The sequence below is a fragment of the Streptomyces sp. CNT360 genome (genome assembly GCF_000424785.1).
Genome location: NZ_KE384248.1, coordinates 60,907 through 166,769 on the forward strand (window position 1 = coordinate 60,907; position 105,863 = coordinate 166,769).

Annotated in this window: 79 protein-coding genes and 3 pseudogenes; 37 read left to right on the top strand and 45 right to left on the bottom strand. The window is 73.8% G+C overall.

Features of this window, described 5'->3' with window-relative positions:
* The first annotated feature begins 1,775 nt into the window (after nucleotides 1-1,775).
* Complete coding sequence (locus H297_RS0132875) at nucleotides 1,776-14,402, top strand: lonely Cys domain-containing protein (protein WP_027740497.1); 12,627 nt, start codon at nucleotides 1,776-1,778, stop codon at nucleotides 14,400-14,402.
* Nucleotides 14,403-14,640: 238 nt separating this feature from the next.
* Here the strand turns inward: H297_RS0132875 and H297_RS40675 are convergent, their stop codons facing one another.
* Nucleotides 14,641-15,522, bottom strand: a complete 882-nt coding sequence (locus H297_RS40675; RefSeq protein WP_027740498.1) for an RICIN domain-containing protein — start codon at nucleotides 15,520-15,522, stop codon at nucleotides 14,641-14,643.
* A gap of 567 nt (nucleotides 15,523-16,089) precedes the next feature.
* Here H297_RS40675 and H297_RS0132885 point away from each other — a divergent pair.
* From H297_RS0132885 to H297_RS39900, 5 genes are all read left to right on the top strand, one after another.
* Nucleotides 16,090-17,115: a LacI family DNA-binding transcriptional regulator gene (locus H297_RS0132885; protein WP_027740499.1), complete on the top strand. Its 1,026-nt coding sequence runs from the start codon at nucleotides 16,090-16,092 to the stop codon at nucleotides 17,113-17,115.
* A gap of 137 nt (nucleotides 17,116-17,252) precedes the next feature.
* Nucleotides 17,253-19,259 (top strand): glycoside hydrolase family 2, encoded by a 2,007-nt coding sequence (locus H297_RS39890; RefSeq protein WP_051352393.1) that lies wholly within the window; start codon nucleotides 17,253-17,255, stop codon nucleotides 19,257-19,259.
* 35 nt (nucleotides 19,260-19,294) lie between these two features.
* The gene (locus tag H297_RS0132895; RefSeq protein WP_027740500.1) at nucleotides 19,295-20,740 is read left to right on the top strand and encodes a sulfatase-like hydrolase/transferase; all 1,446 of its coding nucleotides are present in this window, start codon (nucleotides 19,295-19,297) and stop codon (nucleotides 20,738-20,740) included.
* 77 nt (nucleotides 20,741-20,817) lie between these two features.
* Nucleotides 20,818-22,239, top strand: a complete 1,422-nt coding sequence (locus H297_RS39895; RefSeq protein ID WP_051352394.1) for a sugar porter family MFS transporter — start codon at nucleotides 20,818-20,820, stop codon at nucleotides 22,237-22,239.
* A 293-nt stretch (nucleotides 22,240-22,532) separates the two neighbouring features.
* Nucleotides 22,533-23,774: a nitric oxide synthase oxygenase gene (locus tag H297_RS39900; RefSeq protein WP_078515011.1), complete on the top strand. Its 1,242-nt coding sequence runs from the start codon at nucleotides 22,533-22,535 to the stop codon at nucleotides 23,772-23,774.
* Between the two features lie 206 nt (nucleotides 23,775-23,980).
* On the opposite strand, the gene H297_RS0132910 is transcribed toward H297_RS39900, so the two are convergent.
* The 4 genes from H297_RS0132910 to dhaK all read right to left on the bottom strand — a co-directional run bounded on the left by H297_RS0132910 (nucleotide 23,981) and on the right by dhaK (nucleotide 27,895).
* The gene (locus H297_RS0132910) at nucleotides 23,981-25,234 is read right to left on the bottom strand and encodes an MFS transporter (protein ID WP_037795920.1); all 1,254 of its coding nucleotides are present in this window, start codon (nucleotides 25,232-25,234) and stop codon (nucleotides 23,981-23,983) included.
* Nucleotides 25,235-25,620: 386 nt separating this feature from the next.
* Entirely contained in the window at nucleotides 25,621-26,043 is a 423-nt protein-coding gene (locus H297_RS0132915; protein WP_486589776.1) for a PTS-dependent dihydroxyacetone kinase phosphotransferase subunit DhaM, read from the bottom strand.
* Complete coding sequence (gene dhaL, locus H297_RS0132920; protein ID WP_027740503.1) at nucleotides 26,040-26,636, bottom strand: dihydroxyacetone kinase subunit DhaL; 597 nt, start codon at nucleotides 26,634-26,636, stop codon at nucleotides 26,040-26,042. Before dhaL ends, H297_RS0132915 begins: the two co-directional genes overlap by 4 nt.
* Before the next feature lie 266 nt (nucleotides 26,637-26,902).
* Nucleotides 26,903-27,895 carry a dihydroxyacetone kinase subunit DhaK gene (gene dhaK, locus H297_RS0132925; RefSeq protein WP_027740504.1) on the bottom strand — a complete coding sequence of 331 codons (993 nt, stop codon included), beginning with the start codon at nucleotides 27,893-27,895 and terminating at the stop codon, nucleotides 26,903-26,905.
* Nucleotides 27,896-28,196: 301 nt separating this feature from the next.
* On the opposite strand from dhaK, the pseudogene H297_RS39905 reads away from it, so the two are divergent.
* A pseudogene (locus H297_RS39905) lies at nucleotides 28,197-28,480 on the top strand (transcriptional regulator); the annotation flags it as partial.
* Between the two features lie 215 nt (nucleotides 28,481-28,695).
* Here H297_RS39905 and H297_RS0132935 read toward each other — a convergent pair.
* Nucleotides 28,696-29,613 carry an alpha/beta fold hydrolase gene (locus H297_RS0132935; protein WP_037795921.1) on the bottom strand — a complete coding sequence of 306 codons (918 nt, stop codon included), beginning with the start codon at nucleotides 29,611-29,613 and terminating at the stop codon, nucleotides 28,696-28,698.
* A gap of 192 nt (nucleotides 29,614-29,805) precedes the next feature.
* Here H297_RS0132935 and H297_RS0132940 point away from each other — a divergent pair, with 192 nt between their 5' ends.
* Nucleotides 29,806-31,842 (top strand): AfsR/SARP family transcriptional regulator, encoded by a 2,037-nt coding sequence (locus H297_RS0132940; protein ID WP_027740507.1) that lies wholly within the window; start codon nucleotides 29,806-29,808, stop codon nucleotides 31,840-31,842.
* 28 nt (nucleotides 31,843-31,870) lie between these two features.
* Here H297_RS0132940 and H297_RS0132945 read toward each other — a convergent pair whose 3' ends face one another.
* Complete coding sequence (locus H297_RS0132945; protein ID WP_027740508.1) at nucleotides 31,871-32,833, bottom strand: M56 family metallopeptidase; 963 nt, start codon at nucleotides 32,831-32,833, stop codon at nucleotides 31,871-31,873.
* Between the two features lie 3 nt (nucleotides 32,834-32,836).
* The gene (locus tag H297_RS0132950) at nucleotides 32,837-33,253 is read right to left on the bottom strand and encodes a BlaI/MecI/CopY family transcriptional regulator (protein ID WP_027740509.1); all 417 of its coding nucleotides are present in this window, start codon (nucleotides 33,251-33,253) and stop codon (nucleotides 32,837-32,839) included.
* A gap of 171 nt (nucleotides 33,254-33,424) precedes the next feature.
* Here H297_RS0132950 and H297_RS0132955 point away from each other — a divergent pair, with 171 nt between their 5' ends.
* Nucleotides 33,425-34,363 carry a hypothetical protein gene (locus tag H297_RS0132955; protein ID WP_027740510.1) on the top strand — a complete coding sequence of 313 codons (939 nt, stop codon included), beginning with the start codon at nucleotides 33,425-33,427 and terminating at the stop codon, nucleotides 34,361-34,363.
* 134 nt (nucleotides 34,364-34,497) lie between these two features.
* Here H297_RS0132955 and H297_RS0132960 read toward each other — a convergent pair whose 3' ends face one another.
* Nucleotides 34,498-34,764: a GlsB/YeaQ/YmgE family stress response membrane protein gene (locus H297_RS0132960; RefSeq protein WP_027740511.1), complete on the bottom strand. Its 267-nt coding sequence runs from the start codon at nucleotides 34,762-34,764 to the stop codon at nucleotides 34,498-34,500.
* A 175-nt stretch (nucleotides 34,765-34,939) separates the two neighbouring features.
* On the opposite strand from H297_RS0132960, the gene H297_RS0132965 reads away from it, so the two are divergent.
* Together H297_RS0132965 and H297_RS42425 are read left to right on the top strand one after the other, a co-directional pair.
* On the top strand, nucleotides 34,940-35,302 hold the full coding sequence (locus H297_RS0132965; protein WP_027740512.1) for a metalloregulator ArsR/SmtB family transcription factor: 363 nt from the start codon (nucleotides 34,940-34,942) through the stop codon (nucleotides 35,300-35,302).
* Nucleotides 35,295-38,309 carry an HAD-IC family P-type ATPase gene (locus H297_RS42425; protein ID WP_051352395.1) on the top strand — a complete coding sequence of 1,005 codons (3,015 nt, stop codon included), beginning with the start codon at nucleotides 35,295-35,297 and terminating at the stop codon, nucleotides 38,307-38,309. The genes H297_RS0132965 and H297_RS42425 overlap by 8 nt, the downstream gene beginning before the upstream one ends.
* A 39-nt stretch (nucleotides 38,310-38,348) precedes the next feature.
* Here the strand turns inward: H297_RS42425 and tatA are convergent, their stop codons facing one another.
* A complete protein-coding gene (tatA, locus tag H297_RS44785) occupies nucleotides 38,349-38,570 on the bottom strand; it encodes a Sec-independent protein translocase subunit TatA (RefSeq protein ID WP_037795922.1) in 222 nt (73 codons plus the stop codon).
* A 136-nt stretch (nucleotides 38,571-38,706) separates the two neighbouring features.
* Here tatA and H297_RS0132980 point away from each other — a divergent pair, with 136 nt between their 5' ends.
* Entirely contained in the window at nucleotides 38,707-39,813 is a 1,107-nt protein-coding gene (locus tag H297_RS0132980; protein WP_027740513.1) for a sulfite oxidase, read from the top strand.
* Nucleotides 39,814-39,864: 51 nt separating this feature from the next.
* Here H297_RS0132980 and H297_RS0132985 read toward each other — a convergent pair whose 3' ends face one another.
* On the bottom strand, nucleotides 39,865-40,968 hold the full coding sequence (locus H297_RS0132985) for a LacI family DNA-binding transcriptional regulator (RefSeq protein WP_027740514.1): 1,104 nt from the start codon (nucleotides 40,966-40,968) through the stop codon (nucleotides 39,865-39,867).
* A 266-nt stretch (nucleotides 40,969-41,234) separates the two neighbouring features.
* On the opposite strand from H297_RS0132985, the gene H297_RS0132990 reads away from it, so the two are divergent.
* From H297_RS0132990 to H297_RS39920, 4 genes are all read left to right on the top strand, one after another.
* Entirely contained in the window at nucleotides 41,235-42,386 is a 1,152-nt protein-coding gene (locus H297_RS0132990; protein WP_027740515.1) for a Gfo/Idh/MocA family protein, read from the top strand.
* A 41-nt stretch (nucleotides 42,387-42,427) separates the two neighbouring features.
* Nucleotides 42,428-43,591, top strand: coding sequence for a dihydrodipicolinate synthase family protein (locus H297_RS0132995; RefSeq protein WP_037795943.1), 1,164 nt, complete (start codon nucleotides 42,428-42,430; stop codon nucleotides 43,589-43,591).
* Entirely contained in the window at nucleotides 43,588-44,442 is an 855-nt protein-coding gene (locus H297_RS0133000; protein WP_027740517.1) for a sugar phosphate isomerase/epimerase family protein, read from the top strand. The genes H297_RS0132995 and H297_RS0133000 overlap by 4 nt, the downstream gene beginning before the upstream one ends.
* A 77-nt stretch (nucleotides 44,443-44,519) precedes the next feature.
* A complete protein-coding gene (locus H297_RS39920) occupies nucleotides 44,520-45,668 on the top strand; it encodes a methyltransferase (RefSeq protein WP_486589777.1) in 1,149 nt (382 codons plus the stop codon).
* A gap of 76 nt (nucleotides 45,669-45,744) precedes the next feature.
* Here H297_RS39920 and H297_RS0133010 read toward each other — a convergent pair whose 3' ends face one another.
* From H297_RS0133010 to H297_RS0133020, 3 genes and pseudogenes are all read right to left on the bottom strand, one after another.
* Complete coding sequence (locus H297_RS0133010; RefSeq protein ID WP_027740518.1) at nucleotides 45,745-46,560, bottom strand: SAM-dependent methyltransferase; 816 nt, start codon at nucleotides 46,558-46,560, stop codon at nucleotides 45,745-45,747.
* A gap of 60 nt (nucleotides 46,561-46,620) precedes the next feature.
* Nucleotides 46,621-47,520: pseudogene (locus H297_RS39925) on the bottom strand (DUF3626 domain-containing protein).
* A 150-nt stretch (nucleotides 47,521-47,670) separates the two neighbouring features.
* Entirely contained in the window at nucleotides 47,671-47,886 is a 216-nt protein-coding gene (locus H297_RS0133020; protein ID WP_027740519.1) for an EF-hand domain-containing protein, read from the bottom strand.
* Nucleotides 47,887-48,090: 204 nt separating this feature from the next.
* Here H297_RS0133020 and H297_RS0133025 point away from each other — a divergent pair, with 204 nt between their 5' ends.
* Both H297_RS0133025 and H297_RS0133030 read left to right on the top strand, forming a co-directional pair.
* A complete protein-coding gene (locus tag H297_RS0133025; RefSeq protein ID WP_027740520.1) occupies nucleotides 48,091-48,537 on the top strand; it encodes a nitroreductase family deazaflavin-dependent oxidoreductase in 447 nt (148 codons plus the stop codon).
* Between the two features lie 68 nt (nucleotides 48,538-48,605).
* Nucleotides 48,606-49,253, top strand: a complete 648-nt coding sequence (locus tag H297_RS0133030; protein WP_027740521.1) for an HD domain-containing protein — start codon at nucleotides 48,606-48,608, stop codon at nucleotides 49,251-49,253.
* Between the two features lie 113 nt (nucleotides 49,254-49,366).
* Here the strand turns inward: H297_RS0133030 and H297_RS0133035 are convergent, their stop codons facing one another.
* The 5 genes from H297_RS0133035 to H297_RS39930 all read right to left on the bottom strand — a co-directional run bounded on the left by H297_RS0133035 (nucleotide 49,367) and on the right by H297_RS39930 (nucleotide 55,490).
* Complete coding sequence (locus tag H297_RS0133035; RefSeq protein WP_027740522.1) at nucleotides 49,367-50,506, bottom strand: aminotransferase class V-fold PLP-dependent enzyme; 1,140 nt, start codon at nucleotides 50,504-50,506, stop codon at nucleotides 49,367-49,369.
* 97 nt (nucleotides 50,507-50,603) lie between these two features.
* Nucleotides 50,604-52,691, bottom strand: a complete 2,088-nt coding sequence (locus tag H297_RS0133040) for a SpoIIE family protein phosphatase (RefSeq protein ID WP_027740523.1) — start codon at nucleotides 52,689-52,691, stop codon at nucleotides 50,604-50,606.
* A 158-nt stretch (nucleotides 52,692-52,849) separates the two neighbouring features.
* Nucleotides 52,850-53,527: a hypothetical protein gene (locus tag H297_RS0133045; RefSeq protein ID WP_027740524.1), complete on the bottom strand. Its 678-nt coding sequence runs from the start codon at nucleotides 53,525-53,527 to the stop codon at nucleotides 52,850-52,852.
* Between the two features lie 130 nt (nucleotides 53,528-53,657).
* The gene (locus tag H297_RS0133050; RefSeq protein ID WP_027740525.1) at nucleotides 53,658-54,743 is read right to left on the bottom strand and encodes a branched-chain amino acid aminotransferase; all 1,086 of its coding nucleotides are present in this window, start codon (nucleotides 54,741-54,743) and stop codon (nucleotides 53,658-53,660) included.
* 204 nt (nucleotides 54,744-54,947) lie between these two features.
* A complete protein-coding gene (locus H297_RS39930) occupies nucleotides 54,948-55,490 on the bottom strand; it encodes a MarR family winged helix-turn-helix transcriptional regulator (RefSeq protein WP_486589778.1) in 543 nt (180 codons plus the stop codon).
* A gap of 141 nt (nucleotides 55,491-55,631) precedes the next feature.
* On the opposite strand from H297_RS39930, the gene H297_RS0133060 reads away from it, so the two are divergent.
* The 5 genes from H297_RS0133060 (at nucleotide 55,632) to H297_RS0133080 (ending at nucleotide 61,556) form a co-directional block, all read left to right on the top strand.
* Complete coding sequence (locus H297_RS0133060; RefSeq protein ID WP_027740526.1) at nucleotides 55,632-57,044, top strand: FAD-linked oxidase C-terminal domain-containing protein; 1,413 nt, start codon at nucleotides 55,632-55,634, stop codon at nucleotides 57,042-57,044.
* A 191-nt stretch (nucleotides 57,045-57,235) separates the two neighbouring features.
* On the top strand, nucleotides 57,236-58,297 hold the full coding sequence (locus H297_RS39935; protein ID WP_037795924.1) for a cation diffusion facilitator family transporter: 1,062 nt from the start codon (nucleotides 57,236-57,238) through the stop codon (nucleotides 58,295-58,297).
* A 171-nt stretch (nucleotides 58,298-58,468) separates the two neighbouring features.
* Nucleotides 58,469-60,220, top strand: coding sequence for an MFS transporter (locus H297_RS39940; protein WP_064744911.1), 1,752 nt, complete (start codon nucleotides 58,469-58,471; stop codon nucleotides 60,218-60,220).
* Nucleotides 60,221-60,634: 414 nt separating this feature from the next.
* Nucleotides 60,635-61,195 (top strand): DUF2165 domain-containing protein, encoded by a 561-nt coding sequence (locus H297_RS0133075; protein ID WP_078515021.1) that lies wholly within the window; start codon nucleotides 60,635-60,637, stop codon nucleotides 61,193-61,195.
* Nucleotides 61,196-61,373: 178 nt separating this feature from the next.
* Nucleotides 61,374-61,556: a hypothetical protein gene (locus H297_RS0133080; RefSeq protein WP_027740528.1), complete on the top strand. Its 183-nt coding sequence runs from the start codon at nucleotides 61,374-61,376 to the stop codon at nucleotides 61,554-61,556.
* 229 nt (nucleotides 61,557-61,785) lie between these two features.
* Here the strand turns inward: H297_RS0133080 and H297_RS39945 are convergent, their stop codons facing one another.
* The 4 genes from H297_RS39945 to H297_RS0133100 form a co-directional block, all read right to left on the bottom strand.
* Nucleotides 61,786-63,603: a serine hydrolase gene (locus tag H297_RS39945; RefSeq protein ID WP_078515023.1), complete on the bottom strand. Its 1,818-nt coding sequence runs from the start codon at nucleotides 63,601-63,603 to the stop codon at nucleotides 61,786-61,788.
* 139 nt (nucleotides 63,604-63,742) lie between these two features.
* Nucleotides 63,743-65,341, bottom strand: a complete 1,599-nt coding sequence (locus H297_RS39950; RefSeq protein ID WP_051352397.1) for an MFS transporter — start codon at nucleotides 65,339-65,341, stop codon at nucleotides 63,743-63,745.
* A 174-nt stretch (nucleotides 65,342-65,515) separates the two neighbouring features.
* The gene (locus tag H297_RS0133095) at nucleotides 65,516-66,133 is read right to left on the bottom strand and encodes a hypothetical protein (protein ID WP_027740529.1); all 618 of its coding nucleotides are present in this window, start codon (nucleotides 66,131-66,133) and stop codon (nucleotides 65,516-65,518) included.
* 88 nt (nucleotides 66,134-66,221) lie between these two features.
* Nucleotides 66,222-66,830 (bottom strand): beta/gamma crystallin family protein, encoded by a 609-nt coding sequence (locus H297_RS0133100; protein WP_037795925.1) that lies wholly within the window; start codon nucleotides 66,828-66,830, stop codon nucleotides 66,222-66,224.
* A 286-nt stretch (nucleotides 66,831-67,116) separates the two neighbouring features.
* Here H297_RS0133100 and H297_RS0133105 point away from each other — a divergent pair, with 286 nt between their 5' ends.
* From H297_RS0133105 to H297_RS0133120, 4 genes are all read left to right on the top strand, one after another.
* On the top strand, nucleotides 67,117-68,019 hold the full coding sequence (locus H297_RS0133105) for a phosphatidylinositol-specific phospholipase C (protein ID WP_027740531.1): 903 nt from the start codon (nucleotides 67,117-67,119) through the stop codon (nucleotides 68,017-68,019).
* Nucleotides 68,020-68,319: 300 nt separating this feature from the next.
* On the top strand, nucleotides 68,320-69,690 hold the full coding sequence (locus H297_RS0133110) for a histidine kinase (protein ID WP_027740532.1): 1,371 nt from the start codon (nucleotides 68,320-68,322) through the stop codon (nucleotides 69,688-69,690).
* Nucleotides 69,691-69,849: 159 nt separating this feature from the next.
* Nucleotides 69,850-70,605, top strand: coding sequence for an SDR family oxidoreductase (locus H297_RS0133115; RefSeq protein ID WP_027740533.1), 756 nt, complete (start codon nucleotides 69,850-69,852; stop codon nucleotides 70,603-70,605).
* Between the two features lie 13 nt (nucleotides 70,606-70,618).
* Complete coding sequence (locus H297_RS0133120; RefSeq protein WP_027740534.1) at nucleotides 70,619-71,455, top strand: MmyB family transcriptional regulator; 837 nt, start codon at nucleotides 70,619-70,621, stop codon at nucleotides 71,453-71,455.
* 104 nt (nucleotides 71,456-71,559) lie between these two features.
* Here the strand turns inward: H297_RS0133120 and H297_RS0133125 are convergent, their stop codons facing one another.
* Nucleotides 71,560-72,510, bottom strand: a complete 951-nt coding sequence (locus H297_RS0133125) for a LysR family transcriptional regulator (RefSeq protein WP_027740535.1) — start codon at nucleotides 72,508-72,510, stop codon at nucleotides 71,560-71,562.
* A gap of 128 nt (nucleotides 72,511-72,638) precedes the next feature.
* Between H297_RS0133125 and H297_RS0133130 the strand changes: the two genes are divergently transcribed.
* Nucleotides 72,639-73,799, top strand: a complete 1,161-nt coding sequence (locus H297_RS0133130) for a PrpF domain-containing protein (protein ID WP_027740536.1) — start codon at nucleotides 72,639-72,641, stop codon at nucleotides 73,797-73,799.
* A gap of 57 nt (nucleotides 73,800-73,856) precedes the next feature.
* Nucleotides 73,857-75,104, top strand: coding sequence for an SLC13 family permease (locus tag H297_RS0133135; RefSeq protein WP_027740537.1), 1,248 nt, complete (start codon nucleotides 73,857-73,859; stop codon nucleotides 75,102-75,104).
* Nucleotides 75,105-75,171: 67 nt separating this feature from the next.
* On the opposite strand, the gene H297_RS39955 is transcribed toward H297_RS0133135, so the two are convergent.
* Together H297_RS39955 and H297_RS44790 are read right to left on the bottom strand one after the other, a co-directional pair.
* Nucleotides 75,172-76,521: an MFS transporter gene (locus tag H297_RS39955; protein WP_037795926.1), complete on the bottom strand. Its 1,350-nt coding sequence runs from the start codon at nucleotides 76,519-76,521 to the stop codon at nucleotides 75,172-75,174.
* Nucleotides 76,522-77,095: 574 nt separating this feature from the next.
* Complete coding sequence (locus H297_RS44790) at nucleotides 77,096-77,515, bottom strand: DUF1295 domain-containing protein (protein ID WP_051352398.1); 420 nt, start codon at nucleotides 77,513-77,515, stop codon at nucleotides 77,096-77,098.
* A gap of 276 nt (nucleotides 77,516-77,791) precedes the next feature.
* Between H297_RS44790 and H297_RS0133150 the strand changes: the two genes are divergently transcribed.
* Nucleotides 77,792-78,670: an SAM-dependent methyltransferase gene (locus tag H297_RS0133150; RefSeq protein WP_027740538.1), complete on the top strand. Its 879-nt coding sequence runs from the start codon at nucleotides 77,792-77,794 to the stop codon at nucleotides 78,668-78,670.
* Between the two features lie 32 nt (nucleotides 78,671-78,702).
* Nucleotides 78,703-79,170 (top strand): hypothetical protein, encoded by a 468-nt coding sequence (locus H297_RS0133155; protein WP_037795927.1) that lies wholly within the window; start codon nucleotides 78,703-78,705, stop codon nucleotides 79,168-79,170.
* A gap of 7 nt (nucleotides 79,171-79,177) precedes the next feature.
* Here the strand turns inward: H297_RS0133155 and H297_RS0133160 are convergent, their stop codons facing one another.
* The 3 genes and pseudogenes from H297_RS0133160 to H297_RS39970 form a co-directional block, all read right to left on the bottom strand.
* Entirely contained in the window at nucleotides 79,178-80,674 is a 1,497-nt protein-coding gene (locus tag H297_RS0133160) for an MFS transporter (RefSeq protein WP_027740540.1), read from the bottom strand.
* A gap of 62 nt (nucleotides 80,675-80,736) precedes the next feature.
* A complete protein-coding gene (locus H297_RS40680; protein ID WP_078515025.1) occupies nucleotides 80,737-81,534 on the bottom strand; it encodes a 2OG-Fe(II) oxygenase family protein in 798 nt (265 codons plus the stop codon).
* A 314-nt stretch (nucleotides 81,535-81,848) separates the two neighbouring features.
* Nucleotides 81,849-82,718: pseudogene (locus H297_RS39970) on the bottom strand (aldehyde dehydrogenase family protein); the annotation flags it as partial.
* A gap of 225 nt (nucleotides 82,719-82,943) precedes the next feature.
* On the opposite strand from H297_RS39970, the gene H297_RS0133175 reads away from it, so the two are divergent.
* On the top strand, nucleotides 82,944-84,164 hold the full coding sequence (locus tag H297_RS0133175) for a carboxylesterase family protein (protein WP_486589779.1): 1,221 nt from the start codon (nucleotides 82,944-82,946) through the stop codon (nucleotides 84,162-84,164).
* 186 nt (nucleotides 84,165-84,350) lie between these two features.
* Here H297_RS0133175 and H297_RS0133180 read toward each other — a convergent pair whose 3' ends face one another.
* On the bottom strand, nucleotides 84,351-85,412 hold the full coding sequence (locus H297_RS0133180; protein WP_027740543.1) for a YncE family protein: 1,062 nt from the start codon (nucleotides 85,410-85,412) through the stop codon (nucleotides 84,351-84,353).
* A 147-nt stretch (nucleotides 85,413-85,559) separates the two neighbouring features.
* On the opposite strand from H297_RS0133180, the gene fes reads away from it, so the two are divergent.
* Nucleotides 85,560-86,837, top strand: coding sequence for an enterochelin esterase (gene fes, locus H297_RS0133185; RefSeq protein ID WP_027740544.1), 1,278 nt, complete (start codon nucleotides 85,560-85,562; stop codon nucleotides 86,835-86,837).
* Nucleotides 86,838-86,930: 93 nt separating this feature from the next.
* Here the strand turns inward: fes and H297_RS0133190 are convergent, their stop codons facing one another.
* The 8 genes from H297_RS0133190 to H297_RS0133225 all read right to left on the bottom strand — a co-directional run bounded on the left by H297_RS0133190 (nucleotide 86,931) and on the right by H297_RS0133225 (nucleotide 97,472).
* Nucleotides 86,931-90,884 (bottom strand): non-ribosomal peptide synthetase, encoded by a 3,954-nt coding sequence (locus tag H297_RS0133190; RefSeq protein ID WP_027740545.1) that lies wholly within the window; start codon nucleotides 90,882-90,884, stop codon nucleotides 86,931-86,933.
* On the bottom strand, nucleotides 90,881-91,108 hold the full coding sequence (locus H297_RS0133195; RefSeq protein WP_027740546.1) for a phosphopantetheine-binding protein: 228 nt from the start codon (nucleotides 91,106-91,108) through the stop codon (nucleotides 90,881-90,883). Before H297_RS0133195 ends, H297_RS0133190 begins: the two co-directional genes overlap by 4 nt.
* Nucleotides 91,109-91,112: 4 nt before the next feature.
* Complete coding sequence (locus tag H297_RS39975) at nucleotides 91,113-91,820, bottom strand: isochorismatase family protein (protein WP_051352405.1); 708 nt, start codon at nucleotides 91,818-91,820, stop codon at nucleotides 91,113-91,115.
* Nucleotides 91,821-91,836: 16 nt separating this feature from the next.
* Nucleotides 91,837-93,501 (bottom strand): 2,3-dihydroxybenzoate-AMP ligase, encoded by a 1,665-nt coding sequence (locus H297_RS0133205; protein ID WP_027740547.1) that lies wholly within the window; start codon nucleotides 93,499-93,501, stop codon nucleotides 91,837-91,839.
* Nucleotides 93,502-93,575: 74 nt separating this feature from the next.
* Nucleotides 93,576-94,817 carry an isochorismate synthase DhbC gene (gene dhbC / locus H297_RS0133210; RefSeq protein WP_078515027.1) on the bottom strand — a complete coding sequence of 414 codons (1,242 nt, stop codon included), beginning with the start codon at nucleotides 94,815-94,817 and terminating at the stop codon, nucleotides 93,576-93,578.
* Nucleotides 94,818-94,863: 46 nt separating this feature from the next.
* Nucleotides 94,864-95,679, bottom strand: a complete 816-nt coding sequence (locus H297_RS0133215; RefSeq protein WP_027740549.1) for a 2,3-dihydro-2,3-dihydroxybenzoate dehydrogenase — start codon at nucleotides 95,677-95,679, stop codon at nucleotides 94,864-94,866.
* On the bottom strand, nucleotides 95,676-96,050 hold the full coding sequence (locus tag H297_RS0133220) for a hypothetical protein (protein WP_027740550.1): 375 nt from the start codon (nucleotides 96,048-96,050) through the stop codon (nucleotides 95,676-95,678). Before H297_RS0133220 ends, H297_RS0133215 begins: the two co-directional genes overlap by 4 nt.
* Before the next feature lie 591 nt (nucleotides 96,051-96,641).
* Entirely contained in the window at nucleotides 96,642-97,472 is an 831-nt protein-coding gene (locus tag H297_RS0133225; protein ID WP_027740551.1) for a GntR family transcriptional regulator, read from the bottom strand.
* Between the two features lie 384 nt (nucleotides 97,473-97,856).
* On the opposite strand from H297_RS0133225, the gene H297_RS0133230 reads away from it, so the two are divergent.
* Both H297_RS0133230 and uriT read left to right on the top strand, forming a co-directional pair.
* A complete protein-coding gene (locus tag H297_RS0133230) occupies nucleotides 97,857-98,804 on the top strand; it encodes a nucleoside hydrolase (protein WP_486589780.1) in 948 nt (315 codons plus the stop codon).
* Nucleotides 98,805-98,811: 7 nt separating this feature from the next.
* Nucleotides 98,812-100,233: a uridine transporter UriT gene (uriT, locus tag H297_RS0133235; protein ID WP_027740553.1), complete on the top strand. Its 1,422-nt coding sequence runs from the start codon at nucleotides 98,812-98,814 to the stop codon at nucleotides 100,231-100,233.
* Nucleotides 100,234-100,436: 203 nt separating this feature from the next.
* Here uriT and H297_RS0133245 read toward each other — a convergent pair whose 3' ends face one another.
* Together H297_RS0133245 and H297_RS0133250 are read right to left on the bottom strand one after the other, a co-directional pair.
* A complete protein-coding gene (locus tag H297_RS0133245; RefSeq protein ID WP_027740555.1) occupies nucleotides 100,437-100,655 on the bottom strand; it encodes a ferredoxin in 219 nt (72 codons plus the stop codon).
* Between the two features lie 3 nt (nucleotides 100,656-100,658).
* Complete coding sequence (locus H297_RS0133250; RefSeq protein WP_027740556.1) at nucleotides 100,659-101,849, bottom strand: cytochrome P450; 1,191 nt, start codon at nucleotides 101,847-101,849, stop codon at nucleotides 100,659-100,661.
* A 189-nt stretch (nucleotides 101,850-102,038) separates the two neighbouring features.
* Here H297_RS0133250 and H297_RS39980 point away from each other — a divergent pair, with 189 nt between their 5' ends.
* The gene (locus tag H297_RS39980) at nucleotides 102,039-102,701 is read left to right on the top strand and encodes a TetR/AcrR family transcriptional regulator (protein WP_078515031.1); all 663 of its coding nucleotides are present in this window, start codon (nucleotides 102,039-102,041) and stop codon (nucleotides 102,699-102,701) included.
* A gap of 48 nt (nucleotides 102,702-102,749) precedes the next feature.
* Here H297_RS39980 and H297_RS0133260 read toward each other — a convergent pair whose 3' ends face one another.
* The 4 genes from H297_RS0133260 to H297_RS0133275 form a co-directional block, all read right to left on the bottom strand.
* Nucleotides 102,750-103,526, bottom strand: coding sequence for an SDR family oxidoreductase (locus H297_RS0133260; RefSeq protein ID WP_027740557.1), 777 nt, complete (start codon nucleotides 103,524-103,526; stop codon nucleotides 102,750-102,752).
* A gap of 77 nt (nucleotides 103,527-103,603) precedes the next feature.
* On the bottom strand, nucleotides 103,604-103,867 hold the full coding sequence (locus H297_RS0133265; RefSeq protein WP_027740558.1) for a hypothetical protein: 264 nt from the start codon (nucleotides 103,865-103,867) through the stop codon (nucleotides 103,604-103,606).
* 155 nt (nucleotides 103,868-104,022) lie between these two features.
* A complete protein-coding gene (locus tag H297_RS0133270; RefSeq protein ID WP_027740559.1) occupies nucleotides 104,023-104,439 on the bottom strand; it encodes a nuclear transport factor 2 family protein in 417 nt (138 codons plus the stop codon).
* Between the two features lie 102 nt (nucleotides 104,440-104,541).
* Nucleotides 104,542-105,123 carry a TetR/AcrR family transcriptional regulator gene (locus tag H297_RS0133275; RefSeq protein WP_027740560.1) on the bottom strand — a complete coding sequence of 194 codons (582 nt, stop codon included), beginning with the start codon at nucleotides 105,121-105,123 and terminating at the stop codon, nucleotides 104,542-104,544.
* A 168-nt stretch (nucleotides 105,124-105,291) separates the two neighbouring features.
* Here H297_RS0133275 and H297_RS0133280 point away from each other — a divergent pair, with 168 nt between their 5' ends.
* The gene (locus H297_RS0133280; RefSeq protein WP_027740561.1) at nucleotides 105,292-105,543 is read left to right on the top strand and encodes a hypothetical protein; all 252 of its coding nucleotides are present in this window, start codon (nucleotides 105,292-105,294) and stop codon (nucleotides 105,541-105,543) included.
* A 90-nt stretch (nucleotides 105,544-105,633) separates the two neighbouring features.
* Here the strand turns inward: H297_RS0133280 and H297_RS42445 are convergent.
* Nucleotides 105,634-105,863, bottom strand: a 230-nt coding sequence (locus tag H297_RS42445; protein WP_158693789.1) for a transposase, incomplete at its 5' end; no start/stop codon positions are given.

A 105,863-nucleotide genomic window follows, 5' to 3' on the forward strand; every position in this document is an offset into this window, starting at 1 on the left:
AGCCGCGGCCGTCGGGGGGTTCTGGTGGTCAGGAGCGGCCGGGTGGGGGCGCGGGTGGGGGTTCGCGTGATCCGTTCGAGTTGCCTGGCCAACGGCTGGGCGGCCCGCAGGACAACCCGCACGGCACGCCGGAACCGAAGCCTGACGGCAGCCAGTCGGGCCGCTCCTCCGACACACACGCCACACCGCCGCCCCGCACCGGACGCGGCTACGACTATCCCGCCACCCACCACAACCGCCCGACGCCGGAAACGGACACGGACACGGGAACCGGCGCCCCGGGGCGCGCCTCCGGCGCGGACCCCTTCGCATCGCCCGGGCAGCGGCTCGGCGGTACGCAGGCCGACCCGCACGGAACCGCCCAGCCGCGCCCTGGCGGCGGACGTCCACCAGGGAGCGAGCGTACGAGCGCCCCCCAGATGCCCGCGCGCACCGGCCCCGGGCACGAGCGGCCCGCGACCATGGACGACCTGCCTGCCGAACGCCCCTCCGCCACGGGCAGCCGCAGTTCCGGCACCGGGAGCGGCAACCTGCGTGACAACGGCAACGGCAGCGCCACCCGCGTCGAGACGCAACCGACGGCGAGCCGCCCCGACCCCGACAGCCGACGCGGCGGCAACGACGGCCAGGCGCCCACCCCCGGCGGGCCCAGGAGCACCGAGAAACCGGCGAACGAACCTTCCACGCCCACCTCCTCCGGACCCGCACGCCCAGGCACCGGCTCACCCGGCGCGCCGAAAGCCACGCGGCCCGACTCTCCGGGGCAAGGCAGCGTCCGGCCCGTACCGGGGGAGGGGGGCAACAGTGGAAGAACCCAACCGCCGGGCTCCCACGGCGAGACGGACGGACTCGCCCCCGAGCAGCACGGTGATGCGATCACGCGGTACGGGCGTGATGCGGGGATGTCCGCGCAGGAGGCGGCGGAGTGGAGCGGCCGGTTCGCTGACGCGCACCGTTCGGGAACGCCTCGTACGGAGCTGAACGAGCGCTTCAACGAGCGCCTCGACCAGCTCACCGGCCCGGCGCTGCCCGAACAGGTGCGGAGCGGCCACGACTCCCAAAGCGGGCCCGTCGGTACACCCGTCGAGGACGCGGCGGGCGGCACGCACTCCAGCGCCTCTGCGGGCGGCACGCACTCCAGTGCCTCTGCGGGCGGCACGCATTCCAACGCCTCGGCCGGGGCGGGCGGGCCCGGCGGTGACACCGGCTCAGGGCGTACCGGCGGTGGCACGAGCAACGGCGGTCCGGGTACCGGTGGCGGCAGGGACGCCGGTATTAGCAGCGGAACCGGCAGCGGCGTGGGAACCGGTCCCGGCGACGGCGGGTCCGCGTCTGGTGGCTCTGGTGGCTCTGGTGGCTCTGGTGGCTCTGGTGGCTCTGGTGGCTCTGGTGGCTCTGGTGGCTCTGGTGGCTCTGGTGGCTCCGGTGCCTCCGGTGGCGGTGGAGCTCCGACGCAGGAGCGCACGTCCGGTACGGGTCCCGCATCGCCGACACAGGCGGGTCGGACGACGAGCCCGGACCAGAGCGGCCCCGCCTCTTCCACCGCAGAGGAGATCCGCGCAGGTGGGACGCCCCCCGCGGAGGCGCACACCGGTGCGGAAGGGAGCGCCCCGGCTGGGGCGGCCACGCGCCCCGCGACCGGCGGGCCCGGCACCGCGACCGGCGGGCCCGGCCCCGCGACCGGCGGGCCCGGCACCGCGGGCGCCCGGATCCCCGCGCAGGACCTCCGGCACCCGGGGGCCCGCCGCTTCGACCCCGACGCGGCGCGGGAGCGGTTGGGCGATCCGGCGCTGCCTCCTGGCCGGGCGGACGAGTCGGTGCTGTGGGCGCAGCAGGCGGTGGCCGACCGGCTGGACCAGGTCGCGCCCGGGGAGAACCCGCTCGGTGTCGTCCCCCGGGTCGGTGAAGTGGTGCTGCTCGTCGCCGCCGAACACGTGCGCGGCGGGCACCTCGCGGGGAACACCCTGTTGCACTCGCTGATCCGCGGTCCGCAGCAGCCCTCGGCCGGTTCCGCGCCGGGGGCCGGGAACGTACCCGCGCCCGGGGACGCCGCCGGCTCCAAGCACGCACCGCCGACAGGGCACGCTGCGGCCCCTCAGCACGACCCGTCTGCCCGGAACACCCCTGCGCCACCCGCCGAGCCGACGTCGCACGCGGGGCCGGCCTCGCACGCCGACCCGGCCCCGCACCGGACGCAGGCCTCCGTGTTGCGGCCCGGGCACGCTCCGGCGGTGGACCTGGCGCCACCGGGATCGGGGGCGTCCACGTCGGGCGGCTCCGGCGGTGCCGTGCTCGATCCGGTCCGGGACTGGGCGCGGCTGTCCCGGACGGGCGGAATCCGGCGCTCCGCGGAGCTGCGGGCGATCGACGACGCCGTCGCGGCACTCCCGTCACGACCCACCGCGGCCCCTCTCCAACGGGTGCTCGACGCGGTGGCGGTGTGGAAGAGCGGCAAGACGCCCGGCAGCCAGCGGTGGTCGGCGGTCACACAGCTGCAGAACGCGGTACGGCAGCAGCTCGGTCTCCTCGGCCGCCCCGATGCGACCTTCCTGGGGCAGTCCGGCGCCTCCGGTGCAGGCGGTGCGGCGCCGCAGCAACCGGCCGCAGGACGGCCGCAGCCAGCCGGCGCGAGACCTGCCACCGTTCCCGGTTCCGCGGCCACCGGCCCGCGGCCCGTCACCGTCAGCGGCGACGGGCCGTCGACCGGCTTCGAGGTCGAGCTGCACGGCTTCCGCGTCACGTTGCCTCCCGGCGCCGACACCGACGAGTACGAGGACATCGTCACGCTTCCCGGGCTGCTGAAGATCACGATGGATCACGCAGCAGGCACCCCGGTACTGGAGATCGTCACCGAGCCCTCGCGGGGGCTGGCGGGATCGCGACCGGACGGCCGCGCCGATCACGATGCGGTCCGGGCCGCCTTCGCGGACGTACTGAACAGGCTCCACAGCATCGGGGACGGCAAACGCCTCGTGCACGTCTTCCCGAGCGAGGCCGGCTACGAGGTCGATGTGGCCGCCGCCGAGTTGAGCGTGCGCCCTCATGAGGCGGGTGGTGGAGCCTGGCTCGTGCACCACACGGTGACCTCTCCGCTCGCTGGTGTTCCCGCGCTCATGGGACATGTGGCAGGACACATGCGGACGGAGATGTCCGTCACCCAGCAGGCTCGCACGGACGCGCTGGCCGGGGTCGAGTACGGAGCGCACGCGCGGGCCGGGTTCGAGGAGTGGCTGGCGCAGCACCCCGACCGGCAGCAGGCGGCGAACAGCTGGGACGCCGCCGAGCTGGAGGGCGCGCTCGCCCTGGGCTACGCGCAGGTGGCGGCCGTCGTGCGGGGCGGCCGCTCCAAGCTGGCCCTTCCCAAGGACTTCACCGCGGTGACCTCACGGGAATCGCTGGCGGCCATCCGAGCCGCGCTGGGGCCCGTCCCCCGCCAGTACCTCGACCAGCACGCCGACGGACTGTCGCACGCGTTCGCCACCCACTTCACGCGGCACACGCAACCAGCGGACCACGGCGATCCGCTGGCCGGCAGGCTGCCGCAGGACTGGGCGCGAGGAGAGCGCGCCACGGTCGGCCAGTACCTGGACAACCTGCTGCTCGCCGAGCCACCGCGCGTCATCGACCAGCACGAGGCGATGGCGGTCCGCACCAACTTCTCGACGCTGGACGGGAATCCGGAGGGTGACACCCCCCGGCTCGTTCCGCCTGTCGTCCGGATCGAGACCCGGCCGTACGCGCCCTTGCACTCGAACCTGGAGACCGTCGGCGACGAGTTCGACACGCTGGCCCAGTGGTCCGTCGACCTCTACAACGAGGCCCGGCAGGCGCGTGGCCTGCCACCGGTCGGCCGGCCGCTCGCCGCCGGCCGGCCGGGCTTCCCGCCGCCCGCCGCGACCTCTGCGGCGACGGTGACGATGCCGCCCGCTTCGGCCCCGGCCGCCTCGTCGAGCGCGCCGCAGCACACCTCCCAGCAGCCGGAGCCCGCCCGGCGGCAGCCCGCGCTGCCGCCGGGCGGCCCCCTCGCCGAGCTCGCCGGCCGGCTGCCCGGGATGACGCGGGACGAGCGAAGCGGAGCACTCACGCTGCTGCCGGAGGCGGACCTGGACGCCCTGGCCTCGGACCGGGCCGTCGTGGACAGCCTGCGCACTGCGCTTCCGCCGGAGGACTTCGCCAGGACCGTGGCCCAGCTGATCGTGCGGGTGCCCGGCGAGGTGCACCAGCCGATCGCGGTGCGGCAGGAGACGCAGGAGCGCCTGACCTCGATGCTGGGCGACCCCGATGTCGCGGTGCGCGTGCTGGACCGCGGCGTCCGCGTGACCGTCGCGCCCCGCGACGTGGCCGCCACCGAACTGGGCCCTTTCCGTCCGCTCAGGGGCACGACGGGCGGCGACGGCCGCTCCTACGACGCGACCCGCGGACTCCAGTACGAGGGGCACGTGCTGGTCTCCGAGGAGAACCTGCTGGGCGAGACGGCCGAGGTGCCGCATGCCGTGCGCTACGAGGACGGCTACTCCACCACCACGCACGAGTTCGCGCACGCACTGCACCACTACGGGCTGAGCCCCCAGGCGCAGCAGCTCATCGCGGACACCTTCGCGGAGAGGGAAGCGCAGGGCGCCGCCGCCCCGTGGCCCGACGGTCCCTTCCGCGACCCCTCCGGCGTGCGCCCGCAGCGCAACTACTCCTCGCACAACGAGCACGAGTGGTTCGCCCAGCTGACCAACGTCTACCTGGGGACCAACCACGGCGCCGACCCCTTCACCGGCCGGCCCCGCAACAACACGGCGCGGTGGGTGCACGACCACGAGCCGGGCATGTTGCCGCTGTTGGAGAGCCTGTACGGTCCCGCGGAGCAGGCCACGGCCTCCGGCCCCGCGAACCCGGTCCGCGCCACCGACGCGCAGAACGAGATCTACGCGGGCTTCCGTGCGCTGTTCGACCAGGCGGAGGCCACCCTCGTACCGCAGCCGCACGCACCCGTACCCGCACCGGCCGGCCCCGTGCCCGACGGCAGCCGGGTGCCGGGACTCGACCCCGGGACGTTCACCGGCGCCGGGACCGACACGCCCGCGTCGAGGGAGTCCCTCTTCCCGCCGCCGGCCGGGGCCACCCCCCAGGACCTGGTGGCGACGCTGGTGCAGGTCTTCGGCCCCGACGTCGCACAGAGCCCCGCGCTCGCGCCGACGGTCAACTCCCTCGCGGCGCTGGAACGCGCCCGGGTGGGCCACCCGCGGTTCGGTGCGGGCCCGATCGACCTGGTCGGCCTCACACGCGAGGTGTTCCACCTGGGCCCCGACCGTCCCGTACCGCCCGAGGAGGTGATGCGGCTGCTCCAGGTGACCGGAAGCGCTGTACGGCGCGGCTGGGGCGACTCCGTTCCGGCACTCGCCGCGTACGTCCTGCACCGGGGTGGCGCGACGGACGGCTCCACTGCGCTGCCCGGGGCGGGGAGCGGGCCTGCCGGACGCAACTGGGGCGCTGCGTCCGGCATACGGATCGACACGGAACACGTGTGGCAGCAGGCGCAGCCGACTCCGGTCTCCTCCGCCGCGCCGTGGCACCCCGCGCCGTGGACGGTGCTGGCCGAGCGCGACCCGGGCACCGGGGCCCTCCTGGTCAGGAACGGCAGCGGCAGCGCGGTACCGGTCGGCGAGGACGTGTTCGTCGAGCTGGTGGTGCGCGACCCGCAGCGGCCGCCGAACAGTGAGGTACTGCTGCTGGTTCCGCCGACGGAGAGCGCGGCCGAACGACTGCCGCGGGAGGTGGCCGACCGCACGGGCACGCGGGCCTGGTCCACCGACGGGCACGTCGACGTGGTGCTACCGCAGGGCGCCCAGGGCCCGCACTCGATCGTCCTGATGGACACCGATCCCGGCCGGCGCCCGGTGGGGACGTGGCTGCCCAGCGACCCGGGACTGGTCGGCGACCGCCCGGGTGCCATGGTGACCGCGACCGACGGCACGGTGTTCTCCGAGGACGACATCCAGTCCTTCACCCTCACCACCGCCGACGGGCAGCAGCTGACCGGACGGGCGTTCCTGAACCACCTGGACATGGCCATCCGTGAGCAGGATCTGCGGTCCGTCTCGCAGACGCGGCACTACACCGACCTGGACGAGGGACTTCCGCCGGTCCTGCCGGTGCGTGAGGGCGTGCTGCTGCCCCTGCCGCGCGGCCTGGAACACGCCTACGTCTCCCTGGGCCACGGTGAGCGCGGCCGGTTGGTGCTGCCGCGGCTGAGCACGGGTGGGAACCAGACGGTCCCCACCCGGGAACTGGCCGGGGTCCTGCGGCGGCGCCCGAGCCTCCGGCGGATGCCGCCGGACCGGCCCGTGTGGTACCTGTGGTGCGAGCTGGGCATGGTCCGGCCCGGGAGCGACCCGCTGGAGCGTCCCGCGGCGGCACAGGAACTGGCCAACGGCACGCAGCGCACCGCCTTCGCCTCGGACATGCCGGTGGGGGTGGCCGCCGCGGAGGGCAACTGGCCGCCGCGGCTGCTCAAGTACGACGACCCGGACCGCCCGGCGGGAGGTTGGCTGGAGTTCCGCCCCGAACCGGGTGCCGCGGTCCTGACCGAGCTGGCCGACCTCGCCGGCCTGCCGTCGGACGTGGCCCGCCGCACCACCCGGGTGCTGCGCTGGATCCGTGCCCTGCGGCTGGTCTTCGACGTCGGCATCGACACCGATCCCGGGCGGGTGCTGGACTTCCGGGATCTGATCCGGGGATTCGGCGCGCTGGAGATGCAGCGGCTGTACAGCGGGGGACAGGTCGACAGCGGGCCGCTGACCTGGCGGGGACTGCACCAGATCGTGGCGGACAACGCCCGGCGGTGGGGGACCGATCCCACCGTGACCCCGGGCATGCTGCAGTGGCTCCTCCAGCAGGCGGACCAGGGCAGGCGCGTGCTCCCGTACCCGCAGCCGGCGGCCACAGGACCGGCGGCAACCGGGCGTGCGGCCTACCCGGCCCCGCCCGGAGGCAGTACGACCGGTACGACCACCGTGGAGGAACACCCCCTCGCCGAGATCCGGCGCACCGGCGTCACCACCGAGTCCGTCACCGCGTCCGGCCCGGCCCGCCGAGCCGCCCGGCCGCCCTTCGCCACCCGGCACGGCGCCTCGCCCGACGCCGCGCCCGCCGCGAACGCCCAGGCTCCTTCCGATGCCCGGGCTCTCCCGGATGCTCAGGCTCCTGCCGGTACTCAGCAGTCCTCCGAGGAGGCGGACGGCACGGTCGCGGACGGGGAGCCGGCAGACGGAACGCCCCTGTCCGCCGTGCTGTCGGCCAGGGGACTGAGCCCTGTCCACGTGCCGGCCGTCGGGGACGCGCTCGCGAACGCGCTGACCGCCGTCGCTCCACGGGAGACGGGACGCCTGGCAGGGCACGACCGTCCCGCCGGTGCGCAGGAGTTGCGTGGCGCGCTCGCCGACGCGTTGGCCGAGGACCTGCGGATGCCGCCGTCCGAGCAGCGGCTGTGGCCGGCACTCGACGCCCTCACGGAAGCGTCACCCGTCGGCGGCCGCTCCGCCACCGGCTCGCAGGAACGCGCCGACGTGATGTCGGGGATACGCACCGGGCAGGGCACTGCCGCCTCCGACTGGCAGACGCTCGCCACGGCGGCGCCGGTCCTGGGGCTGCACGTGACGGTTCTGCGCCCGGACGGTACGGAGTGGATCACCGGCCCCGCGGATGGGCGGCAGGTCGCCCTGGTGCTCTTCGAGCAGGGCGGTTCCCACCATGCCGCCTGGGCCGCGACGGAACCCGCCGACACCCGCCGAAGCGACCCGCGCCGAGCCGACACGACGCCCGCCGCCCCGGCGCGGCGCCCGGCTCCGGCGCGGCGCCCGGCTCCGTCGCGTGGCCGCGGCACCGTCCCGGCTCCGCCCTCCGGCCCGCCCGTACAGAACCGGCCCGGATCGGGGACCGCAGCGCCCGGCACCGCGAGCGCGGACCGCCGGACGGAGGTCTTCTTCGGCCCTGAGCCCCGCCCGGCGACGGCGCGCCCCGCACAGCGACAGCAGCCGCCCCCACGCACCGTCCCGGTCGCCCGACCCGCCGCCCGGCCACTGCCGTCGGCTCCGGCCTCGTCCTCCACCGCGGCGCCCGAGGTGCAACCCGCGTCGTCGCGCACACCTGTGGTGGCGCCCGCGCCTCCGACGGGCGGCGACACCGTGGGCCCCGTCAGCGGGACCGCTGACACGACGAGCGGTGACCGGCCCGTCGGCCCGCAGGGCGAGGGAGAGGAGCCACGCGAGCTGTCTCCCTACGTCCTCGCGCACGGTGTCCGGCACGACGGCAGGACGGGTCTCGTGCTGTACGAGCCCGTCCCCGCGGAAGTGCTCGACGCGGTGCACCGGCAGGTGACCGACGCGCTGGGCCTGGCCCAGGGCAGCGACGCCCGGCGTGAGGTGCGCCGACAGCTCGAAAACGTGCTGAGCGCTCAGGAGATCGCCCACAATCTGCCGTACGTGCGCAGCAGCCGCGGGCACAGCGTCGTGGTCACCGCCGACGGACGGGAGCACACCGTCGATGTCAGGCTGCGGTTCACCGACCCCCGACCGGCCCCGCGTGCGGGGACGGTCGCTGCGGTGCCGCGCAGGACGACGGTCGAGCGGCGCAGCGAGGGCGGCCAGTCGTGGACGAGCACGGAGAGCTCCGGCACGTCCCGGACGGTGCCCATTCCCTGGATCGCCATCTACAACGGCCCTGCCGGGCCCCTGCGCTGGTTCGACGGGTCGCTGACGCTGTCTCTGACACACAATCAGCTGTCCCGCTCCTCGACGGTCAACGGGACCGTGCAGGCGACCACGGTGCACCGTGCCACCGACCCGGCGCACGCGGTGGACTACGCGGGGGTGTGGCAGGTGCGCGTCGACACACCGCGTGACGCACCGATGGACGCGTGGCAGCCCGAGCAGCGGCACGGCCGGCTGACCGCGTGGTTCCCCGAGCACCTGGCCTTCGGCTCGGGAGGGGCGCAGGACCCGCTGCCCGAGCCGGCAGGTGTCGGCGGCCTCCCCCTGTGGGGCGTGGACGACGTCACCGAGCCGGGCCGGCTGCTGGAGGAGGTCCTGGCCGACGAGGCGTTCGCCGAACTGCGCGCGATGGACGAGACCTCCCGCGACGACCTGGCGGAGTTCCTCTCGGAACAGATGACCCGTGGCGGTGCTCCGCTGCAGCAGGCCGGCGGGGTCCACTCGCCTGTGCTGCAGGACTCGTCCGGCAACGCTCTGGGCGTGCTGCGGCTCACCGTCACCCTGCAACCGGGGGCGGCGATCTCGCAGACCCCGGACGGCCAGTTCTCGCTGGAGTCGTATGTCACTCTCGGCTCGGGCCTGGACCATTCGGCGAAGCTGACCAGCGGCGCGGGGCTCGACGGCAGCGGCGGCCCGATGTTCACCCCCGACCACGCGGCCGGACATCCGAGCGGCGCAATCTCCATGGGGGGCGGCGTGTTCGGGAAGGCGGGCGCGAGCTGGCAGACGAGCGACGCACTCGACACCGGCGGTACGGCGTCCCTCACACACGCGCTGTACACCACGAGCAGCCACCTGCTGGTGCCGTCAGGGGTCCGCTACGGGGTGACGCTGCTGCGTCCCGGTGGCGGCCGGATCCACCGCGACCACGGCCCCTGGCAGGACGGTGTGCAGCTGCGGCTGCCGCAACGGCGGACCGCGGAAGGACACCGCCCCTCAGCCGAGGAGCGCCGGCAGCTGCCCGGGCGGCTGGAAAACCTGGACAGCGTCGGCACGTCCGCCGTCCCGCTCGGTGTCAGCGACTCCGAGCTGCTGTTCGCGCGCGCCGAACAGTGGTTGCGCGATGAGGGTTTCCTGCCGCCCGCCGAGCACACCAGGCGCCCACTGGACGAGCCCCGCGTGTGGGCGCAGTTGCACAACCTGCGGCAGTTCGAGCAGCTGCGCTCCCGGTTCGGCCTGGCCACCTCGCTGCCGGACGCCGTGGACGGCGGGCGGCCCGTCTGGTTCGAGCTGCCGGGCATCGCCTCAGGCGGCACCCGGCGCGTACAGCTGCGGTTCACGGTGACACGCGACCACACCCGGCACACGGAGCACACCCGCAGGCTGCCGGACGTGGAGACGATGGGGGTCGCCTCCTACGCCGCGCACGGCTCCCGGCAGCGCGGTACCGCGTGGGGCGGCGTACTCGGTGGCGGTGGCGGGCCGAGGTGGCCGCTCGCACACGGCGGCTGGGCGCTGGACACCACGGGGGACTACACCTGGAGCAGGCAGACCGGGAACTCGGAGTCGCTCGACTCCGCCCTCGCCGTCGACCAGTTCGCCATCGCCACGCAGGACGGCACCGAAGTGTTCGACGTCCCCGCACACTTGGCGCTGGACCTGTACGAAGGGACAGCGGCCACACCGGCCGTCCGCTTCGCCGACCCCACCTCCACCACGGCCGGAACCGCAGGAACAGCCGGGAGCGCCTCGACCGCCGCGACGGCGCCCACCACCGCGGCGGCCCCGGCGCCCGCACGGGGCACGGTCGCAGGCCACGTCACCCTGGCGGTACCGCACCACCACACCGTGGAGCCGTTCATCGGGCCGGCCGCGCCACCGCCGCGTGACACCAGCCGCCCCCCGCGCACCGGAGGAGGCGTCGACGACGACACCGTCCGGCTCGGTGGAACGAACGGCGCGGGGCGCCCCCTGCCCGGACTGACCCGGCTGCCGGACGACGCGCTCGTGGACGCCTTCCGCGGCAGCGCGGCGGTACAGGACGCTTTCCGGCACATCGTCACCGGCACCTACCCGGGGCACCCTGTCGACGACAGCGCGTTCCATCGCGTCACCCGGGCCGTCGGCCGGCAACTGCCTGGCCTCGCCGTGGCCGCGGGCAACCGCGTCGCCGGCTACCTGGCAGGCGGACCCGCCGAGGACCAGGGCGCCTTCGTCAGCGAGGTGCTGCACCAGCAGGTCCGGCCGGCCGCCCTGCTGAGCCGCGCCCACCAGATCTTCAACGGCAGCTATGTCGTCGAGGGACTGACGATGCCGGGGCTGGGCGCGGACCAGGAGCTGTCGCTGGAGATCCAGGGCTACCTGCACAACCCGCGGCACACCGGCAGCCACCGCACGTACGGCGAGAGCGATCTGTCCTCGTCCCAGTCCTCGGGCCGGCAGCGCGGGGTGACCGACTCGCACCAGGGCGGCTTCGGTGTCACCGGCCTGCAGTCGGCGCCCGACCCGCGCCCCGACGGCAGTACGCCCCGCGCTCACCAGGCCAACCCCAGCGGCAGGCTGACCGGCGCCCGGCGCACCGGGACCTCCCACGGCGACACCCGCAGCACCACGGTGACCCGCTCTCCCGTCGAGTCGGCCGAGCAGCACGGCATCACCGCCGACGCCACCTTGCTGGTGACCGTCAGGTGGGGGACGCGCAACGTCGTCGGCAACACGGTCGGCCTGGGCAGCCGCCCCGCCGTCACCGTCGCTCTCGACCTGCCGGACGCCGTGCACTTCACCGTCGCCGCGGGCCAACTGCTGCGGTACGCGCAGTGGTTCGCCGGCGTTCCCGGCCTTCCCCGCCCGTCGGCCACCCCGCAGACGGTGCCGCTGCCGGACCACTTCATCCGGTCCCGGCAACCCGGCCTGGCCGCCGTGCTCTCGGTGACCCCGCTCGACCATCCGGTGCACCGCAACGAGAGCCGCAACCGCCTGCACCGCGAGCTGCTCGCTCTCGTGGAGCGGGAGGCCCCCGGGGTGACCCGCCCCGGCCACTCCGCGTATCTGCCCGGCGTGGCCACCCGGATCGCCGACCTCACCGCGCCCGGCGGCCTGCGTGCCCTGCCGGGACGTGGCTCGGTCCGCCTGTGGTTCCGGCACGCGGCCGCGGGCGGGACCCGGCTCGTCGAGGTCACGCTGTCCGCCGAGCCGGAGTTGCAGACGCCGGCACTGCGCCAGGTGCGGGGCAGGCCGGCGGGGGAGGGCGCCGCGCTGGAGCAGCAGAACATCTCCTCGCCCGACCAGCGTTCGGCCTCGCGGACGGTGTCCGAGGCCTACCAGCTGACCGCCAACCCCATTTCCCGCTACCCGCGCCCGGAGGCCGGCCGAATCGACCGCACGGGGCCTGTCCTGGGCGCCTCCTCCAACCGGAGCCGGACGGCCGGTGCCCGGACCGGCGCGGACGACCGGTTCTGGTCGCGCACCGGGAACACCGCCGACTTCGCAGTCGGCTACACCCTCACCGGGACCGTGCGCTCCGAACTGGTCTGGGACTGGCCTCCCGACCTGGTCGGCGGCGTGCTCCAGGCCGGGCTGCTGACCTGGGCGGACGACGACGGCGGCGCGGACACCGGATTGCTGGGACGCTTCATGCGGATGCTGCACGGCCGGCCCGCGCGCGAGGTGTACGTCCCGGCCGAGGTCGGCCTGCGGTTCGCCGCCTCCGAGGCGGTGCCGCCGCGCACCACCGGCCTGCTGCCGAGGCCCCCGCGCACCTCCTCGGCCGATCCGCGGCCTACGGCGGGGCCGCGACTGGTGCCCAGCGGGCCGACCCCGGTGCACGGCTTCGTCGGCTTCCCACAGCTGGCCACGGCGCTGCGGACGGTCGCACCGCAGCTCCCCGCCCACCGGCTGCCGTTCGACCCGGCCGAGCAGGTCGACGACGAGGCCGCGGCGACCTGGTTCGGCGAGCTGATCCAGGCGGAACAGGTCGCCGTGGAGCTGCCGCGCACCCCGGTGCCGCCCGCCGGAACCATGCCCGGCGCCTGGCCGGAGGAGGACCAGCAGGAGCAGGCGCCGACGGTGGAGGTCACCCTGCACAACCCGCGCCTCGTCACGGATGCCGAGGACATCGCCGTGGACCGGCTGCGCACGCCGACCCGCACCGTCAGCGGTTCCTCGTCGACCGCGACGGCGGCGACGGCCGGTTACCAGTTCACCGAGAGCGGCAACGCCTCCAACCTGCAACTGGTGAGCGTGACCGTGCCCGTGCTCTCCCGGCAGCCCGGCTCGCACACCGGCGGCAGCTCGGCCACCGGCATCCGCCGCGACCGGCTGATGACCGGAAGCCCGGAGGCGTCCGGGAACGGCACCTCCACCCGCAGCTACGAGACGCTCGTGGACGCTGTCCTCACCGTCAGGGGCCCGCAGGGAACGCGGTACGTCACCGGAACGGCCACCACCCGGCTCTTCGAACGTGACCTGCTCGGCTTCGGCGCCGTCGGGCCGCGCGTCGCCTCACGGGTCTACGACCTGCCCGCCCTGCTCGCCGAGCAGCCGGACCCCGTGCTGCGCGACTGGACCCGCCACCCGGCCACCGTGCTCCCCGGGGTGCTGGCTCAGGGACTGGGCGCGGGGGAGTCCGGTGCGCAGCTGTGGCTCGAACTCGGTGCGGACCCGGACGGCAGTCGGCTGGCCCGTGCCCTGTATCTGGGATCCCGCACCGCCGTCGCGGCGGGCCGGCCGGTGGAACTGGCACTGCGTGGACCGACAGGACTGCGATTCTGGCCGTTTCGGCCCGACGGCTCCCTGGCCGACCTCACCCCTGCCACCGCGGGGACCTGGACCAGGCTGCGCGGCGCCGTCACCGACCACACGCACGCGGTGGCCGCCGAGGCCGACGCCGCGGCCCGGGTGCAGGAGCTGCTGCCCGTACTGGAGCAGGCCGGCATCCGGCTGGGCGCCGCGGAGCAGGGATGGGGTGCCGCCGATGCGGAGCACACCTCCGCGTACGAGGCGCTCACCGAGGTCCGCCGACGGCAGCAGGTCCTCGACGGGCGGCTGGAGGACGCACGTCAGGTCCTGGCTGCGGCTGAGCAGGCCGCCCAGGGACGGAGCGCGGACGTTGCGCGGGAGCTGGCCCGCGTCGAGACGGCAGGGGAGGAGTTGCGCGCCGCGGAAGAGGCGGTGCGCGAGGAGACGGCGGCAGGTCCGCCCGCATCGCCGCGCCCCTCCGGCCGGGGGAGCGGTAGCCACGGCCACAGCGGTGCCTCCCGCCCTTCTGCAGCCGACGCCCTGCCCGGACTGCGGCAGCGACTGGCCGGTGCCCGGCAGGACCTGGAGCGTGCCCGCGCCGCCGAGACGGAGGCGGCGGCGGGCGTGCAGCGCGCCCGGGACAGGGTCACCGGCCTGGAGGAGGACGCACGTCACCTGGCGGCCGAGGCGGCGGACGCCGACCGGGTCCGCCGCGAGGCCGCCGAGGTGCTGGAAGCGGCGCGAACCGACCGCGACAGCCGGTACGCCGCGCACCAGGAGATCCAAGGCGCGGTCTCGGACGCCCGGCGGGAGCTGGACGACCAGCGGACGATCCACCGGAACGCCTGGGCCGCCATGCCCGGCCTGGCCGGCGTGCTCAGCACCGACAGGTGCAGGGAAGGCGTCGGGGGCGCACGCTTCCCCCTGGACTCGCTCTCCTCACCGGCCGGCGGCCGCTCCCGCTGACTGCGCGCACGGCCCGTGCGGGACGAGAAGTTCCGTACGGGCCGGGGAGCCCCCGGTGCACGCTCGGCCGCCGGTGCGGCGCGGGGAGAGGGCGGGTACGCCGGCGGCCCGCGCGACGGAGGCGAAGACGCGCGAGGTGCCGTCCGTCAGCGGGAAAACGGGGCGAGGCCGGAGGCACGGGTGATGCCGGAGGAACGGGGAAGGCCCAAGGCGCCACGGCCACGGCCGGGGCGTGACGTCACCCGGTGAAGCGCCAGCGGCTGACGTCCTGTCCGCAGTCACCGATCTCCAGCGGCTGGTCGAGCTTCTTCAACTCGGGGCCCCTGACCCGCAGACAGAGGTTCTTGCTGGCGTGGTTGTGGACCAGCAGCGTCCGGCCCGGGGCGGGCTGGAGCCACCACAGCTCGTTGTCGTCGAGCGCCGGGTTGCAGTGCGCCTCCTGGGCCCTGGTGCCCGCCGGCTTGGGGCCGCGATCCGGCAGCTCCAGGCAGTACCCGTCCTTGACGTTGCGGATCAGCACCAGGTCGGCGCCGCCCGGTCCCTTTCCGGCGTGCTTGACCCGCACGTCCCACAGCTGGTTGTCCCGGTCGGTGCCGTCGCAGCGGAACTGGTTGACCGGCGTGCCGGTCTCTCCGGGGCCGTCGTAGTAGGGCAGGTCGGCGCAGAGGCCACTCTCCGCGTTCTGCAGCAGCACGCGGGAACGGTTCGGGCTGGAGCGGGACTTGACGTCCTTCTCCGCCTTCTTCTCCTGTTCCGCCTCGGACCTGACGGAGGGCTTGGACGACGTGTGCCTGTCCGGCTCGGGCTCCCGGTCCGCCGGCTTCGTGGACTTCGACGGCTCGGGGGAGGCCGAGGCGGAGGGCCGTTCCGTGAGCTTCTTGCGGTGCGCCGCCTGCTGGGCGGCCAGCTTCTCCTTCTTCGCGTCCTCGTCGGCCTGGTAGCTGCGCCAGGCGCTGAGGCCGATGGTGCCGCCCGCCACCAGCGCGAGAACAGCCACCGAGCCGGCGACCCTCGCCCCCAGGCGGGAGCGCTCGCCCGGCTGCTGGACCGACGTGGTCAGCGCGTCGGTGAACCGTGCCCGCTGCCGCCGCTTCGCATCGTCCTGCTCCGTCTCGCTCATCGCCGTTCCCCATCACCGCTGCTCATCAACGCTGCTCCACTCCAGGCCCTCCTGCCTTCAAGGGCACCGTCCGGGATCCGGCGGCGCATGCGTATCCGCCCGCGGGCCTCGGGACGGTGCGGCCCCGCAGCCGCGCCCTCCCCCGGTGCGGCGAGCAGGAGTTCCGTACGCACGGACAACGATGGTACGAAACGCCGGAACGACGACAGACGCCGACCGGTCATCGGCCGGCCGGACACCACCGGAAGCGGGCCCTTCCACGGCGCGGACACGCGTGCCACGGGGCTGCCTCCCGCACGCTCCCCCCGTGCACCTGCCCGCAGTTTCGCGGCAGCCGCGCACCGGCATGCGGGGCGCGGGCGCGAAACGGCCACCGAACGGGCCGATGCGGTACGTGCCACCCGGTGGCCGGTCTGCGGGACACGGCGGTCCAAAGGCCGGTCGGTACGTCGTCGGTTCTCGGCGCCCACGTCAGTAGGATGAGTCGGTCGCGTCGGCGGCAGCTCGGCACAGAAAGCGAGCGGAACGCTGCGCGTTGGTGACGGCGGAACAAGGAGTTACGGCCCCATGCCGGAGCAGGCTCGTCGCAGGCCCACGGTGAAGGACGTCGCGCGGGTGGCGGGGGTTTCAGCCAGCACGGTTTCCAATGTGCTGCACGACCATCCGTACGTCGCCGCAGACAAGCGCAGCCGAGTGGAGCGGGCGATCGAGGAGCTGGGGTACGCGCCGTCGCTGGTCAGCCGGCAGCTGCGAGCGGGGCGCTCGCAGGTGCTCGCACTGGCGGTGCCGGACATCACCTCACCGTATTTCGCGCAGCTGTCGCACGTCGTCATCGCGGAGGCGCGGCGGCGGTCGCTCACGCTGTTCATCGACGAGACGCAGGGCCGTGCCGAGCAGGAGCGCACCATCATCGGCGGCTATCCGAGCCGCGGGGTGACCGGTGTGCTGTTCTGTCCCGTCGCCATGACGCCGGAGGAGCTGGAGCGGCGGAAGGGCGACGTCCCGACCGTTCTGCTCGGCGAGTACGTGCCCGGCGGCTCGTTCGATCACATCGCGATCGACAGCAAGCGGTCCGCGGTCGAAGCCACGGAGCATCTGCTGGGACTGGGGCGCAGGCGGTTCGCCTTTGCCGGCATGCGGCTCGCCCACGGCGCGGGCCCGGCCTTCGAGCGGCTCGTGGGTGTGCGAGCGGCGCTGGAGGAGCACGGCTCGGGGCTCGACGAGAGCCTGGTCTTCGATGTCGGCGAGCACAGCCGCGAAGAGGGATACCGGGTGGCCGCGGAGCTGGCCGAACGGCGTGCGCAGTGCGATGCGCTGGTGTGCGCGGCCGATCTGCTCGCCGTGGGCGCCCTTGCGGCCTTTCGGGATCTGGGGGTCGGCGTCCCCGGGGATGTGGCGGTGCTGGGGTGGGACGATGCGCCGGAGGGGCGGTTCACCGCACCGCCGCTGTCGTCCGTCTCGCACGACATGGCGGGCCTGGCGGGGCGGGGCATCGATGCGCTGCTGGCGCGGCAGGGCGACCCCGGCCGTGCTGCCGAACATGCCGTCGTCAGCCACCGCTTGGTGGTCCGCGGCTCCACCGTCGCCACCTGAGCCGTCGTACCGACACCGACGAACACGCCCACACGAAAACTCACAATCTCTGTCGCCCGGTCTTGCAACGTTACAAGGTCCGGTTCTACGGTTCCCGGTACATGCGGACGCGCTGTCGGCAACGACGGGAGAACGACATGACCCAGGACGGGATCAGCAGGGCCGCCCTGCTACGCGGCGCGGCCGGCGCCGCCGGTGCGGGGGCGCTGTCGGCGATGGGCGCGAGCGGTGTCGCATCGGCGAGCAACCACCCCGCGCCGGCCGTGCCGTCCCAGGCGCGGCCGGCCACGGAGCCGGCGCTGCGCGCCGTCCAGCCGGCCGAGCACGGCTGGCACCCGAAAACACCGCGGCTGACCACGCCGTGGACCGCGGACGTGTCGCCGCGGAACGCCCGCTTCGAGTACCCGCGACCACAGTTGGCGCGGGAGCGATGGCTGAGCCTCAACGGCGTCTGGCAGTTCGCCCCGGCCGACGCGGGGGAGCGACCGGAGCCGGGCAAGGCGCTGCCCGAGCGGATCCTGGTGCCGTATCCGGTGGAGTCGGCGCTGTCGGGCATCATGCGGCACGAGCCGCGGATGTTCTACCGGCGCCGCTTCGTCGTGCCGCCGGCCTGGGACATCGAGGGGAAAGCGGACGGGCAGCGGCTGCTGCTGCACCTCGACGGCACCGACCACGCAGCCGAGGTACTGGTCAACGGGCGCTCCGTCGGCAGCCACGAGGGCGCCTACGACCGGTTCACCCTCGATGTGACCGACGCGCTCGCCACCGGTCGCGACGGCCGTCCGGCCGGGGAGCAGGAGCTCGTCGTCATCGTCGACGACCCCACCGAGAACGGCGTCCAGCCGCTCGGCAAGCAGCGCACCACGGCCCTCGATCCGACGTCGAAGCACAGCTCGCTCTACTACACCCCCTCTTCCGGCATCTGGCAGCCGGTGTGGCTGGAGCCGGTGCCCGCCGTACGGATCGAGCACCTGGTCGTCGTGCCGGACATCGAGGAGGAGACCGCCACCGTCACCGTCCTGATGGCCGGTGACGCACGGGCCGACGTGGAGCTGACGCTACGCCACAGCGACCGGACGGTCTCGACGGTGCGCGGTGCCTCCGGTACGGAGCTGGTGCTCCCGGTGCCGGGGCAGCAGCTGTGGTCGCCGGACCATCCTTTCCGCTACGGGCTCGACGTCCAGGTTGCCGGGCGCGGCGGCGACCGGGTACGGCACCACTTCGGTATGCGGACCGTGCGCATCGAGAAGGTCGCAGGCGCGCCGCGGCTGCTGCTCAACGGGGAGTTCGTGCCGCAACTGAGCTGCCTGCAACAGGGGTTCTGGCCGGACGGGATCTACGCCGCTGCCACCGATGATGCGCTGCGCTTCGATGTCGAGGAGGCCAAGCGGCTCGGCTTCAACACCATCCGCAAACACGTCAAGACCGAGCCCGACCGCTGGTACGACTACGCCGACCGGCTCGGCATGCTGGTGTGGCAGGACATGCCCAACACCGCCACCGGCCGGCAGCCTCCGACGCAGAACGAGCCCTCGCAGCCACCCGAGGAGGGCAAGGCGCAGTTCGAGCACGAGCTGAAGCGCATGGTCGAACAACTGCGGGCCTTCACCTCCCTCGTCATGTGGATCCCCTTCAACGAGGGCTGGGGCGCCTACGACCTCGCCCGCGTCGCCGCGCAGGTCCACGAGTGGGACCCGACCCGGATCGTCAACGAGATGAGCGGGACCAATGTCGCGGACTACGCGGAAGGCGGTGGCCAGGTCGCCGACCTGCACAACCTCAAGGAGCACTGGCCGGGCCCGCCGCCGCGCAGGGAGCGCGAGCGGGTGGGGATCATCGGCGAGTTCGGCGCCTTCGCATATGTGCCCGAGGGCCACGAGTGGGCGCCGGGGTACAGCGATCCCAACCAGGACGTCGACGGGGCGAGGGAACTCACCGACGTCTACGTCCAGGCCATGCGCGACATCGCCGGATTCGTCGCACGAGAGGGGCTGAGCGGGGCCAACTACAACCTCTTCGAAGACGCGGAGTTGCAGGTCAACGGCCTGTACACGTACGACAGGCGGGTTTTCAAGGCCGCCGACAGGGACCGTGTGATCGCCGCCAACCGGGCCGTGATCGCCGCCGCCCGCAACCTGCGCTGACGACGGTTCGTCTCTGCGCACCAAGGAGCACCAGTATGACGACCAGGCCCAACGTCCTGTGGATCTGCACGGACCAGCAGCGATGGGACACGCTCGGCTCAGCGGGCAACACCTGGACCCGTACCCCGCATCTCGACGCCCTGGCCGAGCGCGGCGTCGTGTTCGACGCCGCGTACTCCCAGAGTCCGGTCTGCACACCCTCCCGCGCCGCCTTTCTCACCGGCCGCTACCCGCGTACGACCGGTGCCCGGCAGAACGGGCAGTCGCTGCCCGAGAACGAGGTGCTGGTGACCCGCACCCTCGCCGAGTCGGGGTACGTGTGCGGACTGGCCGGCAAGCTGCATCTGTCCGCCGCGCACTGGTCCGTGTCCCCGGGCACGGAGCCGCGCGTACGGGACGGCTACTCCGAGTTCCACTGGTCGCATCACCCGGACCCGCATTGGCCGACCAACGAGTACATCCACTGGCTGCGCGAGCGGGGCAAGACCTACGAGACGCCCTTCCTGGAGGACTCGCGGCACGTCATGCGCGGCATGGCGGAGGAGGACCACCAGACGACGTGGTGCGCCGAGAAGGCGATCGACTTCATCGACGCGCACCAGGGCTTCGACAACCCCTGGCTGTTCTCGGTGAACATCTTCGACCCGCACCACCCCTTCGACCCGCCGCCGGAGTATCTGCAGCGCTATCTCGACCGGCTCGACGAGATCCCGCTGCCCGAGTACGAGCCCGGGGAACTGGACGACAAGCCGGTCTTCCAGCGGATCGACCACGCGGGCGCGTACGGCGGCAACGAGGATTTCCGCTACCCGCAGATGACCGACCGCGACCACCGCCTGATCCGGGCCGCGTACTGGGCGATGTGCGATCTGATCGACGTCCAGGTCGGCCGGATGCTCGACGCTCTGGACCGGACCGGGCAGCGCGACAACACCCTCGTGATCTTCTCCACCGATCACGGCGAGATGCTCGGCGACAACGGCCTTTACCTCAAGGGGCCCTACTTCTACGACGCGGCGGTGCGGGTGCCGCTGCTCATCTCCTGCCCGGGACGGGTGCCCGGCGGCCGCCGGGAGAGCGGGCTGGTCGAACTGGTGGATCTCGCGCCCACCCTGCTGGAGGCAGCGGGACTGCCGAAGAACCCCGGCATGCAGGGGCGTTCGCTGTGGCCGCTGCTCACCGCCGCTGCAGACCCGGCACCGGTCCGCGAGGACGTGTACTGCGAGTACTACAACGCCATGCCGTGGCACCCGGATCCGGCGCCGCAGGCCACCATGATCCGTACCGCCGAGCACAAGTTGGTGGCCTTCCACGGCCTGGACACGGGCGAGCTGTACGACCTGGGTGCGGACCCCGGGGAGCACGTCAACCTCTGGGACTCCGCCGAGCGCGCCGCTGTGAAGGCCGAACTGCTGGTCCGGCTCGCCGACCGGATGGCGTGGACGGTCGACCCACTGCCCGGACGCGTCGCGAAGTTCTGACCTCGCCGTGGGCCGGCGAGCAGCCGCTCACCGGCCCACGGCATCCACCAACCGTCCACCCGTCAGGAGCCGCACCCGTGAAACAGACCCGCGCGGCCACCACCGCACCCGTGATCGGACCGGGCAGTTACCTCCTGGGCTCACTCGGCGGCGGCATCCGAGGGTACGAACTGGGCGTCGTCTCCTCCGCCCTGCTCTTCGCCAAACCCGCACTCGACCTCTCGCCTGCGACCACCGGCTGGATCGTCAGCTCCGCGCTGATCGGCTCGCTCTTCGGGTCGCTGGGTGCCGGGCCGCTGGCCGACCGGTACGGCCGCCGCGTCATGCTGGCCCTGGGTGGCGTGCTCTACAGCGCCGGCATCCTGGTGGCCGCGTTCACGCCGAACGCGGGCGTCCTCATCGTCTCCCGCGTCATCCTCGGCGTCGCGGTCGGCATCGCCACGGCGATGATCCCCGTCTACCTCGCGGAGATCTCTCCGGCGCCGCGCCGCGGCTCGTTCACCGGCCTGTTCCAGGTCATGATCACGGTGGGTGTGCTGGCGGCGAGCCTCGTCGGGCTGGCGTTCACGCCCATCGAGGGCTGGCGCTGGATGTTCGGCCTCGGTGTCGTGCCGTCGCTCGTCATGCTGATCGGCTCGCTCCGGCTGCCGGAGAGCCCGCGCTGGCTCGTCGACCACGGCCGCGAGGAGGAGGCCTTCGCCGTGCTGGCGGGGTCGCGCTCACCCGAGGAGGCGCGGCGGGAGATCGAGGAGATCCGCACGGTACGGCACGAGCGGCGCGCGAAGGCGCACGGGGCGGGCGTGAGAGGGGACGCCGCTTCCCGCGCCTCGCTCTTCCGCTCCAGGGCGATGATCAGGCTGCTGGTGCTCGGCTCGGTGCTCGGCATGCTGCAGCAGCTGATCGGTATCAACGCCATCACGTATTACGCGCCCAGCGTGCTCAAGGGCATCGGCTTCAGCGACACCGCCGCCGTCACCGCGAACGTCGGCCTCTCGGCGCTCGGTCTCGGGGCCACCGTCGTGATGGCGTACGTGCTGGTCGACCGTGTGGGCCGGCGCAAGCCCCTGGTGTGGGGTGCCCTGGCGATGGCGTCGAGCATGCTGGTCCTGGCCCTGGTCTTCCTGGGCGCCCACGACGGAAAGGTCTCGGGCCCCGCCGGGTACCTTGCCGTCGCCGGCCTCGCCCTCTTCCAGATCGCCTTCGCGCTGAGCTGGGGCGGCATCGTCTGGATCGTGCTGGGCGAGATGTTCCCGCTGTCGGTACGGGGCATGGCCATGGGGATCGCCACCTTCCTGACCGAGCTGGTCAGCGTCCTCATCAGCCTGGCCTTCCCCACCTTCCTGGAGGCCGGCGCCACGACCGTCTTCCTGGTCTTCGCCGCCATGGGCGTACTGGCCTTCTGCTACGCACAGTTCATGGTTCCGGAGACGAAGAGCCGCAGCCTGGAAGAGATCGAGGGCGACCAGGCGGGCACCTCCGCGGAACCTGACTATCGGTGACCTGTGGCCAGGAGGCTCGCGCCCCTGTCGGGCGGTGGAAGCGACGAAGCCGCCCGCACGAGCGGTAGCCGGCTGTCTCTTTGCGGGGTGGCGGCGCGTGGGGCGCGGGCGGCCGTACTTCCGGTTCATCCCGCGTCCTGCCGGGCGAGCACATGGCCTCACCGTGCCGGATGAGCCGGGGGTGGAAGAGGGGTGTTCACTGCCAGGCGTGACGCCGCTAGCGTGGTGCGCTCACGCACGCGTCCAGGACCGACGGAGCGGCAGCGCACGCACCGCCGCCCGCGAGGAGCAGAATGCACGCCGATCCCCCGCCCGTAGGTTTTCCCACGCAAACCTCCTTCGGAGGCTGGGAGCGCCCTGCTCCCGCTCCCGCCCCCGCTCCGGCATCGGCGTGGGCCGGTGCGGGTACCGGGCACGCAAGAGGCACCGATCTGGCAGAGGCCGAGGAGTTCCTCCGCCTCTTCTACACCGAGAACACCGATCTGCCGGTCACCTTCGCCCGCAGGCTCTACCAGATACGTGCGGAAGTCGCGAACAACGGCACCTACGCCCACACCTTCGAAGAGCTCGCCTTCGGAGCGCGCGTCGCCTGGCGCAACTCCGCCCGCTGCATAGGCCGTCTGTACTGGAACAGTCTCCAGGTACGCGATCTGAGACATCTCAGCGCTCCGGAGCACATATTCCGAGAGCTTTGCGAGCATCTGCGACTGGCCGCCAACGGGGGTCGCGTGCGCCCGGTGATCTCCGTCTTCGCGCCGGACACCCCGGCGCGTTCCGGGCCGCGGGTCTGGAACGACCAACTCGTCCGGTACGCGGGACACCGCCGCTGGGACGGAGGAGTCGACGGCGACCCCGGGCATGTCGAGTTCACCGAGCAGCTCCGCCGGATGGGCTGGCAGCCGCCGGGCACCGCACACGACCTGCTGCCCCTGGTGATCGAGACGCCCGAGAACAAGCCGCAGATGTTCGACGTCCCCCGGGAGGTGGTGCTGGAGGTGCCTCTCACGCACCCGGACCACCCGTGGTTCGCGCAGCTCGGTCTGCGCTGGTACGCGGTGCCGGCCATCTCCCACATGCGGCTCCGGATCGGCGGCGTGGACTACGGGCTCGCCCCCTTCAACGGCTGGTACATGGGCACCGAGATCGGCGCCCGCAACCTCGTCGACACCGACCGCTACGACCTGCTGCCCGTGGTTGCACGGCAGATGGGGCTGGACACCCGCCAGGAGTCCTCCCTGTGGAAGGACCGGGCACTGGTGGAGATCAACGTGGCCGTACTGCACTCCTTCGAGACCGCCGGGGTGAAGATCACCGACCATCACACGGAGTCCCAGCGCTTCTTGACCCACCTCGCCAAGGAGAAGCGCCAAGGGCGCATCGTCCCCACCGACTGGAGCTGGATCGTCCCGCCGCTCTCCGGGGGCGTCACACCCGTCTTCCACCGCTACTACGACGAGGCCGACCTCCGGCCCAACTTCTACCTCGACGAGGACGCCCGCGCCCGCAGCAAGGGCCGGTGCCCCTTCGGCCACTGACGACGCCGTCCAGGCCGGGCCACCGCGCCCGCGCGCACCAGCGTCGCCGCCGGGTCACCGGGCAGCGTGCGGGCGAAGGCAGTTTGCAAACGTCCTGCGGCGGCGGCACTCGGGGCCCCTCGGGCGCTGGTCATCGAGCGAGTGGCCCGGCAGGGAGCCCGCCCCTCTGGCTGACTCCCTTGCCCGCTTCGGCGGGGGGCGGGAGATCAACCCAGTTCGCGGGAGCGTGTCTCGGGCAGTGCCAGTACGCACAGCAGCGAGACGACGGCCATGCCCGAGACGTACCAGCCCACGGCGTTCGAACCGAACGAGGCCTGGAGGTCGGTGGCCACCAGGGGCGCCACCGCCCCGCCCAGCACTCCGCCCAGGTTGTAGGCGAAGGACGCACCGGAGTACCGGACGCGGGTGCCGAACAGCTCCGGGAGGTAGGCGCCCATGGGCCCGTACACGACGCCCATGCAGAACAGGGTGCCACCCAGCGCGAGCGCGATCAGGACCGGCTGCTCGGTGTCCAGCAGCGGGAAGAGGACGAGTCCCCAGACCACCGCGAGTCCGCAGCCGGCGAGGACGAGCCGGCGACGGCCGCGTGCGTCGGAGCGGGTGGCCGCGAACCACGTGCCGACGGCGAGGAAGAGGCAGGCCACCATCGACAGGGCCAGCATGGTGCTGCGTGGCACACCGAGGCCGTCGGTGGCGTAGTTCAGGCAGTAGGTGGTGGCGGTGTAGAAGAGTCCGTAGGCGACGATCATGCCGCCGGCGCCCAGCAGGATCTCGCGCCAGTGGGTCCGCAGCACCTCCATGGCCGGTGCCTTGCTCTTCTCCTGCGCGTCCATCACCCGCCGGAACACCGGCGTCTCGCTGATCCGCAGCCGGACGAACAGCCCCACGGCCACCAGGGCGAACGAGAGCAGGAACGGTACCCGCCACCCCCAGGACCGGAACGCCGCGTCGTCGAGGCCGGTGGACAGCGCCCAGAAGATGCCTGTCGCGGCGAAGAAGCCGACGGAGGGACCGAGTTGCGGAAAGGCGGCGAACAGGCCGCGGCGTTTCTCGGGTGCGTGTTCCACGGCGAGCAAGGCGGCACCGCCCCATTCCCCGCCCAGCCCGATTCCCTGGAGGAACCGGAGCAGGACGAGCAGCAGCGGCGCCCAGACGCCGAGGGTGGCGTACCCGGGCAGCAGCCCGACGCACGCGGTGGACAGTCCCATCAGCAGCAGGGAGGCCACCAGTACCGACTTGCGGCCGACCCGGTCACCGAAGTGGCCGAAGATCAGCGAGCCGAGGGGCCGGGCCACGAACGCCACCGCGTACGTGGAGAAGGCCGCCAGCGTGGCGTTGAGCGGGCTGAGGTTGGGGAAGAACGCGCCGTCGAGGACGAGGGCGGCAGCCGTGCCGTAGGCGTAGAAGTCGTAGAACTCGATGGCGGTGCCGATGAAGCTGGCGACGGCCACCCGGCGCATGCTCTCCTGACCGCCCTCCGGCCTGCTCACGGGCGCCGTGGGTCCGGGTACGGCGCGGGCGGGAGCGCCGTCGGCCGGCGGATTGCTCGGGTCTGTCGCGTCGGCTGCGCCGTCCCGCGGTGCCGGCGGATCCTGTTTCGCTGGTCCTGCTTGCTGGCTCACACGCGCACCTTTGCGGGAGCGCAAGCGGCAGTCAAGGCAACCGGGAGTGCGTCTCGTTCACCGAGACGGCGCAGGTCGTCACCGGGGGGACCCGACCACCATCCGGGCTGTCCCACCTGTCCCGGCCGTACTCGTGCGGCGGGCGCCGTCTCGCGGCCAGACGCCCGCCGCCGTCATGTCCTCCGGCGCTGCCCGGCATGCCGTACCCGCAGGAGGGCGGGGCGTCACGCCTTGCGGTAGGTGTACGCCTCCTCGGCAGCCGCGGACACCGCCGCGAGGTCACCACCGCCGGCGGCCGTCACCACGGCCCCGATCGCGCCCTCGACCAGTGGGGCGTCCACCAGGCGGGCGGAGCCGGTCAGTTCGTCGCCGTCCGCGAGCAGCGTCTTGACGGTCAGCACGGCGCTGCCCAGGTCGGCGAGCAGGGCGACACCCGCCCCCGCGTCCACCTGGCGGGCCGCCTCGGCGATCACCTCCTCGCTGGTGCCCAGACCGCCGTCGGGCAGGCCGCCTGCCCCGATGACCGGCGCGTCCGGTACCCCCGCGAGGGCGGCGGCCATCCGCGCGGTCGCGTCGGCGACCTCCTTGCTGTGCGAGACCAGCACGATGCCCACCCGGGCCGCGTCGTTCGCCTGCGCCACCGTCACGCACCGCCTTCCGTGCCGCGGGCGGCCTCGGCGAGGGCGCCCAGCAGCAGCGCGGCGGAGGCGGCCCCTGGATCCTGGTGGCCGATGCTGCGCTCGCCCAGATAGCTGGCGCGCCCCTTGCGGGCCTGGAGCGGAACGGTCTCCTCCGCGCCCTTCTCCGCCGCTGTGCGCGCTGCCTCCAGATCCGTACCACCGCTGTCCGCCAGCGCCTCGACGGCCGGTGTGAACGCGTCCAGCATCGTCTTGTCGCCCGCGGTGGCTCCGCCGAGCTGCGCCACCGCGTCGATCCCCGCGCGCAGCGCCTCGGCCAGCTCCTGGCCGGTCACCCGCTCGGCGTCGCCGAGCGTCTTGCCCGTGCGGCGCAGCAGTGTTCCGTACAGCGGCCCGGAGGCGCCGCCGACCGTGGAGACCAGCTTGCGGCCCGACGTCATCAGCACGGCGCCCGGCGTCGCGGGTACGTCCTCCGCCAGCTCCTCCCGGACGGCGTCGAAGCCGCGCCGCATGTTGGCGCCGTGGTCGGCGTCGCCGATCGCGGAGTCCAGCTCCGTCAGCCGGTCGGCGTCGCGGCCGATCGCGTCGGCCGCCGCTCTCATCCAGCGCGCGAAGAAGGCCGCGTCCCACGCGGGTGCGCCGTCCTCGCCCGTGCCGGATCCGCCGGCACCGTTCGTCACCTTGCCGCTCACCACTGTGCTCCTTCGCCGCTGAGTCGGTCAGCTCGCGCTGACCGGTCCGGGTGATGCTGTCTCGTTCGTACTCGTACGCGCCGTGGTGCGCCGCCGGCCCGAGGGCGAACCCGCCGATGCCGCAACCACGCCACCGGCGGGTGCTGTGCGGCGCCGACGCCGCGCAGCACCGTTGCTCAGGCGCCCCACCGCAGCCCCGGGGTGCGCACCGGCGCGTCCCACAGTCGCAGCAGTTCCTCGTCGCCCTGGCACAGCGTCACGGAGGCACCGGCCATGTCGAGTGAGGTCACATAGTTGCCGACGAGGGTACGGGCGACCGGAATCCGGCGTTCGGCCAGCACCCGGTGCACCTCCCCGCAGAACCCGTACAGCTCCAGCAGCGGAGTCGCTCCCGCGCCGTTGACCAGCACGAGCACCGGTTCCTCGGGCTGCATGTCCTCCAGCACCGCGTCCACGGCGGCGTCGGCGATCTCTCCCGAGGTCATCATGGGCCGCCGCTCGCGGCCCGGCTCTCCGTGGATGCCGACGCCCAACTCCAGTTCCCCCGCCGGGAGATCGAACATCGGGCCGCCCTTCGAGGGCGTGCTGCAGGCGCTCAGGGCCACTCCGAAGCTGCGCGAGGACTCCGCGACCCGGCGCGCCGTGCTCTCCACCCGCTCCAGTGGTGCGCCCTCGGTGGCGAGTGCCCCGGCGATCTTCTCCACGAACAGGGTCGCGCCGGTGCCCCGGCGCCCGGCCGTGTGGGTGCTGTCGATGACGGCGACGTCGTCCTCCACCAGCACCTTGGCGACGCGGACGCCCTCGTCCTCGGCGAGTTCCGCGGCCATGTCGAAGTTGAGGACGTCGCCGGTGTAGTTCTTGACGACGAACAGCACGCCCTCGCCGCTGTCGACGGCTGCCGCGGCGGCGACCATCTGATCGGGGACGGGGGAGGTGAAGACCTCGCCGGGGCAGGCGGCGTCCAGCATGCCGGGTCCCACGAATCCGCCGTGCAGGGGCTCGTGCCCCGAGCCGCCGCCGGAGACGAGTGCCACTTTCCCCGCCACGGGCGCGTCCCGGCGGACCACCACCCGGCGGTCCACATCCACGGTCAGCTCCGGATGCGCCGCCGCCATCCCCCGCAGCGCGTCGGGGACCACGGACTCGGGCACGTTGATCAACTGTCGCATGTGTACCTCCGGGAGACGCTAGCAGCCACCACTGTGAGCAGCACCTTGGCGTAACAGAGTAGGTTCCGCGACGCCTCCGGCCGCCCGGGCGCCCCCTCGGCTGCCGGTGTCGGCGGCTGTCCGACCGAACGGCTGTCTCCGGACGGGGCCGGATGCGGCGGTCGCCGGGCCCTCCGGGGAGGGGACGCAGCACCGGGGCCGTACCCCTCCTGCCTGCTCCTGCCTGCTCCCGCCGGTACCGGTCCGGGTACGGCCACCCGTCGGCGTGCCCCGTCGCCACGGGCAGGCTCAGGGTGACGGCGCCGAGCGCGGTGAGCCGCTCGTCACCGCCGGGGCGCTGGTCGTCACCGTCTACGGCACCGACGTCGACACGCACCCGGCCGTCCAGGCGGGCGCGACCGGTCGTCTCCTCAAGGACACGCCCCCGGGGAACTGCCCGGCCGACGGACCGCCGCCGCAGGCCGCACCACGCTCGCCCCCTCGGCCGCCGATCAGCTCATGAACCGGCTGCGTACCCCCGCGACCTCGCTGACCCGGCGGGAGACCGAAGCGTCCGGGCCGGTCGCCGAGGGGCTGTCCCTCCAGCCCCCCCGAGCAGGGGCGCGGCCCGGGGGCCGGCGACCAGCGGCCCGGGCGAGCCCACCGGGGCGGCGCGGCGGCCGGCAGCGGCCGGCGGGTGCTCCGCGCCGCCTCCGGGTGGCCGGTGGCGATCGCCGGCCGCCCGTTCCACCAAGAGCGCCGCTGGGACCAGCCGCGGCCCTGGAGGGCCCGTACGAGGATCTGTGCAGGACACTCGCCTGTCAGACCGGCCCGGGGCGGCGGGCCAGCAGGTCCCGGAGTGCCTTGCTCACGTCCGCGGGTGCCTCCTCGGCCATGAAGTGCCCGCACGAGACGGTCGAGTGCCGCAGGTCGGCTGCCCAGGCCTGCCACAGGGCGGCGGCCTCGTACCCGAGCGCGGCTCCCCAGTTCTGCTGGAGCACGGTCACCGGCATGGTCAGCAGGCGGCCCGCGGCGCGGTCGGCCCGGTCGTGCTCGACGTCGATGCCCGCGGAGGCGCGGTAGTCCGCGACGATGGACGGCACCGCCTCGCGGCAGGCCGCCAGGTAGGCGGTGCGTACCTCGGCAGGCAGCGCAGCGGGGTCCTTGGCCCACAGGTCGAGGAAGTACCCGAAGAAGGCGTCGGCGCTCGCTGCGATCATCTCCTCGGGCAGCCCGGGCGGCTGCGCCATGAGGTAGAGGTGGAACCCGACCGCAGCCGGAACCCCGTGCAGGGCCTCCCACATGTCCAGGGTCGGCAGCACGTCGAGGCAGGCCACGTGGCTGACCGCCGCCGGGTGGTCGAGCCCGGCCCGGAAGGCGACCAGAGCACCGCGATCGTGCCCCGCGAGGGCGAAGCGGGCGTACCCCAGCGCCCGCGCGAGAGCCACGGCGTCGTCCGCCATGGTGCGCTTCGCATAGGTGCGCGGTTCCGCTTCCCGCGGCTTGTCGCTGCCGCCGTAGCCGCGCAGGTCGGGGCAGATGACGGTGTGGTCCGCGGCCAGATCGGCGGCGACGTGCCGCCACATCAGGTGGGTCTGCGGGAAACCGTGCAGCAGGACGATCGGCGGGCCCGAGCCCCCGACGGCCGTGTGCAGCGCGACGCCGTCCGCGACCGCGATCCGCCGGTAGGCGAAGCCGGGGATGCGGGGCTCGGACCCTGCGCCGGTGGTGGGTGTCATGGCTCTCCTCGTGTCGATACGTGCCAGGGGCGGGCGCCGGGCGGCCACTGCGCGGCGAGCCGCCTGCACGGAGGACCGGCGACCGGTGCCGCCTCCACCCTCCGGGCGTCGGATGAGCAGCCGATGAACGCGGACACGGTGAGCACGGCGCTACCGTGAAGGCGGAGCAAGGGACGGAAGAACGGACACCGGGTGCACGTGCGGTTCGGAGTGCTGGGCGCGGTCACCGCCTGGGACGAAGAAGGTGAGGCTCTGTCGCTGAAGGGGCCGCGGCACCGGGCGGTCCTGGCCCGGCTGATCGTCGCCCGCGGCCGGGTCGTACCGGTCTCGCGCCTGGTGGCGGACCTGTGGGAGGAGCCGCCCGCCGATGCCGTGGGCGCGGTGCGCACCTTCGTCGCCGGACTGCGCCGGGCCCTGGAACCCGGGCGGCCGCCGCGGAGCCCCGCCCGCCTCCTGGTCACCGAAGGCGCAGGCTACGCGCTGCGCGCCGCGACCGCCGACGTCGACGCCTGGCGGTTCATCCATACCGTCGAGACGCCTGCCGACGCGCAGCCCGCCCAGGTGGTCTCCCTCCTCACCGAGGCGCTGGACTGGTGGCGCGGCCCCGCCTACGCGGACTTCGGCGACCTGGCGTGGACCCGCCCCGAGCGGTCCCGGCTCACGGAGCTGCGGCTCCGCGCCGTCGAGCGCCGCGCCGAGGCCCGCCTCGCGCTGGGGGAGGCTGCCGAGGCCGTGCCGGACCTCGATGCGCACGTGGCGGAGCACCCCTGGCGGGAGGACGCCTGGGAGCTGCTCGCACTGGCCCTCTACCGTTCGGGGCGGCAGGCCGACGCGCTGACCGTCCTGCGGCGGGCCCGCGACATGCTCACCGAGCACCTGGGCGTGGACCCCGGTCCCCGGCTCCGCAGGCTGGAGGAGGACATCCTGCGGCAGGCCCGGCACCTGGACCCGGGCCCGGGCGGGACGGCGGCCCGGATCTGGGCGCAGGCGACCACGGCCTACGGCAGCAACGTGCCCGCCCGCGCCCGGATCCAACTGGAGAGCACCGTCGGCCTCATGCGCGACCTGGCCGTCACCGGCGGAGGAGGGCTGGAGTCGGCACGCCGGCACCGGGTCGCGGCCGTGGCCGCCGCCGAGGAGCTGGGCGACCCCGAACTGACGGCGCGCGTCATCGGCGTCTACGACGTCCCGGCGATCTGGACCCGCTCGGACGACCCGGAGCAGGCGCGATGGCTGGCCGACGCCGCCGAACGCACCCTGCGCCGGCTGCCCGCCGAGGGGCATGCCGCGGCCCGCTGTCGCCTGCTGGCCACCGTCGCGGTGGAGTCGCGGGGGATGCTCCCCGACGCGGCGGCCCCGGATGCGGCGGCTCCCGGTGCGTCACCCGCCGCCGGGGGCGGCCCCGCCGGTACGACGGCGCGGCCCCTGCAGGCTGCCCGGCAGGCGGAGGAGATCGCACGGGGGCTCGACGACGCCGCGCTCCTGGCCTTCGCCCTGAACGGCACGTTCATGCAGACCTTCCAGCGTGCGGGGCTGGCCGCCCGCCGGGACGCGATCGGCGCCGAGCTGATCGACCTCTCGGCGCGCAACGGTCTGCCCCGCTACGAGGTGCTCGGCCACCTGGTACGGCTCCAGGCCCGATGCGCGCTCGCAGACCTTGCCGGGGCCGGTCGGCACGCCGCCGCGGCGGACGCCCTGGGCACCCGGCACGAACTGCCGCTGGTCTCCGTCTTCACCACCTGGTACCGCGCGCTGCGCACCGCCGCGACCGCTTCGCCCGACGCCGCCCGGCGGGCCTACCGGCAGGCGGCGCAGTGCCTTGAGGGCGCGGGTATGCCCGGTGTGGCGGACGGCCTGCTGCCGCTCGCCCTGCTGAGCGTCGACGTCCTGCACGACGAACCCGTCGCCCTGCAGGGGCCTGCCGACCGGGGCCCCTACGAGAGGTGGGTGCGGCCGCTGCTGCTGGCGGACCAGGGGCGGCACGACGAAGCCCGCACCGCGCTCCGCGGCCTCGCACCACCGCCCCGCGACCTCCTGTTCGAGGCCCTGTGGTGCCTGGTCGGCAGGGCGGCCGCCGCGGTGGGCGAGCGTGCGACGGTCCGGCGTGCTCGCGCGGCGCTGGCGCCCGCCGTCGGCGAACACGCGGGCGCCGGCAGCGGCTTGTTCACGCTCGGCCCCGTCACCGGCCACCTGGACGCCATGGCGGCAGCCCTGTTCCGGGCTGCCTGACCGCGTGGCGGCGTCCCTGGGCGCGAGGTCACAGCGGGGTGGCCGCGTGGAGGATCAGCACCAGGGCGACGGCCGCGTTCGCGGCGGAGAGCGCGGACGTCGCCGCTCCGACCGCCGCGAGCCACGCGGCGAGCCCGGCGGCCAGGCCGGGGGCGGTGGTGGGCGGCAGCAGCAGGCGGCTGCTCGGGGCCGGAGCCAGCAGCGCCTGCACCCGGCGGGGCACCTGCCCGCTTCCGGCGACGGCGGGGAGCGTCCGCGCGGGGCTCTCCCTGGCGATCAGCGCGGCCTTGCCGACCGCCCGGGCGGTCAGCCGCCGGTCGCCGACCTTCCGCGCCGCCTCTTCGTCGGCCCACCGCTCCACGCCGAAGGCGACCGCCGTACGCATCGGCCGCAGGAACGGGTTGGCGTCGGCCGCCAACTGGGCGAGCAGCAGCGACCGGTGGTGGCGGGCCGCCAGGTGTGCCCGCTCGTGGGCGAACAGGGCGCGGCGCTCGGCGGGCTCCAACGCGTCCAGCAGTGCCGTGGACACCACGATCCGGGCCCGCCTTCGCCCGCGCGCCCGCCGGCCCCCCGGCAGGGCGAACGCGTACGGAGCGGTGTCCGGCAGGACCGCGACGGGGGAGGACGGCAGACCGTGCAGGGCCCGCCGTACGCGCGACCTGGCGCGGAAGTGGCGTACGAGCGTGGTGCCGCACGCCGACAGGAGGGCCACGAGCGCCGGGATGGACGCCCTGCCGAGCACCTCGTCGTAGGGGACCGCCGCGCGTACCTCCGGGTCGGACCAGGCATCCGGCAGCGGGTTGCCGGGCAGTTGAGCGGTGCCCACGACGACCAGCAGCCCCAGACACAGCGTGCTGCACACGGCCAGCACGACACCCGCCCCGACCAGCAGCCGTGTCGAGACGCGCGGGTGCATGCGCCGCTCGGCGAGCCGCGCCACCGGCCAGGACGTCAGGGGCAGGACGAGGGGGAGGAGGACGAAGAACCCCACGGCTCAGTCGCCTCTTTCCTCCGGAGCGGCGTCGCCCGGCCGGGCGTCGGTCTGCGCGAGCAGCGTGCGCAGGAGCTGTTCGTCGTCGTCGGTCAGTCCCGAGACGAACCGGGTGAGCACGGTGTCACGGTCGCTCTCCCCGTCGAGTACCTGGCGCATCCGCCGGGCGGCCAGCCCGGCTGCGTCCGCCGCGGGGCTCCACACGAAGGAGCGCCCGGTCTTCTCGCGGGTGACCGCCCGTTTGGTGAGCAGGCGGGTGAGGATCGTGACGACGGTGGTGTAGGCGAGGCCGCCGCCGAGGCGTTCCCGCACCCAGGCGGCGGTGACGGGACCGGGCGCCTCGTGCAGCGCGGCCAGCACCGTGGCCTCCAGTTCGCCCTGGCCGCGTCGGCGCCCCCGGCACCGTGCTGTGTCGCCCACATCTTCTCCCTCCACGGGCCGAGGTGCGCCCCGGCCCGCCGCGGTGCGAACGGTCTCGCAAGCCGGCCGGGCAGTGGCCTTCGCGCCGCTCGTTCAGTATCTTCTACAGTCTTGTAGATTCTGGTTCCCGCCGGGCACTTCCGAGCCCGCGGACGCTCGGAAGGAAGAGTAATGGGAGCTGCACCGGACGGGAGCGGGACCTGCCCCTCCCTCCGGGCCGAGGACCGCACGGAGTTCGCACGCGTGGTGGACGAGGCCCTGCGCTCCGAGTTCTTCGGCCGCGAACTGCGAGAGGCTCCCGACGGGACCGCTGAGCGCCTGCGGCGCTGGGCGCACGCGTCCGCCGACGAACTGGCCGGAGCCGCCGCGGCGGAGTACCGCGCCCTGCTCCGGGCCCGCGCGGGCGGACCCGGTGGGGGAGGGGCGCCCTCCGGCTCCCCGGGGAGGATCTCCGTCTCACCGAAGCGGTCGTCCGGTTCAACGGCGCAACCTTCCGGCTCCGCGGCGCCGGCTTCCGGCGCGCGGCGGGAGAGGCACCGGATCCGCGGGGGCGGCCTGTTGGCCGCGCTGGCGATCCTCGTGCCACTGGTAGCGACCGCTGCTGCGGTGATCTTCCTGGTGCTCGGATACGTGCTGATGCTGCTGGACACGCAGCGGGAAGTGGGCGCTTCTCTCGTGGTGACCGGGTGGTCGGGCGCGGCGATCGCGGCGGTGACCGGCGCTCTGGGCCTGGGCAAGCTGGTGCTCACGGCACGTCGGCACTCCAGGTCAGGGGTCTTGCGGCCGGGCCGCCGGGCGGCGAGTGGGCGGCGCGCGGTGGAGACGGCCCACGAGGCCTGGCGCACGGCGCTGCGGGAGCGCGCGGTGCTGCCGTACCTCCGGGAACGGCTGCCGGAGGCGAGCCGGGCGGACCCGTCACAGCCCACTGCGGCCGACCCCGACCCCGCTCCCTCCGGGCCCCGCTTCGACGGCCCCGCCTGGGGCAGCCCCGACTTCGCAAGCCCTGACTACGGCAGTTACGAGTACGAGAGCCCCGACTTCGCAAGCCCTGACTACGACAGTCCCGGCTTCGGGAACTCCGAGCCCGACGGGCCCGGACGTGGGCGGTGAGACCGCCTATGTGCCTCCGCCCGGTGCGCCGGGTCCCGTGTGCCGCGCCCGGCGCGCCCTGTGCCCGGTGCGGGTCGCCTGCCGGGCGCCCGGCGTACCCCGCGGTCCGGCGGGGCCGTACGCCGGGCAGGCGCTCAGTCGCGCGAGTGGCCGAAGAGGAGGCGGTAGGCGACCAGCAGGACGAGCGAACCGCCGATGGCCGCGCCCCAGGTGGGCAGGTCGAAGAACTCCTTCGTGATGGGCCGGTCCAGGAACTTCGCCGAGATCCACCCGCCGACGAACGCCCCGGCCACGCCGATGAGCGCGGTGCCGATCACGCCTCCCGGGTCCCGTCCCGGCAGCAGAACCTTGGCTATGGTCCCCGCCAGCAGACCGAGAATGATCCAGCTCACGATGCCCATCGATTGACTCCTCCTGTTCCGCCGGTACGGGCGCACCGGCACACAGGAAGACGCCGGACAGGGCGACAGGGTTCCATACTTGCGCAACTGAACAGATGAGCTCTGCGGCAGCAAGGGCCGTGCCGGGCCCGCCTAGACTGTGGCCAGGCGACACGGCGGGGACGGGAGTGGAACGGTGGCATCGCAGGCGAGCGGTCGCACGGACCCGTCCCCCGAAGTGCTCGCCGAGGCCGCCGCGGTCTTCGGCCTGCTGGCCTCACCCTCCCGGATGCACATCGTCTGGGCCCTCTCCCAGGGGGAGTGCGACGTCACCCACCTCGCGGAGCGCGTCGGCGGCACCCTTCCGGCAGTGAGCCAGCACCTGGCGAAGCTGAAGCTGGCCGGACTGGTGCGCTCGCGGCGTGAAGGGCGCCGGCAGGTGTACCTGGTCGACGATCCCGCCGTCGTCGCCGTGGTGCACGAGATGGTGCGGCAACTGTCCGCCGACGGAACCGGATCGCGGCGGACGGCGCCGCGGCTGAGCCGCTACGGTGCCTGAGACGGCACGCGGCTCCCACGTCCGGAAAGGGCCGCTGGACGAGCGCGCCGACGCGGCGTACCGGACCGGGGGTGCCGGACTCGCGGCGTACGCCCCGCTGACGGCGCTGCGGAAGCTGGAGACGGGGCCCCGCGGGCTCACCGAGCAGGAGGCCGAGGAGCGGCTGGCGCGGTACGGCGAGAACGCCCCGCCCGCCTGGCGCACCCCGTCACCTGTGCGGCGCCTCACCCATGGGGCGCGCGACCCGTTCACCGGCGTCCTGCTGTGCCTGGCGCTGGTCTCCACTGCTGTCGGGTCGCTGGGAACGGCCGCGGTGATCGCGGCGCTGGTGGCCGTCAGTTGTGCGCTGCGGGCGGGCGGCGAGCTGCGCGCGGACCGCTCGGTGGCGGACCTCCGGTCCCTGGTCGCCGGCACGGTCACCGTCCTGCGGCGTCGCGACGCGGATGCCGCACGCCCCGGTGCGCGCGAGATCCCGGTCGGTGACCTGGTTCCCGGAGACGTGATCGCACTCGGCCCCGGCGACCTGGTGCCCGCCGACGTGCTGTTGCTGCGCTCCACCGGCCTGGTCGTTCAACAGGCGCCGCTCACCGGGGAGTCGCGGCCCCTTCCCAAACGGCGAGCAGGCGCCTGGGCGGGTCCGGGAGCGGCGGGCCTCCGGCCGGCCGGTGATACCGCGCTCTTCGAGCAGCCCCACATATGCTTCGTGGGGAGCAGCGTGGTCGCCGGCGGCGGCACCGCGGTGGTGGTCGCCACGGGCGCGGGGACCAGACTGGCGGCCGGGCAGGAACACGCCCGCCCCGCCTGCGGGACCTTCGACCGTTCCGTGCGGAGCGTCGCCTGGACCCTCGTACGGTGCATGCTGCTGGTGCCGCCGCTCGCCTTCGCGGCGGACGCCGTCGTCGGCGGGCACGGCGTGGCGATCCTGCCCTTCGCCGTGGCGGTCGCCGTCAGCCTCACGCCCGAGATGCTGCCCGTGGTCAGAACCGTCGTCCTGGCTCGCTCCGCCGCCGCGCTCGCCCACGAGCGGCGGGTGATCGTCCGTCGGCTGTCCGCCCTGCACGATCTGGGGGCCATGGACGTCCTGTGCCTCGACAAGACCGGCACCCTGACGGAGGACCGCCCGGTCGTCGACCGGGCCCTGGGACCCGACGGGTCCGGGGATCCCGCGGTGCTGCACTGGGCTGCGCTCAACGCCCTCTGGACGCTCCAGTTGGCGGAGAACCCGGTGCCCGACGCGCTGGACGAGGCCGTCCTGGACGCCGTCGCCGACGGTCCCGGGCCGCGGATGTCGCCCACGAAGCGGGGCCCGGGCACCGGCCGGAGCGCGGCCGTCGACTTCGAGGCGTACGAAGGGGTGGCCGCGGTCCCCTTCGACCCGGCCAGGCGGCTGTCCGTCGCAGTCGTCCGGGACCCACGCCGCACGGGGGTGCACACGCTCGTGGTCAAGGGCGCGGTGGACGCCGTACTGGAACGCTGCGCGCTGACCGACGAGGACCGCGCCGTGCTGGGCGCCCGGGCCGCGCGGTACGCCGCCGACGGGCTGCGCCTGCTCGCCGTGGCCACTGCCGAGCGCCACGCGCCTGTCGGTGCAGCCGGGGCCGGCGGCGCCGCGGACGCGCGCGGGCTCACCTTCGTGGGCACGGTGTTGCTGCGGGACACCCCGGCCGAAGGAGCCCGCGAGGCCCTCCGCGTGCTCCGCGCACAAGGGGTCGGCGTCAAGATCCTCACCGGCGATCACCCCGGCACCGCGGCCCGCACCTGCCGCGCGCTCGGCCTCGACCCGAACCCCGCCGTCCCCGGCGCCGGATGCCCCGCGTCCGCCACCGATCGCGCCGAGTCCGCCGGTGGTGGCGACAAGGGGAACACCGGCGCCGCGGAAGTCGGTACCGGCGCCACCGCAGGGAGCCCTCGCGTCCCCGCAGGGCACGCAGGTGCTGCCACGGGGAACAGCGGGACCGGTGACCTCACCGGTGCGGCGGCTGCCGGCGAGGACGGTTCGGACACAGGGGCTGTCCCCGCGTCCGCCGGTGCGGACGGCGGCGTCGCGGGCGACCACGGGGACCGGGTCCTCACGGCCGACCGCATCGACGCGCTGTGCGACGACGCTCTCGCCGAGGCGGCCGAGCGTGCCACGCTGTTCGCAGAGTGCACCCCGCACCACAAGGCCCGCGTCGTCGCCGCGCTGCGGGCCGCGGGCCGGACCACCGGTTTCCTTGGCGACGGCCTCAACGACGTGGCGGCGCTGCGGGCCGCCGACGTGGCGCTGTGTCCGCGTGAGGCGGTCGCCACCGTGCGCCAGAGCGCCGATGTGGTGTTCGCCGAGCGGCCCTTCGCGGCGCTGGAGGACACGCTGGCCGCCGGGCGGCGCAGCGGCGCCTCGCTCACCGCGTACCTGCGGGTGACGCTGTCCTCCAACGCCGGCAACGCGTTGGCGATGCTCGCCGCGGCGCTGCTGTTCCCCTTCGTGCCGATGCTCCCGGCGCAGGTACTGGTGCAGAACCTGTTCTTCGACGCGGCCCAGCTCGCCTTCGCCTTCGACCACCGCGCCGGTACGCCCGCGGGGCCCACGGCGTTGCGGCCGAGGCGGATGCTGCGGTTCGCCCTGGTCTTCGGGGCATTGAACGCGGCGGCCGACCTGGCGACCTTCGCGGTCCTCGCCGCCACCGTGCCGGGCGCGGCCGGCGAGGCCGGGCAGGCCCTCTTCCACGCCGGATGGTTCACCGAGAACCTGCTGACCCAGGCGATGGTCATGGTGCTGCTGCGCACCGGGACGGCCCCGCGGTGGCCGCGGGGCCGGTGGCCAGGGTTCCGCGGGCCGGTCATGGCGTCCGCACTCCTGCTGGCGGCCACGGGGATCGTGCTGCCCCTCACCGCTCTCGGGGCCGCCCTGGGGATGGTCCCCGCGCTGACACCGCTGTCCTACGCGCTGCTCGCGCTCGTTCTCGCCGGGTACGGCGCCGTGCTGACGGTGGCCATGAGGCGGTACGCCCGGCACGCCCGCCCGTAGGGAAGGGGCCTGCCGCGGGGCCGGGGCCGACCTGTTCCGTCAGGTCCGTTCCTCCGCGGCCGGCTGCTCCGCGACGGGTGCGGGAGGGCCTGCCGTGCCGGGGGAGTCGTCACGCATGGCCCGGGTCTCGCTCTTGAGGATCCGCAGGGATCTGCCCAGGGCCCGCGCCGTGTCGGGCAGCTTCTTGGAGCCGAAGACGAGCAGCACCACCAGTGCTACGACCAACAGATGCCAGGGTTCCACCCCGTTGCGCAGGAACACCGCACTTTCTCCTTCCTCCGTTGAGTTGCTGCATTGCGCAACTTTACAACCCGGTGAGCGGCGCCCGCACGGCGCATCCGGGCGGTGGAACGCCGCGCCGCGCTCCCACGAGGAGCGGTGGGGTATCCCTCGCCGCATGACGCAGTGGGGCAAGAGGGACGACATGGTGGTGCACGAACGCGAGCCGTACAACGCGGAACCACCCCGCCGGGCGCTCGCCGAGGCGGGTGGGACCACGCCGCTGGACGCCTTCTACGTCCGCAACCACGGCCCCGTACCCGTCCCCGAACGCCTCCCCGATGCCGCGGCGTGGCGGTTGACGGTGGACGGACTCGTCGCGCAGCCGCAGCAGTTGTCGCTCGCCGACCTGCGTGACCGCTTCGCCGAGACGGAAGTGGTCGCGACCCTGCAGTGTGCCGGAAACCGGCGTGCCGGTCTGGCGGAGGTCCGGGACATCCCCGGCGAGGACCCCTGGGGTCCGGGTGCGACCTCCACCGCCTCCTGGACCGGGGTCCGTCTGGCGGACGTCCTGGCCGAAGCGGGGCTGCGCCCGCAGGCCGCGCACATCGCGTTCGCGGCGCCGGACGTCTCCCGCATCGCCGATCCGCCGCAGCCCTACGGGGGTTCCGTGCCGGTCGGCAAGGCGTGCTCGCCGGAGGTGCTGCTGGCCTGGGCGATGAACGGCGAGCCGCTGCCCGCGGTGCACGGGGCGCCGCTGCGGGCGGTGGTGCCCGGCTGGATCGGCGCCCGCAGCGTCAAGTGGCTCCAGTGCGTCACGGCCCGGCCGCAGCCGTCCGACAACTACTTCCAGACCACGGCCTACCGGATCCTGCCCCCCGAGGCGGACCCTGCCACGGCGCCGCCCCACGAGGGCATCCGCCTGGGTCCGATCGCCCTGAACTGCGACATCCTCCGGCCCGGCCCCGGCGACTCGCCCCTGCCCACCGGTCCTACGGACATCACCGGGTACGCCCTGGCCGGAGACGGCCGCACGGTCGCCCGCGTCGACGTCTCCCTCGACGACGGCCGCACCTGGACCCAGGCCCGCCTCGATCCGCAGCCCGGCCCCTGGACCTGGCGACGGTGGCGGACCGTCCTCGATCTGCCGCCGGGCACCGTCCGCCTCACCGCCCGCGCCTGGGACTCCACCGGCGCCGCCCAGCCCGAGTCCCCGGCTCACCTGTGGAACCCCAAGGGGTACGGCAACAACTCCTGGGCCCGCGTCCGGCTGCACTGCCGGTGAACGCCGACGGGCCGGTACGCGGCGGCGAGGGGCGCGAGCCGAGCGCCGAGGCTAGCGGCTCGTGTCGCGGGGCGGTGCCGTGGAGGAACGGACCATCAGGTCGGCCCGCACCGTGGCGACGCCGCCCGGGGGCGCTGCCTCGCGGTCCAGGGCGAGGCGTCCGGCGCGGGCACCGGCCTCGTGCAGCGGGAGCCGGACGGTGGTCAGCGCGGGGGCGGCGTCGGCGGCGAAGGGCAGGTCGTCGAAGCCCGCGACGGAGACGTCCTCGGGGATGCGCAGCCCGCGGTCGCGCAGTGCCGCGCAGACACCGAGGGCCACGGTGTCGTTGGCGGCCAGCACGGCCGTCAGACCGGGTTCCCTGCGCAGCAGTTCGTGCGCACCGTCGTAGCCGGCGGGCCGGTCGTAGGCGCCGCCGTACACGATGAGGCGCTCGGCCTCGGCCTGCGCGCCTGGGGCGTCCTGGGCCAGGGCCAGCCGGTGTCCCTCCAGCCGGTGCCGCGTCGTGGAGCGGTCCGCGGGGCCCGCCACGTATCCGATCCGGCGGTGGCCGAGCGCGAGCAGGTGGGCGGTGAGACGCCGGCTGCCGCCCCGGTTGTCGAAGGCGAGCGTGATCGGCTCCGACTGCGGTCCCTGGCCGGGGTCGTCGGTGGCGCCCGGAGGTGGGAGGGGCGGTCTGCCGCAGAGCACGACGCGGGTGCCGCCGACGGCGAGGTGCCGCAGTCGTCCGGCGAGCGCGGCACTGTGCTCGGCGTCCTCGACCGCGCTGCCGGTCAGCACGACGGCAGCGGCCCGCTGACGCCGGAGCAGGGTGAGGTATGTCAGTTCGCGCCGGGGACTGCCGCCGGTGTTGCACACGACGGCGAGCTTCTGGCCCGCGCCCGCCGGGCCGTCACCGCCCATCTGGCTCTGCACGGCGCTGGCGAGGATGCCGAAGAACGGGTCGGCCACGTCGTTGACCAGGATGCCGACCAGGTCGGAGCTGGCCGCCGCCAGGGCGCTCGCGGGGCCGTTGACGACGTACTGCAACTCCTCCACGGCACGCAGCACCCGGGTGCGTGTCGCACCGGCCACCGGGTAGTTGCCGTTCAGCACGCGGGAGACGGTGGCCGAGGACACCCCCGCCCGTGCGGCCACATCGGCCAGGGTCACCGTCATCGCATCCTCCGTCCCTTCGCGGGCGCAATGGTCTCATCCCCGGAGGGCGGGCCCGCACCGACCACTACGGGGCCTCCGCCGGAGCCGCACCACAAGCGCTATCCCCGCCTTCGTCCGCTCCTCAGCTGGGGCATCGGCCCGCGTACCCCACCCTTGTGGGCCGTGCTCGTGGCAGGTTAGCGTGACCGTCGGGAAAGCGCTTTCTACGGCCGTGTGCGCACCACGGGACCGAGCGCCGCGAGAACCGAGAGGGAGAGAAGGACCACGTGACAGTCAGGACCGTACGGATCGCCATGAACGGCGTGACGGGACGCATGGGATACCGGCAGCACCTCGTCCGCTCGATCCTCGCCCTCCGCGAGCAGGGCGGCCTCGATCTGGGTGACGGCACGGTGCTCATGCCGCAGCCCGTGCTGGTCGGGCGGCGCGAACACGCACTCCGAGCCCTCGCCCGGCAGCACGGGCTGGAGGAGTGGAGCACCGATCTCGACGCGGTCCTCGCCGACCCCTCGGTCGACATCTACTTCGACTCCCAGGTCACCTCTGCCCGCGAGGAGGCGCTGCACAAGGCCATCGCCGCGGGCAAGCACCTCTACACCGAGAAGCCGACCGCCACCGGCCTGGACGGCGCCCTGGAGCTGGCGCGGCTGGCCCGCGACGCCGGGGTCAGGCACGGCGTCGTGCAGGACAAGCTCTTCCTGCCGGGGCTGCTCAAGCTCAAGCGGCTCGTCGACGGCGGCTTCTTCGGCCGGATCCTGTCGGTGCGCGGCGAGTTCGGCTACTGGGTCTTCGAGGGGGACTGGCAGGAGGCGCAGCGCCCCTCGTGGAACTACCGCGCGGAGGACGGCGGCGGGATCGTCGTGGACATGTTCCCGCACTGGGAGTACGTGCTGCACAACCTGTTCGGCCGGGTGACCGCCGTCCAGGCGCGGGCCACCACGCACCTCACGCAGCGGTGGGACGAGAACGGCGAACCCTACCGAGCCACCGCCGACGACGCCGCGTACGGCATCTTCGAGTTGGAGGGCGGTGCCCTCGCGCAGATCAACTCCTCCTGGGCGGTACGCGTCCACCGCGACGAACTGGTCGAGTTCCAGGTCGACGGCACCGAGGGCTCGGCCGTCGCCGGGCTGCGCCGCTGCCGGGCCCAGCACCGGTCGGCCACCCCGAAACCGGTGTGGAACCCGGACCTTCCGGCTACCGAGGTCTTCCGCGACCAGTGGCAGGAGGTCCCCGACAACCGCACCTTCGACAACGGGTTCAAGGCGCAGTGGGAGCTCTTCCTGCGGCACGTCGCACTGGGCGAGCCCTACGAGTGGGACCTGCTGGCCGGCGCCCGGGGTGTGCAACTGGCCGAGCTGGGGCTCAAGTCCTCCGCTGAGGGCCGCAGGCTCGACGTGCCGGAGCTGTCGCTGTGAGCGCGGCGCCCACCCCGAGCGGCGTCCCGGGCCCGCGCGCGATCCGGCTGCCGGCGGCCGGCGGGGCCCTGCGCAGCTACGTCCCCCGCGGCGAGCCCGCCCCCGGCGTCACCGGCAACGGAGGAGGGGCCGAGCTCGCCTCCCGCACGGTGTTCGCCGCGGCGCACGTCGTCGCGGACCCGTTCGCCGACACCCGTCCCGACGCCCCCGCGGTCCTCGACTGGGACGCCACTCTCGCCTTCCGCCGCCATCTGTGGGCGCACGGCCTGGGGGTGGCCGAGGCCATGGACACCGCCCAACGAGGGATGGGGCTCGACTGGGCCGGTGCCGCCGAGCTGATCGCTCGGTCGGCCGCCGAGGCGCGCGCGGTCGGCGGCCGTATCGCCTGCGGCGTGGGCACCGACCAGCTCACCGGCCCCGTAACCGGCCCGGCACAGGTGCGTGCGGCGTACGAGGAGCAGCTTGCCGTGGCCGAGCAGGCCGGGGCGCAGGCCGTCCTCATGGCGTCCCGTGCGCTGGCCGCCACCGCCCGCGGCCCCGAGGACTACCTGACCCTCTACGACCACCTGCTGCGTCAGGCCGCCGAGCCCGTCATCCTGCACTGGCTCGGCCCCATGTTCGACCCCGCGCTGGAGGGCTACTGGGGCAGCACCGACCTGGACACCGCCACCGAGACGTTCCTGCGCATCATCGCGGCCCACCCCGACAAGGTCGACGGGGTGAAGGTCTCCCTGCTCGACGCCGACCGCGAGGCAGCGCTGCGCCGCCGGCTGCCCGACGGAGTCCGCTGCTACACGGGCGACGACTTCCACTACCCCGAGTTGATCGCCGGGGACACGGCCGGATTCAGCCACGCGCTGCTCGGCATCTTCGACCCGCTCGCCCCGCTGGCCGCCGACGCCGTCCGTACTCTCGACGCCGGTGACACCGCGGGCTTCCGTGCCGCGCTCGACCCGACCGTGCCCCTCTCCCGGCACCTGTTCCAAGCGCCGACCCGCTTCTACAAGACCGGCGTCGTCCTCCTCGCCTGGCTGGCCGGACACCAGACGCACTTCACCCTGGTCGGCGGCCTCCAGTCGGCCCGCTCGCTGCCCCACCTGGCGCGGGCCTACGAACTCGCCGACGGCCTCGGCCTCTTCCCCGATCCCGACCTGGCACGGAGCCGTATGCAGCACCTCCTCGCCGTCCACGGAGTGCCCCAGTGACTACCACCGCGCCCGAGCTCGCCCGCCTGTCCCTCAACCAGGAGACCGTCAAGCAGCTCTCCCTGCCCGAACTCGCCGGGGCCTGCCGCACGGTGGGCGTCCGCCAGGTCGGACTGTGGCGAGAACCGGTGCAGCAGTACGGCGTCGAGGCGGCGGCCCGTCTCGTACGGGAAGCGGGCCTGACCGTCACCTCGCTGTGCCGCGGCGGGTTCCTCACCGCCACCGACCCGGCCGAACGCCGCCGCGCCCTGGACGACAACCGGGCCGCGCTCGACGAGGCAGCGGCGCTCGGCACCAACACGCTCGTCCTCGTCTCGGGCGGCCTGCCCGCCGGCAGCCGCGATCTGCACGGCGCACGCGAGCGGGTCGCGGACGCCGTCGCCGCGCTGTGCGACCACGCGGCACAGCGCGGCGTGCGCATGGCGATCGAACCGCTGCACCCGATGTTCGCCTCCGACCGGTGTGTGGTCTCCACCCTGACGCAGGCCCTCGACCTCGCCGAACGGTTCCCGGCCGAGCAGGTCGGCGTCGTCGTGGACACCTACCACCTGTGGTGGGACGACCAGGCGTCGGCGCAGATCGCCCGTGCGGGAGCGGGCGGCCGCATCGCCGCCTTCCAACTCGCCGACTGGGTCACTCCGTTGCCCGAAGGAGTGCTGCTGGGCCGGGGACAGCTCGGTGACGGCTGCGTCGATCTGCGGGGTCTGCGCGAACAGGTGGACGCCGCCGGCTACCGGGGCCCCGTCGAGGTCGAGATCTTCAACTCCGGCCTGTGGGCCCGCGACGGCACCGAGGTGCTGGCCGAGACCGCCGACCGGTACCTGCGCCACGTGTGGGGAAGCGGCGCATAGGGCGAGGCGAGCAGCGGTACGGAGGCCCGCGGTGGGGAAGGAAGTGTGCGCACCCCCCACCGCGACAGGAGGAATCCGTGGCCTTCAGCCCTGGCGTCCGCTCCGCCGCCAACGACCCGCTGGCTCCCACCGGTTCGCAGGCCGACGCCGTCACCGATCCGCAGACCGACACCGACACCGACACCGCCGCCCACGGCACCACGGAGGGGCCCGGCGGCGCCGACGTCCCGGGCCGCGGGTTCGCCGGCCCGCTGCGCGATCTGATGTACGGGCACATCCACGCCTCGGCCCTGCGCGCCGTGGTGGAGCACCGGATAGCCGACCTCCTCGCGGAGGGACCGCGCACCGCGGAGGACCTGGCCGGACGTTCCGGTACCCGCACCGAGCCCCTGCGCCGCGTGCTGCGCCTGCTCGCGGCGCGGGGGCTCTTCCACGAGGAGGAAGGGACCTTCGCCCTCACCGCGGAGGGCACCCCGCTGCGCACGGACGTGCCCGGCTCCCAGCACGCGCCGGTCCTGATGTTCACCGACGAGATGTTCCGGCTGGCCGCCGCCGGACTGCCCGAGACGCTGCGGACGGGCGAGCCGGGGTTCGACGCCGCCTTCGGCCGGCCCTTCTTCGCGCATCTGGCCGCCGCGCCCGAGCAGAGCAGCCTGTTCGACGCGGCGATGACCTCGCGGCCCGGCAGCGTGGACGAAGTCGTCGCCGCCGACTACCCGTTCCCCGCGCACGGCACGGTCGTCGACGTGGGCGGCGGCAGGGGCGGCCTGCTCCGGGAGGTCCTCAGCCGTTCGCCGGGGCTCACCGGGGTCCTCTTCGACCGCCCCGAGACGGTTGCCGCGCACGGTATGGACAGTGCCGGTCCGGTGGGCCGGTGGCGCGCCGAGGGCGGGGACTTCTTCGCGTCCGTGCCCCGGGGCGGAGATCTCTACGTGCTCAAGAACATCCTGCACGACTGGTCCGACGAGGACTGTCTGCGCATCCTCGCCACCGTCCGCGCGGCCGCCGCACCCGGCACCCGACTGCTGGTCGTCGACGCGGTGTTGCCCGCGGACGGCAGCCCGCACCCCGGCCACGAGCTGGACATCATCATGCTCATGATGCTGCGGGGACGGGAGCGCACCGCCGCCGAATTCGCAGGCCTGCTCGCCCGTTCCGGATTCCGGCTCGTGCGCACGCTGCCGACCAGGACCATCTCCTCCGTCGTCGAGGCGGAAGCGGTCTGACCGCCGGAGTGCCCGGACGAGGCGGTGCCCCTCGCGCGGAAGCGGCTGTGCTCAGGTCGCTCGGAAGCGGCTGTGCTCAGGCGGGCTTGCGGGCCACCGCGCCGTACATGGCGATGTCCGCGTCGCGGACCCGCTCGTCGTCCGGGTCCGGACGCCACTTGTGGACCTGCACCACGCCCGGATCGACCAGTTCGAGCCCGTCGAAGAACGCGGCGGCCTCGGCGTGCGTCCGCAGCTCCATCGGCATGCCCTCGGCCGCGTACCGCTCCGCGACGCGCCCCACCTCCTGCGGGGCGAAGTCGGCGGTGCCGACGGTCGCCGCCAGGTAGCTGCCCGCCGGCAGCGGATCGAGCAGCCGGCGGACCAGCCCGTGGTCGTCGTCCCCGCGGTGGATGAAGTGCAGCATCCCGATGACCAGCAGCGCCACCGGCTTGCTCGGATCCAGGGTGTCGCGGAACTCGGCGGAGCCGAGGATGGCTTCCGGGTCCCGCATGTCCGCCTCGATGTAGGTGGTGCGGCCCTCGGGCGTGCTGGTGAGCAGTGCCTGCGCGTAGTTGAGCACGATCGGGTCGTTGTCGACGTAGACGACCTTCGACTCCGGCGCCACGCCCTGGACGACCTCGTGCAGATTGGGCGAGGTCGGCAACCCGGTGCCGATGTCCAGGAACTGCCGCACGCCCCGCTCCTGCGCCAGGGCGCGGCTCGCCCGCAGCATGAACGCCCGGTTCGCCCGCATGTGCACCGGCAGCGCCGGCCAGACCTCCATCATCGCGTCCCCGGCCACGGTGTCGGCCTCGTAGTGGTTCTTGCCGCCCAGGATGTAGTCGTAGACCCGAGCCGAATGCGCAGTCCCCGTGTTCAGACGCTCCTGGCCTTCGTCCCCGATGTGCATGCGCCGCTCCACCACTTGGCCCCGGTGGTCCGCCGAGGCATCGAACTTGTTGCCGACACCCTACGATTCCCCGGTCGCCGACGCCGAACCGAACCGTGCCAGGCAGTGCCACACCTTCTTCAACGCCTGCGGGTCGTGCCGTCCGGTACGGGCGGCCTCGCCCAGCACCCACGGGTCGAGCCGGCCCTCCCGCGCGAGGCGCAGACCCAGCTCCACGCACGCCGGGCCACGGTAGTCGGGGTGACGGCGCAGCTCGTCCGTGCCGAGCCGGAAACCCCCGTGCCACTCCAGGCGGCAGGGCAGCCGCCGGGCCGCCGCCTCCACCTCCGTGCCCCGGAAACAGGGATCCAGGACGAGCGCCTCGACATCCTGGGAGAGGGTGACGCCTCCGTGCACCTGTGCCTCGACGTAGTCGTCCAGGTCGTCCAGGAGGTCCGCGTCGTCGGCCTCGGCCTGATCGACCAGCGCCATCCGGGAGGCGACGCCGAACGCGGACGGCGCGGCGGCACTGTCCGGCTAGCAGAACGTCGCCCGCCCCAGCGCCTCCACCGTCAGCCGGACATGTGCCGAGCCGAAGCGCGGGGCCGCGCCGCAGCGGCGGTGGCGATGGTTGGGCGCCCCGTAGACCGGGCGCTCGGCGGGCGGGGCCGCGTCGTACGCGCCGCCGAACATCAGGCTCTCCCACCGCCACCGGTCACTGCCCGGATACGCGGTCAGCCCGCCGTTGCCGGTTCCGGTGACGAACTGGGAGGAGTAGACACCCTCGCGCGCCAGCCGCTCCAGTACCGGCTCCCCGGCTACGAGCCGGTCGGGGTGGAAGTTGAGGGTCACCCGCACCTGGCGCCCCAGCGGTCCGCCCGCCGAGCGTCCGGCCACGTACCGCAACGCGCGCTGCTGGGACGGTCGCAGCAGTCCGGGAGCGCCGTGGGCCGGGCTGCTCCCGGCGTCGTCGGTGCTCATGGCCCCAGAATCCCGCCCGCCCCCGTGACCCCGCATCCGGATTACGGGGGGCGCCTTGCGGTGACCTGCCCGGGCCCGAGGAACGACTCGGGCGGTCGCCGCCGGCGACCGCCCGACCGGGACAAGCGGAGTGCGCGCAGACGCTCCGGGTCAGAGGTCCTTGGCCTTGTCGAAGAACTCCTCGAAGGTGAGGACGCCGTCGCCGTTGGCGTCGCGGGTCCTCACTATGGCCTCCGCCAGGCTCACGGTGTAGTGCCGGTCTCCCATCTCCACCATGGCCTGCTGGAACTCGACCGGGGTGACGTACCCGTCGCCGTTGCGGTCGAACTTGTCAAAGGTGTTGCGCGCGTCCTCGATACGGGCCACGAGAGTCTCATCCTCCGGGTGAACGAACTTCTCACGTGCCCGGCGGCACGTTCGCGGTCACGCTATCCCCTCCCGCCGGGGAGTCCGCGCCGCCCTGCACGTGTACGGCACCGCCGCCCGTGGTAATCCGAGAGGTGCCGGACGAAGACGACCCGGTGGCCGGAAGACAGCCGGTCCGCGAGCCGATGAGGGGACGTAGTCAGGATGCCGATCGAGGGTGAGTACGTACCGAGCCCGCAGCAGTGGGTGCGCGACCAGGTCGACCTGTACGAGAGCTCCGGAGGCACGGAGGGCACGACGATGCGCGGGATGCCCGTCGTCGTCCTCACCACACGCGGCTCCAAGAGCGGCAAGGTCCGCAAGACGCCGCTGATGCGGGTCGAGCACGACGGAAGGTACGCCGTGGTGGCCTCGCTGGGCGGGGCGCCCAAGCACCCCGTCTGGTACCACAACGTGGTCGCCGACCCGCGCGTCGAACTGCAGGACGGTCCCGTACGGCAGGACATGACCGCGCGTGAGGTCACCGGGGACGAGAAGGCCCAGTGGTGGAAGCGGGCCGTCGAGGCGTTCCCCGACTACGCGCAGTACCAGAGCAAGACCGACCGGGAGATCCCGGTCTTCGTCCTGGAACCCACCCCAGGCGGCCACTGACGACCGACGGCGGACCGGGGGCACCGGGGGAGCGCACGGCGGAGCAGGAGCAGGAGTCAAGGAGGCCGATGGACGAGCAGCACGACGGTCCGGCGGGCGTACGGGTGCCGGACTCCCGGCTGGCGGCCGAGGCCACCGAACTGGTCCGCGACACCACCGACGACCTGGTCTACGACCATTCCCGCCGGGTCTTCTTCTTCGGCAGCCTGCTGGCCCGCGCCCGCGGGATCAGCCACGATCCCGAACTGCTGTACGTCGCCGCCCTCTTCCACGACGTGGGACTCGGCGAGCCGTTCCAGCGCAGCGGCCGCCGCTTCGAAGTCGACAGCGCGGACGAGGCCCGCCGCTTCCTCGCGGCCCGCGGCGCCCCCGAGGACAGCATCCGCCGGGTGTGGACGGCGATCGCCCTGCACACCACACCCGGCATCCCGGAGTTCATGGAACCCGAGGTGGCGCTGGTGACGGCGGGCGTCGAGTACGACGTGCTCGGCTTCGGCTTCGACGAACTGACGGCGGACGACCGCGCGGCCGTCGTCGCCGTGCACCCGCGGCCGGCTTTCAAACAGAGCATCCTGCGGGCCTTCGCCAACGGCGTGGAGCACAAGCCGCAGACGACGTTCGGCAACGTGAAGGCCGATGTCCTGGCCCACTACGACCCGCACTTCCGTCGTGGCGACTTCGTCCGCACCGTCCTGGAGTCACCCTGGCCGGAGTGAGCCGGCACGCGGGCGCCCCACCGCCCCGGCGGCGGGGCGTGCCGTTGCTCGGGTACGGCGAAATCCGCAGCGACGCCCCGTGGCCCGGGGGGCTGCGTCCCTGCGCCACCCCCTCAGCGCGCCGCGCCGTCCCACGCGGCTTCGGCCGCCTCCGCGGCTGCGTCGGCCTCCGGCGCGCCGGTACCGCCGGCGCCGGGCACCGTCCGTACCGCCGCCGCCAGGGCGCGTACCGTGGCCAGGACCACCGCGCGGTCGGCGGCGCGCCCGTAGTGGTTGACGCGCAGCACGTCCTCGGCCAGAGCGCCGGCCGCGCCCTGCAGCGGGACCTGCGGATCGGCCCGCAGCGCGGCGGCCACCACCTCGCGCGCGTCCACTCCCTCACCGGTGCGCAGCGTCGTGGCCGCGGGCGCCGCGTCCTGGTCGCGCACCACGTAGGGGGCCAGCCCGGGCAGCTCCCGTGCCGCCGCCCGCAGCGCGGCGGATGCGGCCCGGTGCCGGGCGAAGGACGCCTCCAGGCTCTCCGCCTCGACGCGGTCGACGGCCTGCTCCAGCGCCAGCATCTCCAACTGCGCCGGTGCGTGCGGCAGAGCCGTACGGCCGCTGTCCAGCCACCGCTGCTTCCAGTCCAGCAGCGACAGGTACGAGCGGCGCGGTGCCTCCTCGTTCGCGGCGATCCGCTCCCAGGCCCGGGCGCTGACGGAGACGGCGGAGACACCGGCCGGACCCGCCAGGGCCTTCTGCCCGCCGATCACACACAGGTCCACGCCCCACTCGTCCGTCAGCAGCGGCTCGGCGCCCACCGACGCCACGGCGTCGAGCATCAGCAGGGCACCGTGTTCGCGCACCACGGCACCGATCTCGGCGACGGGGTTGGTGTTGCCCGTCGCGGCCTCGGCGTGCACGAGGCTCACCAGGCTGATCCGCGGGTTCTCCCGCAGCGCCGCGGCCACCTGCTCCGCGTCGACCGCCCCCGTGAACGGCGCGCTGAGGGTGACGACCTCGGCCCCGCAGTCGCGCAGCCACCCGCCGAAGGTCTCACCGTAGGGGCCGGTGATCACGTTCAGCGCCGTGCTGCCCGGCGCCGCGGCCGAGCGGATGCACGCCTCCAGCGGCAGCAGCGCCTCGCCTTGCATCGCCACCACGTCGCAGCGCGTCCGCAGCAGTGAGGCGATCTTGTCCTCGACGGCGGCGAAGTGCTCCGCGGTCAGCGGCGGGAGATCCAGCAGGGACAGGTGCTCGGGATTCGCAGTCACGGTCGCCTTCCAGCCATGACGGGCCGCATCCTGCCACGGCCCCGTTACCGCACGACCCTACGTCCGTACCCGCGCCGGTTCCTGACCGGCTCCCCGCTCAGTCCCGGGGGCTCGTGACCAGCAGCGCCACGTCGTCGTGGTTCTCCGGACGGCGCAGTGCCCGCAGCAGGCGGTCGCACGTCTCCTCCAGGGACTCCGCGGTGCCCGGTGCGCCCGGACGCAGCAGGTCCAGCAGCACCTCCAGCCGGTCCTCGATGTCGTCGTGCCGGGTCTCCACCAGGCCGTCGGTGTACAGCACGAGCCGGTCGCCCGGCTCCAGCGGAACGGTGACGGTGCCGTACGTTCCCACTCCCGTGCCCAGCGGCGCGCCCGTGGGCAGTTCGACCAACCGCGGCTCGCCGCCCGCCGGGACGAGGACGGGAGGCAGGTGACCGGCCGCCGAGATCCGGCACTCCCGGCGGGACGGATCGTGGACCGCGTACAGGCAGGTGGCGATGTACGGGTCGAGACCCAGGGTGATCTGGTCCAGGTGGCACAGCACGTCGGCCGGGTGCAGCGACAGCCGGGCGAGGGTCTGGGTCGCGGTGCGCAGGCGCCCCATGGTGGCGGCGGCGTTGATGCCGCTGCCCATCACGTCGCCGACCACCAGCGCGGTGGACTCCTGCCCCAGCTCCAGCACGTCGAACCAGTCGCCGCCGACCTCGCTGCGGGCGCCGGCCGGCTGGTAGCGGGAGGCGACCCGCAGCCGGGTGGGCGTCGCGGCCATGGTGGGCAGCATGCTGCGTTGCAGGGTGAGGGCGATGCTGCGCTGCTGGCGGTAGAGGCGGGCGTTGTCGATGCAGACGGCCGCGCGTCCGGCCAGCTCGCAGGCGAGCACGGTGTCGTCGCGGTCGAACGGCTTGGGGTTCCGGGTGCGCTTGAGGTCGAGCGCACCGAGGACTTCGCCGCGGGCGATGAGGGGGACGGTCAGGTAGGAGTGCAGACCGGCCCGCGCGAGCAGGGCCGCCGCCTGCTCGTCCTTGGCGATGCTCGGCAGGTCCTCGGCCCGCACCGCGGGCACGGCCACCGGCTCGGCTGTGGCGACGCAGCGGGTGACCAGCCGGTCAGCCCCGTAGCGGGCCACATGGCCGGGCGGGTCGGCCGCGTCGGCGGCGACGGTCGGGTAACCGGTGACCAGGGCGAGGGCGCGGAAGGTGGCCGTCTCCTCCTCGGGGATCCGCAGGGGCTGGTCCCGCACGGCGGCGTCCAGCACATCCACGGCCGCGATGTCGGCCAGATCGGGGACGGCGACCTCGGCCAGTTCACGGGCCGTCTGCTCCAGGTCGAGCGTGGTGCCGATGCGGACCGAGGCCTCCGCCAGATGGGAGAGGCGCTCCCGGGCCTGCTCGGCGTGCTGGGCCGCCCGGTGGCGCTCGGTGATGTCGGTGACGGACACGGACAACCCCAGCGGGCGGCCGCCGGCGTCGTCCAGCCGGTAGACGGACACCGACCAGGCGTGCCCCTGCCCCTGGGGGGTCTCTCCGCCGAGGACCTCGCGGTCGATGACGGGCTCCCCGGTCTCCAGGACCCGCCGCATCACCCGTTCGGCCTCCTTGGCCTGGCCCGGCGGAAGGACTTCGTGCACCGCGCGTCCCAGGTGCTCCTCGACCTCGACACCGTCCAGCTGGGTGAGGGTGGGGTTGACCGACACGTAGCGCAGCGCGGTGTCGATGACCGCGATACCCATCGGGGACTGCTGGACCAGACGGGCGGAGAAGGCCAGGTCCCGCTCGACCTCGCGCAGGGTGGCCTGGTCGGTGATCAGGCCGAGTGCGTAGCCGGCGCCCTGGTCGTCGTGCAGTCGCATGCTGCGGAACTCCAGGGGCTTGACCTCGCCGTTCCGGCACTTGACCGGGAAGGAACCGGCCCAGCTCGTCCCCTCCCGCATGACCTCGTCGAACAGCCGCAGCACCAGGTCGACATGCTCCTCGGGCACCAGCAGCGAGGCGGCGTGGTGTCCCAGCGCCTCCTGCGCCGAGTACCCGAACAGTTCTTCGGCCTGCGGGCTCCACAGCAGGATGCGCCCCTCGGCGTCCAGCACCACGGCACCGACAGCCAGTACGTCCAGCAGTCCGCCGGACGGGGCCGGGCTCACCCCTGGCGCGCCCTCGGCGTCGCCTGCGGTGGGCTCCTCGCGGTTCCTCACGACGACGGCTACCTTCCTGGCCGGGGCGTACTCTCCCATCCTCTCTCGCGGCCCGGCGGAGTGCTCCTCCAGCACCCACGAGGAATGCGATGCGCCGGCTCAGGATATGCGGCCGCCCGCCGCGGCGGACCCGGAACTGCCGAGGGTCCCGTCCCGCGTCACCGCACCTCGGCGCTGTCGAGGACGTCGTCGACGTCCCTGGCGCCCGCCCGGGTGCCGTCGGTGGTCAGGCCGAGCAGGAGGACCGTACGGTCGCTGTCCACCGTCAGGACCGTCATCCGCAGGCGTGCGGCCCCGCCCCGCCCCTGGTCCGGTACCCGCAGCACGACCGTGTGCGCCGGGTGGCCGCTGACCGTCGTGGCGCGGGTCCGGGCGAGGTGGGCGGTGCGGTCGGGGAAGAAGAGCTCCGCGTCGGAGCGGGCGGCGGCCTCCGTGTACGTACGCAGCTCGGACCCGGGCACCACCTGCCCCGACCGGCCGCTGATAACGCTGCTGCTGCCCTTCCCGCCGCCGGTCCCGCCGGCGATGCGCGAGGAGAACGCGTCGGTCGGGTCGCTGTCCTCGCCGCGGTCGCGCTCCCAGCCCGGGGGTATCGCGTAGGAGATCCCCGCCCTGGTGTCGCTCACCCGGGGCCGGCCCGCCAGCGGCGCGGCGTCGCGACCGTACAGCAGCCACCAGGAGACGGCGCCGCCCCCGGCGAGCGCCAGGAGCAGCGCCACCGCCAGGGCGAGGTGCACCGCTCGCCGTACGCCGGGTGGTGCCGGCGGGTACGGCGCGGGCACCGGGCCGGCACCGTGCGGCTGGTGCGGCTGCCCGGACAGCGGTGGCGTCGTCATGCGTTCAGCTTGCCCACCCGCCCCCGCTCTCATTTGAGTGTGCGTACTCAGAGCGGGGCAGGCGTTCCGAACGGCCCGGTGCGGCACCGTACCGACCCGGGGCGGCACACGGCGACGGGACGGGCCGGCCTCACAGCACTCGGCGCATCCAGCCGTGGCTGTCCGCGGTGCGGCCGTACTGGATGTCCAGCACGCGGGCGCGCAACTCCGCCGTGCGCGGGCCGGGTTCACCGTCGCCGACGGTGAAGGCGTAGCCCTCTCCCTTGAACCCGGTGATCGGCGTGACGACCGCTGCCGTGCCCGCCGCGAACACCTCCGTGACGGTGCCGTCGGCGGCACCCGTGCGCAGCTCCTCCACGGTGACCGCGCGCTCCTCGCGGACGAGCCCCGCGTCGGCGGCCAGCGCCAGCACGGTGTCCCGGGTCACGCCCTCCAGGATGGTGCCCAACGGCGGAGTGACCAGGCGGCCGTCCGCGGTGACCAGGCACAGGTTCATGGTGCCCGACTCCTCCAGGTGGCCCTCGCCCGCGCTGTCCAGGTAGAGCACCTGGTCGCAGCCGTGCTCCTCGGCCTGCAGCTGCGCCGCCAGCCCGCCCGCGTAGTTGCCGCCGCACTTGGCGGCGCCGGTGCCGCCCTTGGCAGCCCGCGTGTAGGTGCTGGTCACCCACAGGGTCACCCCGGACAGACCGCCGGCGAAGTAGGGACCTGCCGGGCTGGCGATCACGCCGAAGGCGATCTCCTTGGCGGGACGCACCCCGAGGAAGGCTTCCGAGGCGAACATGAACGGCCGCAGGTACAGGCTCTCCTCGCTGCTGGGCGCCGGTACCCAGGCGGCGTCGGCGCGGACGAGTGCCTCGACCGCCGCCAGGAAGTCCTCCTCCGGCAGCGGCGGCAGCGCCAACCGGCGGGCGGAGCGGGCGAAGCGGGCGGCGTTGGCCTCGGGGCGGAAGAGCCAGACGCTGCCGTCGGCGTGCCGGTACGCCTTGAGCCCTTCGAAGATCTCCTGGGCGTAGTGCAGCACGGCCGCGCTCGGGTGGAGGGAGTACGGCTCCAGGGGGCCGACCCGGTGGCCGTGCCAGCCGCGGTCCGCGCTCCACGAGGCGGCGGCCATGTGGTCGGTGAAGTACCGGCCGAAGCCCGGTGCGGCGAGGATCCGTTCGCGCTCCGCGGGGGAGACGGGGTCCGTCGTCCGGGTCAGGGGATAGTCAGTGGCCACGGCCAGCTCCTCATGCCGATCATGCCGGCACGGCGGTCGCCGCCGCCGTGCGGTTGCGGGTGTACGGACGCCGCTCCCCGGCGCCACGCGGCGATGTTAATGACCGTTAAGCTGCGCGTCACCGCTCACCGTCGCACTGTCGCCTTGTCGATGTGTATGCCTGTCGATCCATTGTCCTGTCGACGTCGACATCGTCCAGGTGCCTCAGCAATCGGCGCAGCACGGTGACGCAGCCTCCACGTCGGCCCGCACCGGGCCGCCGCCGACCCGGGAGACAAGTGCGCGCTCGCGGGCGTGCAGCGCGGTGCCGGCCGCGGTGCCGGCCGGTGTCAACCGGGCCGGTGAGCAGCGCCTGTGGGCAGGGTCGGGCACGGTCTCGGCCAGCCCCGGAGCCGCCGCACCGTTGACCATCCGCTGGACGAAGCGCCTGCTGAGAGCCTGGACGCGGCCCATCCGGGGCACCGTCGTGGGACCGTGTTCGCGACGCTGGTCGAGGACGGCGCGGACGCCGACGGAGAGCCTTGCGGTGGGAGCGACCTCCTCCATCGCGCGCCGGGCCCGCCGATGGACAGGGCCGACGAGGGTGAAGACCTCGGTGAGCCGGGAGGCGAGGTCGTCCGGCGGAAGCGGCTCGTGCGCGCCGTCCCCGACGGTCGGAGCGCCGTCGTCGAGGGAGCGGCGCACTACCCCGGCACGGAGCGCCCCGACGCCTGCAACGCCCTTCTGATCCGGATTCTGGAGACGCACACCGGCTGACCGGACCGGTCGCCGGGCCGCGGTGGGGACCGGTGGCCGGAGCCGGTTCGGCAGGCCGACCGGTCGCGGCCGGGGCCCACCCGCCCCCACCCGCCGTGGCCGGTGATCCGCCCACGGCGTTAGCGTTCCCGGGTGAACACCGCACTGGACGCGCTCACCGACGCACTGCCGGACAGCGCACTCGTCACCGACCCCGACATCCTGGCCACGCTGGCCGCCGACGACGCCGAGTGGGCGCCCGCGGGCGAGCCCCTGGCAGCGCTGCGGGCCGCCTCCACCGCCGAGGTGCAGGCGGCCGTGCGCGTCTGTGCCCAGTGGCGGATACCCGTCGTCACCCGGGGCGCGGGCACCGGGCTGTCCGGCGGGGCCAACGCCACCGACGGCTGCCTGGTGGTCGACCTGTCCCGGATGGACCGGATCCTGGAGATCGACGCGGACAACCTGCTGGCCGTCGTGCAGCCCGGCGTCGTCAACAACGACCTCAAGGCCGCCGTCGCGGAACACGGGCTGTGGTATCCGCCGGATCCGGCCAGCGCCCCCTGGTCCACCATCGGTGGCAACGTGGCGACCAACGCCGGTGGCCTGTGCTGCCTCAAGTACGGGGTCACCCGCGACTACGTCCTGGGACTGGAGGCCGTCATGGGCGGCCCGGCAGGCGACTACGGCACCGCCGTCCGCTTCGGCCGCCGCACCTCCAAGGGCGTCAGCGGATACGACCTGACCGGTCTCTTCACCGGCTCCGAAGGCACCTTCGGGGTCATCACCGAGATCACGCTGCGGCTCCGGCGGGCGCCCACCGGCACCCCGCACACGGTCGTCGGCGCCTTCGGGGATCTGGTCTCGGCCGGGCACGCCGTCGCCCTGTGCACCCGGCGCGGACTGCAGCCCGCCGCTCTCGAACTCCTCGACCGCGCCTGCATGACGGCGGTGGAGGAGTGGAAGCACCTCGGCATCGAGGCCGACGCCGCGGCCCTGTTGCTGGCCCGGGTCGACACACCTGGGCAGGCGGGCGACGAGGAGGCTGCGGCGGTGGCCGACGCGTTCACCGAGAGCGGTGCCCTGTGGGCGGAGCGCTCGACCGATCCCGTCGAGGCGGAGGCGCTCTTCGAGGTGCGGCGTCTGGCCTACCCCGCGCTGGAGAGGCTCGGGCCCGTGCTCACCGAGGACGTCTGCGTGCCGCGGTCGGCTGTTCCCGAGATGCTGGGCCGTACCGAGGCCGTCGGCCGTCGGTACGGCGTGCGTATCGCCACCATCGCGCACGCCGGGGACGGCAACCTGCACCCGCTGCTGATCACGCCGCCGGGGGACGAGGCGGCTCGGGAAGCCGCGCAGGCGGCGTTCGAGGAACTGCTCGCCGAGGCCGTCGCGCTGGGTGGGACCGTCACCGGGGAGCACGGAGTCGGGCTGCTCAAGCGGGAGGGGATGGCTCGGGAGCTCGGGGCCGAGGTGTGTGCTGTGCAGGAGGCCGTCAAGGGGGCGTTGGATCCGTTGGGGCTGTTCAATCCCGGCAAGGTGGTTCCCGAGGTGGGGCCTTCGCCCCTGTAACCCCTCACCTCCTCTGGGGCTTCGCCCCGGGAGTCCTCTCCGAGAAAGCTGAAGCCGCCTTCCTGGTGGGCATCGCCATGGTGGTTCACCACCACGGTGCGTCCGGTGACTTTCCTGCGGGTCGGGGAGACGGAGTCGACCGGTTCGGTACGGGTACCCGGGCTCGGATCGCCAGGGGAACCGAGGAGCCGATGACTGAGACATCAAGGTCGACATCGCTGGGGAGCGGCAGCGCCGACGAGGGGCAGGTGCGGGACGGGGAGACGAAGGTGACCGTGTGGGTCGCCCTCGGGGCCAACGTGCTGATCGCTGTGGCGAAACTGGCGGGCGGGCTCCTCGCCGGGTCTCCCGCGCTGTTGTCGGAGGCCGCCCACTCCGTGGCGGACAGCCTGAACGAGGTGTTCCTCCTCGCGTCGCTCAAGCGGAGCCGCAAGCCCGCCGATGCCGCGCACCCGTTCGGCTACGGCAAGGAGCGGTTCTTCTGGTCCCTGATCGCCGCTGTGGGCATCTTCGTCACCGGTGGTTGCTTCTCCTTCTTCCAGGGCTTCGAGGCGTTCACCTCGCCCAGCGAGGAGACGACGACCGGTTATGTCGTCGGCCTGGTCGTGCTGTTCATCGCGCTGCTCGCCGAGGGCACCTCGCTGGTCAGGGCGCTGCTCCAGGTGCGGGGCCAGGCGCGGGAGGCCGGCCGGACGATGCGGGCCGAAGTGCGGCACAGCGAGGACCCGGCTCTGCGGACGGTGCTGGCGGAGGACAGCGCCGCCTGCCTGGGCGTGGTGCTGGCCATGGCCGGGATGGCCCTGCACATGGTGACCGGCCAGGGGTGGTACGAGGGCGTGGCGTCGCTGCTGATCGGTGCCCTGCTGGTCTACATCGCCTTCATCCTGGGCCGTGGCGCCAAGGACCAGCTCATCGGCGAGGCGGCCGACCCGGTGCTGCAACGGGAGATCCTCGACTTCCTGGACGCGCAGCCGGAGATCGACGCGGTCACCGAGGTGCTGACGATGCGGATGAGCCCCGACTCGGTGCTGCTCGCCGCGCGGATCGATCTGGCGCCCGGTGTGGAGAGCGAGCACGTGGAGGACGCCCTCGTCCGCGTCAAGAGGAACCTGGCGGAACACTGCACCGACGTCGACCACGTCTTCCTCGACGTGGTCGACGCCGACCGCGCCGACCGGCGCAGGGCCCGCCACGAACGCGCGGAGATCGAGCGGGCCGCCGAGGCGGAGGTCGCCGACGGCCGCACGGGGTGACGGGACACGTCTCCTCCCCGTACGCCGCCGCGCCTCATCCCCGGGGCAGCGTTCCTGAGCGGGCGCGCAGCGCGTACCGGGAGGCACCGGCCTGCTGCCGCTCCTCCTGACGCGGCGCTCGGCACGGCCGCTATTTTCGTTCGGGGACACCATGGAGCCGATCGGAGATGCGTGAACGGGACTTCCTCCGGCAAGACGGGCAAGCCGGACGACGACAGGGGGGAGGGCGGCGACGCGGACGGGGAGAGCCAGGGCCATCCGCGCCGCTGGGCGATCCTGGTGGCCATCTGTGCCGCCCTGCTGGTGATCGTCGTCGACAACACCGTGCTCAACGTGGCGCTGCCCTCCATCGCCGCGGCGTTCGACGCGTCGACTGCCTGGCAGCAGGCCGTCCTCGACGCCTACACGGTGGTCTTCTCGGGCTTGTTGATCACCGCGGGCGCGCTCTCCGACCGGTGGGGGCGACGGCGCACGATGGTGGCCGGGCTGCTCGTGCTCGGTCTCGCCTCCACGGCGGCGGCGCTGGCCTGGTCGGTGTGGTGGCTGGTGGCGATGCGGGCGCTGATGGGGGTCGGCGCCGCACTCGTCATGCCCGCCACACTGGCGCTGCTGGTGCACGTCTTCCCCGTGCACGAACGCCCGCGGGCCTTCGCCGTCTGGGGCGTCGTCGCCTCGGTGGCCATGGCGGTCGGACCCGTGCTCGGCGGGGCGCTGGTCTCGCTGTGGAACTGGACCGGGGCGTTCCTCGTCAACGCGCCGGTCGTATGCGTGGCCGTGGTGGCGATCCGGCGGTTGGTGCCAGAGTCGCGGGACAGCGGCGCCCGCCCCGTCGACGCGCGCAGCGCCCTGTGGATCACCCTCGGCATGGTCGCCCTCACCAGCGCCGTGATCCTCGCAGGCGAGGGCGACGCGTCCCGGCCCGCCATGCTGGTGGCCGTCCTCGTGACGCCGGTGGCCGGAGTGGCCTTCGTGCGACGGCAACGACGGGCGTCCGCCCCCATGGTGGATCTCGCCCTCTACCGCGACCGTCGGTTCGCCGGTGGGAGCGCAGCGGTCACGGTCATCTCGATGGGCACCGGCAGCACCCTGTTCATCCTGGCCCAGTACCTCCAACTCGTACGGGGCATGAGTCCCCTCCAGGCCGGGCTCGCCTCCGCACCGATGGCGGCGGGCATCGTGCTGGGCTCCTACGCCGGAGGCCGCGCGCCTGCCCGCATCGGCCACCGGCTCTCCATCATCGCGGGGTTCGCCTGCACGGCCGTGGGCTTCCTCTTCCTGGCGGCTCTCACCCCGCACGGCAGCTACGCGCTCGCCGCTGCCGGGCTCTTCCTGGTGGGCGGCGGCAACGGCTTCGCCGGTCCCGCCGTCACCAGCACCGTCCTGGGCGCGGTGCCCAGGGACCGGGCAGGTCTCGGCTCCGCGCTCAACGACACGCACCAGCAGTTCGGCGTGGCGCTCGGGGTCGCCCTCCTCGGCGGTCTGCTGGCCGCCGCCTACCGGTCGGGGCTGCCCGCCGCCGTGCCCGCCGACGCCCGCGGCGCGCTCGCCGCGACCCTCGACCACGCCGCTGCCCTTCCCGGCAACAGCGGCAAGGCCGTGGCCACGGCTGCCCGGGCCGCCTTCACCCGGGCCCAGACCGCGACGATGCTCGGCGCGGCGGTCTGCGTGACGGCCGGCGTCCTCGTCGCCGCCCTCGTGCTGCGGCCCGACCGGGGCGACGACGACAGCACGCGGAGGTCCGACCGGGGCGACGGCCACAGCACGCGGACCGCCCCCACGGGGGCCGGGGATCGTGTGGTGCGTGCCCGGGACCGCACGGCGGGTTCCCGGGCGCGGGGGAGCGGTGCCGGTGCGGCCGGGCGGACCTGGGCGGGCAGCCGACGACGCGGGGCGGGACGGATGAGAGGCGATCCCGGCCAGTAACCCCGCCACTCCCGCATCCGGACGCCACCCCCGTGCCCGAGTGCCCTCCGGCACGCGCCGCATCGGGCTCACCGGAACGCGATGCCCGCCCACCCCGGCGGTGCGCGCATCGTCGTCGGCATGCGTGCTCCCGGGCCGGTCGCGCGGCTGTCTTCTCGGGGCTGGTCGGCGCACGCGCCCCGGCGGGTCCGGACCGCGCCCCTGCGGGGCGCACGCCGACGTGGTCACCGGTTTTGTCGACGGTTCCGCCTTCGGGGAGCAGGTGCGCCGGCGCCCGCTCCCGCGCGCCGCCCCGGAACACCGCCTGCGAGACGGGCCGCACGGTGATCGTCCGCGGCTCCCGCGCTGCTTCGCCCACTTCCCGGCAGGCGGGGGCCCTTCAGCAGCCGCACGGCCGTGGCCCATAGTCGGACCATGAGCGTCTCATCTGATCACCCCGCCGACGGCCGCGACCGTACCGCGGCTCCCCCTGCCCGCACCCGTGGCCCCTTCGGAATCCGCGAGGCGAGCGCCGCGGTACTGACCGCCACGGTCGCCCTGTACATCGCGCTGGTCGCCTTCGGGAACATCACCGACTTCGGCACCAACAGGGAGTTCGTGCGGCACGTCCTGGCGATGGACACCACCTTTCAGGACGAGGACCTGATGTGGCGCGCCGTCACCTCCCGGGCCTGGCAGGACACCGCGTACGTCGCCATCATCGTCTGGGAGACCGCCTCGGCCCTCGTGCTGATCGCCGCCACCGGGCTGTGGCTGCGGCGGAGAGCCCTGCGACGGGCCCGCCTTCTGTCCACCGTGGGGCTGCTGATGCTGCTCGCGCTGTTCGGCGCGGGCTTCATCGCCGTCGGAGGGGAGTGGTTCGCCATGTGGCAGTCCGAGAAGTGGAACGGCCTCGAATCGGCCACCCGCATCATCCTCCTCACCTCGGTCGCCCTCCTGTCGGTGCACGCCACGGCTGACCGGGCGGAGCGCTGAGACCGGCACACCATGCCGGGACCCCGCCTGACCGCCCTCGCCGAGGGGCCGAACCGGAATGCGCGGCGGCCCCGGCTCCGGTCCCGCGTGGTTCCCCGTGCGACCTCGCACAACCAGGGTGAACGGCCCGCGAAACCACCGTGCGTTCCGGACGCGCACGAGGATGGGGGGAACACGCATGGCCGCCGTACTCGCCGCGGTCCTCGGTGCGCTTCTCGTCGGCGCGGTGCTGTTCGCCGCCCGGCGCCGCGGCGCCGGGGGCTCCGACGGCACCCTCACCCCCGAGGAGCGGCTCCGCGGCCTGGCCGCCGGACAGCAGGCCCGCGCCATCCACCACCAGACCCACAACCAGCGCCTCTGACGGGAGTCGGGGCGGTCCACCCGCGCGCGGACCGCCCCGACTCCCGGCTGGAGCAGGGGCGTCCAGTGTCGTGCCAGGCGTGCCCAGCGACTCGGTACCCACCCGTCACCGCCGGCTGTATACATCCGTCAGCTGGAGACTTCGGTCCTGCCGGCACGACGAAGACGCGACCGCGAACGGAGCCCGGTCGCTCTTCGGGATGACGTGTGACGGCACGTCATGGCGGAACTCATTCCAGGGCGGTGGCCGGGCAGCCGGGATCGGTGGGGGAGTGGGTCAGGGGCCAGAAGGTGGGGAGGGGGTGCCAGTGGTGGGGGGTCAGGCGGGTGGGGGCGCAGCCGCTGTCGAACAGGACGCGTGTCGGGTCGGTGATGCGTACGTCCGCCACGTCGGCACCGCGGCCCTCCCAGGGGCCGGCGGCGGTGAGGCGCCAGCGCAGCCGTACGCCGGAGGGGCGCGCTGCGGGTGGGAGGGAGACCCGCACGTGGTGCCAGGTGCGGTTGGTGTGGCCGCTCAGGGCCGTGTCGGGAACGGTTCGCCAGGTGTCGCCCCCGTCGGTGCTGCGTTCCAGGACGAGCGGGCCACCGGCGTCGGTGTCGACGAAGGCGCGGTAGTCGACGCTGAGGGGGCCGTGCCCCCGCACGGCCGGGGCCGTCAGGGTGGTGCCCGGCGTGGGCCGGGGTGCGGCGAACCAGGAGGGTCCGCCGTCCGGTGGGCGAACGGGGACGGCGCGGGCCAGTGCCGTGGCTGCGGCGACGCGTGCGGGGTTGGTGGACGGCGTTTGGTCGTCCGGGTGCACGCGGTTGGTCAGCAGGATCGCGAAGGACCGGGAGGCGGGGTCGATGACGAGTGAGGTGCCGGTGAACCCGGTGTGTCCGAGCGTCCGGGGCGAGGTGAGGCCGCCCATGTACCAGGCCTGGTCGAGTTCGAAGCCGAGCCCGTGGTCGTCCCCGGGGAAGTCCCGGTTGTAGTTGTGTGCGAGCAGCGCGACCGCGTGCCGGCTCAGGATCCGGTGGCCGCGGTAGGTGCCGCCGTTGAGCAGCGTCTGGGCGAGGACGGCCAGGTCGTTCACGGTGGAGAAGACGCCCGCGTGCCCGGCCACGCCGCCCATGGCCCAGGCGTTGGCGTCGTGCACCGCACCGCGCAGCGGGCCGCCGCGGTCGGGCTGGTGCTGGTTGGCGGTGGCGGCGATGCGTGGCCACCAGGAGCGGGGCGGGTCGTAGGCGGTGTGGGCCATGCCCAGCGGCGCGGTGATGCCCTCGCGTACGAGCGTGTCGAGCCGCTTGCCGGTGACCTTCTCCAGCACCAGTTGCATGCTCAGCATGTTGAGGTCGGAGTAGCGGTAGTGGGTGCCGGGCGGGTTCAGCGGCCTGGTGCGCAGGATCGCCCGGGTGCGGGCGGGCACGCCGCCGGGCACCTCCCACAGGGGCGGCCGGGGATCCGAGGGCAGGCCGGAGGTGTGGGTGAGCAGGTGCCGTACGGTGATGCCGCCCTTCCCGGCGGCGGCGAATGCCGGGAGGTAGCGGGCCACGGGTGCGTCCAGTCGCAGACGACCGGCGTCGATCTGACGGACCGCGGCCAGTGACGTGAACAGTTTGGAGAGCGACGCCAGGTCGTAGACGGTGCCGGTGCGGGCCGGTACGCGTTCCGAGGGCGGCAGTTCGCGCCCGTCGGGGCCGTACCGCAGCGCGTCACCGCGGGCGAGGCGGGTCACGACGGTGCCGTCGTGGGCCAGCAGCGCGGTGGCTCCGGGGAAGAGGTAGGAGGCGCCGCGCGCAGGATCGGTCCACTCGCCCAACTGGCGTGCGAACGCGTCGAGGGGGTCGGGGTCGAGTCCGGCCTGTGCGGGCTTCGCTCGGTGCAGCACCGTACCGGCGGGGGCGAACCCCTCGTACGGCCGGTCGAGCCCGCGGCTCACTCCGGGCAACTCGGGTTCGGACGGCTCGTGGCCGCTGTGTCCCACCGCGGGGGGCGGCAACAGCGCGAGGAGTCCGGCCAGCGTCAGGAGCACGCTCGCCGGCACGGTGACGTACGCAGAACTCCGCACGCGGACCCCATCGACCTCGTAGCTGCCAAGGACAGTGCACACCTGCCGCGGACGGCGCCGTGGCCACGGGCGACGGTGCCGTGCTCACGAACGTACGCGCGCGGCCCCGGCCGCGTCCCGCCGCGACACGTCGGATCCGTCACCGCCCGGTGCGCGCGCCGGGCGCCGGCCCCTCGGGCGGGGCCGGTGGTTCGGGCCCTGGCCGCAGTGGCGTGCCCGCCACCGGACACTCGAACGGGCACTGCTCCGCCTCGGTGACGCCGGGCTCCCGAGCGGTGGCCCGCTCGGGGGCGTGCGCGGTCTCCAGGACGTCGCTGCGGACGGTCACCAGGGCGAGCAGCCCGCCGGCCACCGCGAGGCCCGCCGTGATGAGCATCGCCCTGTGGAAGCCCTCGGTGAGGGCGCGGGGGTCCTGGAAGTCCCGGCCGCCGATGCCGGCGGCGACGGGGAGGGCGGCGACCGCCGCCAACTGGGCGAGGCGGGAGACGGCGTTGTTGACACCGGAGGCGATCCCGGAGTGCTCCGCGGGGGCGGCCGCCAGCGCCGTGGCGGTCACCGGTGCCACCGTGGTGGCCAGCCCGAGGCCGAAGACGAGGACTGCGGGCAGTACGGAACCGGCGTAACCGGCGGGGCCGTCGCCGTCGTCCACGCCGATCCGGAGCATCAGCAGCATGCCGGCCGCCAGCAGCATCGGGCCCGCGGTCAGCGGGATCCGCGGCCCCACCCGCTGGGCGAGCGCGCCGGCCCGCGAGGAGAGCGCCAGCATCAGCAGCGTCACCGGGAGCGAGGCGGCTCCGGCGTACAGCGGGCTGTAGCCCAGGGAGGTCTGGAGGAAGACGACGAGCAGGAAGAAGACTCCGCCCAGCGCCGCGTACACCACGAAGGTGACCGCGTTGGCGCTGAGGAACTGCCCCGCACCGAAGACGCCGGGCGGCAGCATCGGACTGTCCGCACGCCGCTCCGTGCGGACGAAACCGGCGAGTGCGGCGAGGCCGGCGAACAGCGCGGTGGCCGTCACCCAACCGGGTGACTGGCCGCGGGGGCCCTCGATCAGGGCGTAGGTCACCCCGGCCAGCCCGGCGGTCACCAGGGCGGCGCCCGTCACGTCCAGGCGTCCCCCGGTGACGGGGGCGCGGCTCTCGGGCACGTGCCGGGCCGTGACGGCGAGGACGAGCAGCCCGATGGGCACGTTGATGAGGAAGATCCACCGCCAGGAGAAGGCGTCGATGAGCCAGCCGCCGACGATCGGGCCGAGCGCGGAGGCCACCCCGGTCAGCGCGGACCAGGTGCCGATGGCCCGGGCACGGTCAGCCGGGCGGTAACTCGCCTGGATGAGGGCCAGGCTTCCCGGGGTGAGCAGTGCGGCGCCGACGCCCTGCAACGCCCGGGCGAGGACGAGGATCGCGGCGCCGGGGGCCACGGCGCACAGCACGGAGGGCACCACGAAGCACACGACGCCCAGCAGGAAGATCCGTCTGCGCCCGTAGCGGTCGGCGAGGGAGCCGCCGAGCAGGATCAGCGCGGCCAGGGTGAGCAGGTAGCTGTCCAGCACCCACTGGAGTGTCGGGACGTCGGCGTGTACGTCCCGGCCGATGGCCGGGAGCGCGACGTTGACGACGGTCGCGTCCAGGAAGCCCATGGCAGAGCCGAGCACGGTGGCGGTCAGCAGCCGCCGTCCGGCGGGGGAGCGGTAGGCGAGGGTTCCGGCGCTCGGTGTGCTGTGCTCGCGCGCGCTCATGGTCGCCCTCCGCCTTCCGCACCCCCGCCGCCGTCGGTCCCGACGATCGTACGGCGCGGGACCGGCCCCAGCTTGTCGGCGACGGTTCGACCGGCCGCCGGGGCCCTCGGCCGAGGGCCCCGGCGGCGTGGCCCCGTCAGCCGCAGCCGTCAGCCGAAGCTGCCCGCGGGGCCGTCAGCCGCAGTGCTGGGACTTCTCCTCCTCCGTCATGGGGCGGGTGTGCTGGGTCTTGGTGCTGGGGGCGTCCGGCTTGGGGCCGGTGGCCTCGAACGGCACGTACCAGATGTAGTGGCCGTGGAACTTGTCGGGGAAGTGCAGCTCGTACTGGCCCTTGACGGTCTGCATCTGGGCCTCACGCGTCACCCAGCCGACCTCGCCGGGCTTGACGTCGATGTTGGTCTGGGCCGACTCGGTGTGCGAGCTCTCCCAGGTGTGCTGGTAGTTGGTCTCGATGGTGACCTTGAACACCTCGGAGAAGCCGTACTCGGCGCTCAGCGACACCCCCAGGCTGTTGGACTCGCCGGTGGTGTCGGACCAGCCGACGGTGGAGCGCTGCAGGTCCTCGGTACAGTTGAAGGCGCTGTCACCGACCTGGTGCGCCTCGCCCATCGAGTCGCTGGGCGGGCCGTCCGGGTGGAACTCGCAGACGTCGGTGCCGTCGTCGCACTTGTCGAGCAGTTCCCGTGAGGTGGGCGGGTCGTCATCGGCCTGGGCCATGGTGGGGGCGAGCGCGGCGCTGCCCGCGGTCATGAGGGCGGCGAACAGGACGGCGAGCCTGAGGCGTTGCTTCATGGGGGGTCTCCTCGCAGCGTGTGGAGGGTGGGGGGAAGGGAGGGGTCGGTCGGCGGCGCCGGTCCGCGCCGGCCGTCAGGGGGAGGGGTCAGCTGAAGCCGATGGACTGGGTGCGGTCGTTCATGAGACCGCCGATGTCGCTGGTGTTCTCCTTGAACGGGCCGTCGCGGTCGCCGCCCAGGCCGGGCTCGGGGTAGAGCCAGATCCAGCAGTCACCCCAGGGCTGCACGGAGGAGATCCGGTTCTTCCAGCCCTCCTCGACGTCGTACTGGTAGTCGACCCAGCCGTCCTTCTCGCACAGGCCCTCGCCCGAGACGGTCAGGGAATCGCCCCCGAAGTTCGGATCGTCGAAGAAGGTTCCCTGGATGACGCCGTCGGCCCGTGCGCCGTTCTCCGTGGCGAGCTGCTTCGTCTCCGCCCGGAACCCGCTGTCGCGGACAGCCGTGCGGGCCGAGGCAGGTGCGTCGTCGATGCGTCCGCTGCTGGCGTGGTCGATCGCCTCGGTGAAGGTGGCGTAGCAGTGTTCGGCGCCGGTACCCATGTCGAGGGTGCAGTGTCGCGCCTGTCCGCCGTCGCCGGACGCCGCGGATCCGCCCGGCGCCGCCTGCGCGGTGGGGGCGGTGACCGCACCCGCCAGCAGGACGGAGGCCGCCAGAGCGAGCGCGTGGTGCGTGCCGAGTCTGGGCACGGAGATCATGAAATCCTCCAAATGGTCGCGTGGTACGCCCAGTTGGCGTGGAACAGCAGTACGCGTGCTCGATCGGTACCGGCCGAAACGGCAAGCCCGCTATTGCCCGGAAGTTACCGGTGGTAGCAGGGGCAACGGCTGGGGCGTGCCCGGGAATGTGGGCTGCCGCGAACGCGGTGCCCGTAACAGTCCCGCCACACTCAACTCGCCCGCCACGACGCTCTTTCAAGAGCGCATATCGTCACGTGCGGACGGCCCCGGGTGTGCGGGCCGCGATCGGGAGGGGAGTCGGCCGATGGACCGGCGCGGGTTTCTGAGGAGCGCGGCGGTGCTGTCCGCCGCCGGACTGTCGGCCTACGGGGCCGGCACCGGGACGGCCGTGAGCGCCCCGCGCGGAGGCGCCGGGACGCGTGTGGCGCCACAGGAGTGGATGAGCCCGCTCCCGCCGACGACCCCGCTGCGCACCCTCACCGTTCCCGGCACCCACGACTCCGGTGCCCGCCACGGCGGCCCCTGGGTGGAGTGCCAGGACACGGCAGTCGCCGACCAGCTCGCAGCGGGGATCCGTTTCCTGGACGTGCGCTGCCGTGCCGTCGACGGCGTGTTCGCCATCCACCACGGCGCCTTCTACCAGGAGCTGATGTTCGGCGACGTCCTCATCGCCTGCCGCGACTTCCTCGCCGCGCACCCGGGCGAGACCGTCCTGATGCGGGTGAAGCAGGAGTACTCGACCGTCGACGACGAGGAGTTCCGCGGCATCTTCGACGTCTACCTGGACGAGAAGGGGTGGCGCTCCCTCTTCCGGATCGCGGACACCCTGCCCACCCTGGGCGAGGCCCGCGGCAGGGTCGTGCTCCTCGCCGACAACGGAGGTCTGCCGGGCGTGCGGTGGGCCGACCCCGCCCTCTTCGACGTCCAGGACGCCTACCAGTCGGAGCCGTTCGCGAAGTACCCCGAGATCGCCGATCAGTTCCACCGGGCCGCCACCCTGCCGGGGCCGTTCTACGTCAACTTCGTCAGCACGGCGGCCGGTCTGCCGCCCGCCTCCAACGCCGACCGCCTCAACCCCCAGGTCCGCGAGCTGCTGGGCAGCGCCGAGCTGGCGGGGAAGACGGGCCTGGGCATCGTGCCGATGGATTTCCCCGAGGCGGAGCCGGGCCTGGTGGAAGCGGTCCTTGCCCACAACCCGACGAGCTGAGCGCCGGGATGCTGCCGACCCGGCGAGCTGAGTGCGGCGTGCTGCCGCGCAGTCCGGGGAACGCCGACGGACGTGGCGCCCCCGGGTGTGGCGGTCGCGTGGCCGATACCGGGGTGCTCCGAGACGGGTGGGCTTTCGTGGGAGGTGCTGGCGGACGAGGCCGGGGAAGCGCGCCGGTGACAAGGTGATGCGGCGCCCTGGACGACCGCGGAGCCGGCACGTGCCGGGGCGGGCCCGGCGGCGGTGGGGAGCGAGGGGACCAGACGGCGAACCGGAGGAGCGGCCTCCTATCCTCACCGGGTGAGTACCACCAGCCGCATTCGTCCCCTCCGTCACTCCGTCCTCCGCTGCGCGGTCCTGCCCGAGACCGATCCGCGCAGGGCGCACAGCGTCCCCGTACGGCCCGCGCCGCGCTCCCCCCGCATCGCACCGCGCACCGCCGACGTGGCGCTCACGGCGATCGCCGTGCTGTTCTCCGTCTGGAACACCTACAACAACCCCTACCTCGGGCCGGGCGCTCCCTGGGCGAACGCGCTGCTCGGCGTCGTCAGCACCCTGCCCCTGCTGGTGCGGCGCCGGGCACCCGAGCTGGTGCTCGCGGCAGGAGTGCTGGCCAAGGTCTGCCAGGTGTCGTTCCTGACGCTGCCGTTCGCCTACTACGCCGAGGGCGCCTACCGCGGCCCGCACAGCCGGCGGACGGCCTGGGCAGCGGCCGGCCTCGGGCTGGTGGCCACCGCGCCCTGGGGCACCCATGTGTGGACGCACCCGTACCTGCTCGTGAACTGGGTCACGGTCAACTACGTCCTCCTCGGGCTGCTCCCCCTGCTGCTCGGCCTCTACATGGGCGAGCGGCGGGCCGTGCTCGCCGGGCTCGTCGAGCGGGCCGAGCGCGCCGAGCGGGAGCAGCGGCTCGTCGCCGAGGCCGCGCGGGCCCAGGAGCGACAGCGCATCGCCGGAGAGATGCACGACGTCGTCTCCCACCAGGTGAGCCTCATCGTCGTGCACGCCAACGCGCTCAGTGCCGTCACCCACGACCCCGCGGTGACGGCCGAGACCGCCCACATCATCCAGACGGCCGGTCGCCGTGCGCTCACCGAGCTGCGCGAAATGCTGGGCCTGCTGCGCAACGGCCCGGCCGACCGGGCCGACGAGGCACCCGAACCGGAGCCCATGGAAGCCGTCGGGGATGCGGCCGGAGCCGCGGCGGACGACCGGGCCCCGGCGGTCGGCAGGCGGCGCGCCCCGGACGCCGCAGTCGACCGGATCACCGAGCTGGCCGACGGCTCCCGGACCGCGGGGCTCCCTGTCGCCCTGCACGTCGAGGGGGCGCCGCAGCCCTTGCCCGAGCCGGTCGAGCGTGCCGCGCACCGGGTCGTGCAGGAGGCGCTGACCAACGTGCACAAGCACGCTCCGGGCGCCGCCACCGACATCCGCCTGGCCTTCACCCGGGACACGGTGCGGGTACGGATCGTCAACGGCCCGCCCGCCCGGCCCGCGGACGGTGCCCCCGGCGGCGGCGAGCCCCTCCTGCCCAGCGGGGGACACGGCCTCATCGGCCTGGCGGAGCGGGTGCGGCTGGCCGGCGGCACCATCGCCTCCGGCCCCACAGGCGACGGCGGCTTCCGCATCGAGGCCACGCTCCCGGCCGCCGAGGAGGCGGCCGGCCGGTGAGGGGGCCTCCGGGCCGCGGAGGCGGGAGGCGGCCGGGACCGCCTCCATCTGCCTGCCCCGAAAGGGGGATCCGCGGTCCCTGGACAACCGCTGCCTTCCACCCGGCCGTCGGCCGCGACACCGTTGACAAGGAGGAACCACCACCACAGGAGCATCACCATGACGCGCATCGCACTGATCACCGGCGCCAACCGCGGGCTGGGCCGCAGCACGGCCCTGCACCTCGCCGAGGCGGGCACCGACATCCTGCTCACCTACCGCTCACATCGCGACGAGGCGGAAGCCGTCGCCGAGGAGGCGCGCGCACACGGCCGGACGGCGGTCGCCCTGCGGCTGGACACGGCCGACCCGTCCACGTTCCCCGGCTTCGCCGCCACCTTGCGCGACACGCTGCGGCGGCACTGGGACCGTGAGGACTTCGACATCCTGGTCAACAACGCCGGGCACGGTGTGCACAAGGCGTTCGCCGACACCACCGAGGAGGAGTTCGACGGGCTGATGAACGTCCACCTCAAGGGCGTCTTCTTCCTCACCCAGACCCTGCTGCCGCTGCTCGTCGACGGGGGCCGCATCCTGAACGTCTCCACCGGACTGACCCGCTTCGTCGCCGCCGAGACGTCCGCGTACGCTGCCGCCAAGGGCGCCGTGGAGGTGCTCACCCGCTATCTCGCCAAGGAGCTGGGGCCGCGCGGTATCGCTGTCAACGCCCTCGCGCCGGGCGCGACCGCCACCGACTTCGGCGGCGGGGGCGTGCGCGACAGCGCGGAGACCCGGGCCGGGCTCGGCTCGGTCACGGCGATGGGACGGGTCGGGGAACCGGAGGACATCGGCGCGGCCGCCGCGGCCCTGCTCGCCGAGGGCACCGCCTGGATGACCGGGCAGCGCGTCGAGGCGTCGGGCGGAATGCTGCTGTGAGGGAGGACGAACCGTGGACCGAGCACAGCTCGCCGACTTCCTGCGGGTGAGGCGGGAGGCCCTCCAGCCCGAGGACGTGGGACTGCCCCGTGGGCCGCGGCGCCGCACCCGGGGGCTGCGCAGGGAGGAGGCCGCGGCCCTGAGCGGGATGTCGACCGACTACTACAGCCGGCTCGAACAGCGGCGCGGACCGCAGCCGTCTCCCTCGATGCTCACCGCGATGGCCCGCGGCCTCCGCCTGACCCTGCCCGAACGCGACCACCTCTTCCGCATCGCGGGGCACAACGCACCGCCCCGGGCCGGGTCCGAGCACATCACCCCCGGTCTGATGCGGATCCTCGACCGGCTCGGCGACACCCCCGCGCAGGTGCTGACCGAGCTGGCCGAGACGCTGTGGCAGACGCCGATGGCAGCGGCCCTGATCGGGGACGAGATGCGCTTCACCGGGGCCGACCGCAGCCTGCTGTACCGCTGGTTCACGGATCCGGCCGCCCGCCTGCGCTACCCGGAGGAGGACCACCCCGCGCACAGCAGGTTCTTCGCCGCCGAGCTGCGCGCGGCCTTCTCCCGGCAGGGCAGGGGCGGCGCCGCGGAGGTCCTCGTCGAGCGGCTGCTGGCCGTCAGCGACGACTTCGCCCACTGGTGGAGCGCCCACGAGGTCAGTGTGCCGCGCCTGGAGCCGAAGCGGTTCCGCCATCCCGAATTCGGGACGCTGGAGCTGCAGTGTCAGGTACTCCACGACCTCGACCAGACCCAGGCCCTGCTCGTGTACACGGCCACGCCGGGCAGCGAGAGCGACGAGAAACTCCGCCTGCTTCCCGCGACCGGAACCCGTCCCGCGGGCGTCTGAGCACCCACGGCCGTCGTCAGGGGGGTGCGCCGTGGTGGGAGGGGGGAGCGCGTCCAGCCGCTGGTGGAGGCACGCCTGGTGCGGTGCGGGGTGCCGGTCACGGTCTACGAGGCCGGTGACCGACGCGGACGGTGCTCGGTGTCCGTGCCGGTGAAGCCCGCCGCTGCCTCCTGCAGGATCCCGGTCATCACGCGGGCCGCGGGCGTGGTGGCCCGGGTGCGGGAGCGCCCCAGCAGGATGCGGCGCACCGGGGCCGGGGTGTCGGTACCGAAGCGGACCAGCCGCACGTCGCTGCGGTGGTTGGTCAGGGCGAGGCGGGGCGCGATGGCGATGCCCAGCCCGGCGGCGACCATGGCCTGCGCCTCCTGGTAGTCGTGCGACTCGTAGGCGATGCGCGGCTCGAAGCCGGCCCGGCGGCAGCTCCGCCGCAGCACGTCGGCGACGGGGTGGTTGTCGGCGCGGATGATCCATTCCTGCTCGGTCAGCGCGGAGAGCCGCACCTGTGTGTCGTCGGGCAGCGCGGAGTCGGCGGGGACGACCAGGACGGTCGGGTCGTCCAGCAGGTGGGTGAGCTCGAAGGCGCTCTGCTCGATCTGCTTCCACTGGTACTCCCACAGCAGGGCCAGCTCGACCTCCCCGGTGTGCAGCATCTCGCACAACTGGTCCAGCACGCCTGCCCGTACGACCGTGTGGACGTCCGGGTGGCGGCGCCGGAAGCGGGTGAGGGCCAGCGGCAGCAGCGAGGCGCTGACGGTGGGGAAGGAGCCCAGCCGCAGGGTGCCGCGGTCCAGGTGGGCGAAGGCGTCCAGGTCGCCCTGTGCCGCGCGCAGTTCGCGGCGTACGGCCTGTCCGCGGGCGGCCAGTGCCGCGCCGGCCGGGGTGGGCCGTACGCCGCGGGGCAGCCGCTCCAGCAGGGGCTGGCCCGCCTCCCGTTCGAGTTGGGAGAGGTGTTGGGAGGCGGCGGAGGTGGTCATCTCCAGGGCCTGGGCGGCGGCGGTCAGCGAGCCGCGTTCGGCCGCCTCGGTCAGCAGGAGCAGGCGACGCACGTTCATCATGCCGCGAGAGTTTAGCTGTACTGAAGTTGCCTGAAGAAGACAGTCATTGTGCTCAAGTCTCGTCGGTGTCAGAGTCGTCCGCGTCACCCCTCAGCACCCTCTGCGAGACCGGGGAGAACTCTGCCGACATGCACGTCCCTGCCACCCTCCTGCGCGGCGGCACCAGCAAATGCTGGCTGTTCAGCCAGGTGCACGTACCCTCCGATCCGGACGCCCTGGAGCGGCTCCTGGTCGATGCGTACGGCGCGACCGATCCCGTTCAGCTCGACGGTGTCGGCGGTGCCACCCCGACCACGTCCAAGGCCGCGGTGGTCGGCGTGTCCGCGCGGCCCGGCGTCGATGTCGACTACCTCTTCGCGCAGGTGGGAATCGGCACCGGCACCGTCGAGTGGGGCAGCAACTGCGGCAACTGCGCGACCGCCGTCGCCCTGTACGCCGTGGCCAAGGGGCTCGTCCCCCTCACCGGCGACCGCACCCGCGTGGTGCTGCGCAACACCAACACCGGTGCCGTCCTGGAGGCCGACGTCGACACCCGGGGCGGCCGTGTGCAGGAGTTCGGTGTCCAGACCGTGCCCGGCACCCGGTCCGGGGGCGTGGCCGTGGGGCTGACGTTCCTCGACCCCGCGGGCCGCACCACCGGAAAGCTGCTGCCCACCGGCGCCGCCGCCGAGGACCTGCACACGGCTGCGGCGGCCTCGCCGCAGCCGCGCGTCAGCATGGTCGACGCGGGGGCGCCCGTGGTCCTCGTCGACGCGGCGAGCGCGGACCGCCCGCCGGCCGCCACGCTGGACCGGGTGCGGGCCGACGTGCCGTGGCTGCGGTCGGTACGCCACGCCGCGGCCCGCCGGATGGGACTGCTGGAGCCCGGGCAGCAGCCCGGCGACGCGGTGCCCAAGGTCGGCCTGGTCGCCCGGCCCGTGCCGTACACCAGCACGCTCGGCGAGCACATCGCGGCCGAGGACTACGACGTCAGCGTGCGCATGCTCTCCATGAACGCCCCCCACCCGGCGATCGGCCTCACCTCCGCCGTCGCCGTCGCCACCGCCGCCCTCCTCGACGGTTCGGTCGTCGCCGAGGCTGCGGCCCCGCCCGGCGCGCGCCACGACGGCACGCACGGCGACGGCAGCCGCGGTGGTCTCCTGCGCATCGGTACCCCGGCCGGTGTCGTGCCCGTCCAGTGCGCCGGCCTCGACGCCGACGGGCCCGGCCGCGTCACCGTGCAGCGGGCCGCCCGCATCCTGTGCGACGCCTCCCTCGTCGTCCGCGATCCCCACCAGGCCGTGGCCTGAGCGCCCAAGCCTCCCTCCCCGCCCCCTCGCCCCGCCCCCAGCCTCCCGAGGACAAAGATGTCTGCTGAAGCGGTTTCCATAGGCGCCCTGCTCGCCATGTTCCTCATCGGCACCGTCCTGCCGATCAACCTGGGCATCCTCGCCTTCGTCGGCACCTTCGTCGTCGGCACCGCCTCCCTCGGCCTCTCCCAGGAGGAGATCTTCGAGGGCTTCCCCGTCGACCTGTTCGTGACGATCGTCGGCGTCACCTACCTGTTCGCCATCGCCCGCCGGAACGGCACCGTCGATCTGATGGTCGCCGCCGGCGTCCGGCTGGTCCGCGGCAAGGTGGCCCTCATCCCCTGGGTGCTCTTCCTGGTGGCCGCGGTCCTGACGGCGTTCGGCACCTTCACTCCTGCCGCGGTCGCCATCCTCGCGCCGATCGCCATGAACTTCGCCTTCCGGTACGGACTCAACCCGCTGATGTGCGGCATGCTCGTCATCAGCGGTGCCCACGCGGGGGCGTTCTCCCCGATCGCGGTGTCCGGGGCCCTCGTGCTGGGACTCACCGACGGCACCGACGTCTCGGTCGCACCGATGACGCTGTTCGCCGCCAGCTTCGCCATCAACCTCGCCCTCTCCGCCCTCACCTACGCACTGCTGCGCCGGCGCGGCAGCCACGACACCGCCGAGGCGCCGGAGGAGCAGTCGGCGGAGGAACCGGCGGGCCGGATCACCTGGCGCCAGGGCCTGACCCTCCTGGCTCTGGTCGCCCTGGTGGTCGGCGCCCTCGGCTTCCAGTGGGAGATCGGCGTCATCGCGCTGGGGGCCGGGGCCGTGCTGGCACTGCTGGACATGAAGCAGCAGGAGAAGGCCGTCGACGGCATCAGCTGGCACACTCTGCTGCTGGTGTCGGGGATGATGACCTACGTCGCCATGCTGGAGAAGGCCGGCATCATCGAGACCGTCTCGAAGCACGCGGCCACCATCGGGGCGCCCGTCCTCGTCGCCCTCCTGCTGTGCTTCACGGTCGCCGTCACCTCCGCCTTCGCCTCCTCGACGGCCATCCTGACCGCGATCATCCCCATCGCCCTCCCGCTGCTGCTCTCCAGCCATCTGAGCGCCGCCGGGCTGATCGCCGCACTCGCGGTCTCCACCACCATCGTGGACGTCTCGCCGTTCTCCACCAACGGTGCGCTCGTGCTGAGCAACGCCCGCGGTGTCGACCGGCAGCGCTTCTACCGCCAGGTCATCGGCTACACCTGCGCCATCGTCGGCGTCGGTCCGGTGGTGGCCTGGGGCGCCCTCGTGCTGCCCTGGTCGTGAGGGCAGGCGCGCCGCGGCCCGGGTGCATGGCCGGGTGGTACGGCTCCGGTGCGTACGTGGGGACGGATCATGTCTGCGGTGTGTAGCGCCAGAAGGCGGGGACCGCGAAGGCGAGCGCCAGCATCGCGACCACCACCAGCAGGCCGCCGCCGGCAACCGTGTGCCGGGTCCCGGCAGCCGCGCCGACCGTACCGTGCAGCAGGTCGGCGAGGCGCGGGCCGCCCGCCACCACCACGGTGAAGACCCCCTGCATCCGGCCCCGCATCTCGTCGGTGGCCGCCGACTGCAGGATGGCGCCGCGGAAGACCATGGACACCATGTCGGCCGCGCCCGCCACCCCCAGCAGCACCGCAGCCAGCCACAGCGGCCCGGACATCCCGAAACCGGCGATCGAGAGCCCCCACACGGCGACCGCGAGCACCACCATCACCCCGTGCCGGTGCACCCGTGAGTAGAGCCCCGAGAGCAGTCCGCACAGCAGGGCGCCCACCGGGAGAGCCGCGTACAGCACTCCCAGCGCGGTACCCCCGCCCGCCGGGCCACCGAAGTCGAGCTGTGCCATCTGCGGGAACAGCGCGCGGGGCATGCCCAGCACCATGGCGATGACGTCCGCGAGGAACGAGACCAGCAGCAGGCGCCTGCGCACCATGTAGCGGAAGCCCTCCATGATGTCGGCCAGTCCGGCGCGCCGGGCGGTGCCCTTCAGCGGAGGCAACGACGGCAGCCGCCACACGGCCCACAGCGCCACCGTGAGTGCCACCGCGTCGGCCAGGTACAGCACCGGGAGCCCGAGTACCGGCACCAGCGCACCGGCCAGCAGTGGACCGGCGATCTGCCCGAACTGCGCCACGGTCGAGGTGAGCGCGGTGGCGGAGGGAAGCTGTGCGGCCGGCACCAGACGGGCCACCGAAGCGGTGCGCGTCGGCTGGTTGACGCCGAACAGTGCCTGCTGGAGGGCGAGCAGCACCAGCAGTACGGCGACCGACCGCATCCCGGTGGCCGCCTGGAGCCAGAACAGCAGGGAGGTGACCGCGATGCCGGCGTTGCTGAACAGCAGGAGCTTGCGCCGGTCCATCAGGTCGGCGACCGCTCCGCCCCACAGCGCGAAGACGACCAGCGGTACCAACGCGGCGGCGCCCGCGAGGCCGACCAGCGCCGAGGAACCGGTGTCGTCGTAGATCTGGAGCGGCACGGCGACGGCCGTCAGTTGACTGCCGACCGCGGTGACCACGGTCGAGGACCACAGCCGCCGGAAGGGGGCGATGCGCAGCGGTGCCGTGTCCATCGCGAAGCGCCGCAGCCGCCGCAGACCCGTTCTGCCGTCCGGTTCCGCGCGGGGCGGGGGAGGATCGGGCTGGTCGGACCGGTCGCGAGGGGACCCGGACCGGTCCTCGTGGGGCGGTGTGTCGGTGGTCACCGGCCGATCTCCGTTCTCGGCCGGGACATCCCGTGTCGGCGCCGCGCTCGGTCGCGCCACCCCGGCCGTTCGAGCAGGCTGAAGGGACGCGTTGGATGACGTTAACGCCTACGGTCACGGCTCGGGCGACCGCATCTGCGCGCGTCTGTTCCGGGCCGGGAGCGCTCAGCACGCTAACCGGCGGGTAGGAGACAGGTCAACCGGCGCCCGAGGCGTGGACACCCGGACCGGCCCGTGCGCCTGGCGTCCCGCGCGGCCCACCTCACCTGCTGCTCCGTGCCCCGGCAGCGGCACCGTTCCCGGCGCCGTCCCCCGCCCGCTCCTCGGCACCGCTCGCCGTGCGGCCCCGGCACGGCCCGCCGTGCGGTTCCGGGCCCGTCTGCTGCCCCGTCCCGGGATTCAGCCGTGGAGGCGGCGGGCCCGTCCGCTGTCCTGCCCCAGGGCTCCGCCGCGCGGGCGGCCGGACCGTCAGCCGTGGCGGCGGCCGCCTCCAGCACGGGGACGGGCGCCTGCTCCAGCATGCCGACCCCCTCGAAGGCGCATCCGGCGCCCCACACGGCGAGGCCGAGGGCGGTCACCACGCCGGGCGGTGCCGTGACGTACTGGCCGGTCTGTACGGGGAGCGAAATGAGCCACACCGCAACCGCCTGGAGCAGGTACACCGTGCGCAGCGCGTACAGGCCGGGATGGCCAGCAGCTTCTCGTAGCGCGGGTCCTCGCCACGGCCGCGACGGGCGAGGTGCGCGGCGAGCCGGAGCCCCCACACGACGGTTGCCGTACTGAGCAGCAGGCGGCGGGCGCCGTTGCCCGCCCCCGCGGACAGCACGGTGGCGACGACGGCGACGACGGCGAAGGCGAGCCCCCACACGACGTCCACCACGCGGTGCCGCCCGCCGGTGACGGCCACCGCGAAGGCGGCCAGCAGTACGGCGAGGGCGGCGGCCGCCGTGGCCGCGAGATCGGCGCCCAGCCCCGTCCGGTCGAGCCCGCTCATCGTCCCTGGCCCGTCCCTCGCTCGTCGTTCTTCGTCCGCCGTGACGGGGTGGTGCTTCGCCCTCGTCCTCCGGGGTGTTCGGCGCCGGTGGGTGCTGCGGATCGGTGCGAGGGCGCACCGTGTGCCGGCTCCGGAAGGTGTTGGCCGGGAAGGATCTTGACCGGCTGTCACGCCCTGGTTGCCTGTAGCGACCATCTTGTAGCGTCCGGGCCACGGCGCGCCGCGCACCCTGCGCAGGCGGCCGATCCGCCTGGTTGTCCGATGGAGGGAACCTTCGTGAGCACGGATCAGCAGTGGGACATCGTCTCCGGAGTCGGCGTGACGGCCCTGGCGGTCGCGGTCGGCAGAGCGATCGAGTCGAACCGCTCCGACGCGCTGATCACCGATCCGTACGCGTCCGCGTTCCTCGCGGCGGCCCCCTCCCCCCTTCCCTTGCCCAGCACCCCCGCGGAGCTGGCCGACCAGCCGGGCCCGGCCGCACTGTGGACGCTGATGGCCGAGTACCTGGGCGTCCGGTCCCGGGTGTTCGACGAGTACCTGACCTCCGCCGCACGCGAGGGCATACGTCAGGTCGTCATCCTCGCCTCCGGTCTCGACACCCGCGCGTTCCGGCTGGAGTGGCCCGCGGGTACCCGCTGTTTCGAACTGGACCAGCCGTTGGTGCTCGACTTCAAGCTGGGCGTCCTGGCCGAGCGGGGGGCGACCGCGGGCTGTGACCACACCCCCGTGCCGGTGGACCTGCGCGACGACTGGCCCGCCGCGCTGGACGGTGCCGGCTTCGACCCGTCCCGGCCCACCGCCTGGCTGGCCGAGGGCCTGCTGCCGTACCTGCCGCCGGAGGCGGAGGAGCGGCTGTTCAAGGAGATCGACCGGCTCTCGGCCGCCGGGAGCCGACTCGCGGTCGAACACGTCTCCGAGGTCGCGGAACTCGCCGAGGACGCCCTGCTGCAGGACAGCAGCGCGGCCCTGGGCATCGACCTGCCGGCCCTGCTGCCCGACGGCACCCGGCGCGGGGTACGCGACCAACTGGTCTCCCTCGGCTGGACCTACGAGGAGCGGCCCGTCGGGGAGTCCGCACACCGCGTGGGCCGCACACTGACGTCCGCGCCGCGGATGCTGGAGCACATGTTCCACGCGTTCGCGCATCGGCGGTGAACCGGCACCCGGTCATGTGATCGACTGCCTCCGTGGAAGCTCTGTGGGCGAGTGTGATCGCCGTGGTGGGGACACTGCTGGGCTCCGTCGTCACCCATACGTTCCAGCGGCTGGCGTCCCGGCGCGCCGAGGAGTTCAGCCGCGCCGAGACGCTGCGCCGGCAGCGCGTCGACGTCTACAGCGGGTTCGCCTCGGCGGTCGAGGACTACCGACGGGGCCAGTCGGACCGCTGGTACCGCATGGCCCAGGACCCGCACGGCGACGCGTTTTGGACGGCACGCGGTCAGGCCCACGTGTTGCGGACGGCCGCGCGGCAGGCGCTCTACCAGGTCAGGCTCGTCACCGCGCAGAGCCACGTCACCGACGCGGCCGAGCGGGCCTATCGGCGGACCCAGGCCGTCTCGGAGGCCCGGACCCAGGAACAGCACGACGCCGCCGACCTGGAGGCCAGGCGCAGCATCGAGGCGTTCGTCACCTGTGCCGCGCCGCTGGTGCGCTGAGTCGCCGTCACAACCCCTTGCCCTGCCCGGTCTTCCGCTGGGTGAGCGGCGCGGCGATGTCCTCCAGCCCGCGCCGCTCGGCCGGTACCGCGAGGGCCACGGCGATCAGACCGGACAGCGTCATGAGGCCCGCGCCGAGCTGGAAGGCGACCACCGTGTCGCCCACCACGCCGCTCTCGGTGAGCTTGGCGAAGATGAGCGGGCCGCTGATGCCTCCCGCCGCGGTGCCCACCGCGTAGAAGAACGCGATGGCCAGAGCGCGGGTCTCCATCGGGAAGACCTCACTGACAGTCAGGTACGCGGAGCTCGCACCGGCCGAGGCGAAGAAGAGCACCGCGCACCAGCAGGCGGTGAGAGTGGCCGCGCTCAGGTGGCCGCCGCCGAAGAGCGCGGCGGTGCCGAACAGCAGGACGCCCGAGAGGATGTACGTGCCCGAGATCATCACCCGCCGTCCCAGGGTGTCGAACAGCCGGCCCAGCAGCAGCGGGCCGCAGAAGTTGCCGGCGGCGATGACGGCGTAGTAGTACCCGGTCGTGCCGGAGGAGACGTCGAAGAAGGTGATGAGGATGGCGCCGAATCCGAAGGTGATGGCGTTGTAGAGGAAGGCCTGCCCGAGGAAGAGGGCCAGGCCCAGTACGGCTCGTTTGGGGTAGCGGGTGAAGATGCTGTGGGCGATCAGGCCGAAGCCCACCGCCTTGCGCTGATGGATCGTGATCTGCCCGGCGGGCGGCGGGAGTTCCTTGCCCCGGTGGGCGATCGTCCGCTCCTCCGCGTCGCGTACCAGTTCCTCCGCGGCCTTTCCGTGGCCGTGGATGAACAGCCATCGAGGGCTCTCGGGGACGTGTCGCCGCACCAGCAGGATGACCAGCCCGAGGGCGACGCCCAGTGCGAAGGTGAGCCGCCAGCCGATGTCGGCGGCGAAGATGTTCTCGTCCAGCATCACGATGGACAGCAGCGCGCCGCCGGCCGCACCGAGCCAGAAGCTGCCGTTGATGATGACGTCGACCTGGCCCCGGTACTTGGAGGGGATGAGCTCGTCGATGGCCGAGTTGATGGCCGCGTACTCGCCGCCGATGCCGAACCCGGTCAGGAAGCGGAAGAGGAAGAACCACCAGCTCTCGAACGAGAGCGCGGTCATGGCGGTGGCGCCCAGATAGACCGCCAGCGTGATCATGAAGAGTTTCTTGCGTCCTCGCCGGTCGGTCAGCCAGCCGAAGAACAGCGCCCCGGCACAGGCTCCCGCCACGTACAACGCGGCCGCCAGCCCGGTGACCTGACCCGCACTGATGTCCAGCCCGCTGTCCGCCTCCGAAAGCCGCCCGGCGACGTTGCCGACGACCGTCACCTCCAGCCCGTCCAGGATCCAGACGGTGCCGAGCCCGATGACGATCATCCAGTGCCAGCGCGACCAGGGAAGGCGGTCGAGCCGCGCGGGCACGTCCGTGGTGACCGTGCCCTCTTCGACTTCTTCACCCATGCCGCCCGGCGGCTTGTTGTCGGCCATGCCCCTACCCTCCGTTCCCCTGCGTGCTCAGGGCTGCATTGCAGTTCCCGCGGAGGGCTGCTTCACTCGTCCCGCCGGTACCCGGCCCCTTTCACCTGCTCCGTTCGCCGCCCTCGAGCGCGGCACGGGGCGTCGTCGGCGCCGGGTCCGGGCGGATGACCTGCGCGCCGGAGGCAGCGGACCGCCCGGTGCCGCGCGTCCGCCGGCCGGGGTGGTGGAAGAGCAGGTCCAGCGCGCAGGCGCACACAGTGGTGCCGCCCGGCGGCGTGGCCGGCGCCCGTGCCGGGGTCCGTGCCGGGGTCCGGCCGCGCGGCGGGTGGGGCGGGGAAGCGGTCAAAGGCGGGGGCGCGGGGCTGGTGGCGGGGTGACGGCGCTGAGGAGGGGGCTGCGCCGACTGTGGGAACGGGGGCCTCAGTCCGGGCTGCCCTCTCCGTGTCGGCGGCCAGAAGCCGCGCGCTCCCGCGTCCGGCGTCGGCGTGCGGGCGCAGGGCTCGGGAGCCGGCCAGCTTGGCCGCGGTGTGCTCGCCGATGGTGACCGGCGGATGGAGCGGGCCGGTGCCGACGGGCACACAGGTGGGCAGCGGGGTGATGACCGCGTCGGGGTTGCCGTCGTGGAAGTAGGCGGCGGACCTGCGGTTCACGAGCCGGCCCTCCCGGTCGGTCGGCGGCAGCACCCGGTGCAGTGTGGAGCGCCAGCGCTCGTTGGTCCAGCGGGCCAGTGCGTCGCCCAGGTTGACCAGCAACGCTCCCTCGGCCGGCAGGACGTCGTGCCACGTGCCCTCGGGGGTGAGGATCTGGAGCCCGGGGACCCGGTCGGCCCACAGGACGGTGACGATGCCGTAGTCCGTGTGGGCTCCCATCCCCGTCCTGTCGCGGTCGACGTGGGTCCTTCCGTGCGGTGGGGGACGGGGCAGGGGAGCTGTCCGCGGACTGTGCCTGACACGGTGGAGTAACTGTCGTGAGCACGTGAAGAGCCGGGTTCATTGTCTGTCCGACCTCCAGAAGCAGCCCCGCCGCCCCGCCCCGCCGGTCGGTGAAACCTCCGATCCCCCTCCCGCCGGGCCGCCGGAAACCCCTGGGCTAGGGTCGGCGCGTGGAGATCCCCCGCCTGCTCGACGGCCGGCTGAAGTTCCGTCACCTGCTGCTCGTGGACGCCCTCCAGCCCGGCCGCGATGTCGGCGAACACCGACCGGGTGAGCCCTTCCAGCGTCTCGTCCAGGTCGGCGTCGTCGAAGACAAGTGCCGCGTTCTTGCCGCCGAGTTCGAAGGAGACCGGCCGCACCCGCGGGGCCACCGTCCGCATCACCTGCGATCCGGTGGCCGTCGAGCCGGTGAAGGTGACCCCGTCGACGCCCGGGTGCTCGGTGAGGTGCTGTCCGGCCGAACCGCCACCGAAGCCGTGCACGACGTTGTAGGCGCCGGCGGGCAGCCCCGCGTCGGCCAGCACCTGGGCCAGCAGGGCCGCCGTGCCCGGGGTCTGGTCGCCGGGCTTGACGACGACGGTGTTGCCGCAGGCCAGTGCGGCGGCGACCTTCCAGGTCAGCAGGAGCAGCGGCAGGTTCCACGGCACGATCACGGCGACCACGCCGAGCGGTTTGCGGACCGCGTAGTTGAGTGCCTGGTGCCCGCCCGGCAGATCGGTGACGAACGATTCCTGCCCGGCGGCGGCCACCACGTCGGCGAAGGAGCGGAAGTTGGCGACAACTCGTGCCACGTCCAACTCGCGGGCCTGGGCGACGGGCTTGCCGGTGTCGGCGACCTCCGCGGCGACGAACTCCTCGAAGCGCTCCTCGATCAGGTCGGCGGCGCGTCGCAGTACGCCGGTGCGCTCGCGCACCGGCGTCCGGGACCAGGAGCCCAGGGAGCGCCGGGCCGCCGTCACGGCCCGGTCCACCAGCCCGCTGCCGGCCTCGTGGACCCGGGCGTGGACCCGCCCGGTGGCCGGGTCGACGTTCCCGAAGCCGCGGCGCCCGTCGGGGTCGTCAGGCTCGACGAAGCGTCCGTCGACGAAGTTGCGGATCCACCGCTCTGCGTCTGCCGTCATGGTGTCTGCCGTCATGCGTCTCACCCTGGAACGCTCAGCCATGACGAACAAATGCGAATCCCGCTCGACTCCATAGCGGAATGGTTATGTCTCCCCTCGGCGTGCCGGATCACCGGCCGGGCATGCCGCAGGGGGAGAACGGGGCAGTCGGCCATGACCGCCCTGGCATGGCTCACGCCGCATCCGGCATGTGCGGGCGCCGGCCGTCGGCGGCAGGGTGGGGCCATGAGCATGGACGACGCCTCCCTGACCAGGTCGGGGCCGATCCGCTACGCCACGGCGGAGCGCTTCGCGCGGCCCCGCCCGGCTCCGCCCGGCGGGACCCGCCCGTCGAGCGGCCGGATCTGCCCCCAACCGCCCTCCCGGCTCGACGCGGTGATGGGCCCTCCTCGCGACCGCCGCCCCCAGGACGAGGACTGCCTGCACCTGACCGTCACCACCCCCGCCCGGGACGACGGGGCCCGCCCCGTCCTGGTCTGGCTCCACGGCGGTGGATTCAGCAGCGGCGCGGGACTCATGGACTGGTACGACGGCGGCGCGCTCGCCGCACAGGGCGACGTGGTCGTCGTAGGCGTCAACTACCGCCTGGGAGCTTTGGGTTATCTCGTGCTCGACGGTGTCAGCGACGGCAACCTCGGCCTCTTCGACCAACTCGAAGCCCTGCGCTGGGTCCGCGACAACATCGCCGCCTGGGGCGGCGACCCCGACGACGTCACCGTGTTCGGCCAGTCGGCGGGCGCCCTCTCGATCCGGCTGCTGATGGCGATGGCCGACGCCCGCGGGCTCTTCCGCCGCGCCGTGCTGCAGAGCGCGCCCCTCCCCGTGGCGGTACGCCCCTTCGAGGAGGCCCGCGCGCTCGGCCGCGTCTTCGCGGACGCCCTCGACACCGATCCGGGTACCGCATCGCCCGCCGCCCTGCTGGAGGCCCAGCGCCGCACCGCCGAGTTCCACCGGCGCCGCTCCGGCAGCGCGCTCGAACCGCCCTTCACCCCGGTGACGGGAGCCGGCCCCGTCCCCGCCCGAGACCTCGGGATCGCCGTCGACGCCTCCCGCCTGGACGTCATGTACGGCTGGAACGCCGAGGACATGTCCGCCTTCCCGGCCCTCCCCGGCGAGACGGGCACCGTCGCTGAGCGGACCCGGCTGATGTACCAGGTGCCGCTGCACGCCTTCGGTGCCCGGGTACGGGAGGCCGGCGCGTCCCACGTGCACGGCTACCGCCTCGACTGGCGCCCGCCCGGCTCGCCCCTGGGGGCCACCCACTGCGTCGAACTGCCGCTGCTGCTGGGTACCTGGGCCGCGTGGCGGGGTGCACCGATGCTCGGCGACCTCGTACGGGAGGAGGTCGAGGCGTTCGGCCGGGCCGTCCGCGCCTGCTGGCTCTCCTTCGCCCGCACCGGCGACCCCGGCACGCTGCCGGCCCCCCTCGTACGCGTCGAGCCCTGAGGCGACGGCCCCGGCCCTCGTCGCGGCTGGAGCCGGTCACGGACGAGGAGCAGCGCCGCCGCCTCCTGTCGGGCGTGTCCCGCCGGTCGCGGAGGGGCGCCCGGGCCGAGCGGCTGCCCGGCCCGGGCGAGGGCCCCGGGCCGGAGCAGCCGGCCGGTCAGGCGTCCGGGCCGAGCGGTCGCCCCGTCAGCGGGCGACGCGGATGCGGTGCACCTGGTCCTCGCCCGCGGGGCCCGCGCCCGACTTGTCGAGGACGTAGGCGGCGGAGCGGGAGAAGGCGACGTGGTTCGGGTTCGCCCCGGTGGCCAGGGTCTCCTGCACGGTGCCCCGGCGCGGGTCGAGAACGGTCACGTTGCCCGCGGTGCGGTTGGCGGCCAGCACCCGGCCGGAGCGCGGGTCGGTGGCGACCGAGAGCGCGCCTTCCCCGGTCGGTACGGACCTGGTCACCTCGCCCTTGCGCAGGTCCACCACCGAGACGGTGCCGGCCTCCTGGTCCGCGGTGTAGGCGGTGCGCCCGTTGCGGGACAGGGCGACGGAGACGGGGCCGTCCCCGGTGGGCACGAACGTCGGTTCCTTGGCGTGCGGGGAGAGCGCGATGAGGCGGTCGCCGTCGAGGTCGGCCGCGTAGACCGTGCCGGTGCGCTCGTTGACCGCCAGCCCGGTGGGGGAGGAGCCGTCGACGGTGACCCGCTTCTTCTCCTTGTGGGTGCGGGTGTCGAAGGCGACGAGGGTGCCGTCCCCGAAGCCACTGGCCCAGGCCGTGTCGTGGCGCTCGTCCACGACGACCTCCCGGGCGTGCTCGACACCCTTGAGCGTCGTCAGGTGTCTGCCGTCGCGCTGGCTGTAGACCGCGACCGAGTTGTCGCGGGTGTTGGTCGTCCAGACCGTGTTGTGCTCGTCGTCCACGGCGACGCCGTAGACCGCCTCCACGGCGCCGGTGCCGGTGTCGGTGGTCGGCGGCCGGTAGCTGTCCTTCACCTTCAGGTTGCGCGGGTCGACCTTGAGGAGCGCCGAGGTCGTCACGGGTGGGCGGCCCACGGCCGAGGTGGCCCACAGGACGTGGTTCCGCTCGGAGTACGCGGACTGGTACAGGCCGGCCGTCAGCGGTGCGGAGGCCACCTGTGAGGCGCGGTCGTGGTGGTGCGGGGCGACCGCGCTGGCGGTCGCGGTGGGCGTCAGCGCGCTGCCGGCGACGACGGCTACGGCGAGGGCTGCGGTGCGGCGGATGTGGCAGGTGAGGGTGCTCATGCTGCGTCAACTCCTCGGTGCGGGCGCCTCCTGTTGAGGCGACGTAGGTAACTTAACTTAGGCTTACCTAACTTTCATCCCCGGGGGTAAAGTAGCCCTCCGTTGCACCCCGCGTCTCTCGGAGCCCGCCCCCATGACCAGCGCCCCATGACCAGCACCGCCCCGCCCGAGGGAGCCCCCCGCCACCCGCCCCGGCTGCCCCGTCCCGAGGCGGTGCCCACACTCGGCGCACCCGGTGTCGGGCTGCCCGGTCCCGCGGCCGGACCCGCCGCCGTGGAGGAGTTCTGGTCCGACGTACGACGCCGGGGCACCCCGCTCGTCGCCTCCGACCCGCACGGCAGCCCCGTGCACCGGGCCGTCACCTTTCTGTGGCGCGGCGCCCCGGCCACCCGCGCCGTGCAGGTGGTGCCCAACAAGCTCACGGATCCGCGCGCCCCCGAGGGCAACCTCATGCGCCGGGCGGCGGGCACCGACATCTGGCACTGGACGGTCCGGCTGCGCCACGACTGGCGGGGCACCTACGACGTGTTCGTCGACGAAGGGGACGGTCCCGCGCCCGGCAGCCCGGAGTACTGGTCCTGGCTGCGCACCCGCCGCCGCACCGACCCGTACAACGACCGCACCCTGCCCGGCCGCTGGGGTGGCGACCCCGTGTCCTTCGCCGAACTGCCCGCCGCACCCCGCGCCGCCGACTGGCGGCCCCGCCCCGGCGTCGCCCGCGGCACGGTGACCGAGCACCAGGTGCCCAGCAGGCACCTGGCGACCAGCCGGCGCGTGTGGCTCTACACCCCGGCCGCCGTCGCGTCCCCCGCGCCGCCGGCCGAACTCCCCGTGCTGGTCCTGCTCGACGGCGAGCACTGGCAGCCCCGGCTGGGACTGGCGCACCTGCTGGACAACCTCGTCGCGGACGGCCGCCTCCCGCCGCTCGCCGCCGTGCTGCCCGACGCGGTCGACGCCGCCACCCGCTGGTCCGAGCTGACCTGCCGCCCCGAGTTCGTCTCCTTCCTCGCCGACGAACTGCTGCCCTTCGCCGCCGGCCTGTTGCCCGTCACCGCCGATCCGGCACGCACCGTCGTGGCCGGGCAGAGCCTCGGCGGTCTCACCGCGGCGTACGCCGCCGTCCGGGCACCGCACAGGTTCGGCAACGTGCTCGCCCAGTCGGGGTCGTTCTGGTGGCCCGACGGGCCGTCGCCGGAGTGGCTGACCGGCCGGATCGCTGCGGAACCCCGGCTGCCCGTCCGCTTCCGGCTCTCCTTCGGGGAACAGGAGTGGGTGGCCCTTCCGGCCGCCCGGCGACTGCGGGACACCCTGGCCGCCGCCGGGTACCACGACGCGGTACACCGGGAGTTCAACGGCGGCCACGACTACCTGTGCTGGCGCACCGAACTGGCGGACGGGCTGGTGGAGCTGCTGGGCCCCGCCTGAGCCCGGCCGCGCCCCGGTCCCGGCCCGTCCCGGCGGGCGGCCCCACCACGACTCGGGGCCGAGCGCCGCGGCCGGCCGGGGCCCGCCGGGAGATCAACCCTCCCGCCCGGTGAGCCGCTCCGTCAAAATCGGCGCGATGACGTCGAGGAACTCCTTCCGCAGCAGGGCCGGGTGCGTACAGGCGAGGTCGTGGTTGTCGATGCGCCCCCGCACGTGCGGCTCCCACGCCGTGTGGGTCAGCCAGTCCTCGGCGCGCGGGGCGGCGGCCGTGAAGAAGAGCATGTCCCCGTCGTAGACGCGGTGCCGGTGCTCGCGCATCAGCTTCGCGTGGTTGGGGACGATCTCCACGATCCGGCCCAGGGTGCGGTCGCCGAGCCCCGCGAGCGGACTGCCCGCCCGGCGCAGCGTCGCCACCACGCCCTCGCGGTCACGCTCGGTCGTGCGCTCGAAGCCCGCCATGCGCAGCACGGCGGTGAGCGCGTCACCCTCCTCGGGGGCGGGCCGCTCGCGCCACTGCTCGGCGGGGAACGCGTCGAGCAGCGCGAGCATCTCGACGCGTTCCCCGGCCTCCTGGAGCAGCACGGCCACCGTGTGGGCCAGCACCCCGCCGACGGACCAGCCGAGCAGCCGGTAGGGGCCGTGCGGCTGCACCGCGCGGAGGTGCGCGGCGTAGTCGGCGGCCTCCTCCTCCAGCGTGCGCGGCAGGGGCTCGTCGTCGGCCAGGCCGCGGGCCTGGATGCCGTGCACGGGCTGGTCGGGGCCGAGCCGCGCCGCCAGCTCCGCGTAGCACCAGGCCAGGCCGCCCGCAGGGTGGATGGCGAACAGCGGGGGCCGGGTCCCCGAGGTGCGCAACGGCAGCACCACCCCCAGTGCCTCCCCGGCAGCGGGTGCCGTTTCGTCGAGCCGGGCCGCGAGGGCCGCAGGGGTCGGTGCCTCGAACAGTGCGCCGATGGTCAGTTCGGCGCCCAGTTCCTCCCGCAGGCGGGCCACCAGCCGTACGGCGAGGAGCGAGGTGCCGCCCAGGTCGAAGAAGGCGTCGTCGGGGCCGGCCTGCGCCACCCCCAGTACCTCGGAGAACAGCCGGGTCAGCGCCTCCTCCCGCGGCCCCGAGGGGCGCCGACTGCTGCCGGTGGATCCCGCGAAGACCGGCTCGGGCAGCTTCGAGCGGTCCAGCTTGCCGTTCGGGGTGAGGGGGAACTCCGGGAGCGCCACGACGGCCGAGGGCACCATGTGTTCGGGCAGTTCGCGGGTCAGCGCGGCGCGCACCGCTGCCGGGTCCGCCTCCCCTGTCACGTATCCCACGAGCCGCTGCTCGCCTCCACCGTCCTCCCGCACTGCGGCGCAGGCGGCCGTCACACCCGGGAGGGCCGCCAACGCTGCCTCCACCTCGCCGAGTTCGAGGCGCTGACCGCGCAGCTTCACCTGGTCGTCGGTGCGGCCGAGGTAGCCCAGCTCTCCGTCCGCAGTCCAGTACGCCAGGTCCCCGGTGCGGTACATCCGGGTGTCCGAGCCCTGGAGGGGGAGCGTCACGAAGCGTTCGGCGGTCAGCTCGGGCCGGCCCAGGTAGCCGTCGGCCAGCTGCCGCCCCGCCAGGTGGAGTTCCCCGGCGACGCCCGGCGGGCAGGGCCGTCCGGCGGCGTCCAGCACGTAGGTGCGGGTGTTCCACACCGGGCGGCCGATGGGCACCGGACCGGTGTCCTGCGGGGCGCACGGGTGGTGGGTGACGTCGACAGCGGCCTCCGTGGGCCCGTACAGGTTGTGCAGCTCGACATCCGGCAGGAGGTCGAAGAAGCTCCGCACACTCTCGCGGGGCAAGGCCTCCCCGCTGCAGAACACCCGGCGCAGCCCCCGGCATCCGGCCGCCTCCGGCTCGGCCAGGAACGCCTGCAGCATGGACGGCACGAAATGACAGACCGTCACCTTCTGTTGCTGGACGAGGCGCGCCAGGCCGCGCGGATCGCGGTGCACGCCCGGATCGGCGACCACCAGGGTGGCGCCCTGGCGCAGCGGCCAGAAGAACTCCCACACCGACACGTCGAACGAGGACGGGGTCTTCTGCAGCACCCGGTCGGTGCCGGTCAGCGGGAAGGCGTGCTGCATCCAGCGCAGCCGGTTGTCGATCGCCCCGTGCGGGACGACGACGCCCTTGGGACGCCCGGTGGAGCCGGAGGTGTAGAGGACGTACGCGGGATGCGCGGGCGTCAGCGCCCGCTCCGGGGGCACCGGCGGGTAGCCGGCCTGCACCGCCTCGTCCAGCGTGTCCAGTGCGACCAGCGGCGTACCGGAGTCGGCGGGGAGCCGTTCGGCGCGGTCGGTGACGGCACACACCGGTGCGGCGTCCGCCAGCATGAAGGCCAGCCGAGCGGCCGGGTAGTCGGGGTCGAGCGGCAGGTAGGCGGCGCCCGCCTTGAGCACCGCGAGCAAGGTGACCACCAGGTCCACCGAGCGCGGCACGGACACCGCCACCACCGTGCCGGGGCGGGCACCCAGGGTGCGCAGGTGCCGGGCCAGCCGGTTGGCACGGACGTCGAGTTGGGCGTACGTGAGCACCGCGGAGCCGTGCACCAGGGCGACCGCCTGCGGGGTGCGGGTCGCCTGCGCCTCGACGGGACCGATGAGGGTGGTGGCGGGCAGCGCGCGGGAGGTGCGGTTGAACTCCTCGGCGACCAGCGCCTCCTCGGCGGGCGTGGCGATGCCGTGGGCGCCCGTCGGGGCGTCCGGGTCGGTCTGTGCGAGCCGGTCCAGCAGGTGCAGGAAGCGGTCCTGATGCGCTGCCAGGTCCGCCTCGGAGTACAGCGCCGGGTTGCCGTCGTGGTCGACGCGCAGCCCGCGGCCGTCGGCCCGGTCGTAGATGTTGACGGTCAGATCCTCCACCGGGCCGGCGGACAGGTTGCGCGCCCGCACCGGACTGCCCGCGAAGTCCACCCCGTAGTCGAACGGCATCACGTTGACCAGCGGCCCCACCAGGCCCCTGGCCTCGCCCAGCATGCCGAGGTCGCGGCGGATGTCCTCGTACCGGTAGCGCTGGTGGCGGCGCACCTGCCGCACCCCGAGCACGACCTGGCGCACCAGCTGTGCGAACGAGTCCTCGGGACGGACGGTGAGCCGCAGCGGCAGCACGTTCATCACCATGCCCGGCACCCGCAGTGCCACCGACCCCATGCGGCCCATCATCGGGATCCCCAGCACCACGTCGTCGCGGCCGCAGGCCCGGGAGGTGTAGAGGGCCTGCGCGGCGATCAGCAGATCCGGCCAGGTGGCGTGCAGGCGGCCGGCGAGCTCCCTCAGCCGCTGCGTCGCCTCCGGTGCCAGGTGGGTGGTGCGGCGGAGGAACGACCGCGAGGGCAGGGCACCCCGGCCGGCGAGCCGCGGCGCCTCGGGCCGGTCGGCGAGGGTCTCGGACCAGTGGTCGCGGTCCTGCTCGCAAACCTCGGAGGAGCGGTAGGCGGCGTCCTCGGCCACCAGGTCGGCCAGCGGACGGAAGACGCGCGGTCCGGGTTCCTCGCCGCGGGCAAGCGCGCTGTAAACCTCCGCGGTACGGCGTACCAGCAGCGCGTGCCCGAACCCGTCCATGACCAGGTGGTGGATGCGCTGGTACCACAGCCACCGCTGCTCCCCGACGCGGAAGAGGGCGTGCCGGAACGGCGGGCCGGCCGCGAGGTCGCAGGGGGTGGCGAGATCCGCCCGCATCCACTCCTCGGCCTGCTGCTCCGCCTGAGCACACCCCGCTCCTGCCGGGGCCCGCAGATCCTGCACGGTCAGCGGCAGGGCGACGTCCTCCTGGACGTGCTGGCGCGGTCCGTCCGGGGTGTCCTGTACGAGCACCCGCAGGGCGTCGGTCTCGGCAGTCACCCGGCGCAGTGCGGCGGCGAAGACCTCCGGGTCGAGCGGCCCGTCGATCACCAGGCACTCCGCGGTGTTCTGCGCCGGGCTGAGCGGGTCGAGCGCCTGCGCGTACCACATCCCCTCCTGCGCGGCCGTCAGCTGCAGCAGGGCGCCGGTCCCCTGTGGGGGAGGGCCGGGCTGGTGCGGTGACAGCACCGTCATGCCGCCCCCAGCAGTCGTGCCCAGGCCGCGAGGGAGGGCGTCTCGGCGAGGTCCGCGAAGTCGGCCTGCACGCCGTGGTCGCGGCGCCAGCCTTCCAGCAGGGTCATCAGCCGTACCGAGTCGAGGCCGTGGTCGACCAGGTCGCCGTCGTCGGGGAGGGCGGCGGGGTCCTCACCGAGGGAGGCGGCGACGTCGGCGCGGAGCTGTTCGCGGGTGAGGGACATCGGGTCAGGCCTCCGTGCGGGTGGTGGTGCCGGCGGTGTCCGGCGCGGTGGGGTGCGGGGACATCGGCTCCGCGCCCGTGGTGAGGTGGCCGAGGAGCGCGTCGGTCGTGGTGACGTGTCCGCAGCGCCCCGCGATCCAGCGCAGCGCTGCCTCGTGGTCGGCGGGCGAGAAGTCGGCGACGGCGTCCGCGACGACGAAGGCCTGGATGTCGCGCATCCACGCGTCGCAGGCCGTCACCTGTACCCCGATGTGGGCGTACACGCCGACGATCACCAGCTGGTCACGGCCCGTCTCACGCAGCAGTTCGGCCAGTTCGGTACGGACGAACGCGCTGTACTTCCACTTGGTGACCGTCCGGTCCCCGGCCGCCGGGGCGACGCTGTCGGGGACGGCCAGGGCAGCCGGGTCGTCGGCCGCCCCGGGGCCCCAGAAGTCGAGTTGGAGGCCGCGTTCGGCCGGGGTCTGGCCGCCGCGCTGCACGGAGTAGGCCACCGGGACGCCGAGCCTGCGGCAGGCGGCCAGCACCCGGGCGGTGTTGGCGAGCAACCCGGTCAGCGGCTGCTGCCCCGCGGGGAACGCGCCGAGGAAGTGCTGCTGCAGGTCGTGCACGAGGAGAAGGGCGCGCGCCGGGTCCGCGCGCCAGGCGACCCGGTTCGCGGGCAGCGCCTCCGCGGTGGGCAGGGGATAGGGAGCGATGGCGGGGAGTGCCACGGTGTTCACGGGCCTTTCACTGCTGCCGGGTTGCGGTCGCGGCGGACCGCAACCCCTTCTTGCTGACCTTGCCGATCCCGGTCTGCGGGAACGCCTCGACGCACTCGACGAGGTCGGGGACCTTGTAGCCGGCGACGCCGCGCTGCCGTACGAAGCGTTTGATCTCGGCGGGCTCGGGGGGCCGGGACCCCGCGCGCGGGATGACGTAGGCGAGGGTCCGTTCGCCCAGGTAGGCATCGGGCACGGCGACGACGGAGACGTCGTGCACCGCGGGGTGGGCGAGGACGATGTTCTCCACCTCCTCGGGCGCGATCTTCTCCCCGCCCCGGTTGATCTGGTCCTTGGCCCGGCCCTCGACCACCAGGTGCCCGGTGGGTGTGCGGCGTACCACGTCTCCGGTGCGGTAGAAGCCGTCCGCGGTGAACGAGCGCGCGTTGTGCTTGTCCGCGCGCCAGTAGCCGCGGATGGTGTACGGGCCGCGGGTGAGCAGGTGCCCGGACGCGCCCTCGGGTACGTCACGGTCGGCGTCGTCCACGATCCGGATCTCGTCGTCGGGGCAGATGGGACGGCCCTGGGTGGTCACGACGGTCTCCGTGTCGTCGTCCAGCCGCGTGTAGTTGACCAGCCCCTCCGCCATCCCGAACACCTGCATCAGCCGGCAGCCCAGTGCCGGCTCCAGCCGCCGCGCCGCCTCCTCGCTGTACTTGGCGCCGCCGACCAGCACCAGCTCCAGGCTCCCCAGGTCCTCCGCGGTGGTGGCGGCGGCCTGCGTCCACACCAGCGCCAGCGGGGGCACCAGCCCGGTCATGGTGATCTTCTCCCGCGCCACCAGGCCGAAGGCGGTCGCCGGGTCGGGGCGCGGGCACAGCACCACGCGGCCACCTGCGGCCAGCGTGCCCAGCCAGCCGGGGGAGCTCATGGGGAAGTTGTGGGCCGCGGGCAGGACGACGAGGAACCGGGTGTCCTCGTCCACGCCGCAGATCTCGTTCGAACCGTACAGCGAGTACAGGTAGTCGTCGTGGGTACGGGGGATCAGCTTGGGCACCCCCGTGGTGCCGCCGGACAGTTGGAGGAACGCCAGCTCGTGCGGTTCCGGCCCGGTGGCCGGCTGCGGATGCGGCGCGGGGGCGTCCCGCGGGCCAGGCGGTTCGTGGGCGACCTCGGCCAGCGCAGTGTGCTCGCCCGGCTCGCCGACGACGAACACGTGCCGCAGCGACGGGCACTCCCGGGAGACCCGGGAAGCCAGCTCACGGTGGTCGAACCCCGCGTGCCGGTCGGGCACCACGTAGGCCACGGCCTCGGTGAAGGAACAGAAGTAGGAGATCTCCGTCTCGCGGTGCGCGGGCAGCGCGTACACGGGCAGGGCGCCGATCCGGAACAGCGCGAAGACGACCTCCGCGAACTCGCCCACGTTGGGCAGGTGCAGCACGACCCGGTCGCCCCTGCCGATGCCCCGCGCGGTGAAGCCCGCGGCCAGCCGGTCGGCGCGCTCGTCCAACTCCCGGTAGGTCCAGGTGCGGCGTTCCGTGCCGTCCGCGCCGGACCCGGGGTCCACCAGCGCGATGCGGTCGGGGTGCGCGGCGGCCCGCTCGCGGAGCATCCCGCCGAAGGTCTGCCCGCGCCAGTAGCCGGCGGCCCGGTACCGGGCCGCGAACTCGGCGGGCCAGGTGGGTGCGTCGATGCCCGGCGTGGTGGCGGGAGAAGCTGGAGAATTCGGGGAAGTTGGAGAAGAGGTGTCGGTACGCGGCAGGGCGGTCACAGGGCGGCTCCCACCGCGTCGAGGAAGGTGCGGAACTTGGCGCCGGTCTCGGCCGTCTCCGCCTCCGGCGAGGAGTCGGCCACCACGCCGGCCCCGGCGAACAGCCGCAACCGGTCGTCCTCGGCTTCCGCGCAGCGGATGGTCACCACCCACTCGCCGTCGCCGTCGGCATCCTGCCAGCCGACCATGCCGGTGTAGGCGCCCCGGTCGAAGGGTTCCAGCGCCGCGATGACCTCGCGCGCGGTGCCCGTCGGGGTGCCGCAGACGGCCGGGGTCGGATGCAGAGCGCAGGCCAGTTCCAGCGCGGTCGTGCCCGGGTCGGCCAGTTCGCCCGAGACGGTGGTCGACAGGTGCCACATCGCGGCGGTACGCGCCAGCGTCGGCCGCTCGGGTATGTCGAGGCGCGTGCAGAACGGCGCCAGCGCCTCTCGCACGGCGTCGACCACCACCGCGTGTTCGTGCAGGTCCTTGGGCGACTCCAGCAGCGCGGCGGCCCGCCGCACGTCCTCCGCCAGGTCCTCGCTGCGCGGCACGGAGCCGGCCAGCGGGTTGGCCGTCAGCGCTCCGCCCCGCCGGGCGACGAGGAGTTCGGGGCTGGCGCCGACGAGGGTGCGACCGGGCCCGCTGGGCACGGCGAAGGTGTAGCCGGCCGGGTCGCGACGGGCCAGCCTGCGCAGCATGACGGGCATGTCGGGGCCGTGCGGCGCGGTCAGCTCCAGGGTGCGCGCGAGCACCACCTTCTCCAGCTCGCCGGCGCGCATCCGTTCAACTGCCGAGGCCACTGCCTGGCCGTACCGTTCGGCGCTGGGAACCTCGCGGATCTCCCAGGGCCCGTCGCTCTCCTGCTCGGGCACCGGGAGGGCCACCAGCGGGTCCTGGCGCAGCGGCGGCGCCCACCGCACGCGTGCGGGGACGGCCAGCGCGCCCGGCGCGTCCGGTGCGAACGGCAGGGCGCCCACCACCAGCGGCTGCCGGTCGCCGGCCCGGCGCCGGTCCGTCAGCACATCGCGCACCCGCCGGTGCAGCGGCCGTTCGTCGTGCGGCAGTTCGGCTGCCACACCGTGCGCAAGCAGCGTCACGGTCGGCGTGGCCAGCAGCCGGTCGGTGCCGGGCCGGTAGGCGTCCAGGAGCGCGGTGGCGGCTCCGGGCGTGAGGGCGGTGGGCGCTCCGGGCGTGCGGGCCGGGTCGAGCAGGCCGGGGCCGGCGGGCGCCGGGTGGTCATGGAGGGAGGCAGACATGGGTGCTCCAGGGGTCGGGCGCGGACCGTGGTACGGGGTGGCCGGTTCAGGCCCGCAGCGTGGCGCCGCCGTCCACGTACAGGTCGTGCAGGGTGATGTGGCGCGCGCGGTCGGAGGCGAGGAAGACGACGGCTTCCGCGATGTCGGCGGGGTCGGCGATCCGGCCGAGGGGGACACCGGTGCGGTAGGTGGCGAGGTCGCCCTCGACGACGCGCCGCACGGCAGCTTCCTCGTCGGCGGCGTCCGGCCCCCAGCAGGCGCGCTGCATGGCGGTGAGGGTGGAGCCGGGGGAGACGGTGTTGCAGCGCACACCCCGCCCGGCCACCTCCAGGCCGAGACACTTGGTGAACATCACGGACGCGGCCTTGGACGCGGCGTAGGCGGCCATTCCGGTGCGGGGGACGCCGGCCGCGTTGGAGGCGACGGTGACGATGCTGCCGCTGCCGCGTTCGGTCATCCGGCGGGCTGCGGCCCGCGAGACGTGGAAGACGCCGTCGGTATTGACGGCGAAGGTGGCCGCCCAGTCCGCGTCGGACAGCTCGGCCACCTCGGCCGACCGCAGGATTCCGGCGACGTTGACGGCGATCTCCAGCGGGCCGAGCAGGCGGTCGCTCTCGCTCAACAGCGTTTCCACGGCTGCCGCGTCCGTGACGTCCAGCGTCCGTGCGGTGACCTGTTGCGGGTGCGCGGCGGCGAGTTCCTCGATGCCGCCGGGGTCCAGATCGGTGGCCAGGACCCGGGCGCCCTGTGCGACCAGCGCCGCCACCACGGCGGCGCCGATGCCCCGGCCCGCTCCGGTCACCAGGGCGAGCCGCCCGTCGAGTTCGCGCGGGGCCGGGACCGTCGCCTGTGCAGTGCTCATCGGATCGTGGCCCTCCGGACGGCGGCCAGGACGAGGACGGCGGCCTCGGCGCCGCCCGGGCCGGTCGCCTCGGACCCGACGGTCCCCGTACGGGCAGAGGCCAGGCCGACCGGCGCGGTGGCGGGCGCGAGCGGGGAGACCAGGCCCGTCGTGCCGAGTGCGACCACGCCTGCGGAGTCCCTGCTCGCGAGGAGGTCCTGGCAGGTGGCGTCGGCGCCCCGGACCGTGTCGCCCTCGCCCGCCGTGCCGTCGCCGCTGGTTCTCGCCTTCGAGGTGCCGCCGGTGCGGGGCGGCGCGCAGGCGGAGAGGTGGTACTCGGTGGCGGCGGTACGGGCGCGTCTGTGAACGGGGGCGGCGGACGTGGGCTGCATGGTCGGTTCTCCCTCTCGGGCATGCCGCTCCGGTTCCGGGCATGCGGAGTCCTGGTGCCGGCCGGTCGCGGTCGACGGACCCGGACGGCGTACTTAGGTTAGGCTAACCTCATGCGCGGTGTGCAAGAGGGCCGGTCGACGAGGCCGCCCCTCTCCGGTCAAACCCCCCGGGGCGGGTGCGGAGTTCGGCCCCCGGGCCGCTGCCGTACCGACCGCCCGCCCCGGTGACCCGCTCACGGGCCGTGGACGGCCTGCTCGTGGGAACGGCACCTCGTACTCGCGGGCCGTGTGCGGTGCGAGGGAGCCCCAGCCGTCGCTGCTCTTCCCGCAGCGGCGCCGACGGCCGGGAGGGAGGGCGTCCGAGCCCTCGTCGGCGGCCCGGAGCCCAGCCGCCTGCCCAACTGCGGGCCGCCACCGCGGACATCCGGCCGTGTCGGCCGCCGATGGCAGCCCTCTCGGCGCCTGCTGCGCCGTATCCGGGCCGCCCGCCCCGCCGCCCCGCCGTGACGGCGCTCTTGTCGTAGCACCCCGCCCGCGCGCGGGACCGTCGCCGCTGTGTGACCCGTAAGGAAGGGGCGGGCGGAAGCTCGGTCAGCGGCGGGGGGTGAGGGACAGCAGTGGGGCGCCGGCCGGGAAGAGGTACTTGGCGGCCAGCACGGGGCGCCCCGCGGCGGAGACGGTCTGGGTCAGCAGCAGTGCCGGGGTCTCGGACGGCCGGGAGACGGCCCGGCCCCGCTCCGTACCGAGCACCGTGGCGCCCAGTGTGCTGCGGGCGCTCAGGGCGAGCCCGGTCCCCGCGCCCAGGAAGGCGGCGAGCATGGTGCCCTCCGGTGCCTCACGGGCCGCCCCGCCCTCCGCGGGGGCCGGGACCTTCCCACGGCCCGGCTCCTGCGGCCCGCCCCCCTCGGGTGCGGGCGGCGGGGTGTCGAGCGCGGTGACGAGGGTGCGGCCACCCGCGGCGCGCAGCACCGCCTCGTCGGCGGCCCACTCGTGCGTGAAACAGGCGGGTACGCCGTCCACGTCGACGACCGACTCCCAGAAGCAGGCCCGCTCGGCGGGCGCCATGCGCAGGTGGTACCCGGAGAAGTCGGTCGGCTCCTCCAGTTCGACGGCGAGCCGTCGGCACCGCACGACCCCGGGGCCCAGCAGCGCCTCGACCGGCAGCAGCCGCTCCAGACCGGGAGCCGGCGGCGGCTGGTTGACGACGCTTCCCGAGCCCTGACGGCGGGTTATCACGCCGTCCTCCTGCAGCAGGATCAGCACCTCCCGCAGCCCCGAGCGGCTCACGCCCAACTGTGCGGCCAGCTCCGGCTCGGGCGGCAGCTTCGCCCCGGGCGGGAAGGTGCCGTCGTCGATGGCCGCCACGATCCGCTGGTAGAGCTTCACGCGCGGCGAGTGCCGACGGTCTCCCTGTCGAGGCATCGGGGCTCCCGAGTATGTGTCGGACATTCGGTCGCGGTGGTCCGGCCGGGGTGGCGATCCGCTCGCGTGTGCGCCCCCAGACTAGCGCCCCCTGTGTGCGCCCCTTCCGGCGGTCCGTAGACCTCTCGGAACGGCTTCGTCGCCTGTCCGTGATCGCGGAGTCCCCCGCCGTGGACGGCGAGTGGCGCCGGTCGGTGGCGTATCCCCGGTGACAGCGGGATGTTCCCCACCTCTCCTCGCGCACCCCTTGTGCGGAGGGGGACGCGTGGCTAACCTCACGGCCATCCAATTGTCCGACAATCTCGCATCGCCCGGGAGCGCCGGACCACCCGTCTCGCCCCCTGGAAGTAGCACATGCCCGTCCCCGCATATCGTCCGCTGCTCATGGACTGCGACACCGGCATCGACGACGCCGTCGCGCTCCTCTACCTGTGCCGCACCCCCGGCGTCGATCTGCGCGCCGTCACCACCGTCGCCGGGAACACCAGCGCCGTGCGCGCGGCACGCAACACCCTCCAGGTGCTGGAGGCCGCCGGACGGACCGACATCCCGGTGGCCGCCGGAGCCGCCACCACGCTGCGCGGCGACAGCCATCCCGAGGCCGGATTCGTGCACGGCGAGGGGGGACTCGGCGGGGTCGCCCTGCCCGAGCCGCGCGCCGCCCTCGACCCGCGCCCGGCCGTCGACCTGATCCTCGACACCGCCCGCGCGGCGCCCCCCGGCGGTCTCGACATCCTCGCCACGGCCCCCCTCACCAACGTCGCGCTCGCCCTCCGCGAGGAGCCGAGGCTGCCCGAACTGGTGGGCCGGCTCACCGTCATGGGCGGTGCCGTCCACCACCCCGGCAACATCAGCCCGCTGGCCGAGGCCAACATCGGCCACGATCCCGAGGCGGCCGGGGCGGTGCTGGCCGCGGGCTGGCAGGACCTCGTCCTCGTCCCGCTCGACGTCACCATGCGGGAGAACCTCACCGAGGAGCACCGGCAGCGCCTGCTCGCCTGCGACACCCCGGTCAGCCGGCTCGCCGGCGAGATCCTGGACTTCTACTTCACCTTCCACGAGGAATCGGCGCTGCCCTTCCGCGGCTCGGCCTGCCACGACCCGCTCGCCGCCGGCATCGCCACCGGCGAGGTCACCCCCCGCACCGCGCCCCGGCTGCCCGTCACCGTCGACACCGCCGACGGTGCCGCCCGCGGCGCGCTCGTGGCCGACACCCGCGGCATCCACCGCGGCTACCCCGCACTGCCCGGCGCCAACGCCGCCGTGGTCCTGGAGACCGACGGCACGTTCCCCGAGCTGCTCGTCGACCGGCTGTGCCGGATACCGAGGTGAGACGGCGATGACACCTGATCCGACCACCCGGCCGCCGAGGACGACGGCCGGCACTGCGGCGCTGACCACGGCGCTGCTCGCCGCCTGCGTGGCCTTCCAGCTCAACGCCAGCATGCTGTCCCCGGCGCTGGTCACCATGGCCCGGGAGCTGCACACCGACGAGGCGTCCACCGGACTGTCGCAGACGGCGTTCTTCACCGCCTGCGCGATGTTCTCCCTCTTCCTGCCCCGCTTCAGCGACATCGTGGGGCGCCGCCGCGTGCTGCTGGGGATGCTCCTGGTCATGGCAGCGGGGACCGTACTGGCTGCGCTCGCACCCAACATCGCGGTCCTCGACGCCGCGCGCATCCTTCAGGGCGTCTCGGGTCCGGTCGTACAGATCTCGCTGCTGATGCTGCGCTCCGAGATCACCGACCCCAAGCGCTTCGGCACCCTCATGGGCCTGGTCACCGCCGTCAACGGCGGTATCGCCGGCGTCGACGCGCTGGCCGGCGGCTGGCTGGCCTCCCACCACGGTTTCCGCAGCATCTTCTGGGTGATCGCCGTCGTCGCGGTCGTCGCCGCGGCGGCCGTCGCCCTCGGCTGCCCCGAGTCGCGCCCCTCGTCCGGGACGCCGATGGACTGGCCGGGTGTGCCACCGCTCGTGATCAGCGTCGCCGCACTGCTCCTGGCCGTGGACCAGGCCAAGAAGCTGGGCGACGCCGACTGGCCGCTGGCAGCCGGACTGCTGGTGGTGGCCGCCGTCGCCTTCGCCGTGTTCTGGCAGGTGGAGAAGCGCAGCAGGCACCCGCTGGTGCGGATCGGCGACCTGCGACAGCGCGCCACCTGGGCACCGCTGACGACCACCCTGCTGACCCTCACGGGAGTCTTCGCCACCGTCAACGGCGTCCTGATGTCCTTCGTGCAGAACAGGGACACCGGGTTCGGGATGGGCGCGGGCCTCGCCTCGCTGGTCTTCCTCACCCCCTTCGCCCTCGTCGGCTGGCTGGTGGGGCCTTTCACCGGGCGGCTCGCACCCCTGGTCGGCTACCGCAAGCTGCTGCGCTGGGGCCTGTCGGGAAGCGCGGTCGTGGTGGCGGTCATGGCACTGGTCGGCATCCACTCGCTGCCCGTCATGGTCGTGTGCACGGTGTTGCTCGGTGTCACCTACGCCGGTGTCGCCAACATCGTGCTCAACCTGCTGGGCGTGGTGCTGGCGCCCAAGGACCACCCCGGGTTCCTGCCCGGACTGATCTCGGCCGCCTTCGGCCTCGGCGCCGGCATCAGCTTCGCGCTGCTGTCCGCCGTGCAGGTCGCCGGCAGCCCGCAGGGCAGCTCCTCGGCAGGCGGGTACGTGGCCGCCATGCTGCTCGGGGCCGTCGTGCTCGCCGCCGCGTACGCGACCTCGTTCCTCATCCCGCGGCCGCGGGAGGCCGAGGTCACCGAGTAGCCCGCTCTTCCCACCCCGCGAGGAAGCCACCGTGGTCGCCGTCGTCGGCAGCCTCGGCCCGGACCGCGTCGTCCCGGCGCCCCACCATCCCGCGCCCGGGGCGACGGTGTCCGGCGGTGCCCTGATCCGCCACCCCGGCGCCCTGACCCGCCACCCGGGCGGTGGTCGCCGCCTGGTAGCGGCGCACCGCCCGGCCGGGTGGGTCACGGACGGGGCCCCACCTCCTCCCCGCTCTCGTCCAGGAGCGTGATGGCGAGGGCCGGGCAGGAGTCCGCCGCGTCGAGGGCGGCCTCCTGCGGCTCGATCGTCTCCGTGACCGGGCGCGAGCGCTCGTTCTCCAGCCGGAAGACCTCCGGTGCCGTCCCGGCGCAGACACCGGAACCGATGCACACGTCACGGTCGACCTCGACACGCCAGCTCATCGTTCACCACCTCACAGGCATGGAGCGGGGACCGCGCACCAGCATCGCCGTCTTCCAGTCGATGTCACCGGCCAGGCGGATCCCGGGCAGGAGCCGCAGCAGCGCCCGGAGCGCCTCTTGCAGTTCAACCCGGGCCAGCGGAGCGCCCAGACAGTGGTGCACTCCATGTCCGAAGCCCAGGTGGGAGTTGTTCGCGCGGGTGATGTCGAGCGTGCCCGAGGCGTCGAAGCGCAGGGCGTCGCGGTTCGCCGCCCCGATGGCGACGAGCACCGGGTCGCCCGCGCGTACGAGCGTGCCGCCGACCTCGATGTCCTCGGTGGCGTAGCGCGGCTGACCGGCCGCCACACCCAGCGGGACGAAGCGCAGCAGCTCCTCCACGGCGCTGGTGACCAGAGCGGGGTCCTCGCGAAGGCGGGTGAACTGCCCGGGATGGTCGAGCAGCACGCTCAGGAAGTTGGGGATCTGGCTCGCTGTCGTTTCGTGCCCGGCGACGAGGATGCCGACGCACAGGTCGACCAGTTCGAGCTCGGAGAGCCTGTCGCGCTCGTCCCGCGCCTCGATGAGCGCCGTCATCAAGTCGTCGGCGGGGTGCGCCCGGTGCCGGGCGATCAGCTCCGCCATGTAGCCGCGCAGCTCCTCGCGGCTGGCCTCGAACTCCTCGGCGGTGAGCGAACTGGTCGACAGCGCGTTGTCGCTCCACACCCGGAAGCGCGGGCGGTCGGCCTCCGGCACGCCGAGCAGCCGGCAGATGACGCCGACGGGCAGGGGGAGCGCGAAGTCGTCGACGAGGTCGGCGGGCGGGCCCGTCTCGATCATGTCCCGCAGCAGGTTCTCGGCCAGGGTACGCACGTCCGGGCGCAGCTTCTCGACCCGTCGCACGGTGAACGCCTTGGCCACCAGCGTGCGCAGCCGGGCGTGTTCGGGTGGATCCATGCTGAGCAGCCCGCCCGTGAGCCGCCCCTGGGACTGGCGGGGCTCGTCGTGCCTAGCGGACTCGGCGCGGCTGAAGCGGCTGTCGCCCAGGACGAGCCGCGCGTCGGCGTAGCGGGTGACGAGCCAGGCGGCCTCGCCGTAGGGGAGGCGCACGCGGGCCAGTCCGTCCTGGCCGCGCAGCTCGTCGTAGCGGTCGGAGAGGCGGAGGGACGCCGCCTCGTTGAAGGGGTAGGCCATGGGTTCGGTGTCGGTGGTGGTCACCTGACCTCCTACCAGCGTGCTACCAGTATGTAAGCGTGTGCTTACAAAACGGTAGGCGGGCAGCCGTGCGCGGTCAACGGTGCCGTCCCCGGGTGCGGTTGCCCCGCGGGGACTACGCTGGCCCCCTGACGGGCCACGGCGACGGGCGCGACGCAACCGCTCCGACGGACTGCTGTGACGGGGGATCGCATGACCACCTACCGGCGTGAGGACGACAGGCCGGACGGGGCCGATCAGGCGCCCGCGGCCCGGGAACCGGCTGCCCCGGAGAAGCCCGCCGACCGCAGACGGAACGCCGCAGCGACCCGCCGGTCCCTGGTGCGCGCGGCGTCCGCGCTGTTCACCGAGCGGGGCTACGAGCGCACGACGGTGCGCGACATCGCCGCCCGCGCGGGCGTCAACCAGGCTCTGCTCTTCCGGTACTTCGGCTCGAAGGAAGCGCTGTTCGAGGAGGTGATGGCCCACGAGGGCCTCCGCAACCTGCGCGGGACGGCAGCCGAGGACGTCCTGGAGACCGCCCTGCGCGGGCTGCTCGGCGCGGGCGGGGACGACGGCGCGCAGCGCCACCGGGCGCTGGAGATGTTCCTGCGGTCCTCCGCCGGCGGGACCGCCTCCGGGCCGGGCCGCCGGGTCGGCGACGCCTACGCGGACGTCCTCGCCACACTCACCGACGCCGACGACGCGGCCCTCCGCGCCGACCTGATGCTCGCCTGGCTGCTCGGCATCGGACTCACCCGCTCCGTGGTCGGCCGCGGAGCGCTGGCAGGTGCCGACCCGGACGAAGTGTGCGCGCTGGTACTGGACTGTGCCCGCACGGTGCTGGAGAGGCTCCCCGTCCGTCAGAACTCCTGACAGGCGGTCGGTCTCCCGGGCGGGCCGGTCCTCCGGCGGGGCGAGTGGTCACTTCTCCCGGTGCACCTTGGAGTTGGACGCCTGTGCGCGCGGGCGGACGACCAGCAGGTCCACGTTGACGTGGCTGGGGCGGGTGACGGTCCAGGCGATCGTCTCCGCGACGTCCTCGGGCGTCAGCGGTTCCGCGACACCCGCGTAGACCCCGGCGGCCCGCTCCCGGTCACCGTGGAAGCGGGTGAGGGCGAACTCGTCCGACTTCACCATGCCGGGCGCGATCTCGATCACCCGCACCGGGGAGCCGACGATCTCCAGCCGCAGCGTCTCGGCGAGCACGTGCTGGGCGTGCTTCGCGGCGACGTACCCCGCCCCGCCCTCGTAGGTGGCGTGCCCCGCGGTGGAGGAGAGCACGACGACCGTGCCGTCGCCGCTGTCCGTGAGCGCCGGAAGCAGCGCCTGGGTGAGGTGCAGGGTGCCGAGGACGTTCGTCTCGTACATCTGCCGCCACTCGTCCGGGTCGCCGGTGGCGACGGGTTCGGCCCCCAGCGCGCCGCCCGCGTTGTTGACCAGCACGTGCACCGCCGGGAGGGAGTCGGCGAACGCGTCGACGGCGGCCCGGTCCGTCACGTCCAGCGCGTACGCCTCCGCCCGCTGCCCGGCCCCGGAGATCGCCGCGGCGAGGGCCTCGATGCGGTCCCTGCGGCGCGCCGTGAGGACGACCCGGTAGCCCTCGGCCGCCAACTGACGGGCGGTCGCGGCACCGATGCCGCTGCTCGCTCCGGTGACGACAGCGGTGCGGGCCGGGGCGGCGGACGCGGTGGCGCTCATGCGGTGACTCCTCGAACGTGCGGTGACCTGCGTGCCAGGGTACGCAGCGGGGGGCCGCTCCGGCCGACGCGGTTGTTTCAGGCATTCTGCGGCCCGGGTGGCCAGGCAACCACCTCGAAACGGGCCGCATCGGCATCCACATCCAGGCATCGCAACGTGATCTGCTTGCCACGCTGCCGAGGTGTCCAGCCATGGTGGAGCAACGCTTGGCGGATGGCTGCCGCAACCAACCCCGGTGCGATCACCACTCCGTGCTCGACCCACGTCACCATCCGCTGCCCGGGCGTTTCCCCGTGCTCGACGACGATGGCCAGGCCGGGCTCGTCATCGGGCGCGACCACTCAGCGATAGCTGTCCCCGTCGACAGCAATCATCCGTGTGCCCTTTTTGCTATGCCCATACACCCCCACCTTTCCGATCTCTGAAGAACACCGTATCGCCAACACTCACGGGCTGCTCGGGACGCCGAGGAGGCCCGGCATCGGCTACCCATGCATCAGCTCGTGAGTGTCTCGTGCGGGAAGGACGAGGTGACGACGCGACTGGCGAATTTCCATCGGCCTGCGACCCGGACGTAGCGATCGCTGTACACGATGTGGGCGCGCGCGTAACTGCCATCGGTCTTCACCAACTCGACGAGACAGTTGACCCTGCCTTCACCACGGTCACCCTCGATACGGGTGATCAGGTGGTTGAACATCAGGTGGACGACGTTCCGGGAGTTGGCCATGAGGGTGTCGCGGAAGAAGACGCGGATCGCCTCGCGGCCTTCGAACAAGCCGAAGCCGGTTTCGGTCTCGTCCAGCGTGCCGTCCTCGGCCCAACAGCCGACGGACTCGTCAAGCTGCCCGGAGTCGAAGGCAGTCGCGTACCGACTGTTGAGGTCCTGGATCTCTGCACGGTTGTCACTCATGCCGAAAGCGTACGTTTGCGAACGCGATCAGAATCGCCCGGGGCGGCGCACCGGAGCCAAGGAGGAGGTTCCGGCCCCGGCCCGCGAGCGGCTGACCGGTCCCTAGGGTGTGCCGGGGCGGAGTCCGTGGGTGGGCGGTTCGGCGGTGGGCAGGCCGCGCAGCAGGCTGTCGAGGAAGAGGTCGAAGCGGACGGGGGCGTCGCCGAGCAGCCGCTGTTCCTGGGCGCCGAGCCAGGTGACCAGGGAGGTCCCGAAGACGTACCAACTGTGCAGGGCCATCTCGCGGGAGGCCCCTGCTGCGGTGAAGGCGGAGACGACCGCGTCCTGCATCGTGGTGAACGCGCGCGAGTGGCGGTGCGGGCGTGCGACGCGGGTGGCGTAGCCGGGCACCGCCAGGAACTCGTCGTGCGCGGCCCAGGCGAGCCGCGCGAGCCAGGTCCGCCAGGTGTCCGGGGTGGGGGGCTCCGCGGGGACGATCTTGTCGATCACCGCCTCGCTGACCAGGTCGACGACCCCCTGCCGGCCCGGCACCCACCGGTACAGCGCGGAATGCGAGACCCCGAGCCGTGCGGCCAGCTCCCGCATGGACAGCGACTCCAGATCGCCGGCGGCCAGCGCCGCCCGCACGATCGCTTCCTTGCTCAGCCGCGCGGGCGGGCCGGGGCGCTTACCGGGGCCAGTCATGACCAGGACCCTATCGACTCGGGCCCGCGCGCTGCGCCCGCGCGTAGTGACCAATGGTCTCTATTGAGTTAGGCTCCCCTTACTTGCCTGCGGGTGGCTTCTTGCCCACGAGGCGTCGTAGAGGTCGTGCGCACCGGTGCCCGGCCCGCCGGTACGGGAGGGAGAGTCGTGCCCGAGACACACGAGCGAGGGGCAACAGGGGACGCGGCGTCGGCGGAGGCGGCGCGGTCCCGGCACACGGACACGCGCACCGCCCCGGCCCAGGGGCTCCGCCGCCCGGGGCTGCGCATGCTGCTGGCCTGCGGTGCCCTCTTCCTCGTCGTCCTCGACGCCACGATCGTCTCGGTCGCCCTGCCCGCGGTCGGCTCCGCGCTCGCCATGGACGGCGCCGGGCTGGGCTGGGTGGTCAACGCCTACTAGGACTCCGTTAGGTCTGTCTCGATCTTGGTGTTGTGTATGTTCTGCTGGGCAGGGGCTGTTGGCAGGTGGTGCAGATGCCGGTCCAGCACCTCAGGACGTCTTGGAGGGCGTCGAGGATCTGATAGAGAGTGAGTCCGGTGCGGGCGCTTTTGGGGCCAGACGTTGTTCGGTGAGAAATGCGTGGGCGGCGGTCACGAGGGTGACGTGGTGGTGCCAGCCAGGCCAAGACCGGCCTTCGAAGTGGTCCAGGCCCAGGCCGTGCTTGAGTTCGCGGTAGTCGTGCTCGATGCGCCAGCGGATCTTGGCCAGGCGGACCAGGT

Coding starts and splice junctions, on each gene's coding strand:
- H297_RS40675 (WP_027740498.1), bottom strand. CDS start 15,522: ATGAGCGAGACGGAGCAGGACGATGCGAAGCGGCGGCAGCGGGCACGG.
- H297_RS0132885 (WP_027740499.1), top strand. CDS start 16,090: ATGCCGGAGCAGGCTCGTCGCAGGCCCACGGTGAAGGACGTCGCGCGG.
- H297_RS39890 (WP_051352393.1), top strand. CDS start 17,253: ATGACCCAGGACGGGATCAGCAGGGCCGCCCTGCTACGCGGCGCGGCC.
- H297_RS0132895 (WP_027740500.1), top strand. CDS start 19,295: ATGACGACCAGGCCCAACGTCCTGTGGATCTGCACGGACCAGCAGCGA.
- H297_RS39900 (WP_078515011.1), top strand. CDS start 22,533: ATGCACGCCGATCCCCCGCCCGTAGGTTTTCCCACGCAAACCTCCTTC.
- H297_RS0132910 (WP_037795920.1), bottom strand. CDS start 25,234: ATGCGCCGGGTGGCCGTCGCCAGCTTCATCGGCACCGCCATCGAGTTC.
- dhaL (WP_027740503.1), bottom strand. CDS start 26,636: ATGAGAGCGGCGGCCGACGCGATCGGCCGCGACGCCGACCGGCTGACG.
- dhaK (WP_027740504.1), bottom strand. CDS start 27,895: ATGCGACAGTTGATCAACGTGCCCGAGTCCGTGGTCCCCGACGCGCTG.
- H297_RS0132935 (WP_037795921.1), bottom strand. CDS start 29,613: ATGACACCCACCACCGGCGCAGGGTCCGAGCCCCGCATCCCCGGCTTC.
- H297_RS0132955 (WP_027740510.1), top strand. CDS start 33,425: ATGGGAGCTGCACCGGACGGGAGCGGGACCTGCCCCTCCCTCCGGGCC.
- H297_RS0132960 (WP_027740511.1), bottom strand. CDS start 34,764: ATGGGCATCGTGAGCTGGATCATTCTCGGTCTGCTGGCGGGGACCATA.
- H297_RS0132980 (WP_027740513.1), top strand. CDS start 38,707: ATGACGCAGTGGGGCAAGAGGGACGACATGGTGGTGCACGAACGCGAG.
- H297_RS0132985 (WP_027740514.1), bottom strand. CDS start 40,968: ATGACGGTGACCCTGGCCGATGTGGCCGCACGGGCGGGGGTGTCCTCG.
- H297_RS0133010 (WP_027740518.1), bottom strand. CDS start 46,560: ATGCACATCGGGGACGAAGGCCAGGAGCGTCTGAACACGGGGACTGCG.
- H297_RS0133025 (WP_027740520.1), top strand. CDS start 48,091: ATGCCGATCGAGGGTGAGTACGTACCGAGCCCGCAGCAGTGGGTGCGC.
- H297_RS0133030 (WP_027740521.1), top strand. CDS start 48,606: ATGGACGAGCAGCACGACGGTCCGGCGGGCGTACGGGTGCCGGACTCC.
- H297_RS0133045 (WP_027740524.1), bottom strand. CDS start 53,527: ATGACGACGCCACCGCTGTCCGGGCAGCCGCACCAGCCGCACGGTGCC.
- H297_RS39935 (WP_037795924.1), top strand. CDS start 57,236: ATGACTGAGACATCAAGGTCGACATCGCTGGGGAGCGGCAGCGCCGAC.
- H297_RS0133075 (WP_078515021.1), top strand. CDS start 60,635: ATGAGCGTCTCATCTGATCACCCCGCCGACGGCCGCGACCGTACCGCG.
- H297_RS0133080 (WP_027740528.1), top strand. CDS start 61,374: ATGGCCGCCGTACTCGCCGCGGTCCTCGGTGCGCTTCTCGTCGGCGCG.
- H297_RS39950 (WP_051352397.1), bottom strand. CDS start 65,341: ATGAGCGCGCGCGAGCACAGCACACCGAGCGCCGGAACCCTCGCCTAC.
- H297_RS0133095 (WP_027740529.1), bottom strand. CDS start 66,133: ATGAAGCAACGCCTCAGGCTCGCCGTCCTGTTCGCCGCCCTCATGACC.
- H297_RS0133100 (WP_037795925.1), bottom strand. CDS start 66,830: ATGATCTCCGTGCCCAGACTCGGCACGCACCACGCGCTCGCTCTGGCG.
- H297_RS0133105 (WP_027740531.1), top strand. CDS start 67,117: ATGGACCGGCGCGGGTTTCTGAGGAGCGCGGCGGTGCTGTCCGCCGCC.
- H297_RS0133115 (WP_027740533.1), top strand. CDS start 69,850: ATGACGCGCATCGCACTGATCACCGGCGCCAACCGCGGGCTGGGCCGC.
- H297_RS0133125 (WP_027740535.1), bottom strand. CDS start 72,510: ATGATGAACGTGCGTCGCCTGCTCCTGCTGACCGAGGCGGCCGAACGC.
- H297_RS0133130 (WP_027740536.1), top strand. CDS start 72,639: ATGCACGTCCCTGCCACCCTCCTGCGCGGCGGCACCAGCAAATGCTGG.
- H297_RS0133135 (WP_027740537.1), top strand. CDS start 73,857: ATGTCTGCTGAAGCGGTTTCCATAGGCGCCCTGCTCGCCATGTTCCTC.
- H297_RS44790 (WP_051352398.1), bottom strand. CDS start 77,515: ATGAGCGGGCTCGACCGGACGGGGCTGGGCGCCGATCTCGCGGCCACG.
- H297_RS0133160 (WP_027740540.1), bottom strand. CDS start 80,674: ATGGCCGACAACAAGCCGCCGGGCGGCATGGGTGAAGAAGTCGAAGAG.
- H297_RS40680 (WP_078515025.1), bottom strand. CDS start 81,534: ATGGGAGCCCACACGGACTACGGCATCGTCACCGTCCTGTGGGCCGAC.
- H297_RS0133175 (WP_486589779.1), top strand. CDS start 82,944: ATGAGCATGGACGACGCCTCCCTGACCAGGTCGGGGCCGATCCGCTAC.
- H297_RS0133180 (WP_027740543.1), bottom strand. CDS start 85,412: ATGAGCACCCTCACCTGCCACATCCGCCGCACCGCAGCCCTCGCCGTA.
- fes (WP_027740544.1), top strand. CDS start 85,560: ATGACCAGCACCGCCCCGCCCGAGGGAGCCCCCCGCCACCCGCCCCGG.
- H297_RS0133190 (WP_027740545.1), bottom strand. CDS start 90,884: ATGACGGTGCTGTCACCGCACCAGCCCGGCCCTCCCCCACAGGGGACC.
- H297_RS0133195 (WP_027740546.1), bottom strand. CDS start 91,108: ATGTCCCTCACCCGCGAACAGCTCCGCGCCGACGTCGCCGCCTCCCTC.
- dhbC (WP_078515027.1), bottom strand. CDS start 94,817: ATGTCTGCCTCCCTCCATGACCACCCGGCGCCCGCCGGCCCCGGCCTG.
- H297_RS0133215 (WP_027740549.1), bottom strand. CDS start 95,679: ATGAGCACTGCACAGGCGACGGTCCCGGCCCCGCGCGAACTCGACGGG.
- H297_RS0133220 (WP_027740550.1), bottom strand. CDS start 96,050: ATGCAGCCCACGTCCGCCGCCCCCGTTCACAGACGCGCCCGTACCGCC.
- H297_RS0133225 (WP_027740551.1), bottom strand. CDS start 97,472: ATGCCTCGACAGGGAGACCGTCGGCACTCGCCGCGCGTGAAGCTCTAC.
- H297_RS0133230 (WP_486589780.1), top strand. CDS start 97,857: ATGGACTGCGACACCGGCATCGACGACGCCGTCGCGCTCCTCTACCTG.
- uriT (WP_027740553.1), top strand. CDS start 98,812: ATGACACCTGATCCGACCACCCGGCCGCCGAGGACGACGGCCGGCACT.
- H297_RS0133245 (WP_027740555.1), bottom strand. CDS start 100,655: ATGAGCTGGCGTGTCGAGGTCGACCGTGACGTGTGCATCGGTTCCGGT.
- H297_RS39980 (WP_078515031.1), top strand. CDS start 102,039: ATGACCACCTACCGGCGTGAGGACGACAGGCCGGACGGGGCCGATCAG.
- H297_RS0133260 (WP_027740557.1), bottom strand. CDS start 103,526: ATGAGCGCCACCGCGTCCGCCGCCCCGGCCCGCACCGCTGTCGTCACC.
- H297_RS0133270 (WP_027740559.1), bottom strand. CDS start 104,439: ATGAGTGACAACCGTGCAGAGATCCAGGACCTCAACAGTCGGTACGCG.
- H297_RS0133275 (WP_027740560.1), bottom strand. CDS start 105,123: ATGACTGGCCCCGGTAAGCGCCCCGGCCCGCCCGCGCGGCTGAGCAAG.